Raw genomic sequence first — 114,619 nt, 5'->3', positions numbered from 1 at the left:
AGCACCACGCGGCACCGCGCATCGGACTGCTGCGGGTAGCCCCTGTAGTAGCCGCGCATGTCGCAGATGGTCTGCCCGCGGCCCGGGCCGTCGCCGGTGTCGACGGCGGCACGCACCACCGGGGCGACGGCGGCTCTAACGCCGCCCACCGCGAGCGCCGCCGCCAGCGGGTCGTGCATGGCGGAGCAGGGCCGGCCGAACAGGCCCTCGTAGAACCGGAAGTAGTAGCCCAGCATCTCCCCCAGCGCCCGCGGCACAGGACCGGGAGAGGCGAGCAGCTCCTGCCGGTGGGTTTCCTCCAGGACGTTGGCCATGGTCACGTCCAGCGGCACGAGGGTCACGTCCCAGTCGGCGGACAGCACCAGGGCGGCGGCCTCGGGGTCGTTGAAGATGTTGGCTTCGGCCACCGGGCTGATGTTGCCGGGGGCCAGGGCGGCCCCGCCCATGACGGTGATTTCGTCCACCAGTGAAGGCAGCGTGGGGTCCAGCCGGAGCGCCTCGGCGATGTTGGTCAGCGGGCCGATGGCGAGCACCCGCAGCGTACCGGGGTGTTCGTGGGCGAGCCGGACCAGCATCTCGGCCGCGCTTTCGGGCGCCAGGGAAACGGAGGCCGCCTCCAGCGAGACGTCGCCGATCCCGTTCTCGCCGTGCACCCACGGCGCCCCGCCGCCGAAGGAACTGGCGAGCGGATCGTGGGCGCCGAGCGCCACGGGGATGTGTGCGTGGCCGGCGAGCTGGAGCAGGTCCAGGGTGTTGCGGGCGCCGACGGCGGCACTGACGTTGCCGCTGACGGTGCCGATCCCCCGCACGTCGGCCTGCGGGGAGGCGAGCAGGTAGGCCAGGGCGAGGGCGTCGTCGATGCCCGTGTCGCAGTCGAGGTAGAACGGGTGGCTGGTGGGCGTGGTCATGCTGCGTTTCTCGTTTCGTTGGTGCTGGGTGTGGTTGCTAGACGGACTCGCCCTTGGGGGCGGCGACGAAGAGGCTGACGATGAAGGCCGCCGTCGTAATGGCCACCGAGATCCAGAGGGCGGTGGCGTAGCCGGCGGAGGTGGCCTGGGCGGCGAACGGTGCGACGAGCACGACGCCGAGGCTCGCGCCGATGCCGAAGGAGGCGCCGTTGATGCCGGGCAGGGCCGCGGGTGCTTCCTTGGGTGAGAGCAGGACGGAGAGTCCGTTGATGGCGGTGAGGAAGAAGCCGTTGTAGAAGATGCCGAGGGCGGCGACGGCGATCAGCACGGCGACCTGGTTGTCGGCGAAGGCGGCCGCGGCGATGGCGCAGGCGAGGCTGAGCCCGGTGCCGGCGCGGAGGGTCTTGATCCAGCCGCGGCGGTCGGCGAGCCAGCCGGCGAGGGGTGCGGCGAAGACGCCGATGAGCGCGGCGGGGGTGAGGAACAGCAGGGCGGACAGGGAGGCGCTGAGGCCGAAGCCGTTCTTGGTGTCCTGGCTGAGCAGCACCACGGTGAAGTTGATGATGGCGAAGATGCCGGCGAGGGTCAGGACAGTGGTGGCGATGACGGGCCAGACCTGGCGGGAGCGCAGGTGGTGGACGCCGATGAGCGGGTGGTTGCGCTTCTTCTCGATCATCCAGAAGGCGGCGAAGGACGCGGCGGTGCCGGCGAGCAGGGCCAGCGTGCTGGGCGCGGTCCAGCCGGCGGCCGAGCCGCCGGAGACGAAGTAGGTGATGAAGACCAGGAACACGGACAGGGATCCGGCGCCCCACCAGTCCATCGCGCCGCGCACGCCCTGGGGGCGTCCGGCCGGGACGGTTTTGATGATGCAGGCGGCGGCGATGGCGGTCAGGACGAGGACGACGGCGAAGATGGACCGGAAGCCGAGGGTTTCGGCCATGAGGCCGCCGACGTAGCCGTCCACGCCGCCCACTCCCCCGTTGATGGCGGCGATGATGCCCACGGACGTGCCGAACACGCGGGCGTTCAGGTTTTCGCTGAGGACAATGTAGGCGAGGGCGAAGACCGCGCTGGAGACGCCCTGCAGGAAGCGGCCGGCGATGAGCAGCGGCAGGGTGGGGGCGGCGATGCAGAGGAGGGTGCCGGCGCCCATGATCGCCAGGACCAGGAGCAGGGCGGCGCGGCGGCCGATGAAGTCGCTCCAGCGCCCGATCACCGGGCCGGCGATGGCGCCGGCGAGGAAGAACATGGACTGCACGGGGGCGGCGGCCTCGGCGCCCAGGCCGAAGGAGGCCGCGATCTGCGGCAGCGCCGGGGTGACCATGCTGGCGTTGAGTTGGAAGGACAGCACGCCGAGCAGCAGGCTTGAAATGAGCAGGGCGGCGCGGCGGCCGCCGAGTTTTGTTTGATCTTCGAAGGCGGCTGGCGGGGAGGCGGTGGCGGTGGCTGGGGTGTTCACATCAAACTCCTTTGTTCTGCAGGCTGGTCCTGCTGTTGGGATGTGAGTTGTTATACAACCACGTATGACGAGCAAGTACAACCATGCCGTACACTATTTCCTAATTCAGCCGCCCCTGGCTCGACCTGATAGGACTTCCTCATGAGCACTCGACTTCCTGCCGTCACCGTCGTCGGCAGCATCAACCTGGACATCATCGCCACCACGGACCGGCTGCCCACCGCCGGGGAAACCGTGGGCGGCGGCGTCCTGCAGCAGCAGCCCGGCGGCAAGGGAGCCAACCAGGCCGTGGCCGCCGCGCGTCTGGGCGGCAGCGCCCGGATGATCGGGGCGGTGGGCGATGACGCCCAGGGCCGCCTGATGCTGGAGGCACTTGCGGCTGCCGGCGTGGACACTTCCGACGTAGCCGTGCTTGACGGCGACGCGACCGGCACCGCGCTCATCGTGGTGGACCGCGACGGCGAGAACCAGATCGTGGTGTGCCCGGGGGCGAACGCTGCGTTCTCGCTGGAGGGCGTGGAGTTTTCTCCCGAGGAGACGGTGCTGTGCCAGCTTGAGGTCGGCCTGCCGGTGGTGCTGCAGGCTGCCCGACGCTCCTCCGGGTTCTTCGTCCTCAATGCCGCGCCGGCGATGGACCTGCCGGCGGAACTGCTGGAGCGCTGCGACCTGGTGATCGTCAACGAGACCGAGTACGAGCTGATTCCGGCACTGGCTGAGGCCAAGCTGGTCGCTGTCACGTATGGGAAGGACGGCTCGGCGATGTTCGAGCACGGGCGGCGTGTGGCAGAGGCTCCGGCTGCTGCTGTGACCGTGGCGAACACCATCGGGGCCGGCGACGCTTTCTGCGCGGCGCTGGTGCTGGCGCTGCGGGCGGGGCTCGATTACTCAACGGCGCTCGCCGTGGCCAACGCCGTAGGAGCGGATGCAGTGGGTGATCCCTCATCCCAGCCGGCGCTGGCGCCGCTGGAGGAGTATTTTGGACAGACGCCTATTGCAGCGGACGAGTGAGCAACGATTTCAGCCCGCGCTTTTCGTCGTTGCTTCAGTCCACGGAGCCAGGCGTCCCCGGAACGCAAGTATTATTCGCGTCCACGGGATCCAGCGCTGGCCAGAAGATTCTGCCGATTCCTGCCCCACCGAGCAGGGACGTGCCTTACACCAAATGCTGTAGCGTAAGCAAAAGCAGGGCTGACAGTCGAAAAGCTAGGTGGTTAGCGGCGAAGCATTTCCGGGGGCAGTGTCATCTCATTAAACATGGAGCTACTCCCTTCGGCCTCGCAAGCAGAAGCAACTCTTGAGATAGCAAGGTTGTATGCATCCCCTGTCCTCCAGCCATCGGTTAGGACCATCTCAAGCGGCAAGCTGGGTACAAGTTCGACCGCGGCCTCCATGCGTTCGGCAACACGACCTTCTGGTTCGGTCCCCATGTAGGAGTCCGGTGTTTGTGTGAGTTTCGTGTCCGAGAATGGACGCAGGAGGAAATTCACGAATCATGGCACGCAGACACACCCCGGAGCAGGTCATCGCCAAGGTCCGGCAGGGCCAGAAAATGCTCAACGATGGGCGCCCGATGGTCGAGGTCATCAAGGAGCTCCAGATCACGGAGGCGACCTGGTACCGGTGGCTGAACCAGTACGGGTCCGAGAAGAACGCCGAGGCGTCCAAGCGGACCAAGGAGCTGGAGAAGGAGAACGCCAGGCTCAAGCGGCTGCTGGCGGAGAAGGAACTGACCATCGACATTCTCAATGAGGTGGCGAAGGGAAAATTCTAAGCCCTGAACCCCGCCGTCGTGCCGTGCGCATGGCAGTGGAGAAGTTCGGGGCATCAGAACGCCTTGCCTGCAAGATCCTGGGCCAGAATCGTTCCGCGTTCCGGAAGAAGAAACCCGACATGGGTTTCGAGGAAGCACGGCTGCGGGCGGAGCTGCGTGCCGTGGCCGTGAAGCACCCGGCGTGGGGCTGGCGGAAGGCCCGATGGCATCTGCTGGCCCGGCCCGCGTGGCATGGCGTGGCGCTGAACAGGAAGCGGGTCCGCCGGCTCTGGCGCGATGAAGGGCTGACGTGTAAACCCAGGGCGCGGAAGAAGCGCCGCACCGGGCCCGGCGCCGGGGAACAGAAGCGGCTGACGGCCGAGTATCCGATGCATGTTGTCAGCTTCGACTTCCAGTCCGACGTGACCTCCTGCGGCCGCCACATCCGGTTCTTCAACGTCATTGACGAATACACCCGCACGGCCCTGGCCGTCATTCCCCGGCGGTCATTCAAAGCCTCCGATGTGGTCGCGGTATTGGAGGACATCATCGCCGAGACCGGTACCGCTCCGACGTACCTCAGGTGCGACAACGGGCCGGAATTCACCGCCGCCGCCCTCATGGAGTGGTGTAACACCGCCGGCGTCGATACCGCATTTATCGACCCCGGCTCACCCTGGCAGAACGGCTTCATCGAATCCTTCAACGCCCAATTCAGAAGGGAACAACTCTCCGGCGAAATCATGGACACCATGGCCGAAGCGAAGTATTTGGCTGAGGAATGGAAAGCTATCTACAATCATGAACGGCCCCACGGATCCCTGGACGGCATGACGCCGAAACGCTACTGGGAAACCTGGACGCAAGAAAACCAATTAGCTATCGCATAGGCGCTGGACTGCTAACGGGGGCCCAATCACTTCGGCCTGAAGGGATGCTTTATCGAGGGCCTGCAACTGACTTTTCTGCGCGACGTGCCACTCGGGGACGGTGAGACTGCCTTTTCCATCCGAAAGCAACGATGCCAGCTCATTATTCGCCATAGCGAAATCCGCGCAGGCTTCGTCATTCGGTTGTGGGGCCTCGGTCGTGATTTCAGCCGCAGGCGAGGTGGAATCGGTTGGATCAGGTGAGGCGGCGGAAGGAGACGGCTGTGCCCCACAGCCGGCGAGCAGCAATGCTGTAACAGCGAGAAGAGGCACTCCCGCCATTTGAGTGCGTCGGTATCCGATCATGATTAAGTCCCAATTCTCAAGAGTTCGTTTTAGATATCGTTCAACCATTGAACTGATGGCAGCGCCGTGAATATGTTAGCTGCACGGTCGAACTATTTACGTCCGATGCAGCTATAAGTCCAAAACTTGGCTTCTCTACAACGGGATTCGGGCCGGGCTCTCCTAGGCTCTTAGTTTGCCCGGGGAAAAGATTTGGTCTCAAAGCTAAAGAAAGGGCTCGTGGCCCTGCTGGGATGGGCATGTTTTAGCATTCAATACGGAACAAAGGAGTTCGCAAATCACTTTGCCGGCAAGCGTCGTTCCCTGTGTAGGGCATTTTGAGCTGGCCGATGTCGCAGCTGCAGCACTTCCACTGCAGCCTGCTGAGGTCGATGCAAAAAGACCGCGCGAAGTGGCGGAAGGCGCAAGCAGATTGGCTTGGAGCGCTCCTGGAGCCGAAGCACCTAGCCCTCGGGCCGTCCAGACGGCCGTTCGCGACGACATGGCTAGTTTGTCTGTCCGGCCTGGTATCCTGGAGTGTCGGATATCAAGGGGTGCACGTGTTTCCAATTATTGATCTCTTCGCCGGGCCCGGAGGCTTGAACGAGGGATTTTCCAGCGTACGAGATGAGAGCGGCGCCTATGTCTACAAGACCTTGGCCTCATTCGAGATGGACAGCTTTGCTTGCCAGACGCTTCGGTTGCGTGCCACCTACCGGGAGTTGGTTCGCTCCGGCGGTGATCTCAGGCCGTACTTCGACTACATTCAAGGGCGAAAGACTTGGCAGTCCGTCCTGGCTGGGGACTTCAGGGACACCTACTTGGCAGCAAAAGCTCACGTTTACCAGGTCGAGCTGGGTAAAGACAACCGGCCGGAAGTAGACGACTTCATCGAAGGCCAACTTGGTCCTGAAAGCCAACGAGGGCACTGGGCCCTGATCGGCGGGCCTCCGTGCCAGGCGTATTCTCTGGCTGGTCGGTCGCGTCGCACTGGTGACGATACCTTTGCCTCGGACCACAAGCACTTCCTCTATCGCGAGTACTTGCACATTCTGGGCAAGTTCAAGCCGACTGTATTCGTCATGGAGAACGTGAAAGGACTGCTCTCGTCAAAGAACGGGGACAGCAGCATGTTTCAAACGATTCTGGGAGACCTTGGCGACCTTCCGGGGGGCACCCAGTACGAGATCCGATCACTCGTAGTCGACGCCGATCCAGCAGACTTGGAGCCATCTGACTTCATCATCCGAGCGGAGGAATATGGAGTCCCACAGAAGCGCCACCGCGTCATATTGCTGGGCGTGAGAAGTGACGTCGCTCCCAACGTGCCTCGGCAGGTACTTAGAAGGGCCGACGGGGCCGTGACAGTCCGAGCCGCACTCCAAACCATGCCTAGTGTACGCGCCGAAACGTCTTCCCGCCGGCCGAAGATGGACCTCGATTGGCAAGTAGTCCAGACTGAGGCGTTGAAGGAAATGGGCTTGACTGCCATCACTAGAAGGGTTGAACCCGTAAAGTCAGGGACCTTGGCTATCGATGCGTATGAATCGTGGATCAACGAAGAGGCGCTCGACACCCCGATTCAGCATGTGCCCCGTGCGCACATGGTGTCGGACCTGGCCCGATACCGCGTAATGGCCGAACTAGCCGGACTCTTGGGCAAGAGTCCAAAGTACACGGATCTGCCGGCGGCCCTTCACCCAGAACATAAGAACGTGGCTCGAGAAGGAACGCCGTTCACCGACCGATTCAGAGTTCAGATCTGGGATGCTCCGTCCACCACCGTGGTTTCACACATCTCCAAAGATGGGCACTACTACATCCACCCGGATCCCGAGCAGACACGTAGCTTCACCGTACGGGAAGCTGCCCGGCTGCAGTCATTCCCTGACAATTACTTCTTCGAAGGGCCCAGGACCCAGCAGTTCCACCAGGTGGGAAATGCAGTGCCCCCGCTGCTTTCCAAGCAGATCGGTGATGTAGTGGCCGACATGCTGGGATATCTCGAGGACTGAAAGCCTGGAATCCTTTCGTATCAGGCCACTTCTAGACATATCAGTCCTGCGGATTGAAGCTCGCTTGGGGATCCAAAGACCGCAGATACCGACCGACGTTATTTGATCAGAGAATGGGCCAATCAGTAGCGAATCTTCCTTCCTGAGAATCCGGCTCTTTTGTGGCCTTCGTGGAGGCATCAAGAGGCGAGATACCCAAGGCCGTCGCGGACTCCAAAAATAACGACGTGACGAAGTCATCAATTTGTTCAGGCGTCATAATGAACACGGATTGGACTGCCATCTTGCGGAGGAGCCGCTTCGTGGCATCTCGGAAGAGTTCCATTCTCCGGCCCGTGTTTGATTCTGAGGCAAAGGTCAGCAAACGTGCCCCCATAGCCCGGGAAAGAAGCGGATAGCCGCCAATGCGTGGCTTTTCCAACAAATTGACTACCTCATCTTCTCCTAGTTTTCCCGCGAGTTCAGAGCCGAGAAGATGGACTCTCCACCATAGCCGGCCAATTGTCGTCCTAGTCATGTCGAACAGGCGGTCCTCAGAAATGATCCATTTCTTGTTTTGAGTATGGAACCGTCCGTAGCGCCACAGGACGACGTCAGGCACAACGGCAGTGTTGACGAAATTCCATACATCTATCGACGACGCATCGGCCGGCATGATGGTCATCTGGGCATGAATTTCGGGTCCCACATATCTGTCGAATTCAACGAGGACCTTGCTGCTCACCACCGAAGGGAACCCAAATTCCTCAGCGATGCCCAAGATTTTCCCCCGAAGGCCCATTAGCTCTTCGGAACCGGCACGCTGTCGGGCTAAGGGATAGTACTGAGCCTTCAACGTAGTGAGATCAATGGATGCACCGATTTCGGCCAGGCTCTGCCCGCGTAGCACCTCCCACGATTGAGCTGCTTCATAAAGCGGCATGCGCGGATAGCACAGCAAAGTAGTGAATTGCGCCATATTAGTCAGAACCAACTTTCGATTGAAGCTCGGCTTCAACACGGCCCGGATCCTCCAGATACCGCTGCTGGACTTGGTCCAAGGATTCGCCCAAGAGCCGAACCACACCGCTTAGCACGTATCCGAGGGACTCCTCCGGATAATCAGTTTGAAGACTCAACTCGTCGCTGCTGAGCGCTTCACGAAGCAGTTGGCGCATGAAGTCCAGTTCAAGGAAGCGCAGCCAAGTCTCGGACTCAGAAGAGTCGGAATCTTCGAGCATGCGGGAAATGAATGGATTGTCGGCATTGAGCCATAACCAGATGGCCGCCGAGGCGCTTGCTGCCAGATCACGCGTTGTTAGCCGGAGCCACCAGAGTGATTTGCTCGAGCCAGCTATGCCATGCTCGGCAAAGCTGACAGGAAGCATGGGCAGGCGAGGCGCGGTGCCCTCCAAGACAATTTTTCGGTCAACTCGGAACACGGTATTTCCGAGCCTCTTGGGTGCAAAAGGACTCTCCACGGCATGACCGGTGTCCAAGACCGCTATTTGGAATTCAAGGCCCAAGCTACCGGAAATCTGCTCTGCCGGAACTGTGAGGTAGACCTGCTGGCGGCCGCCGCGAACGTCGAGAACTTCAGAGGTCGTGATGACGGGCGTGCCGGTGGACCGGGCGACGATAACGGCCCCTAGCCGCGCGCTTGGCGATAGCCTCAGGCGCTGCAACACATCCTTGAGATTCAATTGATAGGAGCACTTAACGTAGATGTCGTCGTAGTAAGTCCAATCCTCGGCCAGAGTCTCGCCATCGGCCAGAGGCGTTTCACCGACAGAAATATCCCATGACAGAGTTGGAACGTCCTCAATTGGCAACGTAAGGTGCCCGAAGCTAACTCCTCGCAATCTCAAGCTCCTCCGCTGTTGCAGTGACGCGGATTGCAGCATCGGCAGGCTGGGTGAAGACGGCCGTAATCGTCTCGTCGCTTGGTACAGGTACCTTCAAAACTTCTTCAGAAGAGAGCAACCCACTAGACGGCGACATCCACCCGATAAACCGCGGCATTTCAGCGTCAGCAGGGCTGGCCGATTCGTTTCCTCCGGACTCCGTCACAACACGAGCGGCAACCCGTACCGCCACGACGTTTCCTGGGCGCCCGCCCGTCACACCGAATGCGTACCTTGCTACTATTTCGCCATCCAACAGGTCCAATGACGATTCGGCGAGCTGACGTATCGAAGCCTTTCTCGGACGCCTCGTGCTTAGGCCATCAGGCGAATCAACCGCTTGTTGTTCTGCTCCATGGCCCGAGAATCCAGAAAGCAGATTGCCTAAAGCAGCGGAAACCCGAGAGGCTCCCTTGGTGGCAACTCCGCTACCGGCCTTGGCGCCCTGAATAGACAGCAACCGGAAAGTTTCCCGAATTTTATCTAGTGCAATCCTGACAGGGTTCGGAGAATTCCTTGCCGCAGCAGCTTGCTGATATACCCAATCGTCATGCGTCACCGGTTCCGATTTGGCGAACTTTTCATTCATTTCAGGCGCCGAGATAAATACTCCAAAAACCGGCACGCCGTTCGGCTGCGCCGAAACGGGCAGGTACTTCACCACCATCCTCGGATCCCTTAACAGGGCGACGGAGTTCTCGAGTTCGGATCCGGTTGCCACCGGGGTGTGGCTGATGCGGTGGGTCAGGAGTCCCAGCCCTTGATTTGGCCTTTTACTCCGAATCGGAGTGTACGTGGTCTGCCAGTTGCTTTCATAGTTAGGATCAATGATCCGCTTACGGCCCTCTACATAGGCGGAAGCAAACTCATGATATATCGGATGACTAAAGGGCTCGGGTCCAGGGATTGGGCTGCCGTCGGCAGTGAACTCGAACTGAATGTTCGGCCCTTTTCCGGTGTCTATGGTATGCGGCCACGCCCACTTCATAGCAGCATCAGCGAGTGCACCTACTCGTTCACGGCCGTTCGTGACCCCAGCGAAGTCCGGTGCGACAACCATGATGCTGGTGCCCGTTTCTTCTTCCCCCGGGATACGCATGCCGAGGCCCTCAGCTAGCTCACGAGCGCTTGGGCCCGTCAACGGATCCACGATTCCGTCCGCTCCGGGCACCCCCCACCAATTCCGGCCCGTGTACCGACTGTTGTTATCGTCGTAGTCGCCGTCGCCTCCTGACACCCCGATCAAGCGGTGCTCAATCGACCCGCCGTGGTGCGCTTGGGAGTAGATAAGGCAAAGGCCCACTTGACTGGCCCGATACAGGACACCTTTGCCAAGCCCATAGGTTCCGCCTTCCAGGCCCTTGGCGGTCGAACGGCCAAGATTCCGGACGAAATCGACGAAGTCCCGCCGTTCGCCCGACGTTCCGGATACATCGGCCCGAATGGGCCCTCCCAGGCCGCGTGTTCCCATGTCCGAAATCACTAGAACGCGTATACGGTGGTCGAAAATGTGTCTGCGCAGATCCGTAGATTTGCAATGCGGAGGCAGTTCGCCAAAAACATCGTCAGATAGAATGCGAGTTTGTTCCCTCGACATTTCATACTCGTCCACAGAAAATGAAATGCGCCCATTTTTCTCGATTCGCGCATCCCAACTGTTCTGGAGAGATTCGCGTAGCACAAGATCCCACAGCCCAAGTGAAGTACGCCCAATGGCGTTGTCTGCAGAACGCGCATCCAACCCGCCATCAGCACCGTACTGCTGCCTGTACAGCGACAACATCAGTCTTGCCCACCGTTCGCCATTGAGACCGTTGACAGATCGAGGTCAACGGTCTCAATGTGACCCAAGTCAATGGAGTAAGAAATGTTGCCCAGTCGCTCGATTGTGCCGGACGGAAACAACGTGTCTGCCGTAATTCGTGGGAAGCTGGCATCAACCAAATATGAATTCTCGGAGAGGGGTGTAAATCTAAATCCTTCGTACGCCGGCGAATCCGCATCCGAATAATGCGCGCCGCTTAACACTGTTAATAGGTCAATCCTGGAGACACCTAGTGCGATCAGTTCCTCGACCTTATCGGGGACGGATGTACCGTTTGGCGAGCGCTCCAGTTGGAGGGCTCGGAGGTAGAGATCGCCCTGACCCGGCGCAGCCAGCTGACGGCCACCATGGATAGTGACCACCATGTTGTTGTGATTAGTCGTGGCTTTAACTTCAATCGAGCAGCTCGCGAAGACGAAATCGTGACGGTTCCCTTTCGGCCCTTGCCACGCAGACAAGGCCTTGGGTCCGTGAAATTTCACTAGCTCGTGAAGAACGGTGAGTTCGGCCATGATGCCTGCCAACTGCGCCGCGCCCAAGACGCTGCCCCGTTCGGCCTCAAAGAGATCTTTCCAGCGGTCCAGAGTCGCCGATACTGCGTTTGACGCCATGTCGGGTTCCAGTTCTACGGCATCCAGAACGTCGTCTGCCAGCAGCCCGAATTGGTGATGCAACTTCGGGTCGATGCATCGAAGAATTACAAAGGGCCGTTGCTCACCATCAACAGCGAGCTCCACTGTATGCAGAGACAACGACTTACTCTGCCAGTCAAGCAGCCGGCCCTTCAGTGTTCCCACTGGGACCAGTAACGCGGGTCGACCGGCAGCATCTACGGCGCATAGTACTTCACCGTCTGCCGCAATTACGCCAGATTTCCGGGAATGGAAGCTTCCCGAGGCAGAAACGTCTCTCGCTAGGAAGTCAAAGACAGAAGCGGACGGCTCCCTCATGCTTTCACCAAATCGTCTTCGGCAGCCTTCGCCTCATCCAGGTTATCCGCCGCTTCCAGTTCCTCTTCAAGGGCTTCTAGGTAGTCCGCGTCTACCTTGGCAGCCACGTAGTCGACCGAGGATCGAGGATTGCGTGACTCCGGGAACATGAAGCAGAGCCCGATCACGTCGGCCGCCGCGAACAGCGGAACTCTTCGGTTCTCGGCGGGTTCCAAAGTGGATTTTTTTCGGTCAGGGTCGGATTCCTTGGCGATGGGGTAGATGCACAGCAGACCCGTTCGCTCCGTTTGCCGCAGTTGGCGGAATTGCAGCAGTTGCCGGTCCGTGATTTTGTCTGTGGACCTAAGGTTCAGCGACTTCCGGATAAAGTCCACACCGACATCAAGATCGGCGACGCGATCGGACGTCGATGCAACAGCCTTCAGATTGGCAGTCCCGTCGTCGCTGGGAATATACATCTTCTTACGGCGCAGGAGCCGGACTTTTCCGCCAAGCCCCAGATCCAACTCTTCCTCACCGTTGAGGGGCTCCATGAGTACAACGTCCCAGCGTTTAAGATCCCCTTCAGCACGTTCCTTTTCGATGTAACGGCGGATCGCGTCCTTGTCGATGGATTTCGCAGCGTCATGGACATCATAGTCATCCAGGAAGTTGAGAATCTCGTCAGCCGAAACATCCCGGAATCCGCGTCGAGACGCTTCAAGTTCATTTTCGTTATGGCCTTGGCTAATCAGACGCTCAAACAGGTTTTTGGTTGCCATGATGTTGCTTTCCAACCAGCCCCTGTCGTCTTCGTTGAACATAATTGTCTGCACACGACGACCTGAATAGCTGACTTGCGCTTTGACTGCGGAACGCATTTTCGCAGCCGACGTAACCGACATTTGGGGATGGGTCCGGATCTTGACCGGAAGTTCGGCCGGAGTCTTCCCTTCCGCTTCGTAGACCTGGATCTCCTCCCGTATCTCGGCTTCTACGATGGACAGCATGAGGAACCAGCTCTTCAGCTCAGAACTCATCCAGATGCGGATCAGATCTTCGTAGCCCATTCGGTATCCAAACCAGCGCCCCATCTGGAGCAAGGTGTCGTACGCGGATGAGGCACGTACGAAGTAGCTTGAGGTGAGGCCTTCGAGCGTCAATCCACGGGACAGCGTGTTGCCACCGATGACGATCGCGGTCTGCGGATGCTCCTTGTCGTATTCCAATCGGTCGTCTGATTGATAGTTATCCACGATGACCTTTGTGGCACGGGCTGTCTCAAGCATGTGGGGCATCAGGTCGTCGAACGCGATCGGGTGATTTCCAAATGAGTCGGCCTTCACGCGAACTGATTCGGACTCCCAAAGATCTCGGAACACGTGGAAAGCCGTAGGGGCCTCATTGACCAGCTCCGCCCTAAGCCCGTCCAAGTGATCGACAACAGCATCCGCAGTCTTCTCATGCGCGCCAGCCAGCATGGAGGTGTGGATAAGCATCGAAGAATGGGCAACTTTGCCGGCGCGAAGGCGCCGGGCCGCCGTCGCCAGGAGGAACCAGCGGATTGCGGCGTCCATTGCATCGGGTACTTCGGGGGACCACTGTTGCAGAAGTGCCTTGTTCCGTGGCGGACGAACGGCATCAACCTCCGGATCGGAAATCAAACGGACCACGTCCAGGCCGTCATCCACGGAGTCCTCGAGACTCTCGCCTTCCAACTGACCAAATATTCGTTCCGCACCAAAATAGTTTGCTGGGCGAGGCAGGTCCACGATGAAGTCCCGCGGGTAGAGATCATGCTCGACGCTGGGATCGATAAGCAGATTGGCGAAGGGCGTTGCCGTATATGCGATGTACGCTGCTTTAGGGTTGGCCAAGAGGTCGCGGATTAGACCATTAATGGTCGACTGACGCTTTGTTCCTACGTCAATGGACGCTTGGTCAGCCTCGTCGTCGATGATCAGAATCGGACAATTTTGACGCGTAGTGGCAGAGGCGGTTTGGATCCACTTGTGGAGGCGCCGGAGCCTGGCGGGATTCTTCTTCACGACAGCAATCGAACGCATGGACGGATTGCCGAGAATGGCATCCGCAGGAGTCGCCATGCTGAAGTCCATGTCGACGGACGTCAAGGGGTTCCAGATTGAATAACAGGGTTGGATCAGGTAGTCATTGATCCGGTCCTGCGTCTGAGTGCGCAGGTTTTCGGTCGTTCCGGTGAGAACAATGATGAGCCGGTATCCGACATCTGCCGCTTTCGCCACAACGGACATAAAGTTCGTAGTCTTGCCGCTCTGAACGTAGCCAAGCACAAGCCCCCTGGTATTAATGGCCTCTTTGCCCGGGGGGCTGCCTAAACCGATCACCTTGGAGGACGCCGCATCCACGCCTTCAACGGCCGTCGCAGGCAATTCCTGAAGCAACCTGGACTTCAGCGTCGGCCATACGACATCATCGTGGCGAGGACCGGAGTACCAGAATCCGACCTTACGGTGCCTATCCGCCAAGTAACCCGGATCCGGGATGTCCTTGATGAGATTGAGCCGCTTCTCGTAAAGTACTCGCGCTGCATGGACGAGTCCATCCGGCACATACGTTAGCGCTGCTTGCGCCCCCTGCAGTGTCTTGCCGCCTGCCACCAAGGTTGCAAGCGTCTCAGCCATCACTTCGACATCGCGGTCGGAGTACTCCGGTGCCCCCATGAATCTCCCATTTTTTATGTGAATATCGAACTATTGTCAGATGTTAGCGGCAGTAGTCAGCGGAATCACAATGCCGCGGTCCAGCCCGTTCGAGTAGGAGTAGCCCGTTCGGAGCATGAAGCCGTTCCAACCGCTCCAAGTGCACATGAGCAGAGCTGTTAGCTCAGCCCCGTAGTGGCCAGAGACTGGGAGGGTGATCGATCGGTTGTCGGTATCCACAGAACCCTAACTTCGGGATGGGCGATGCATTTCACTCTCAGCGCGGACATCACCAAGGGTATGTAAAGTGGGCCCATGCCGCTAGGTGACTGTGAGAATGCTTTCCTTGATGCCGCACGTCAGGAAGACATCGAGCTGGTTCGTTACCGTAAGCCATGGCTGAACCAAAAGGGCCACTTGGGGTTGCCGGACAATGCCACGTCGGTCCAGGGCATCCTTCACGCTATCTTCCTAGCACTTGGCGGGGTTGTTGCCGAGCAGGAGTCAAAAAGACTACGCCACGTCTTGTTGCCTATGCATTTGCGGTATTGCTAGCGGGCGATTCCGGGCAACGGAGCTCTCGGTCTGCGAAGGGAGAATCCGAGTTGAAGCTTCGTGACGTGCACGTACTTAGTGCATACCATCACAGGTGCACATCGTCGAACATGTCTCGTCCTGCCTCATCAGAAGATGTGTCGGGATCTCTGAAGTCCTCCTCATAGTCGGGCTCGCCCGTCGGAGCATAGTGCTCTCTGGCCTCTTCCATTGCTTCTTCAGCGTCCGCTGAAGCCTCCCTGAAGAGTTCGTGAATTGTAGGAGACTCACCGTCGTCGAAGTAATTGGCATAGGCGTCGAAACAATCGATCAATGGCTGAAAGTAGTTTTCCGGATCCTCCTCGGTATCCCAGTCTTCTTCCCAGGTGGCTATGACATCACCCACACGAGGACAAAGGTCTTCCCGAACCCTTCGCGCGACTTCGGCTTGTTCCTCAGGAGTGTGCAGCGTCCAAACGACGTCACTGATCCAACTTTCGTCGGGCACTGTCACGGCTCGCTCTAGGGACTCCTTCACGATCCATATACGAGATGCCTCATCCAACAGGCCCAAAGAATGCATACGCGAGCACATCCTGATGACCGTCGAATCAGAGAATCGTTCGTGCCGTGGAAGAAGGCGGCTGGCCAGGAGCGGATCTTCGTTGGTCAGTTCACGAAGGAACTGATCGGACGTCCCGTCCACGAGGAAGCTCGCATAGCGCCGGTTCTGAATTTCAACCGAATACACATGATCTTTTTCTGCAGTAAAGCCCTTTAGCCGCTTTACAACCTGGGGATATAACGAACTCGGCACGGACACGACTTTGCCTTGGCCTGTCTTGCGCTTGTCACCACCACAGTCCAGCCTCTCAACGATGTTGGATGGCCTGAGCCCGGCAACGAAGACTCCCAAAAGCTCGGGATCGCTGGATATCAAGCCAGCAAATCCCTCCCTCAAAGTCGGGTGCCAGAACTGCCAATGCCTTGTGTTTTCAGTATCCACGAGGCGCACGAAGGATCCGTTCATGGCGTGGAGCGCCTGCACCACATGCCCTAGATCGCTGCCAAGCGCCCGCAGTGCATCCTCGGCCATTTCAGTCTCGGTGATGGGAGACGCTAAACCATCGACACTCATGTAGACCATCGACAGCGCTGCTTTATAATGGTCATCCAACTGGTGGAAGACCTCCGTAATGAACTCCTCATTGTGTGTAAAGAACCGATGCACGGATGGTCGCGTCGGCGTTAGTCCGCCGGTGAATTCCTTAGCTCCCAGTCGTCGAGCGATCTCCGGCTTGAATGCTGTGAGCCTGGCTGCATCTGCGAGGAAAGGCCTGAGCTGCTTCTTAAAAGAGGACTCCTGATTTCCGAGGCGGATGTGGTTGTACAGCATCCGCTGTTTTTCAAGCAGGGTTAGCTCGGCAAGGTCGATTACGACCTGGTTTTCGGTGATCATGGGGAACATATAGGTCTTCAGCACTTTCCGTGCTTCATTCCATATATATCCCCTTGAGGTCAGAACCACCTTGGCGCCGCCCGCAATAGCGGCTCTGATGTGGGCAGCGTTAGCGACCCAGTTTTGTGCCAACGATGGGTCATACCGGAGGGAACCAAACACATCATCCAGCCAAAAGAACTGGCCAGGCTCGTTAGGATTCCAGCCGTCCACGAGCCCGCTGGGCGTCGTTGGACGTTGTACAAGGCAGTCCCATTCGTGCATCGCAGCGGCTGCCAATGTTGAGGCAATAACACTTTTTCCTGACGCCGGATCACCCAACAGCAGCACGAATCCGTGTTTTTCAACTGCTTCCACAGCGCGTCTGTGTGACTCTGTAGGAACGAAAGTTGCTAGGTCCTGGCCCATCGACGCCAACAGCGCCTTGGACTGCTCGTAGCGTCTCTCGTCAAGAATTGTGGACAAGTCGCCCAACCCATACACTCGCGGAACAAATCGCCGCAGCCTGCTGTTGCTCGCTATAGCCAGGTTGATGCTGTTCCGCTCATAAATAAGAACATGCTTGACTCCCACAGCCTTGAGAGCATCCTCGATGTTCGCTGCTGCATTCCCCGAGACCGTCGCGTTGGTCATGAGTACGTAAGAATCACAGCGCCCGTCATCGACCAGCTTCTTAGCCTTGGAAATCTCGTCGCTCATACTTGATAGAGAAATGGTGGCGTCCGCTTTTACAGAATGCTTGCATTGGGCGACAAGGTAGCCCACTAACGCACTGCCTGGAGCGCCTGCCGGAGTCCATTGCCCCTCAAATGCTCCATCGCGCCCCCCATCATTGGAGTCTGCGAACGCTTGAACCGTTTGCCCAAGGACTTCTCGCAACACGACCAGGCAAAGATCTTGGAAGGCGCGCCAGCCAAGAGTATGGAGGGCGAAGTTAGGATTCGCAGCGGCCGTGGCCGCTGAATTACGGGAGGACATCGGTGTTCCTGCTTGAAAGCTCTTGCGTACGAGTTGTTCGCGGGGTTGAAACGACATACTATCCCGACAATCGAACCAGGATGGATCGGGATGACAACAGCAAAAGAATACTTCCTGCCCAGCAATTCATCGCTCCATCCAAACCCGGCTGCCATGCGAATACCAATTCAGCTGGGTTACATTCACAAAATGCAGGGCTAGCTGCCCCATGGGCACGAATCAGGTGAACCCGCCTTCTGGCGTAGTGGGCCCCGCCTCTTTGGTGGCAGTCGTGGAAGCTAGTCAGGGCTGCGGCAGCCGTCGCTGCCGGTACATAGGAAACGACTCTTTTACCCGCGCCACTGTCGCAAGCGAGATCTCCACCGTCCGCACCCCCGGCTCAAGGCCCAGGTCGGTCTCGCTGAACCCCATGGGATCCACCAGGACGCTGCAGCCCATGGACACCGGCGGAGCCTGGCACACGCCAGCCACGTACACGCTGTTCTCGATTGCCCGCGCTGCGTTCAGCGCCAGCCATTGCTCCGTTTTGTGGGTGCCCGGCACCCACGACGAGCAGACCAGCAGTACCTGGGCGCCGGCGTCGGCCAGTGACCTGGCCAGCTCCGGGAACCGCAGGTCGTAGCAGGTCATCAGGCCGAACCGGGCTCCCCCGGACTCGAACACCACCGGGCTGGTAGACGGGCCCGGTCGATCGCTGCGAGGTTCGCCTGGATGTCGGTGCCCGACTCCAGCTGCCCGAGCGCTATCCTCACGGTTATTCCTTCCCTTCCATCAGAAGGCCCTGGTCAGGCGGCGCCCAGATTCAGGCGCCCGGGTCAAGCGGCCACCTCAATGGTCGCCTTTTCCGTGGCCGTCATTTCCGGCGGTGCCGGTTGAAGCCGCACCTGATCAGGGCCAGGACCGCCACGCCCAGCACCAGCCCGGACAGTCCCAGCGTAATGGCGTTGCTGTCCAGCTGTGAGAGCAGGCAGGCGCAGATGATCGCACCGATCACTGGGACCACCACGTAGGACACGGGGTTCAGCTGGTTCCCGGCCCTGCGCTGGCGCACGTAGTGGAACACGACCGAGGCGTTGACCAGGGTGAAGGCCGTGAACGCGCCGAAGTTGATGAACGATGTGGAGGTGGAGGTGGCCACGTCTAGGAAGATCGCGATCAGGCCGATGATGCCGGTGACGACCGGCGACAGCCTGCCCGACGAAGCCGCCGACCGGTCCCGGGCAACCATGTGGGACGTGCCCCGCTTCGCCGAGGTCCACCGCTACCGGGCGATCATCACCGAGAACGTCGTAGACGCAGCCAAATGGATAATGTTCGAGGCAAACGGGCGAAAGTCCAGATAAGGCAAGGGAGCCTGCAATGTGTGAAGCCGAACGCCAACTCAAGATGGCCATCCACGAACTGGACATCCAACGAGGAAACGGTGTGATTAAGCTCCCGAAACTCCGAGAGATACTCGCCACTACCCACCCCGACTGCGCTGTGGCATCGCCCAGCGGAGGCCAGCATCGCTATACGACCTGAACGGGACCTGACACCTAGGATGATCTTCATGACAGACAACATATGGGGAACGGTGGCCGACTGGGCCGCCGTAGGGCTCTCCGCGACTGCAGCGATCACCGGAGTCGCGGCCTACGTCCGGTCCGGTAAAAGCAACCAGAAAGCAGCCGACGGACTAATGATCGCGAGAGACGCGCGCTCCCTTTCGCGGCACGCAAACACGCTGTCAGAGCTGGCTAATTCCCACGCCGACACTGCTAACCAGATAGCACGAGGCGCCACGGAAGCGGCACGTGACGCAGCCGTCGAAGCACGACGGTCGGCCGACACCGCAGAAGTCGTGGAAGCGAGACAAAGCCGGCCTTACGTTTTTGTACAGCTCCGGCCCGGCCTGGCTGGACTCGGAACTTGGGATCTCGTAGTGTCGAATTCCGGTCAGTCGAACGCAAGGGACCTACGGATCGAAGCTGATGTCTGGCCGGACGAGGACGATATCGTCACGGCGCCGCTGCGGCGCTTCTTCGCGGCGAAGCAAACTATTCCGCCTGGCCAGTCCATCCGCACCTACTGGAGGATGTCGCCCCCAGGGAAAGACACGTGGACGGATGGAACCAGGCAGCCCGTGGGGATGCCGAAGCGCGTAGTACTTACCGTGACCTATACTAGCGACGACCCGGCCAAACCCGTATTCACTAACACCTTCCTGCTGGACGAGGATGCCATTGGGCTCACTCCCGCGCCGGCTGACGGGCACGAAGTCCCGGACGGACTGAATCCGAGCGACAAGAATCTGCACAAGATGTTGGCGGCAATTGCACGCAGCATCGGGGAGGGAAATCGGTGAGCGACATCATCGATTTCCTCAACGCTCGCATCGCCGAAGACGAAGCAGAAGCGCGGCGGGGCCTCGAACAGGTCGGCATGGACGAAGCAGAGGCCAACCTCCGAGCTTTCGCCGAATGCGAGGCGAAACGCAAGATCATCGCACACCACGAACGCATCGACTGGGACTGCGAACCCGCCTTGGACCAGAACTACATGCAGAAATTCCTCTTCATCATCGCCGAGGTCTACGCGGGCCACCCCGACTACCGGGACGAATGGAGACCATGACAATGCTCGAACTGTTGGGGGCAGTGGAGCAGCAGACCACCAGTATCGACTACACGCCAACCGCAATGACAGTTGTGGCTACATTGCTCGCTGCCGCCTTCACCTCAGTAATCTCGCAGTATTTTTTCGCACCATGGCTTGAAGTTCGGAAGCAGATAAAGATCGCACAGGCCCAAGAACGAGCGCAAGTGGCAGACGAAGCTCGAGACCACGCGAGGGCCCTGGCAAAGCTGCAGATGGTCCGGACAGGGTGGCAGGGTTCCCAAAAGCTCGAACGCCACTGGGAAACCGCCATGAACGAATACCGGGAACGGATCAGCCCCATCGGAAGCGCATTCGCTGGCGTCCACACTCCGATGACGCGGCCCGTGAGGAACCTGATGATAGCTACGGGTTGGGTTCTCCAGATCGTGTACTTTCGCCCCACACCGGAAAAGGCACCTGTAGCAGAAGCAATGAATATTGCTATCCAGCTGTCCAAAGCCGTGGACCCGGTGGTATTCCCCCTGAAGCGTGCATATCACGCACGTCGAGGGATCTACCTGTACAAGAAATTGATGAGGAGCATCAAAGACCTATCGTTTGGAGACTGATATGGCCGCCGGAAGATAAGGCCAAGAAGAGACCAAGAACCCAAAGGCCCCATGAGGGGCCTTTTTCATGCCCAAAAGGAGGGCCATGCTATACGAACCCGGGATATACGAAGAGATCGACAACGCCGACCACCACGCCGACCCTGCTCTTGGCTCGACGTCGCTCAAGACCCGGGCGACCCGCACGCCAGCCCACTGGAAGTGGGAGTCGGAGCACCACCACCCGGTACACAAGGACATCTACGACCTCGGCATCGTGACGCACAGCTTGATCCTCGAAGGTGACGAATCGGGCGTCGAAGTGATCGACGTGGACGATAAGCGCGGGAACAAGTGGACCATCCCGGCCGCCGAAGCAGTGAACAACGGAAAAATCCCGCTCAAGCGAGCCGAATGGGACTTGGTCACGGCCATGCGGGACAGCGTCATGGCCCACCCGCTCGCCCGGGCAGCGCTCACAGACCACCGCGCCGAAGAGTCCGTGTTCTGGGAAGAGGAAGGACTGATGCTCAAGTGCCGCCCGAACGCGTGGAAAGACGGCCTACTCGTAGAGCTCAAAACCACAGTGACCGCCGATCCGCGAGACTTCCCAAGAACGGCTACAAGCTCGGCTACTACCAGTCAGCAGCCAGCCCACTACCAAGACGGCGTGCTGTCCGCTACCGGCGAGAAGCTCCCGTTCGTGTTCGTCAACGTCGAGAAGTCACCGCCCTACCTCGTCTCGATACTCGAATACGACGAAGAAGCCCTGGACCTCGGACGGCAGATGAATGCCCGCGCCAAGAACATCTACCGCCGCTGCCTCGAAACCGGGGAATACCCCGGATACCCGGCCGCCGAACCAATCAGCCTGCCCCTCTGGGCGATCTACCAGTCCGAGGAACTACTCGGCATACCCAGCGACATCGAAATGGAATTCTGACCATGGACCTTACAGAGAGAGCATCGCCCCGAAGTCCGACCAGCTCAACGCTGACGACCTCATTTCCGGGCCCGTGACCGTGACCATCCGGGAAGTAGCTAAGGGTAGCACTGAGCAGCCCGTCGACGTTCACCTTATGGAGTTCCCCGGTCGCGCCTACCGACCAAGCAAGAGCATGCGCCGCGTCATGGTCATGGCGTGGGGCGCCGAAGCAAGTACATACGCAGGGCACCGACTAACGCTGTATCGCAACCCGGAAATCACCTTCGGCAAGGACAAGGTTGGGGGCATCGAGATAAGCCACCTGAGCCACATCGACAAGCCGCTGACCGCGGCCCTCACGGCGACACGCGGCAAGCGCAAGAGCTTCACTGTGAAGCCACTGGCTGAACCCGCGCCCACCGCGCCGGCCATCCCCGGCGACATCGTCACCACCACAGCCAAGGCCGTCACCGAGGGCAACATCGACCAGTACATCGCCTGGCTGGCCGAGAACAACGCGCCCGACCACATTATCGAATACGTCAGCGAACGGAAACCCTTATGACAGGCCTGCTGAAGTTTGGCGCCGAGCCCGTTTCGACCGATTCCGTCCGCGGTTCCCAGATCATCAGCCCCGTAAACACCGAGCCGTTCCAGACCCAGACGACCAGCTACACGCTGTCACTGCTTGTCCCGGTAGAAGGACGGCTTGGGAAGGAGCCCGCTCGCGCTACTGACGCCATGCGGACGCAGACCACCAGGGACGAGACCGGTCCGCTGACCCCGCCGGGTGAGCACATGCTCATGGAGTACTACGGCAACGGACAGATGCACAAAGTGTCCAAGGCCATCCCGACGATCGCCACGCACGACCGGTTCGCCATGATCACCACCCTCCGCGGCACCAACGCGCCCAAGGACGTCCGCGAGCCCCTCGACACGTTCGCCCCCAACGGCTTGCACCACGGCCTGGCCGAATGGAAAGTCCCCTCCATCGAGGACTGCGAGTTCCGGATGCTCGAGCCGCACGAGATCAAAGCGGGCATGGCCTTCCCGAAGGAATACATCATGCTCGGCAACAAACGCGAACAGGTCAAAATGGCCGGCAACGCTGTCACCCCGCCGGCCGCCCGCGACCTCATCGCCTGCATGGCAGAAACCCTGCAGGCGTACTGAGGTCACTTAGGGGGTTGGGCCCTTGAATTTGCTCAGGGCGGCCTTCAGGTTGTTGTCCGTTTGCTGGAGCAACTCCACAGCGTCCTTCTTCCGGGTTTTGTCCTTGGACGTACACCAAGGCAGAGCAACAGTCGCATTGGTGCTTACCTCGGTAACGGCATTGAGGATGTCATCGATGTTCAGAGCATCGCGGCCGACGGCCTTCTGGTAATCCTCGGCCAGTTGGGACAGGTTCCCGGGCCACTGTATGAGGACGTCGGCTATCGGGCCTGCTTCTTTCCGAGACATTTGCAGCCGAGCAACAGCGGCCCGCATCGGGTTCATGTACGAGCCGGTGTCAAACGGCTTCGACTTGTCGTATCGCCTCATAGCCCACTCGAGCCCCTCCATTGCAGCCACGCAATCCCCGAGGGCTGCAATTTCTACCGTTCTCTCCACACCATGACGCGCCTGCGCATTCGTCATCTTGACGACTAAGAAAGCAACCCCGGCGCTGAGGAGGGCAGCTACAAGAGCGCCAATCGCACCACCCCAAAAAGCGATCCAAGTTTCACAGGAGATCCACAATGCGTCACCGCAAACAATCAAATTCACCTCCGGATCATACACACGGGCGGGCTGGCAGCCTGTTCGAGAGAGGACGAGCAATGGGCCGAACGTGGCTTCCTCGCATCCTCGGCCGAATACCAACAAGCGCCAAACAGCCCCGGAGGAAAGGTAAAGACAAGTGGGGCCGGCACCTATTCCATCGGTCGTCGGCCTCTGAACCACCCGCCACAATCTGAATATGGGAGAGGAACGCATGGAGTCTACCCGTGCTATAAGGAACGGCCGAAATCGCGCCCAAACTGTGCGATCTCGGCGTTTACGCCTGACTCACCGCTTTGTCCTCGGGATACTCGCTTTCGCCCTGTTTCCTGGACTCCACCAACTTCGCTATCAGCTCATCGCGCTGTTTCCGTGAAGCTTTGGGCCACGCCATGGCCGTATACCGAATCAGTTTCTGCGCTTCGAACATAAGGGTCTTGGAAGTGCCTGCTTCCCCGGTTCGTTTGTACTCGTGTGCCGCCGTAAACGCAAAAATCGCAACGTGGTACGGCCAGCTAGCGATTTCGCGTACGAGGCCGTCGTGAGTGGATTCCATCTCCCAGCGGACAGAGGCTGCCTCGGCAACCAGAAGTAGGTCTTGGACCACGTCAGGTCCATCTCGATACTTCTTACCCATAGCATCAATCGACGCGACCATGTCAGCGATAGCCGCGATTTCGCGTGTTTGTGAGGCCAGTCGCCGCTGCTGTCCGTTTGTAAGCCGAACAACGACCAAAGCTACGAGGCCACCGATAACAGCGGCGACGAACGCTCCGATCGCTCCATTCCAAAAGGCAATCCATGTGGCGCAAGAGACCCCCAGAGCGTCACCACAAATGATATTCACCCCCGGATCATATACACGAGCGGCTCCCACGCCTGACGGGTCCATGCCCATCAATGAGTGGAAGGCGAAGCGTGCACGGGACATCACGATAATCACCGCCCAGGAGTCTCCCTTATTGAAGGCCACGGATGCCGCTGGAGCGAACCTCTACAAGGTGAACTCCGGCGGCAATGTCGTGGCGCCCGGCCGCTGTCCAAGTCCACCCGGCGGAAGGTCATCGAGCGCGACAGGGCATGTGGCAGTGCGGTACCGGCGCCCCATTCGAAGTCGACCACATCATTCGATATATCGATGGCGGGAGCAACCTGCCGGACAACCTGCAAACACTCTGCCTCCCCTGCCACAAGAGCAAGGCGGCCGGTAAATGGCTTGATTCAATGCCGACGACAAAATGCACTCACACCCAAAATCACGCGTGACCGGACTCGAAGCGATGGGGCTATGGCTCCTCGCCGGCACCTACTGCGGTGACTACCTAACAGACGGCGCGGTGCCACTCTGGTTTGTCGAGTCCTGGCCCCGCGGTAAGCAACTGGCCCAGAAGCTCATCAAGGCCGGGTTTTGGGAAGCTGCGGGCGAGGACTTCCAGTTCCTCTCATGGTCGGAGTACCAGCGCGGCAAGGAACAGGTCCTGCGCGAGAAGAGTAAGGCCGAGGAACGCAAACGGGCTTGGCAAAAGAAGCAGGACGAGAACGCGTGAGGAACTGCGTTCCGTCACCGTTCCGAACGCAAGCAGAACGGCAGCGGTACAAGTGCCCAAGACCAAGTACTTAATACTCACCTTGTCTGCCTATCGCACCAATGCTTTTTCTTGGCTTTGAAGATGGGGAGACTTCTCAATAAATCGTCACCTAAGTAACACGAAGGACCGCGACATCTGATTGAAGGAAGGAAAATTTTGATCACCGAAAGCCAGGCCAAAGCGCTGGCCGCGATGCTCCACGAGATCCGCCCACGCTGGTCCGCCCCCGGCCATGCTCAGAGGCTTCGAACGCAAGCACACCCACCCAGCAGCGTTCGCCGACATCGCAGCAGCAGCCGTCAACGCAGCCCGGGACGCCAAAGTGGAGACACCAGGCTGTATCTTCCTAGACGCAAGGTTCTGGCCGCCCGAGATCAAAGCCCACCTCCCCAAACCGCCGCCGTGCGAAGACCACATCGGCCAAGATGCCCACACCTGCAGGTCCTGCTGGGGAGACTTCAAAGCAGGCCTAAGCCCACAAACACACATCGGAAAACACTTCGAAGCCGTCCCGGATGGGGCGGCTTCAGTCATTCCTACGACCGAACAGGAACCGAACACATGACACTCACGCCATCGACCATCGCAGCCCTCCGCGAACTCCAGCAGACCTGCGGCGACACTGCGGCGAGCAAGGGCTTCCACGACGACCGCCCGAAGCCCATGCGCATCGGCGCGACCATAGCCGGCCAGAAGGAACGCCAGGCGCAGCTCGCGCGGCTGGCTGAGCGGGAATCCTCTGACGTTTCTGACCGGCGGGGATTGAAGTCCGGCCGTTAGGGATTTTCTATCAGCCTGGCCACGGCGGCGATATCCTCCGGGGTCGTCCGGCAGCACCCGCCAATGAGCCGGGCACCAAGTTCACGCCAGATGGCGGTTCCTTCCGTAAGGCTTGCGGCGTGCTTACTTCCCGGTCCCGCCATGGCCGTAGCCGGCCGCCACGTTTTACTTACGGCGTCGTAGATTTCGCCGGAATTCGGATACGCGATCAGGGGCGTGTCCGTAGACTTGCCCAGGGCGCCCAGGGCTGGGGCAACCAGCTCCAGCGGCACACAGTTCACGCCAATGGCCACGACGGACGGCTGCGCCCTGGCGAGCTTTGCGACCTGGGCCAGCGGCGTGCCGTCGCTGATGTGCCCCCCATCCCGCAGCGTGAAGGAGAGCCAGCCTTCGACGTCGAACTCTTCCATGAGTGCCGTCAGGGCCTCGGCCTCCGGCAAGGACGGCAGCGTCTCACAGGCAAGAATGTCCGCTCCGGCGTCCACCAGCGTGGCAATTCGAGGCCGGTGGAAGTCCAGGAACTCGCTTCGGCTGAGGAAGTAGTCTCCCCGGTATTCCGACCCATCGGCCAGGTATGCGCCGTACGGACCGACCGAGCCGGCAACCAGCAGGGGGCCTGCACCCGGGTTTTCGGCCAGGTGCTCGCTGCGGGCCTCGTCGGCCAGGCGCACACTCAATGCCACCAGCTCCAGGGCCTCATCTTCGCCAATGCCGCGCCGCGCAAATCCCTGCGGTGTTGCCTGATAGCTCGCCGTGATCGCGACCGCGGCTCCGGCGCGGAAGTAGTCCCGGTGCACGCGCTTGACGAGCTGCGGCTGTTCCAGGAGGACCTTGGCCGACCACAGGGGGTCGTCCAGATCGCAGCCGTGCGCTTCCAGCTCGGTGGCAAGTGCGCCGTCCACGGTCAGGTTCGCTCCGGCATCCAGCAGTCGGGAGAGCTTGGTGTTACTGGGCATTGTTCGGGCTCCAAGCGGTTCGTTCGTCCATGGCTGTCGGGCACGTGCACATTCCTACGCACGGTGGCCATGTTCATAATAAGCATCTTTCAATGCTTGTAATGATCATCACAGCGTGCCACGATGGCAGCAGACACCCTTGCGAACCGACCAGGAGGCCTCCCTTGAAGATTGAAATGAACCCAGTACGCAAGCTGCGTGTGCATTGGCCCGTAGCTCCGGAAACCTTCTCGCGACTCGCCAGCGGCGACGCAGACGCATTCAAAGACGAAGCGGGCATTGCGGCCCTGCTCGACGCTGTCGCGGAATCCCCTGACCTCGGGGACTTCGGCAACTACCGGCATGTCTTCGAGTCCGGTTTGGGTTTCGAGGGGTTCACCTGCGCTGAAGGCGCCAATCCTACGTTGGGGCAGGTTGGTCAGCAGACAATTTCGCCGACCCTGGTCCTGACGACGTATTTCGATGCTGCGCTCGACGACGCTGCCGTGGACCGCTTCCTGCAGCAGATCGTGGATATCCACCCTTGGGAGGTGCCGGTCATTGAGCTGACAGGGCCAATCGGCGTTTCCAACACTGCCCTTCCGGCGCTCGTCGAAAGCCAGGCCACGTCATGACTGAAGTCACCACAACCGCCCTTTGGGACGGGCTGCAGACGCTGATTGCCGGGAGATCATTCACTGACCTGACGCACGCCTTCCACCCCGGCCAGCCACACTTCCCGGCATTCCCCGACGAAATCAGGGAGCCCGTCTTCGATCTGGAGAAAGGTGACGGTTTCACCGCTCACCGCTACTCGATCATCGGACAATGGGGAACACACGTTGATCCTCCCTCACATTTCATCTCAGGAGGAAGGACCCTGGACCAGATTCCCGTGGAGGAGATGGTCCTTCCGCTGGTCGTCCTCGACATCACCGAGCGCGTCACCGCTAATGCGGACGCCACTCCCCGGATGGAGGACGTCCAGGCCTGGGAACACCGCAATGGTGCCATCCCACCCGGGGCCTTTGTGGCACTGCGGACAGGCTGGAGTGACCGTTGGCCTGACGCTGCCGCCATGGCAAACAGGGACGCTCACGGTGTCAGCCACACACCGGGCTGGTCGCACGAAGTCCTCTCCTTCCTGATTGAGGAGCGGTCGGTCACCGCCGTCGGTCATGAGCAGACGGACACAGACCCGGGACTGGCCACCTCCCGCCAGGATTTCACACTCGAGACCTACGTCCTGGCACAGAACCGGTGGCAGATCGAGCTGATGGCGAACCTGGACGGACTTCCAGAAGCGGGCGCTGCCCTCATTGCCACCTGGCCCAAGCCACTGCGGGGCAGCGGCTTTCCTGCCCGGGTCTTCGCCATCCACTAGGAGGGGTTCCTCCAGTGACTAGAATCGGACCCATGTCTAAGACATCCAGCATGGGCCGGGGAATTATGGCTGTCCTGGCGGTGGGCTCCCGCAACGCAGAAGGCCTGCCCGGCGGAACGGTCGCTGATATAGCAACCGACCTGGGCAAGGACCGCAGCCAGGTAGCGCGCAGCCTGCGGACGGCCCAGCAGGAGGGGTTCCTGGTCCGCAAAGACCACCGGACCTACGCTGTTGACTGGTCGCTCCTAACGGACGCCCAGCTGTTGTCCGAACAGCGCTTGCAGACCGACGGCGCCACCGCATTGGCAGGCTTGGCCCGTGAAACTGATGAAGGATGCTTCCTTGGAATTCTGAGCGGGGACAGCACCGTCACCATCGGTGAGCATGTTCCGGCAAGTAGCAACATGATCGGTTCATGGCTGGGCCGGCCCTATCCGGCCTACTGCAGCGATGCCGGCCAGGCCCTGCTGTGGGAAGCGTCCGACGACGAGGTCCGGACCCGTTTCTCCGGTGTCGCTTTCGTGCGCCATGGCCCCAATACGCCCGTTGACGTGGAGGACTTCCTGTCACGACTGCGCGCGGCCCGGGCGCGGGGATACTCCATCGTCGACGAGGAAGCCGAACCCGGGCTGTATTCCCTGGCCGTTCCGATTCGGGACTTTAAGGGCGACGTGGTGGCGGCGCTGCAGGTCGTAGGCGCCAAGACCCGCCTGCAGCCGAGGTTGGAGGCCTGCGCCACGGCTCTCGTGTCCATGGGAAGGTGGCTTGAGTCCATGCTGGGCCAGGTCCCGCCGAAGAATGTGCCTTAGCTGGCAAGACCCTTCCGGCCAGCGCTGTTCCGTGTGCCGCCCTGCCAGGAGCCCAGCCGTTGGGCTGCTTCCCACAGGGCCTTTGCAATGTCATCTGCGCCGGACATGATCTCGGCGCGGCTGCCCAGGACGCTGAGCGCTGCAAGAACGGAACCGTCGGCGGTGCGGACCGGAACCGCCAGTTCGTAGACTCCATGCTCGAACTCTTCCTCCGCGACAATGAAGCCGCGAGCCCGGTCCCGGTCCATCAATTCGACGACTTCCTGCGGCGAATGGGCCGCCCCCGGGCCGCCCACGCCAATGAAGTTGACGTCCGCAAGGAGGGCCTCAACGGCTGGCTGATCCTCGTCCCACAGCAGGGCCCGGCCGGACCCGGTGCACCACACGGGTGTCACCATGCCGGGTTTCACGAAGCCGCCGGGAACTGCGTCATTGCTGGAGGTCCGCAGGAGAATGACGCGGAAGCCCTCCCGGACGGAAAGTCTGGATCTGAGGCCGAACGAGGCCACCAAAGCCTCAAGTTCGGTTCTTGATTCGCGGACCCAGCCTGTATTCAAAGCAGCGGCCAGGCTAAAAAAACGTGGACCGGTCCGGAATGGCCCGCGTTCGACGCGTTCCAGCAGTCCCAGCTCGCACAATTCCTGAGCCAACCGGGAGACACGGCTTTGGTCCATCTCCAGCTCGGATGCGATCTGGGATACGCCGAGTAGCCGCCTGCCCCGCTTCTCCCGGTCTGCGACCAGCCGGACGATCCGAAGGCCTTGGGCCATGGATGATGCTTCCGAGGAAGAATCCATGCTCCGTGCTCCTTCCGCCTGATGACTACGCCTATTCTCACATGTCCCCACAGGACGCCGAGCTTGGTGGCGGGGGACGAAAGCCTCCCGCCACCAAGCTACGTGGACGATGGTTTGTGACGGCGTCAGGAGGGCTGGTGTGCCCGCGCCTTGCGTCCGTACTTGAAGTAAAAGAAGGCATAGCAGGCGCCAACGAAAGTGAATCCGAAGTAGAGCGCTGCCACCTGGTTCGGGTCAAAGGCGATGCCGATGAGCGAGATGACACAGAGCGAGAAGGCCAGGATCGGCACCAGCGGGAACAGCGGGGCCTTATAGGGAAGCGCATTGACATCACCGCCGTTCTTGACGAAGGCCCTCCTGTGGAAGAAATGCGAGGCGGTGATGGACATCCAGACCCCGACGACGGCGAAACCCGCCACCGATACGAGAGCCAGATATACCGTTTCGGGTGCAACGACGCTGCTGATGAGGGATGCCAGGCCACCGAGCATGCTCACCGAGAGTGCAGTCATGGGAATGCCGCGCCGGGTCAGCTTCTTCAGCGCCCGGGGTGCGTGCCCCTCGTCGGCAAGGGAGTAAAGCATCCGTGCGCAGGAGAAGAGGCCGCTGTTACCGGCTGAAAGGAGCGCGGTGATGATGACGAAGTTCATGATATCGGCGGCATAGGGAATGCCGATGGATGAGAAGACCGTCACGAACGGGCTTTCATCCAGCCCAACCTGCTCGAAGGGGATGGTGGCGGCAATGACAGCGATTGCCCCGACGAAGAAGATCAGCAGACGGATGACGGTGCTGCGCATCGCTTTGGGGATATTGGTGGCCGGGTCGGCGGTTTCGCCCGCCGCCACACCGATGAGCTCTGAACCCGAGAAGGCGTAGAACACCGCAAGCGCAGTGACCAGGACACCGGTGAAGCCGTTGGGGAAGAGGCCGCCGGAAGTGCTGAAGTTTTCAAACATGCTGGGATGGTTGGCCGCCTCGCTGAGCGGGTGGAAGCCGAACAGCGCCGCGCCGCCGAAAACGATGAGAACCACGATGGCGCCGACCTTGACGATGGCAAACCAGAATTCTGATTCGCCGAAGAATTTCGAAGACACCGCATTGAAGCCGAAGAGGACCGAGGCGAAGATCAGGCACCAGATCCAGACGTCGACACCCGGGAACCAGCGCTGCATCAGGAGACCGGAAGCCGTGAACTCCGATCCGATGGCCACCGCCCAGCAGAGCCAGTAGAGCCAGGCGGTGGTGAACCCGGTGGCCGGACCTATCGACCTCGCCGCGTAGATGTGGAAGGCCCCTGAGACCGGATAAGCGATGGCAAGTTCACCGAGGCAGGCCATCACCAGGTACACAACAAAGGCGCCAATGAGATACGCGATGACCGCCCCGAGCGGCCCGGCCTGGGAAATGGTGTACCCCGAGCTCAGGAAAAGCCCGGAGCCGATCACCCCGCCCATGGCGATCATGACCAGATGCCGTGCCCCCATGGACCTCCGGAGCCCCGAATCGGTCGACGGCGGAATGGTTGGCTGCGGTTCCAACTGGACAGGTAATGACGATTCCATGGTTTCTCCCAGGTGAGTGGCAGGTGTGATGCGAAGGATGCGCACGTGGCCTGGCGCGGGTCACGCCGACTCGGGCTGCGCAGTAGCGACAGTGATGAAAGTAACACGAAACCGCCATTTTGGTCATTAAAAACATCTGCACATGCCTATGTTGAACGTAAGTTACGTTCCGCGTGAATGACGAATCGACAGGCGGATGGTCAGTTCGCCCTGCTTTTCGGTCACAATCACATGCGCTGACGGACGTGGAATGCGGTCAGCATTGGAGGACCGATGTAACTGACTGAAGGAGCACCATGACCACCTACGACATTGCGCTGATCGGCTTCGGCGGCGTCAACAGGACGCTGGCCGAACTGATCGCGACGCGTGGTGAGGCCCTCGGCGCCGGCGCTGTCCTTCTTTCAGGCAGTGTCACGAACGGCAATGTGCTTCACCCGACCGTCCTGGAAGAAGTCCCGACGGACAGCCGGCTGTGGAAGCAGGAGGTTTTCGGGCCCGTGGTCATGTTCCGCCAGTTCAGCACGTTCGAAGAGTCCGTCGAAGTCGCCAACGCCATCGAGTTCAGTCTTCATGCGGGCATCTTCACCGACTCCCTGGCCAGGGCCATGGACGCGGCCCAACAGCTCGAAGCAGGCGGCGTCATGACAACGACTCCTCTGATTACCGCTTCGACGGGATGCCGTTCGGCGGGGCGAAATACGGAAGCATGGGCAGGGAGGGCGTCCATTTCGCGTATGAGGAGATGACCCAGCCACAGGTCATCTGCATCAGGAACTGATTGAACCGGAGGTGGTGCGGGTACCTCCGGGGCCCCGCCTGATGTAACTGGACAGCGTCATGGCCGTCACCGTATCCGTGACACCGGGAATGGCCGCAATCTGTTCCCAGATCTCCTGGACCCTCTCCAGCGACCGGGCCTCGACCCGCACCAGCAGATCAAAGTCACCGCTCACCACATCACACAAAACCACTTCCGGAATCGACCGCAGGACGGTGATGACGTCCGACCCCCGCACCCGGTCCTTCCTGTAAACCATCAGGAACGCGGACACCGGCCCCTGCCCCGATGGGCCGGCAACGATCGTGTACCCCTGGATATACCCTTGCCGTTCCATCCGTTCGATCCGTTGGCGCACGGCATTCCTCGACAGCAGGACTTTGGTCGCCAGCTCCGCGTGGCTCATCCGGGCGTTCTTCGTTAGCTCAGCGAGAATCCTCTGGTCTATCTGGTCAAGACTCACTCGATCCATGCCTACTTCACACCAAAATCTTCCCCGGCACACCCAGAACCGAACCAACTCCACGACCGAAAGCACCCGAAAAAATGACACTTCTGCAGCAAGACCGTCCACCTCTCACCGGCATTAGCTGCGTCCTGTTCGACATGGACGGGACGCTGCTGGATTCAGCACCCGGCGTTACGGCAAGTGCTGCCCGAGCCCTGGCAGCCGTAGGCGCGCCGGTCCCCGCGATGGACAAACTGCGCCAATTCGTCGGCCCGCCGATGATCGAGTCCTTCAGAACAGTCTCACGGCTGGACGACATAACCGCCCAAAGGGCCCTCCAACACTACCGCAAGGCATATGCCGACCACGGCGCCGAACAGTCCAGCCCATACGACGGGATCATCGAACTGCTTGACCGTCTGCACTCGGCCGGCATGCCGATGGCTGTGGCCACATCCAAGGTGGAAGACCAAGCGGTAAGACTCGCACGAAGATTTGGCATCGAAGGCCACTTCGTCAACATCTGCGGCGCGTCCGACCGCGACGGAAGAGCGAGCAAGGCAGAGGTCCTCGCCGAATTGCTGCTCCGCCTTCAATCCGAAGGCATAGACACCTCCAGTCCCGTAATGATCGGAGACCGGAGCTACGACATCGCCGGAGCCGCCCACCACGGAATCCCGACAATATTCGCGCACTGGGGCTACGGGGACGCGGGCGAAGCGTCGCAGGCGGCCGCCGTTGTCTCCTCCCCTGCAGCCCTGCTGCCACTGATCGTGGCCAACCGCTCACCGCGCTGTTCGAACAGCAGGGCTACAAGAAGCTCTCCCGCCAGGCCGTGACCGGACGGGAGAGCTTCTGACCCTGGCGACGCGAATAATCAGGATCTCCGGGGCCGTGAAGTTACCAGGCTTCAGTCGATGAGCACCGGTGCCTCGGCGCGCTCCGAAGACTCCACGCGGCCGGGGGCGGCGTTGGCAGAGCGCTTCATGGAACGGTGATGCAGCCAGTTCGCCACCGCCAGAAGTGCCACGAGCCCGAAAGTGCTCAGGAGCTGAGGGCGGGAGTCCTCGCCAATGAAGCCCACCGTGAAGATTGCCGCGAGGATGACCAGACCAACCACCGTGAGCCACGGGAAGCCGGCCATCCGCAGGGGAAGCTCCGTCCCGTCGCGGTCGGCGCGGAGACGCAGCGCGAGCTGGGCCAGGAGCGCGGACGTCCAGACCAGCAGGCAGGTCGAGCCCACGATGTTAAGCAGGACGGGAAGGACCATCTCGGGGAAAGCCAACTCCAGCACAACCGTGACCACGCCGAAGGCGACGCTGGCCAGGACTGCGACAACCGGGACCTGGGCCTTGGACACCGAAGCGAGCAGGCGTGGCGCTTCACCCCGCTCAGCCAGGGAGAACGCCATCCGCGAGGCGCCGTAAAGGTTGGCGTTGAGGGCGGACAGCAGTGCAGCAACGGCCACCAGGGTGATCGCGGTGGCTGCGCCGGGCATGCCTGCGGCCTCCAGCACGGCGGCGAACGGACTCTTCAAACCTGCCGAACCCACGGGAACCACCGCCGCGATAACGAAGATCGCACCGATGTAGAAGACCAGGATGCGCCACAGCACGGTGCGCACTGCCTTCTTCACGCTGCGGGCCGGCTCCGCCGTCTCGGCTGCCGCCACGGACACGATCTCGGTGCCGCCGAACGCAAACGCCACCACGAAGAGTGCCGTGGCGATCCCGGCGAAGCCGTCGGGCGCAAAGCCGTCGCCGGTGAAGTTGGCCAGGCCCGGCGACTGCACGCCGGGCAGCCAGCCGAAGAGCAGGGCAGCCCCCACCAGGAGGAACCCGACGATTGCCGCCACCTTGAGCAGGGCGAACCAGAACTCGAACTCGCCGAAGTTCTTCACACTGGTGAGGTTCACGGCGGTGAGCACCACGATGAACACGAAGGCCATCAGCCACACCGGCAGGGCGGGGAAGATGGTGGACAGCAGTCCTGCCGCGCCCAGCGCTTCGGCCGCGATGACCACCACGAGCTGCAGCCACCACAGCCAACCCACCGTGGCACCGGCCACGGGCCCGTACGCCTTGGCGGTATAGACGGAGAAGGCACCGCTGTCCGGATTGGCGGCAGCCATCTCACCGAGGGCCCACATCACCAGGATGATGAGGGTGCCGGCCACAAGGTAGGAGATCAGCACGGCCGGTCCGGCGGCCTGGATGCCGGCGCCGGAGCCGATGAAGAGGCCCGCGCCGATGGCGCTTCCGAGCCCCATCATGGTGAGCTGGCGGGGTTTGAGTGCGGCGCCCAGTGCGCGGCCAGACGTCATTGTCTGTTGTTCCATGGGGAGTCCTCTGGTTGTAGGTGGAACGGATTGAATTTCAGGTCAGTCGAGTGTCGAGGCTGCGTGCGCTTCCAAAAGTCGGAGCACACGATCGTTGGAGGCGGGGTCAGCAACGGTGATCCGCACGCCGTCGCCCTGGTACGCCCGGACCAGGATGCGCGCACCGTCAAACGCCTCAACCAGCCTCGCCAGGAGCCGGTCATCCGCACGGATCCACAGGAAGTTGCCCTGGCTCGCCTGCAGTTTCCAGCCCTGGGCTTCCAGCTGCCCGGCCATCCGTGTGCGCTCCTGCCTGACGGCGGTCACCCGCGCTTCCATCTCCTCCCCCGCGTCCAGCGACGCGATGGCCGCCCTCTGGGCCAGCGCGCTCACCGAGAAGGGAAGGGCGGTCCTGCGCAGTCCCTCTGCGATCTCCGGCGCCGCAACGGCGTATCCCACGCGCAGGCCGGCGAGCCCGTAGGCCTTGGAGAAGGTGCGCAGGATGCAGACGTTCGGGTACTGGCGGTAGAGCGCCAGGGAATCGGGGCCGCTGCCCGCTTCGGCGTATTCCACGTAGGCCTCGTCGATCACCACGAGGATGTCGGAGCGGACGGATTGCAGGAAGGCCTCGATGCGCTCGTGGCTGATCGGCACGCCGGTGGGATTGTTGGGGGTGCAGAGCAGGACGACCTTTGTGCGGGCGGTGACGGCCGCGGCCATGGCATCGAGGTCGTGGCCCTCAGCGCCGTCCAGCGGAATGCGGACCGGCCGGGCGCCTGCCAGCTCAACCAGGATGGGGTAGGCCTCGAAGGAGCGCCACGCGAAGATCACTTCATCGCCGGCGTCGCAAAGTCCGGTGATGATCTGCTGGAGGACGCCGACGCTGCCGGGCCCCACCGCGACCTCTCCGGCCGTGACGCCGAGGTGGCGTGCAATCCGTTCACGGAGTTCGACGGCGGCACTGTCCGGGTAGCGGTTCATCGTGCCGGCCGCTGCAGCCACCGCAGCGGCCGCAGCGGGAAGTGGTTCGTAGTGGCTTTCGTTGCTGGCGAGGGCTGCGATATCCGTGCCGGCACTGCGCCGGCCCGGGACATAAGGGGGGAGGCCGGCCACCGCGCCGCGAAGAGTGGGGACCGCGGTGTCCGGAGCGGTCAGGAGCTGATCACTGGTCATGAGCACCGATCATGATTGTGACCCGGCGCACATGCAAGATACCCTCAACCCATTGGGACTTCTGCTCAACTTCTACTGTCTGTGGTGAAAATATGACCATCCCGAACCCCCGCACCGTGGATTCCCTCGACGGCAGGATCATCCTGGCCCTCGACAAGGACCCCGAAGCCAGCGCCCTGGCACTCTCGCGGACGCTCGGCGTCGCGCGGAACACGGTCCACGCCCGGCTGTCACGGCTCGAGCGCAGCGGCGCCCTGCGCTCCTTCAGCCGGAGGCTGGATCCCGCCGCGCTTGGCTATGACCTCATGGCCTTCCTCTCGCTGTCCATCAGCCAGACCCGGACAGGTGCGGTGGAAGACGGGCTCGCCGCGATCCCGGAGGTCATCGAGGTGCACGCCACCACCGGGGACGCGGACCTCATGGCCAAGGTGGTGGCACGCAGTACTGCCGACTTGTACCGAATCACCAACGAGATCCTGGAAATCGAAGGAATCCAGCGGACCAGCACGGCCATTTCAGTGCTGGAACTCATGCCGCCCCGCTACGACGGCCTCCTGAGCCGGCTGTCCGAGCAGGAATCCCGCCCTTCCCACTAAGCGCGGGTGACCCACGCCACAAGTGGGCAAATTTTCAGTTGGGACCCTAAATACCTGCCAAATCTCCCACCCGACTTCGAGTCTCTTGCCTATCTGCGAAGAAGGCCACAAGATTCCTGCATGACTTCACTTACCGTCTCCGGCCGTGTGGCACAGGTTCTCAGCAGCTATCTCAGCGACGTCTTCGGCGTGATGGGCAACGGAAACGTCTACTTCCTGGACGCCGCGGAAAAGCTGGGCCTCCGCTTCTCCCCCGTCCGCCATGAAGGCGCCGCCATCGCCGCGGCCGACGCCTACTACCGGACGTCGGGACGTCTCGCAGCAGGCACCACCACCTACGGCCCCGGCTACACCAACGCACTCACCGCCCTCGCCGAAGCGGTCCAGGCGCAAATCCCCGTTGTGCTGGTCACCGGGGACGCTCCGAGCAGCGGCGCCCGGCCCTGGGACGTGGACCAGGCGGCAATCGCCGCGGGCCTTGGCGCGGCGACCTTCACCGTCACCCGCGACGCCGCGGGCTCCATCACCCAGCAGGCGGTGGAATACGCGCTCACCAAGCGGACCGCCGTCGTCATCGCCATCCCCTACGACCTCGCGTCGCTTGATGCTGCGGACGAAGAGCTTCCCGAACCGCCGGCACCGGCGGTGAGTGACGACGTCGACGGCGGCCTTGGGCAGGTAGCCCGGCTGCTCGCCGGAGCGAAGCGGCCGCTGATCCTCGCCGGCCGCGGCGCGCATCTCGCCGGCGCAGGCCCGGAACTCCGGGAGCTCGCCGACCGCCTGGGCGCGCTGACCGCCGGAACCACACTGGCGCTCAACCTCCTCCAGGGCGAGGGATACCTCGGCGTCGCGGGCGGGTTCGGCACGGACACCGCAGCCGCGCTCATGGGTGAGGCCGATGTGGTCCTCGTGGCCGGGGCAAGCCTGAGCCCCTTCACCATGCGGTTCGGGCACCTGCTCGGCCCGGACAGCACCGTTATCCAGATCGACGCCGCCCTGCAGCCGACGCACCCCCGGGTGGATACGTTCGTCAGCGGGGATGTGAAGTCCGCTGCCAGAAGCATCCTCCGGACGCTGGATGGCCCGGCTTCGCCGTACGCCGGCCACACAGACGCCTGGCGCGCGGAAGCCCGCAAACGCCTGGCCGAAGGACCGGCGCACCACCCAGGCTCCGCCGAGACGCCGGACGGACGGCTGGACCCGCGCTTCCTTGCCAGGGCACTGGATGAGATGCTGCCGGAGCGCCGCACGGTGGTCCAGGACGGAGGGCATTTCCTCGGCTGGGCACCCATGTACTGGAACATTCCCAGGCCCCAGGACCTGGTCATGGTGGGGACCGCTTACCAGACCATCGGGCTGGGCCTCGCCAGCGCCGTCGGGGCAGCCCGCGCCGTGGAGGACGGCCGCACCCTGGTGCTGGCCTCCGGCGACGGCGGTTTCCTGATGGGGCTGTCCGACCTCGAATCGCTCATTGGTAGCGCGAGCAGCGCCGTCGTCGTGATCTACAACGATGCCGCCTACGGAGCCGAAATCCACCAGTACGGTTCCCAAGGCCTCACCGAAAAGCCCATGCTGATCCCCGAAGTGGACTTCAGCGGCATCGCCCGCGCGCTGGGTGCCGAGTCGGCGGTCATCCGCTCAGTGGCGGACCTTGAGGCGCTCCAGGAGTGGATCGACGCCGGCGCCAGGGGAACCTTCGTGGCCGATTGCCGCATCACGTCGAGCGTCCGGGCCCCGTGGCTGAGCGAATGGATGCAAGCCTCGCAGGCCGCGAAGGCGGCCGTGGCGGGCTAGCTAATCTTGCCTGCCGCACACACCCGGAGGGCCGCCGTCGTAATTCGCGACGGCGGCCCCTGGCAGAGTGCCAAACTCCCCTAGTGTCCGGGGCGCCTATTGTCCCGGGGCGCTCTATTGTCCCGGGGCGCGGTAGGACGGCGTCTTCTTGGCTGCTTCGTCGAGGTCTTCCACCGACAGGAGCGGCTTCAGCCGGACGTTGACGCTCCCCGTCGAATTGACGAGCAGCGACAGCGCTGCAGCACTGGCATCGTCCGGCACCTCAAAAACGCCGAGGACGTCATAGTAGCCAAAGGCGTAGTAGAAGCTTTCGAGCGTTCCCCCTACGGAGTTGAGGGCCTCCACGAGGGCATCGCGCCGCTTGGTGCCGCCTTCCTTCATGAGTCCCTTGATTCCCTGGCCCACGTACGTCGCTTCAAACAGATACTTCGGCATGGTCTTTCCTTCCCTGGCTCCCTGGCCGTGCAGGAGCGGCCCAGTTCCGGCCCCTTATCCCGTGGAAGCGGGGTGAATGACCCCGCTACCGCCGACGGTATTCCTCGGAAACTCACAGGTCAACCGCCTAGCATTGCCCTCATGAAGGTTGCCCGGGACGCCCGCTCTGCCGCCGTTGTGATCAACGCCGGATCACGCCGAGGGGCGGCACACGAACTTGCAGTGGACACCATGCAGAAGGCAGGCGTGCCGATCTCCGCCGTGCACCACGTGCTGTCCGGGGCAGAGCTGGCCGGGACGCTTGACCGGGTAGTTGCGGACGGGCACGACCTGGTTGTTGTGGGTGGCGGCGACGGGACCGTGAGCTGCGCCGCCGGCCGCGTTGCCGGCACCAACATCATGCTCGGCGTTCTTCCCCTGGGCACCGCCAATGACTTCGCCCGCACCCTGGAGATACCGAATAACCTTGCCGAGGCATGCGCTACCGTCGCAGACGGGAAGGTGGTGGACATCGACCTCGGCCGGGCCAACGGTGAGCCATTCCTCAACGTCGCATCCGTAGGCCTCTCCGTGGCTGTTACCGAAGCTCTCAGCCCCCGCCTGAAGCGGTACATCGGGCCGCTGGCATACGCCATTGCCACCCTGAGCGCTTACGCCCGGCACAAGGCGTTCCCGGCCCGTCTCGAGTTCGCCGACGGGGATCACGAGCCGCTGGAGTTCGACAACCTGCTTCAGGTGGCCGTCGGCAACGGCCGGCACTACGGCGGCGGCAACACCGTCTCCCCGACGGCTGGGATCGACGACCACACCCTCGATATCTACGCCATCCTGGCGGGGCCGCTCCGTGAGCACGTGAGCATCGCACGGTTACTCAAGGACGGAACCTTCATCGAACACGACCGGGTGTACCACCTGACCAGCCGGCGTGTCCGGCTGGTCACCGAGCAGCCTCTGCCGGTGAACCTCGACGGCGAGATCGCAACCACCACGCCCACCGACTTCACCGTCCAGCGCAACGCCGTCCACGTCGTGGTACCCCAGAGCAGCACCGGCGCACTGTTCGACGGACCTGGAGCCGGGAACTGGCCAGCCGTTTGAAAGCGCTCTTAGTTAAACTCCCCTCCAACTTGAGGCACCAACCACGCAACCTGCCTTCCCTAGCGTGATCTCCGCCCTGGCGAGGCCCGCCGTCGCCGCCACCTAAGAACGATGCCGGCACACCGTCATCGAACGCTGTAGGAACGGCCACCTCGACGATCAAGGTGAACGAGCGCAACGGCTCCTTCGACTTACAGACACAGCTCCAGCCCACTGGGCCGGCGTAGCAAGCCCCTCTCCTCCACGGGAAGGGTCCCTTGCCGTGTCATCCGCCCGTGCCGGGATCCTTACGGGGTGGTGGCGGAGTGGCTGCAGCTGCTCTAACCGGATCGGTGAGCCAGCGCCGCCGACCGGGAACCATAGTGCCTGGCCAGCCGCGCGAGGCCCTCATCAATCGAGACGGCGGGGGTCCAGTTGAGGAGTTCCCGGGTCTCGCGCTGGTCGAACCAGTGGGCGGTGGAGAGCTGCTCGGCGAGGAATCGGGTCATGGGCGGCTCCTCTTGGCGCCCGGCCCAGGTCCACACCTTCTCCACCACCGCTCCCGCCGCCCGCGCCACGCCGCCCGGCACAGACCACGACGGCGCCGGAACGCCTCCCGCGGCACAGATGCCTGCCAGCAGTTCGCCCACCGGGCGGGGCTCGCCGTTGCTCACCACCAGGGCCCTGCCATGGGCGTGTTCCATGCGGTGCAGCGCGGCGACGATGGCCGCGGCGGCGTTGTCCACGTAGGTGGTGTCGATCAAGGCCGCACCGGCGTCGAGCAGCGGCAGCCTACCCCTGCCGGCGCGGGCCAGGACCCGTTCCACCAACTGGGTGTCCCCCGGCCCCCAGACGATGTGGGGGCGCACCGCTGCGACCCGGAAATCCGGAGCGTCTGCCGCCAGCGCCAGCAGTTCCGCTTCCGCCTTGGTGCGGGAGTAGTCGCCGTGCGCGTGCACCGGGTCCGCCGGCTCCGCGCCCAGCCCGGCAATGGCGGCGCCGGAATTCGCCACCGACGGCGAGGACACGAACACCACATCCCGCACCCCGGCCTCGCCGGCGCAATGGAGCAGGCGGCGGGTCCCTTCGACGTTCACCTCATCGAACTCCGCGGCACGGCCCGTAAAGGAAACCTTCGCAGCCAGGTGGATGATTCCGTCTGCCCCCTGGACTGCCCGCCGGAGCACCTCATCGTCCGTGACGGACCCGCGGAAATCGGTGGCGCCATCGACTCCTGACGGACGGCGCTGGAATGTCACTACGTCATGGCCCTGGCGCACCAGCAGCCGGGCCACTTCTCCCCCCAGCAGCCCGCTGGCCCCGGTAACAAGGACCCTCATGGCGTTCCCGGCCGGCCGCCGGCCAGCACCCTCGAAGCCCAGCGGGACAGGCGGCTCCTGTCGATCTTGGCGTTGTGCCGGATGTCCGTGGGCTGTACGGGGACCTCGAGCACAGCGGAGACCTGGACGCCGGTCTCACGCGCCGCCTCGCGGACGCGGGCGGCGAGCTGCGGCGCAGCTGGTCCGGCCTTTCGGGCGGGAGGGACGGTCTCGACGACGGCGACCACGGCCTGCGTGCCTGCCGGTCCGACGCCGGTAATCGCCGCCAGCCGGACCCCGTCCAGGCGTTCAATGGCCTGTTCGGCACCCACGGGCGTCAAGACGCCACCCGGCGCGGTCACGACATGGGCGAGGCGTCCCTCCACCCAAAGCCGGCCGGCGGCGTCGAAGTGCCCGACGTCGCCGGTGCGGTGCCATCCGGGCAGGCTACTGCTCTCCCGCTGGGTCAGCCAGAGCCTGTCATAGGCTTCCTTGACGTGCCCGGCGCTGACCAGGATCTCGCCGGTTACACCGGCCTCCGTCACGGGGTGGCACCCGGGGGCCGTCCCGTCCGCCGCCAGCGGGACGACGGCCACCCGGGCGCCATGCACCGGCCACCCGACACAAACGCCGTTGCCTGCTCCCGCCACGGCGCCGGCGGCAGTCTCGGCGCCGGCGGCAGTCTCTGTGCCGGCGGCAGCATCGGCGTCGGCCGCCTGTATTTCTTCGAGGCTGATGTCGGTGACCGGCAGTGCCTCCGTCATCCCGTACGGCGTATGCAGCGAGGCCCGGGGCAGCAACTGCTGCACCTCGGCCAGGAGCGGTTCCGGGACGGGCGCGCCGGCAGACAGCAGCAACCCAATTCCTTCCAACGCCTTACGCGCTGCAGCTTTCAACCCATCCCCGGTGGCAAGGACATTGCGCAACGCGGCGGGCGAGGCGAAGACCACTGTGGCGTCTATCGCCGCGGCGGCATCGGCGAGCGCGCTCGCGGTCAGGGTGCGGGGCGCAGTGACGTCCATGGCCGGCGTCACCGACACCGCGCCGATTGCCGGGCCCAGCAGGGCAAACGGTGCGAAGCCGGCCACCAGCCGGGCACCGGGACGGATCCCGAAGGTTGCGGCCACCGTGTCCCGCATCGCGGCCAGCTGCCTCTGCGTATAGAGCACACCCTTGGCGGGTCCGGTGGAGCCGGACGTGAAGAGTACGGCGGCTGGGGCATCAGGATCCACGCTGTTCGCCAGCTGCCCAGGACCGCGGCTGGCACCAGACAGGACCAGGGCGTCGAGGGACGTCTCGACGCCCAGCATCCGACGGCGGGTGGCCGGGAGGTCCCGCACGCTGATCCGCCGTCCCGGCCAGCCGAGCACCGAGGCAGCCGCGAGTGCCTTGTCGATGCCAATGAGGACATCAGGCGTGGCACCTTTCACCGCGCGGCTCAGGCCCCTGGTGCCCAGCCCGGCGTCGGCCACCACCACCACGGCGCCCAGCCGCAGGCAGGCGTAGAGGGCTACGGTCAGGTCAACCCCGGGCGGCACCATCAGGCTCACCCGCCTGCCGCTTCCCACTCCGACATCCTGCAGCCCGGCTGCGAGGTCCCGGATGTTCTTGTCCAGCTGCTGCCAGCTCAGTGAGCGGGCCACCCTGCCGTCCGCCGCCATTTCCGCGACTGCGGTATCTCCTCCCGCCGCCCCTGCCGCCTGCTCGCCGAGCAGGTCCCACAGGGGCCGGAATTCGGACGGCGCCGGTTCGGCTGCATCCTGCCCCTCGCCCTCGGCAGTTGTGACTTGGTCGTTCGGGGCTTCGCCCTCGCTGGCACCAACGTTTCCGTCGAGCCACTGGAACACCGGCGCGGTAATATCCCGGTCCTCCGCCACCAGGTGGCCGGCGCCTTCGAAGCGGTGCACCTCGGCGTGCGGCAGCCGGCTGATGAGGTCCTTGAGGTACCGGTCCGAAAAAATGGGATCACGCGGGCCCCAAAGCATCAGCGCTGGAACCTTCAGGCCGCGCAGCCCTTCCGCCACACCGCTGAGCGCCGGGAAGCTGGGGTGGGAGGCGTCCACGGGAATGTCTGCCACAAAGTTCCCCACCCCGGCCCGGCGAGAGGCTCCGCGGTAGGGGGCCATATAGGCGGTGCGGACGTCAGCGGGTAGCGGCGGGTGGGCCAGCGAGTGCGTCACGCGCAGGAACGCGTCCGACGTCGTGGTTCCCCACTTATGCACGGCGGGATGCAGGGCAAGCCGCAGGGCCGGCGGGATTGCCGACCCTGCGGGTTGGTGAACGGCTGTGTTGGTGAGGACCACCCCGGCGAGGTGCTGCGGATGCGCGAGGGCCCATCCCAGGCTGATCACGCCGCCCCAGTCGTGGCCCACCGTCACCACGGGCCCGTCCGGACCGAGGGCGTCCGTCAGGTCGCCGAGGTCGTTGATCCGGTCCGCCAGGCGCCGGAAGGTGCCGGTGCGCTCCGAGTAGCCCATGTCCAGCTGGTCCACCGCCACCACGCGCCACGGGTGGGCCGGGTCCGACCCGGCGGCCAGCAACGTCCGCCACAGATACGACCAGGTAGGGTTGCCATGCACGCACAGCAGGGTACCGGCAGGAGCCACGCCCAGGCGGGATAGCTGCTCGCCGTTGTCCAGCAGGTGCCAGCGGCGCACTGTGCCCGGCGCATCGGCGTCGGACGTGGACGCCACATCGATCTCCCGCGACCATTCCGGGTCAACGCCAGGCCAGCGGGCGGCTACCAAACGATTTCCATCATCGCGGTATTCAGTCCGGATCCAACGCCCATGCACAGGACCCGGTCCCCCGCTTCAAGGGATTGCGCTTCGGCGGCGAGGGTCATGGGGAGGGATGCCGGGCCCACATTGCCCCAGTGCGGAAACGTGATGGGCACCTTCGCAGGATCCAGACCGATCGCGTCGATGATGGCCTGGGTGTAGGCATTGCTCACCTGGTGCGTGACGTACCGGTCCATGGCGGACCAGTCCCACTCCGGCCGGGCTTCGTTCCACGCGTCGACGACGAGCTGGAGACCGCCGTCGAGCAGGCCTTTCGTATCGGTACTCATGCGGTCAATACCGCCCACGCACAACTCATGGTGTTCGGTTCCGGCGCGCATCACACCGCCGACGATCCGGTGGGCACCGGGGTGCTGGTCTGCCGGGCCCAGGACTGCGGCAGCAGCTCCGGAACCCAGGGTGAGTGTGGCGAACTCCCGGTTGAAGTCCTCGCGCGTGGTCTCGGGCCGCTGGAGACGGGCCAGCGTGGCCTCCTGCGTGGCCTCGGCATCCTCGGCGTTGGCGATCACCGCGTACTTAATCTGACCGGAGTCAATCATGCTGGCCGCCAGGGTCAGGCCGTTCACGAAGCCCAGGCAGGCGTTGGCCAGGTCGAAGTTCATGGCCGACGACGGCAGGCCAAGTCCGTGGTGGATCTTCACCGCAACGGACGGTTCAAGGTTCCGCCGCGTGACTGAGGTGTTGATCAACAGACCCACATTGGACGCTTCGACGCCGGCCTCGGCCAAGGCCTTCGCGCCCGCTTCGGCGGCGGCATCATCAAACGACGTTCCGGCCGCCCACCAGCGACGGTGCGTGACGCCGGCAACGCGCTCAAGCAGGCGGGGCGGGAACTTCAGCCGGTGCAGGGTGGAAGCCAACCTGCGGTCGAAATCTGAAGAACTGACTACCCTCGGAGCCTCGACACTGCTCACCGAAAGCAGCGCGGTGTTGCTATGCCGGAAGGTTGCATTCCCTGCCAATTCAAGCATCTGTTCGTTTCCGTCCTGCCACGCGGTGACTTTACCCAATAAGCGCCGGCCCAAAAGCTTAGCTGTGCCCGTCCGGATGCAGCACAGCGCTGAACCCCGAAACTCCAATGATAAGCGCGCTTAGCATGTGATATTGCCGCCTTGGCCCGGTCTTGAGCTGAGTGCCACGCGTGGCACGAACTCCCGTCGATGGAGTGCCCGCCCTCGATATACTCCAAACATGCCAATCACGCGCCTTGACCGAGGCAACCACACTCAGCCGTCCGCCGTCGAGCACTACGGGAGCGACCTGTGAGCGGCGGTCTCGTCGCCCTGCTGGACGACGTCGCGGCCCTGGCCCGCATCGCGGCCGCCTCGGTGGACGACGTCGCTGCCGGGGCTGGCAAAGCAGGGGTCAAGGCCGCCGGCGTGGTAATCGATGACGCCGCCGTCACGCCGCAGTACGTGTCCGGGGCGGACCCGTCCCGCGAACTGCCGATGATCAAGAAGATCTTCTGGGGATCGCTGCGGAACAAACTCTTTATCATCCTGCCGGCCCTGCTGCTCATCAGCGCGTTCGCCCCATGGGCCATCCCGTTCATCCTCATGCTGGGCGGCACGTACCTTTGCTACGAGGGTGCCGAGAAGGTCTGGCACAAGCTCCGTGGCCACCACACCGCAGAGGAAGATGCGCCGGCAGTGGAGCGGGGCCCGGAGGCGGAGGCCAAGGTCATCAAGGGCGCCATCACCACCGACTTCATCCTGTCCTGCGAGATCATGGTCATCTCGATGAACGAGGTGGCCCAGGATTCCTTGCTGTCACGGGCGATCATCCTGGTGGTCGTTGCCATCGCGATCACGGTGCTCGTGTACGGCGCCGTCGGACTGATCGTCAAAATGGACGACATCGGGATGCACCTGGCCGCTAGGAAGTCCGCCGGTTCCCAGCGCGCCGGCGAGCTGCTGGTCAAGGGGATGCCCGCCGTGCTGGCCGCAATAACCTTCATCGGGACCATCGCCATGCTGTGGGTTGGCGGCCACATCATGCTGCAGGGGGCCTACGACCTCGGCTGGCACGGTCCGTATGACCTGGTCCATGTCCTCGAGCACCCCTTCGAGGGGATCGCGGTGGTTGGCGGCTTCCTGGCCTGGCTCGTGAACACGTTGTGCTCGGCACTCATCGGACTCGCCTGGGGCCTCATCGTCATGGCTATCGTGCATCCGCTGCTCAAAGCGCTGCCGTTCGGAAAAAAGAAGGGCGGGCACGAGGAGGGCGACATCCGCGCCGAACTGGCCGGCTACCGGCCGACGAAACATAACGCCGATCCCGACGCTTAGCCAGCGGTGTGACTGTTGGCGGTAAGTGGCGGTCTTTTTGCGGCGCTAAATGTCGCCCTGCTAGTCGGCAAGCGCTCGTGACCGTCTGTAGAACGTCGCTCGGGACATACCGAGATCCCGGGCAACCTGCGCCGCGGGCTCGCCACCTTTGACCAGGCGAACAGCGCTTCTGATCTGGCTATCAGTGACCCGGCGGGGCCGGCCGCCAAGGTCCTTGCCAGCTTCTCTTCGCTTGATTATGGAATCCGTGACGCGTTCGCGCTTGATCTCGTGTTCCATCTGCGCGAGGGCGGCCATGATCGTGAACAACATAGAGCCCATAGGTGTTGCTGTGTCGACGTCGCCTCCGCCCAGGTTCAGGACGCGCAGGCCGGCGCCCCTGCTGCGGAGTTCGTCGGCGAAGGCAAGCATGTTCTGGGTGGATCGCCCGAGCCGGTCCAAAGTCGTGATGACGAGGGTGTCACCCTCCATGAGCGCGTGGAGTGCTCGATCGAACTGGGGCCGCGACGCGCGCGCTCCGGAGACACCCTGGTCGACGTAGAGGTCATCGCGTCGAACGCCGGCGGCCAGTAGATCCGCCCTCTGCCGGTCCGTGGATTGCTGCCGCGTCGAAACCGTGCATAGCCAATAAGTTTCGACATGCCTGCCTCCAATGTGTCTCATAACTAACGATTGGTACGTCGATTCAAGCAGAAGGTTTCGAGACATAGTTATGAGAATCACCGCACGCAGAGAAAGTCGCGAGATTTCACAGGAATCAGGACCCTACGGGACAGAGCCAGTGAGACGACTCGTATCCCAAGGGATACGAGACGGGAGGGCAAGTTTCAATCAGAAGTCCTCCTGGCAAACCAGCCCGTCCACGCTGCCATACCGTCCGTCGTATCGGCACAAAATGTTATGCCTGATCGGATGTCTCCATGTGATTAGTGGAATTATCCAACCAGCCAGCCGGAACGACGATAGTAGTGAGCCCCAACTGCACAGTAGATGCCACGTGCGCGGGAAATGAACCCACCGGCTTGATGGGAACGCAGTTCTGAACCAAGGAGGGATCTGGGCTATACAGGACGAAGCTTCACCAATTTTCTGAACCTGTGACATACCTCACTAACTTTCCCGCGCGGGTGATCGAATGAGGAAAACTCTCCATCGTGTCATTGAACGCACCCATCGCTGCGGTGAGCTATGATCGATGACAGAAGCATCGGCGAAAAGGAAAGAGGTCAGCGGCGGATGGGTTTCAAAGTTTTCGAGAAGGGCAGCGCTCCTGCTCCAACAGTCCCGACGGTTACCATCCAAAAGCGCGGCATGTTTTCGCTGAACGAAGCTGCCTTTGCCTTGATCGATGAACCTGAGGCTGTCGAATTTCTTTGGGACGAAGAAAACCGGCTAATAGCTATTCAGGCCGCAAAGTTGACCGATCCCAACGCCTACCCGACTCGTCGGCAGGGGCCTGCCGGTGCAAAGCCTCAGAAGAAGGGCATCGTGTTGATCGCCGGCACAATGTTCACCAAGTTCATCGGCATAGACACGTCAGTAGCGAAGAGGTGGGTCCCAGATCGTGACGGCAACATGCTCATCGTGGACCTCAACAAGCCGGCGCAGACGGTTGCGTCCAACCGTAGGAGCGCTGAGGATGCAGCGGGCAAGATTGAGGAAGACACGGATGAGTAAGGCGTACGCACGACGTGTCGACTAGGAACCACTTCTTTGTTGACGAGACAAAGCAACGAGGTTACTTGCTCGTGGCCGGCGTTTTGGTTCCCTCCGGTCATGCCGACGTGCGTCGGGAACTACGCGGACTTATTTTGCCTGGGCAGCGGGGCCTGCACATGAAGGACGAGAGGGACTCACGTCGAAAAGCCATCATCGATGTGATCGTGCGTTCGGAGGTTGAGGCCATTGTGTACGATGCGGGACGCAGATTCTCCAACGAACCCGAACGCCGAGCCGAGTGTTTCCGCGAACTTGTCAACGATGTCGCGGCTCAGCCAGGGCAGTCACTGCTGGTCATCGACAAGGATGAATCACTTGTTCAACGCGACCGCGAATGCTTAATCGAGTTCTCCCGAAAAGCCGGATGTAAGGAGCGGATGCGCTACGAACACGCGAAGTCGGCCCAGGAACAGTTGCTGGTGATTCCAGATGCGATTGCATGGTGCTGGGCCAAGGGGGGATCCTGGCGACAGCTTATTCGACCGGTGGTGACAAGCGTCAAGCAGATTACTTAAACGCAAAACCCGAGCGCCGCGGTCGTCCGGCCGGGTCTCGGGTTTACTTCCTGAAGCTCAGCGCAACAGGCACTTACAGAGTATGACACACAACGACAGAACACCAGAACCCGCGTTGACTGACTCGAAAATGGATGGTGAGTGGGTTCAGGTTGCCGGTGCGGTCTGACGGATGGGGTCGAAGCGGACGGTGAGGCCGAGTGCGTTGGCTTGTTTGGTGATGCGGCGCATGACTTGGGTGGGCTCGCGTCGGGTGAAGTGGTCGGGTCCGAGTTCGTGGTAGTCGAGGTTGTTCACGAGCATGTGCCAGATCGCGGTGAGCAGAGAATGCTCGATCGCAACTATGGCTCGTTGTTTGCCTCGTCTGGCAGCGAGACGGTAGTAGCGTTCGCGGAGGTATGTGTTTTTGGTCCGGGCTGCGCCCATGGCCGCGTTTCCCAGGGCTGCTCCGAGTGCTTTGTTGCCGTTTCGCCGGGCTCCTGACTTTTTGATCCCGCCGGATTCGTGGCTGCCAGGGCATACTCCGGCCCACGAGGCCAGGTGCGCAGCGGTCCGGAACCTGGTCATGTCACCGCCGGTCTCGGCGATGATCACCGCAGCGCCTTTGCGGTCGATAGCCGGGATGGTCACCAAGTGCTCGACCGTGTCAGTGAACGGGGCGAGTTCTGTATCGATCCGTGCGGTCACCTCCTCGATGACGGCGTTCAGTTCATTGATCCGGCGCAGGATGATTGCGCAGAGGAACGCGTGGTGGTCGTTGAAACGGCCGGTCAGCGCCTCGACCAGCGCATCGTGTTTGAGGCGCAGCTTCTGTTTGGCCAGATCGGCGAGGGTCTGTGGATCCCGTTCACCCTCGATGAGGGCCTGCATTATCGCGCGACCGGACACCCCCAGGATGTCGGTGGCCACCGCGGAGAGCTTCACGCAGGCGTCTTCGAGGACCTTCTCCAGTCGTTGCGCTTCCCGGTTGCGTTCCCGGATCGTCGTGGTCCGATACCGGGTGAGATCACGCAGCCTGCGGATCGGCTCGGGCGGCACCAGCGAGGCCCGCAGCAACCCGCATTCCGTGAGTTGACATAGCCATGCCGAATCGCTGACGTCTGTCTTGCGGCCCGGAAGCCCTTGGCGTCTCGGGCGTTGACCAGCATCAACTCGAATCCGGCGTCCTCCAGCAGGTAATACGCGGGTTTCCAATAGTCGCCAGTCGCTTCCATCGTGACCACGCTGACCCTTTCGCTGATCAGCCAATCCTTTAACTCCAGCAGAGCATTCGTCATGGACGCGAACGTTCGAACTTCCTGCGACCTGTTGCCCTTTCGGTGCGGTCCCGGCACCCGGACACATGCCTTGACGTCACGCTTGCTGATATCCAAAGCGGCGCACCGTTCTCGTAACACTTCCATCGGAACATCCCCTCTCCGGTCCAACTCGGCCGTGCCGCCCGGGGAGGCCTGCAGGACGAAAGAGTCTGACTCACGTGCTCGAAGCAACAATCCGTAGTTCCTGTCAGCGGCCTCCGGTCTCCAAACTCATCTACGGGCTCCAACCGCACCAAGTCAACGCGGGGTCACCGGGCGACCACTGAATTTTCCTCCATCCGTGGCGCGGCCGGAAGGCAGCCGATCAACTCATCAAAGATGCCCGCGTAGCTGTATTCGAAGAATCATTTGAGAATGCCCGCGTGGCGGCGTGTCCGCCGGGGTGGTGTCTGCCGCGTCGGCATTGTGAGCCATGGAGCTTTCGATGAGTGAACGCAGGGCTGTCACGAAGGTCATCGCCGTCCGGTATGCCCGGTCGGAGCGGGCGGTGAAGAAGCAGATTCTGGATGAGCTGTGCGCGACGACGGGATGGCACCGTGACCACGCCCGCAAGGCACTGCGGACGGCGCTGGCCCTGAAGTCCGTGCGGCCGCGGCGTCCGCGGGCGCCGCTGTATGGGGAGCCGGTGATCGAGGCGCTGCGGTTCTGCTGGGCCGTGCAGGGAACACCCTGCGGCCGGCTCCTCGCGGCAGCGCTGCCGGACCTGGTGCCGCGCCTGCGGCGGTGCAAAGAGCTCAGGATTGATGCCGGCACGGCCGCGCAGCTGCTGAAAATCGCACCGGCCACCATTGACCGCCGGCTCAAGGCCGACCGGGGGAAACTCGAGCCCCGCGGCCGGTCCCACACCAAGCCCGGAACGCTGTTGAAGGACTCGATTCCGATGCGGACCTGGGCCGAGTGGGATGACGCGGTGCCCGGTTTCGTCGAGATCGATCTGGTCGGGCACGAGGGCGGCAACAACCAAGGGGAATTCTGTTTCACCCTTGATATCACTGACCCGCGACCGGTTGGACGGAAACCCGCTCGGTAAAAAACAAGGCCCAGAAATGGGTGTTCGCGGCCATTAAAGACGCCACCGCTTCGTTCCCGTTTCCGGTCCTGGGCATCGATTCGGATAACGGCTCGGAGTTCATCAATTGGGAGCTGTTCCGCTGGTGCGAACGGGAGAAACTCACGTTTACCCGGTCCCGGTCCGGGAACAAGAACGACGGCGCCCACGTGGAGCAGAAGAACTGGCACATCGTCCGCCAGACCGTCGGCTACCACCGATACGACACACCCGGCGAGCTGGAACTGCTGAACCGGATCTGGGCGCTGCAAAGACTGCTGACCAACCACTTCGCGCCGCAGCAGAAACTCCTCGCGAAAGTCCGGACCGGGGCAAAGATCAGCAAGAAATACGATCCACCAGCCACCCCATACCAGCGCGTCCTGGCCGACACCGGCACCGTCAACACGGCCACCAAAGCGCGCCTGAAACGCGAAAACAGGCCCCTGAACCCCGCAGCCATCCAACGCCAGATCCAAGCCCTCTCCGCAGAGCTCCTGACCCTAACCACCGCGAAACAAAGCCCCAAAACACAGCCCGCCATCCGGGCAAAATCAAATGATTCCACGATGAAAGCTACGCGGGCATCTTGACATGATTCCCCGGGGAACCATAGCAATGGAGCCCTGGTGGCCCCTGCTTCGCATTTCCATTAATCAAGCGACCGGTGGTGATCCGCAGCTTCAACGATCACCAATGCCCTTACGGGCCCTTGCCCAGCCGCCGCTCCCGCTTACGCCCCTTCTTTGGGCAGCGACACGTCCCTGTCCGACGTCATAGCATCAGCCGCCGCGATAGCCGCCATGGGGACCGTGTCGACCGGGCCGCTGCGAGGTTCCGCTCACACCGGCGCCGCTTCAGGTGTCGGCTACTCCTGCCCGTGACTGCGCCGCCCTAGGTGCATGGCTAGCTGCGCCCACCAACCGGGCTTGTCCAGAAGCAGTCCGTCCCAGCCCAGCAGTAGTGGGTGCGTGTTCAGGCCGGAGCTGCTGGGCAGCACGAACACTTCGGTGTCGGCGATTCTCCAGTCCTGAAAACCCAGCTCGACGCGCTCATGGGTACCGGCCTGTCTGACGTAGTCCTTGGCAACACCCTTGCCGTTGAAGGCCATACATTGCGGACGGAACTCGCGCACTAGTGCCTCCAACCGAATGTGGCCCGAGCCGAGTTCGTCGGACTTGTTCAGGTCGGTCAGACCGATCCCCAGTCGCGGAAGGTCTTCGTCGTCCTGCCAAGTCAGCGCCTCCGAGGCGAGCCCGGACTCGTAGAGCAGTGCCCAGAAGTTGTTGCTGCCGTCCGCGTAGTAGTGGCCCTTTTCGAGGCTGATGCCGCCTGGCTTTGGCTTATCCCCGCTGATGAGGATCTGTATTCCTGCAGCAATCCGGTCAGGCAGACCCGCTATATTCATTCCCCGTCTCCTTCGCCTACGCTGCTCCAGCCCTCTGTAGGATTCAAGCTCGACCCTACTCCCGGTTCGTGTCCGACTACCGGAACTGCAATCTGAACAAGCGGTTCCCGCGGCATGTGAGGCATCCCCCTCGCGGGCTGCCCCATACGCCAAAAAGCGCCGCGAAAACCCCGCCTTTTATCGCCGAAAGTCACAAGCTAGCGGCCCGGCAGAAACATCGCTCCGCGGTTACTGGCGCCGCCGCAGCACTCCTGCTTTGCGCGACGCTGAGGCGGTTCCCGTGGTGGTGGAGCCGGAACAGTACCCGGCATCTGGCTGCGCTATAGCCAGAATGCGTAACTGCGGGATAATGTATTCTTTGTCAAAGGATGCATATTCGTCCTGCCCGGCAAAGCAGCCGGCAGGACAAGCCCGCATCACATCCCGGGCGCGCCGCCGCCGCGAAAGGAACCACCATCATGAACTACGCAAGCTTCGTATCCGCAGACGGCTCCCCCACCTGGGGCATCATCGCCGACGGACTGGCGTACGATCTCGGTCCCAGCGGGGCCAACCTTGCCCGCACGCTCCGCGCCGCCGTCGAGCAGGGAATCTTCGGCACCGTCGGGGAAGAGTTCCGCAACGCCCCGTCCCGCGCCGAGGCGGATATCGAGTTCCTCCCCGCCGTTACAGATCCGGGCAAGATCATCTGCATCGGCGTGAACTACCGCAGCCACCAGGAAGAATCCGGCAAGACGGAGCAGAAGGCCCCCACCATCTTCACCCGTTTCGCCGACTCCCAGATGGGCCACCTGCAGCCGGCCCAGATGCCTGCCACCACAACCAAGTTCGACTATGAAGGCGAAATGGCCCTGATCATCGGCAAGGAGGCGTTCCACGTGGCCGAAGAGGACGCCTTTGACTACGTCGCCGGCTACGCCGCCTACAACGACCTCAGTGTCCGCGACTGGCAGCTCGCCGCCTCCCAGTGGATCCCCGGCAAGAACTTCCCCGGCACGGGCGGCTTCGGCCCCTACCTCGTTCCGGCCTCGGACCTGGGCGACGTCAACGGGCTCACCCTGGAAACCCGCGTCAACGGCGGCATCCGGCAGAAGGCCTCCGTGGCCGACCTGTACTTCACCATCCCGCAGCTGATCGCCTACGTCACCGGTTTCACCCGGCTCTCCCCCGGCGACGTGATCGTCACGGGCACCCCCGGCGGCGTGGGCCTGTTCATGGAACCCTCCGGCCTGCTCTCCGAAGGGGACGTCGTCGAAGTGGAAATCACCGGCCTGGGCACCCTGAAAAACACGGTGGAACTCGTCTCCTGACCCGCCCATGCCCCGCCGCCCCGGCTGCAGGCAATTAAAGAACGGAACTTTGATCGGCAATGGACAAAATCATCGAGACCGACGTACTGGTCATCGGGGCCGGGCCCATCGGTCTGGCTGCCGCGAACCTGCTGGCGGACCAGGGCGTCAACGTGATGCTCGTTGAACGCCGTGCCGGTACCAGCGACGAACCGCGCGCCATCAGCGTCACCGACGAGACGCTGCGGGTCATGCAGCAGATCGGCATTCTGGACCGGCTGGCGCAGGAGATGCTCATGGACACCGGCGCGCGCTACTTCGGCCGGAAGGAACAGCTGCTGGCCGAAGTCCATCCGGCCAGTCCGCGGCTGGGTCAGCCCGGCAAGTCGCAGTTCGACCAGCCCGTCATGGAATCACTGCTGCTTGACGCCGCCCGGTGCCGTCCGCTGATCGATATCCGCTTCAATACTGAAGCGTTCCGCATCACGGACGGCCCGGGGCACGCAGACACCGTGCTGGTCGACGAGGACGGCCAGCACACCGTCCGCTCCAAGTGGGTGGTGGCGTGCGACGGCGGCCGCAGCCCGGTCCGCTCGCAGCTCGGCATCCCCATGGAGGGTTCCACCCAGGTCCAGAAATGGATCGTGGTGGACATCATAAACACCCCCGGTGAACCGGAACGGTTCTCCGAGTTCCACTGCAACGGGACACGTCCCGTCGTCGTGGTCCCCGGAGTCCACGGCCGCCGCCGCTACGAGTTCATGCTCCTCCCCGGCGAGGAGGCTGCAGCGGTCACGTCTCCCGAAGCCATCATCAGGCTCATCGAGCCGTTCCAGACAATCGCCGCGGAAGACATCCGACGCGCGGCGGTCTACGTTGCCCACCAGCGCGTGGCAGTGAACTACCGGGTGGGACATGTCCTCCTCGCCGGGGACTCCGCCCACATGATGCCTCCGTTCGCCGGGCAGGCCCTGAACGCCGGGATCCGCGACGTCGCCAACCTCGCTTGGAAGATCGCCGCGAACGTCCAGGGCACCGGCACCGACGCCCTCGTGGACACCTACCAGTCAGAGCGGCGACCGCACGCTGTGGACATGGTGCGCCTTTCGCACCGGATCGGCAAAGTGGTGATGAACGTCAACCCGGCGCTCACCGCCATCCGCGACGCCGCGATCACCGCGTCCGGCATCGTTCCGGCGGCCAAGAGCTGGCTGGCCGGCATGAAGTTCCTCAAGCAGCCGCACTTCACCGACGGCTGCGTGGCGGACCCGGGCACGGCAGTTCCCAAGCGGGCAGCCGCCCTGGTGGGACGCTCCCTGTCCCAGCCGCAGGTCACGCTGCCCACCGGCGACGCCGTCCCGCTGGACACCGTACTCGGCACGGGCTGGGCATTGCTGTACTTCCCCCACGATCGCCGCGCACCCCTTGAGGTGCGGCGCCTGGCCACGGTGGAGAGCAACGACGGCGGCCCGCACCTCGCGCTGACGGGCACCACGGCCGTCAGCGATACCAGCGGCACATTCGCGGCTGTCGCCGGCAGCGGCATGACCCTCGTGGTGCGTCCCGACCGCTACGTTGCAGCAGCCACCACCCCGGACACCGAGCAGGCGGCATTTGAAGCGCTCGCTGTCTACGTGCCGGAACTGCCGCTTCTGTTGCACCCTGCAGCAGGACAGCCGGCTGCGCGCTGACAGACACCGGGAGCTGACGGGCCAAAGCAACAAGGGAGCGGGGAAGCCATTGGGGGGCTTCCCCGCTCCTTTGCTGTCCGCCTCCCCGTACTGTCCCCATTGTGTTGTCCGCGTACCGCGCACGGTTAACGCGAACGACGGCGGGGCCGCACCCGCCGGGATCGGAATCCCTGGGTGCGGCCCCTCCGTCGCTGTCAGCAGCTGCTGCTTACACCTCACCGCCGTGGCGCTCGATCACGTCACTGGCCAACTGCTTGCCGAAGGAAGTGTGCAGGCGCAAGGCCTCGGCGGCCCGCTCATGGTCGTGCTCCTTCAGCGCTGACGTGAGCTCCACAATGTGGCTGTGGTCCATCTTCCGGGCCCACTCTTCACTGTTGAGAGCCTCCCGCCAGACCGTGCCGATGCCCAGGCGTCGGAAGGCGTCGGTGAGCTGGGCGGAGCCTGCCACGCTGACGAGCCGGTTGTGGTACTTCGCATTGGTCTTGAGGAACTTGTCCAGCGCTTCCTTGCCGCCCTGGCGCAGCAGGGCCAGCTCGTCCGTAAGCCGGCTCAGTTCCGCAAGGTCCTCGTCCGTGAACTTGTCAAAGTGGCTGGCAAGGACCCCGAGTTCAATGGTGAGGCGGCCGTCGTAGACACTGTCCGTCAGCTCACGGGTGATGGGAGCGGACAGGAATTCGCCCCTGTCCCCCCGGATGACGAGGGATTCGGCCGTCAGCTTGACCAGGGCATTGTGGACGTTGTGGGGATCGGACTTGGCCTGGGCTGCGATCTCGACCGGATCCAGCGCGTGGTGCAGCGGCGTGCGGCGCCCCAGCACCCAGTCACGCACGGCGTCGTAGGCCGCGAGCTCCTTGACCCGTTCCAGCCGGCCGAAGGCGCCGCGGAAGTACGCGAGCGGCTCGCCCGCCCCCGCCTTGGCGTCCGTGACCTGGCCGAGGAATACGGTGTGCGTACCTCCGGTGGGGGTTTCTGCAACCTGGCAGACGATGGTGGCAAGGGCGCCGTCCAGCATGGGTACGCCCTCCGCCGACAGGGTGACGGAGACGCCGTCGAACTTGTCTCCGCCCTTGCGTCCGAACTGCATGGCGAGGTCGCTCTGGTCCTCGGCCAGGATGTTGATGCCGAACACTCCGGCCTTCAGCACGGCGTCGTGCGTGGAGCTGGAGCGGTTGAGGCAGGCGAGCATCATGGGAGGCTCCATGGACAGCGACGACACCGCGGACGCCGTCGTGCCGTAAAACTCGCCGTCCACGACGGTGGTGATCACCGTGACTCCACTGGCGAAATGGCCCACGACGTGGCGGAAAACAGCGGGATCGACAGTGATCTCCGCGGCGGGAACAACCTGATGTGTATTCACTTGATCCTCCTGGGATGTATTGCTGAAAAGTGGGGTGTGAAGAGTCTGATGAGTGGTGCCAGACTGTCCAGCTCCTCAAGGCGCTGGATGAGCTTTACCGCTTCCTCGGCGTTCCTGCGCGGGGTCCTGCCGCCGAACTCGACGTTGGCGTAGTACTTGTCCAGGATCTCCGCCTCGCTCATGGGGCTGGCGTAGATGTCGCCCCTGGGCACGTCCGTCCTGGCCCTGAGCACCGAACCGTCCCGGAGCCGCAGCTCCACCTCGGCGGTCAGCGATTCCGCAGGCGGCAGTGAATCAACCAGCCGGATCTTGTCCAGCAGCCGCTGCAGGCGCGGATCCTGCATGTGCTCGAGCGTGAGGTGCTCCGGCCGGACTGTCTTGTACATCAGGGCAGTGGCGGCGGTGAAACGGATGCTGAAGGCACCCGAGACTTCCGGGCACTCCCCGATCACGAAGGGCTGGCCCACGAAGCCCTTCAGGGTCCGCGGGGTTACGTGGATAAGGATCTCCGCGATCTCATCCTCGTTGAGCGTGTTCTCGGTGGCCAGCCGCACGCAGGCGTCCAACGAGGGGTGGCTCGCCCGGCACGAGGACCACGGCTTGATCACACAGTCTGCATAGAACGCCTCGCCGAGCCGGCGGGTCACCTTCTCCGGCGCCGGCGCTGAGCAGTACATGTCCAGGAACCCGTGCGGACCGCCAATGGCATCCGCGGGCCCGGTAAAGCCCGACTGTGCCAGCTCCGCGGACACGATCGCGTTGCGGGCGGCAAAGGCGATGGGCAGTTTGAACGCGAGGCTCTGGTCGAAGATGTTCGCCACGGTTCCGGACAGCTGGTTCACCGCGATGCCCAGCGCGTTCCGGACCTGGTGCGCGTCAAGTCCCATCAGTTTGGCGGCGACGGCGGTGCCGCCGAGGCCGTTGACGGTGCCGGTGTTGTCCTGCCCGCTGTAGACGTCAAATCCCGACGCCGCCGCGAGGCGCGCGGTGAGGTCGTCCCCGACGATCAGTGCGGTGAGCAGGTCCCGGCCTGAAGAGCGCTGCCGCTCGGCGACGGCCAGGGCCACCGGAACTGTGGTTCCGCTGATGTGGGCCGCGGTCTGTGTCCGGTCCTCGTATTCCGCGCCGATCGGCTCGAAGTCGTAGGACCGCATCATCACCGCGTTGACCATGGCCGCGTTGTGCGCCGGCAGCCGGGTGCCGTGGACCAGCACGCGGGATTCCGGAGCCCCGCCCCAGCTGCGGGCGAGGTTCAGCAGGGCGTCGTTGCCCTGGGCGCGGTGGCCGGCGGCGATGTTGCCCAACGAGTCGATGATCCGGACCTTGGCCCGCGCCACGCTCTCGGCGTCCAGGTTTTCAAATCCGGTGTCAGCGACATGCCGGGCCACGGTGCCCGTCATGTTGTCCAGGCTGTTTTCGAGGCCGGTGGTCTCGGCGGTCTGGGCGGTCATTGCGGGACCTGGCTTCCGGCCCCGACGGCGACCCGCTCGCCGACAGGGACGCTGTCCGGCGCGAAGGGTGCGCCGTCGATTTCGTCGTACATGGCCTGGTAGGCGCCGGTTTCCCCGGCGGCCTGGGCCTTGCGGTGGTCGAGGGCGCGGGCACGGCCGATGCTGCCCAGGTAGAAGCGTTCGTAGAGCTCGATCCGGCTGCCCAGTGCCGAGCCGGCAAAGTCCCAGGCGGTGCGCATGATGCGGGCGCGTTCCTGGGCGCTGATGCCGTTGGCGCCGGGCAGGTACTTCTTCAGCAGGGGGCCAAGGCGCGGATCGTCGAAGGCGCCGCCCGTGGGTGTTGCCAGCAGGTTGTGCGAGCCCATGGTCTTGATGATTTCGTTAATCCGGATCATCCAGCCGGGCATGATGGCCCGCAGGGAGCTGATGTCGTCATGGCAGAAGAACGCTCCGCCGCCCCAGTCCGAGGCACGCAGTTCCGCGGAGTGGATGGCCGCGCGGGTGAGGCGCAGGTAGGTGTAGATTTCACCGAGCATCGCGCCGACGTCCGGCTTGTTCTCGGTGCCCGTCACCTTGGCGATCTGCGTGCACAGGTCGTAGGCGAACTCCAGCTTCACGGCGGCACGGATGGCCGTCTGCTGCTGGGTATTGCCGGAGGCGGTACCGGCATTGATGGAGTTGTAGACGTCCAGGTTGCCGTCGATGAAGACCCGCTCCCAGGGCACCAGCACGTCGTCGAAGATGATGACGGCGTCCTGCTCATCAAAGCGGGCGGAGAACGGCTTGTCTGCAACGTCAGCGTCCACGCCGTAGTGATCACGGCAGATGGCGACGACGCCCGGGGTGGCCACCGGAATGGCAAAGGAAATCGCGTATTCCTCGAACCCCTTCTGAATGGGCACCGCCGGGTAGACATACAGCTCATCGGCGATCGGTCCGAGGGTGGCGAGCATCTTCGCGCCCCTGACGATCAGGCCTTCCCCGGTCCGCTCGACGACGCGGAGGGTGAGTTCCTCGTTCATGCCCTGCAGCTCGCCCACGCTCTTGTCGATCGCGGCGTGCACGATCGTATGGGTCAGCGCGAGGTCCTTTTCAATCACTTCGCGGTGGTACGCCGCCAGGCGCTGGTGGTACACCGGGTCCCCGGAGCGGTCGAAGATGTCCTTGCGGGACACATGCCCGGCCAGGACCACGTTGACGTAGTCCGGGGTGCGGCCGAGCATGCCGTTGGAGTACCGGGCCAGGCGGTCGAAGGCGCGATGGCGGCGGGCGATGTCTTCCGTGTTCCTGGGGAGCGAGAGGCTCACGTTCATGGCCTCGCCGGTCTCCGGATGAGTGGTCAGGCAGTCCGACGCGTACTTGTGCTGGTAGTCGAAGTAGCCGGCCATGCCGTCCACGGAACCTTTGAAGGCCGGGTGCTCAAGGACGGAGATGCGCTCCGACCCCAGCCACACCTCACGGCCGTCATCCAGGCCCCGCTTGTACTCTGCTCCGGTGCGTGCAGTCACTGTGATCTCCTTCTAGCCTGATCCAGCACGTGGCCGGTTCGCTACATTCTTAGCTGAAAATATATTCTGGTTCGATTTTATATAACCTGCGGACCTTTGGCAATGGTCCGGCGGCAACAAACGGTGCGGCTTGGGGGCCGGGATGGCCGCGGCTAGCGCCGGGCGCGGAGTTCCGGTTCGAGGTTCCGCGGAACCAGTCCGCTGCCGGTCACGGCGTGCAGCACCGGGCGGTCGCGGGTGAACAGGCCCAGCGGCTCGCCGCTGCAGGACCGGGCCTTGCCGTCGGCCACGAAGCTGAGCAGCAGCGGCCGCAGCTGGTCGGAAACCGCATCGAAGCTGTCCTCCGGGAAGCCGTGGAGCATCGGGGCATCCTGCCAGTCCTCCCGGTTTCCAAAGAGGAACGGCAGGTCTAAGCAGTGCGGGCTGCCGGCGCCTTCCAGCCTGCTGGGGACCGAGAACCGGAGCAGCGTCGACGCCACTCCGGCGGCGTCGGCCACGCCTGCCAGTTCAGTCGCAGCCAGGCGGAACTGGTGCAGGCTCATGGCTTCCACGAGCTTGGCGTGCGGCGTCGCTTCGGGCAGCCGCGCGTCCAGGAAGGCCAGGACTTGGCCGGCATCATCGAAGTGGGTGGCCACGAAACCCGCCAGCTGCTCCGGACCCACGGCAGCCACCGGCACGGCGTGCAGGAAGGCCGCGGCCTCATTGTCCGTACTGCTCAGCAGCAAAGACTGCACATGCAGGGAGGCGGCAGCACGCGTGAAGTCCATGGCCCAGTCCGGCACGAGCTCACCATCTGCCCCAGGCATCAGCCCGAGGCCGCGCCCCGCATATGCCCTGCCGACTGCGGCCTGGGCTTCAAGGATGGCCGCAATGGGCGCGGCGGCCAACGACCCGCCGTCGTCACTTCCGGGCCCCTCGCCCGCTCCGCCGCCGGCGAGCGCCTCCTTGCCGAGCGCCCCCTTGCCGAGCGCCTCCGCAAGGAAGCCGTTGAACAATGCCCGGCGTTCCTCATAGGCAGCGGGGCCCAGCGGGGGCTGCCAGGGCAGGCTGAACAGTGCTGTCCGGCGGAACAGCCCCTTCGCAACCGGAGCAAGGCTCAGGACATAGGCGTACCAGGCCCCGGCCGAATGCCCCGCCAGGGTGACGGCCCCGCGGTCTCCCCCGAACGCGCCGATGTTCGCCGAAATCCACCTAAGCGCCTGCAGGATGTCCTGCGCGCCCAGGTTGAGGGGACTGCCGGAGCCGCCCAGCAGCGCCAGCGCGCCCAGCCGGTAACTGACGGTGACCACCACGGCGTTGCCCTCGGCGGCGAGCCGGGCGCCGTCGTACCAGCCGACGTTTCCGGCGCCGCTGATGAAGGCTCCGCCAGGGAGGAAAACGAGGACGGGCAGGTCCCGCGCGCCCTCGGGTGCCCAGATGTCCAGCAGGAAGGAGTCCTCGTTCTGCGGCAGCCGGGACAGCGCCGGGCCGATCAGCCAGTCCAGGGACCCCGGCGACTGCGGAAACACTGTGGGGCTGGCCTGCCCACGTCCGGGCAAGGGATCGCCCAGCGGCGAGAACCGGTCTGCCGGATCCAGCCGCTCACCGTAGCGGACCCCGGGAACGTGGACGACGCCGTCGGCCGTCCTTCCGAAGTACACCGTGCTGCCGGTGGAGAAGGCGGGCGGGTCTGCGATGGCGTTGGCGCTCATGCCAGCTGGTTGTAGTCGTCGAGGTTGACCGTGCGTGTGATCTTCCAGAAGTCCACCACCGGGTGCGGCCAGATCTGGGAGACGCGGCCGAACCGGTTCTTGTACCAGGTCTGCACGGAGGGGTGGCCCCAGGCCTTGGTGGCGCTGGCGGCGTCCAGCTTTTGGATGAAGCCGTCCAGCACCTCCTGCTTGAGGTCCAGGCTCTTCAGGTCGTTTTCGACGATGATCCGGATGGCCTCGAGGATGTACTCGACGCCGTATTCGATCATGGAGTACAGGCTGCCGTTCACCACATGGCCCGTGTTGGGACCGGTGACCATGAACAGGTTGGGGAAGTTGGGAACCGTGATCCCGGCGAGGGCCTTCGCATCGCCGCCCCAGTATTCATGCAGATCCGTGCCCTTGCGGCCGGTGATCTGGAGGGGCTCGAGGAATTCCGAGGCTTGGAAGCCGGTGGCGTAGACGATGACGTCCATTTCGTGGAGTACGCCGTCCTTGGTGACGATTCCCTCGGGCACCATGCGCTCGAGGCCCTCGGTGACCAGCGTGGTCTGCGGTTTCTTGAGCGACTCGGCCCACACACCGTTGTCCCGGAGCATGCGCTTACCGCCCACGATGTAGTTGGGCGTGACTTTGGCCAGCAGATCGGGGCGGTCCTGGTACTGCCTGGCCAGCATTTCCGTCAGTTCGCGGCGCACCTTCTCGTTCACGGCCGAGACGCTGCCCGGTTTGTTCCAGCCCGGCTCGGCGACGGCGGTGTGCTGGCGTCCCTCCACACCCAGCCAGTGCTGCCAGAACCGCAGCCACTGCCCGTAGTGCGGCAGCTTGCGGACCAGCCACTGGACCGATTCCGGCATGTCGTCGTAGTAGCCCTTGGTAGGGAGCATCCAAGGCGAGCTGCGCTGGAACACCGTCAGCGCGGAGACCTGCTCCACGATGGCCGGAACAATCTGGTAGGCACTGGCACCGGTACCGATTACGGCCACCCGCTTGCCCGTAACGTCCACACTGCTGTCCCATTCGGCCGAGTGCATCTGGACGCCGGCAAAGGACTCCCGGCCGTCAACGTCCGGATACTTGGGCCGGTCAAGCTGCCCGACGGCGGTGATCACGGCATTGAAGCGGCGCGTCACCGGCCGGCCGCCGGCATCGATGGTGTCCACGTTCCACAGCCCCGTGACCTCGTCATAGTCCGCGGAGGTGACCTCGGTGTTGAACTCGATGTTTTCCAGGATGCCGCCACGCTCGGCCACCTGGCGCGTGTACTCGAAGATTTCGGGGCCCTGGGAGAACTGCTGCGGCCAGTCGTCACGCTGGGCGAAGGAGAAGCTGTAGGCGTAGTTGGGCGTATCCAGTCGCACACCGGGATAGGTGTTCTTCCACCAGGTGCCGCCCACGGTGTGGCCCTTCTCGAACACGGTGTAGGGCACGCCGGCCTGCTTCAGGCGATAAGCCGCAGCCATGCCGGAGACGCCCGAGCCGATGACTGCGACGCTGAAGTCCCGGCCGACGGCGATGTCACGGAAGTTCCACTTCGGCTTGCCGCCCTGGCCCTCAACCAGGGCCATGTCATGCATGAGCATCGGATGGTATTCCGGGTTGGCAGAATTTGTGATCCACGTGAGGATGTCCTGCGCCTGCGCCTCGGTGAGTGTCCCGACGCCGGTCAGCTTCTCGTCCCGGACCCGCTTCAGTGCCGCGAATGCCAGCTCCCGTGCCTGTTCCTGCTGTTGGCTGTTCATGCCGCCATGGGGCAGGCCCATGATGTCGGCGGGCGGCTGCGGCGGACGGAGGTCGTCGCGCAGCAGCGAGAAGTCGCGGGTGACGGCAGCCAAGGCGACCATGAGGGCCGGCAGGTCCGAGCCCTCCACCACTTCGCGGAGGAAGGCGTCGTCTTCCGTGATGGCCTCGTACTGGTCGCGCCAGTACAGATCGTCCACCACCGCCTCCCCTGAGGCCTGGACTGCTTCGGTGCTGGAGTTGGTCACGGCGGTTCTCCTTGTAACTGGGGATCTGCAGAGGACCAGCGTGATCCGGGCCTCGTGCGAGCTCCCTCTATTCTATTATCAGTTTTGCATAAGTCAACAAAGAATATATTCTTCTTCGGCGGTTACAATAATGCATATGGCGAAAAGTACCGATTCTGAGACGCTGAGCAAGCACATCCGGGATTCCTTGCGCGACGACATCTTGTCCGGCCGGTGGGCCCCGGGGGAGAAACTGCAGCTCACGGCGCTTTCAAAGCACTACCAGACCAGCAGCACCGTGATCCGTGAGGCCCTCACCCGACTGGTGGGTGACCGCCTGGTGCTCCTCAAGCCGAACCGCGGCTTCTTCGTGCCCACACTCTCGCTCTCCGAACTCAAGGACATCAACGAGCTCCGCTGCCGGTCAGAGGAGTTCGGAATCGGGCTGGCCATCGAGCGTGGGGACCTCGCGTGGGAATCCCAGCTCATCGCCGCCCACCACACCCTGGAGCGGACCCCTTACCGGGATTCCACCGACGACGCCCAGCTGACCGAAGCCTGGAACCGCGCCCACCAGGCGTTCCATGCCAAGCTCCTGGAGGCGTGCGGGGTGCCCGTCCTGATCGATCTTTGCGCCACCCTGTCTGATCTATCCCAGCTGTACGGCCGCTGGGCCGGCAGTGCCACCCGGTTCACCACGCGGGATGTTGCCCAGGAGCACCGGGACATCCTCGCCGCTGCCCTGCAGCGGGATGCCAAGAGCGCCTCCCGCCTGATCCGGGAACACTACGAGATAACGCTCAATGCCATCCTGAAGTCCGGCATTGACGACGGCGCCGGGCAGCACGGCGTGACGCCCGCCAAGGTCTGATTCGCCTAAGAACGCAGAAGCCCGCCGTGAACCTCAGCGAGGTTCGCGGCGGGCTTCTCTGTGCAGCCGCAGCGGCGGAACAGCATGGTGGCCGGCGGAACAGTTGGCGTTTTGGCCGAAGTGCCGGGTCAGTGGTTGCGGAGGCGGTGCAGGATGCGTGCGCGTGCCTCGGCGAAGCGCGGGTCCGCCTTGGTTTCAACCTGGTCCCGGTGATCGCCAAATCCTGTCTCGATCACGTCCACCACCGTCGCAGGCTTTTCGGCGAGCACGATGACCCTGTCGGCGAGGTACAGGGCCTCGTCGATATCGTGGGTCACCAGGATGATGGTCACGCCCAGGTTGGACTGAAGATCAATCACCAGGTCCTCGAGATCGAACCGGGTCTGCGCGTCCACCGAGGCAAAGGGCTCGTCCATGAGCAGGACCTTGGCGTTGTAGGCCAGCGCCCTGGCGATCGCGACGCGCTGCTGCATTCCCCCGGACATTTCCCATGGATATTTGTGGCCTTGCCCGGCCAGTCCCACGGCAGCCAGGTTCTTCTCCGCCGTTTCGTTGCGCTCCTTCTTGCCCACCCCGCGGCCCTGGAGCGGGAACGCCACGTTTTCCAAGGTGCTCATCCATGGCATCAAGGACCGGCTGTAGTCCTGGAACACCACGGCGAGATCACGGTGCGGTCCGCTGATGGCCTCCCCGCCCACGCTCACCGTGCCGCTCTTGGGCCTGATGAGACCGGACAGGACCCGGAGCAGGGTCGTTTTGCCGACGCCGGATGGGCCCACGATCGAAACGAACTCGCCGTCGTTGACATCCAGGTTGAGGTTGTTGAGGATCCTGTTCTCGGAGTCACCAAAGCCGTAACTCATTGTCAGTCCTTGGACTTCGAGCAGTGGTGCCGTCGCTGTGTGTTCCTGTTCGGGTGCTGCCTGAACGGCCATGGTGGCTCCTTCTTTCGGATGTTGGATCGTGGGTGTCATTTCGCACCCGACTTGAAGTACCAGCTCAGGATCCTGCGTTCGAAGACGATGAACAGCAGCGAGAGGAAGTAGCCGATGACGCCGACCAGCAGTGCGCCGGCCCAGGTTTCGGGCACCTGGAAGGTGGCGGATGCATTGAGGATGTAGAAGCCCAGTCCCTTGTTGGCGGCAAACAGCTCGCTGACCACCATGACGGTGATGCCGATGGGCAGGGCAACGCGGATGCCGGCAACGATCTGCGGAAGTGCTGCCGGCAGAACCACCCGGCGGAAATGCAGCCACGGCGGGATGCGGTATACCTTGGAGAACTTCCGGATGGTCGGCTCCACGCTGAGGACGCCGTCGATCGTGTTCAGCAGCACCGGCCACATGCAGGCGAAGGCGATGGTGTAGATCTTGGGGCCCTGCCCGATGCCGAACGCGCCGATGATGAGGGGCACCAGCGCGGCCTGCGGCACCGAACGGAAGAAGTGGATGACCGGGTCAACGACTTCCCGCAGCCGCCTGGTCTCACCGAGAACCAGCCCGCCGGCGATGCCCACCACCACCGCCAGCAGGAGTCCCACTCCCAGGTTGGTCAGGCTGTAGCTTGCTCCGGATCCGATGACTCCGTTGGAGAGGTCCCGGCGCAGGCTGAGCAGGATGTCCTCAAGGGACGGAATGAAGATGTTGGTGCTGTTCGCCGAAGCGGCCCACCAGACGGCGAAGACCACGGCGATCAGCCAGGTCCTCTGCAGGACGTTCAGGAGTGCCTTGACGACGCGGCTGCGTTGGCGGACCCCGCCGCACTCCCGTGCGTTCCCTGTTTTCGGTGTATCCGTGCCCGCTGTAGTCCGCGGGGGTGTGCGGAGCGCTGTGTCAGTCATTGGCCTGCCTGTTCCACTTGAGGAGCTTGCCTTCTGCCAGGTTCAGGAGGCCGGCGATGCCCCAGCCCACCAGACCGGCGAAGAAGAGGTAGGCGAAAGCCTGATCCCATCGCTGCGCCTGCTGGGCCAGGGTGATCTGCCGTCCGATGCCCGGCGCCTGGCTGAGCACTTCTACACCCACCGACACCAGAATGGCGATCGAGGCAGATATCCGGATACCAGTGGAGATGAACGGGGTGGCGCTCGGGAGCAGGATCCGGCGGAACCAGAGCAGCCTCGGAATCTGGAACGTCCGCGCGGTGTCCACCACTGCTGCATCCATCCGCCGTGCCCCATAAATCGTCTGCACCAGCACCGGCCAGAGACAGGAGAGCGAGACGACGAAGATCTCCATCTGTGCGGTGGCCCCTAGCAGCATGATGACAACCGGCATCAGTGCCAGCACCGGGAAGGACCGGCCGAAGTCAATGAGGATGGAGGTGGAACGGTCCAGCATGGGGACTGAGCCAATGACCAGGCCCAGCACCGTGCCGGCAGTCACGGCAATCAGCCAGCCGCTGACTGCGGCAGTCATCGTCTGCGCCAGCGACGTCCAGAAAAGGGCGGAAGTAAATGCATTCCCAATCGCCGTTACGATTGCGGGCACCCCGGGAGTCATGGAGGGCAGTGATCCGCTCCAGATCACCAGTTGCCACACCATCAGGAGTGCGGCAACTGCCAGCAGTCTCTGGCTGGTCAGCCCCGCATCAAACGCTCGTATTTGTGTCTTCATCTTCGTCTCTCAGTCAGGGTCTCTTGGCCGGCCCGGCTGCTATTTCGAAAAGCGGGGGGCGCCGCTCCAGAGCATGCCCTCCGCCGTCAGCGGGTTCTTGACGAATCCAAGGTCCTCCATGGCGTCAATGCCCGCCTGTCCTGAGGTGAGGTTGATGGCGGTATTGACCGGAACGTAGGCCTTGGGGTTGATCTTGGCAGCGTCCACCTGCTTGACGCGGGCAGAGATGTCCACGATGGCCGCGGAGTTGGCCGGATCCGAGTAGAACTTGGCGGCCTTTTCCATGGCCTCGTTGAATTTTTCGGCGGTGCCGGGATTGCTCTTGAGCCAAGGCTCGGTTGCGGCCCAGACGGTCACCGGCATGTTGCCCTGGAATTCACGGACTGGGCTGGCGATGCTCTTAAACCCAGCATCGACGAGCTGGTGGTAGTAGCTGTCCGCCACGAACGCTGCGTCCACAGTGCCTTGCTCGAGGGCTGCCTCCATCCCGGCGTAAGGTACTGCGATTTCGGTGAGGGATTTCGGGTCGATCCCGGCCGCCATTGCTGCCTGGAGCATAGGAATGTCTCCGCCGGTGTTCACGCCGTTGACGGCGACGTTCTTGCCCTTCAGATCAGCCACCGTCCTGATGGGGCTGTTCTTGGGGATAACGATGCCGGAGTTGTCCGCTTCCGGGTCAACCACGCCGTTGCCAGAGATTACCCTGACAGGCATTCCCTTGGCTGTAGCCGTGGTCATGACACCCCACGACGCCGTGGTGATGTCCGCCTGTCCGCTAACGGTCTGCGCCAGGTTGGCGGAAGGATCCGCGCCGGGGATGATCTCGACGCTCAGGCCGGCTTCCTTGAAGTAGCCCTGCTCCTCAGCGACGTAGGCCGTCTCGAAGTGGATGGGGGCCACCACAACCTTGATGGCGGACTTGCCGCCCGACTCGCTGCCCGCTGCCGCCTCGCTGGGCGACCCACAGGCCGCAAGCGAGAGCAGGGCGAATCCGGCAACAGCCGGAACCAGGGCTTGCTTGAACCGGGAGTAAAACGTGGGCTTTTCCATCCAGAATCTCCTCTTTGAGTAGTGGCAGAGGCGGCCGGAATGATTCCGCGCCTGGCGTGCCACTCTGTTGCTGGGTGTCGGCGTACTGATCGGCATCAGCGTGCTGATGACTTGCAGGTCTTGGGGCCCGCGGCCGCAGTTACAAGGAGCGCTCGCTCCCGCCGATAATGCATAATCTAATTAAAATATATCGTGAGGCACATGTTGTGGCAAGAGTCACAGAAAACATAGTCTCGATTGGTGCCCTTGCGATGACCGCGGGCGCTCAACACGCGACGGTCAGCGCCCTGCCGTTCCGTGGCCTACAGCCGGGCAGCGTTGGAACGGGCGGCGGCTTCCACGGCGTAATGGGTTTCCGGAGCATCGGCCGCCGCTTCGACCGCGCGGTAACGCCGCGGCCAGACTCCCTGCTTTCCGGGCGAGAGGATGCCGTTGGGGTCCAGCGCGTCCTTGAGCGTCTCCTGGAGCCGCCGGATGGCGTTGTTGTTGTAGTCGAAACCGTCTGCAATGACGTCCATGTAGTCCACGTGGCTGCGGTAAGGGGCGTATCCGTGGCTGCGGGCAGCCGCGAGCAATGCCGAGTAGAGTGCCCGTGCGCGCGCCAGCTGCTCCTGGTTGTCGTTTTCGAAGAAGATCATGGTCACGTGCACCATGTGGCGCGGGTACAGGTGGTACCCGATGTACAGGTCGAAGCCGAACCGGCGGTACAGCTCCTTGGCTTCCCGGTAGAACGCCCACACCTCGTCCCCGCGAGCGGGAATGATAGGGGCGGCATCTATGTGCCCGCCGTTCTCCGCCGCCCATGCCACTGTTGACAAGGGCTTGAGTGTGGGTACTCCGGCCATCTGGGTCCGGTCCATGTCGGCGATGTCCTCATAGGCAACCTGCACGCCGTCCGCCCCTTCATAGAGCCGGGCTTTAACGGTAAACCCGGCAAGACCGGCAAAGCGCTCCCGTATGATCTCTAGCCTGCGTTCGGCGAGACCCTTGTCCCCGTAGATGGCGAACTTGGCGTTCCACTGGCCGATGCCCATCTCATGGCGCATTTCTTCCAGGCGGTCGTCCGGAATGGACCCCTCCCCCTCATACCAGCGTGAGCGCGGCCCGTTCATAGTCGCCGCCCGCACCACGTTCCCGCAGAGGGCGTTGTTCTGGATGACGTCCTCGCGCCGAAGCTGGGTCAGGATGTCAATCAGCTTGGGCAGATCCTCTTCGCGCTCCACCACAACGTCGCCGTTGATGTACACATCCGGCCAGGGCATCAGCCAGAGACCGATCTTGGTGACTATGCCGAGATTGGACTGGGTGAAAATTCCATCGAGCGTAGGGCCGAAGCCGCCCTTGAAGATGGGGCCGAGTTCGGTTCCCTCCATGGCCCACATTCCCGTCCGCACCAGGTCGCCGTCCGGCAGGACCACCTCCATGCCGCAGATGGACTGGACGTGGTCACCCATCGGCGTCATGCCGTAGCCGCGGTCCAGCGCGTTGCCCAGGATGGATCCCCACCCCAGTGCAGGAACGGACATCCAGAGCTTCAGGCCCTTTTCCTGGATGTGCTCGAAGAGGTCAAAGAAGGTGACCCCCGGCTCGATGACGGCGTAGTTCAGATGGTCGTTCACCTCGATGATCCTTGTGAGGCGGCTCAGGTCCAGCGCCACCATTCCCTGCGAGCGCGGTTCCGGCCCCCCGTAGCCCAGGTTCTTGCCCTTGGAGAAGGACCACAGCGGAACGCCAGTGCGGTTCGCGAGCCGGACGACGGACTGGACCTCTTCCACGCTCCCGGGCCGAACTCCCGGCCACTTCGCGCGTCCGGGATTCAGCGGGTACGGATCGATGTATCCCTCTTTGGGCGTAGCCCGGACAACATTCTCAGCGCCGACAATGGCTTCTGCCTGGTCAAGGAATCTGGATTGGGCGTCCATCTGCTTTCACGTCTCTCTCGGAAGGGATGCCGCCGCTGCGGCAATAGCTCTGGCGCCGTCGCCGGAACCGTTTCTTTCATGATGACAAGCTGCACTTCTCAAGTAAATCGTCAATTTCTGCGGATAGTTATCAGTAGAATTGACAATATGAATATCAGCCTCAACCCTGCGATTACCCTGCGCCAGGTTCTCCATTTCGTGGTGGCGGCCGAAACCGGAACCATGAGCGAGGCAGCACGCAGGCTGCACATGGCGCCGTCGGCCATCTCCATGTCCATCGGGGAACTGGAGCGGATCGTCGGCGCGCAGCTGTGCATCAAGCGCAAGTCCAAGGGGCTTACCCTGACCTCCACGGGCATCGTGGTGTTCCGCCAGGCGCGGCAGTTGCTGGATCTCGCGGATGAGATTGCGTCGCTCTCCAAGAGGGACAGGACCGATATCCGGGGTCCGCTGACCGTAGGGTGCTTCATGCCGCTCGGTCCCACTATCATTCCCCCGATGCTGGCCGACTTTGCGAGCCAGTGCCCCCATGTGGAGGTGGACTTCATCGAGGGGTACCACGAGGATCTTCAGGACCGCCTGCTCAATGGCTCCATCGACGCCGCTTTCGTCTATGACATGGACGTTTCCCCTGCCCTGAAGACGGCGCCCCTGCTGTCTGTGGAGCCTTACATCCTGCTTCCGGAGGACCATCCCCTGCGCGAGGCGGAGGTGGTCTCGCTCAGGGATGTGGCCGCCACTCCGCTTATTTTCTTCGACGCTCCGCCCATTTCGACCCGCATCCTCGACATGTACCGCGATGCCGGGTTGAGTCCGAACATCCGGCACCGCTCCCGCAGCTACGCCACGGTGCGGTCCCTGGTGGCCAGCGGCCGTGGCGTTGCCGTGCTGTTTCAGCAGCCGATGCTGGACGCCCCATATGAAGAGCTGAAAGTTGTCCTGAAAACGGTTGCCGAGCCCCGGGTCCATACGCGCGCGCCGGCTACTGTTTCCTTGGCGTGGACGCGGAGCATGCGGCTGAACGCCCGCGCCCAGGCGTGGGTGGACGTCGCCGTCGAGCGGTTTGGCCCTGCCGGTGTCTAAGCAGATGGCTTCGAAGCCGGAGGCTCCAGGCTCTCGGTTTCCAGACTCCGGCTTCTAGGCTCCCGGCCGAGCGAGCCCGAGGTTGTCGCGCAGCGTGGTGCCCTCGTACTCAGCCCGGAAGTAGCCGCGATCCTGGAGCTCCGGGACCAGCTTGTCGCAGATCAGCTTGAAACCGCCCGGGTTGAAGGGAGCGTTGAGGTTGAAGCCGTCGCAGGCCTTCGACTCGAACCAGTCAACCATGCGGTCTGCCACCTGCGAGGGAGTGCCAGCCATCCACTGGTGTCCTGTGGAACGGGCCAGGTCCACGATCAGCTCGCGCAGCGTCATGCCCATGTCCACGCTCTTCTTGCGGTAGATCTGGTAGCGGCTGCCCAGTCTGGGATCGTCGGAAAACCACTCGGCGGGAATCGACTCGTCGAACTCCAGCTCGGAAAGGTCCATCTTGAGGTCAGCACCCACCTGCTTGCGGCCGTTGCCGAGGTGCACGTAGCCAGCCAGCTCGTTCGCGAGGTCCAGTGCCTCCTTCTCGGTGTCGCCCAGAATCGGCAGGATGCCCGGGATGATTTTGACGTCGTCGGGGTTTCGCCCCTTCTCGGCCACCATGTTCTTGAACTTGGTATAGAACTCGATGGACGGTTCCTTGAACGGCTGCGCGGTATAAATTCCGTCGGCCACGGAGGAACCCAGGTCCATGCCCGGGCCTGAGGATCCCGCCTGGACAAGCACGGGCCGTCCCTGGGGCGACCGCGGCATGTTGATGGGTCCTTCGACCTCAAAGAACTCGCCCTTGTGCCCGATGGCCTTCAGCTTGCTCCGGTCCACGTACTCGCCGGAGGCCCGGTCAACGATGATGGCGTCATCGGACCAGCTGTCCCACAGCCGCTGCACAACGTCCACGAACTCGGTTGCGCGCCGGTAGCGCACCGCGGGGTCGGGAAGGTCCTCCACACCGTAATTGCGGAAACCGTCCGACGACGTGACAATGTTCCAGCCGGCCCTGCCGTTGGACATGTGGTCCAGTCCGCATAGTTGCCGGGCAAGGTTGTATGGCTCAGAAAACGAGGTGGACATGGTTCCGATGAGGCCAATGTTCTTTGTCCTGGCAGCCAGCGCTGCAAGCACGGTCATCGGTTCATAGAACCCGTTCATTTTGATGTCGCCCCGCATGACCGTGTTGGCGTGGACGATGTCGCCGAAAAATACCGCGTCGAGTTTTGCAGCTTCCGCCATCGCGGTCAGGTCTGATACGAAGTCCAGGTTGCCCAGTTCTTCGGCCCGGCTTCCCTCCATCCGCCAGCTGTCCTTGTGGTAGCCGGCGGGCAACATGAAGGTAGTGAGCACCATGTGATTCTGAGGCTTCATTGCCTGGTTCCTTTCGTGATGTGCGCCGTTCCGGACGCTTCGCTGACTCCAGCATGGCAGTTTGCCATTGTTGCGTAAATGACAAGTTTCAGCACAAGGAGTTCAAAAAAACTGACAAATGGAAGCAGGCGCCCGCCGCTCACCGGAGTAGCTGCGGGCCACCCGGAAGGCACGCCGAACGTGTCCGTGTGCAGGAATGCCTGGCGCGTGCGGGAGTGCTTTTAGACCGTGTCGAGCTTGAGGCGTGAGCCCTCGGCCGTCAGGCGGACTGCCGCGAGCCCCGCGGCCAGGACGACAATCCAGAACACGGCCACTATCCACACACCGCCGCCGGCTGCGAGAACGAGGCCCGTAGCGATCATCGGGGTGAAGCCCGCCCCGATCATTGAGGCTCCCTGGTAGGACAGGGACGCACCCGTGTACCGGACACCCGTGGGGAACTGTTCGGAGATGTAAGCGCCGATGGGCCCGGCGAGCGCTCCCTGGACCAGCCCGTTTCCGATCACTACCGCGACCGCAAAGCCCCAGAGGGTCCCGTTGGTCAGCAGCATGATCAGGGGAAATGCCAGGAGGATGGCAGCGACGCCTGCGCCGGTAAGAACTGCGCGGCGGCCGATCCGGTCACTGAGCCGTGCCGAATAGAAGCAGACGGCCACCGTGACCACGGCGGCAACACCCTTCCAATTCAGGACGCCGGAGCGGTCCACGCCGCTTCCGACCGCCATCGAAACGCCCCACACTGTCAGCAGTCCCTGGCAGGCGTAAAAGCCCAGCGTTGCCACCAGAGTGACCAGGACGAGGCGCGGATGGTTCCTGAGCACCTCCATCAGGGGTGGCCGCTTGATCTTGGCGGCTTCAGCGTCCAGCTTCTGGAAGACGGGAGTTTCTGCCACCCGAAGGCGGACGATCATGCCGATCACAATCAGCAGGGCGCTGAGCAGGAACGGTATCCGCCAGCCCCAGACCAGGAACTGGTCCCCGGTCAGGGCGGAAACGGCGGAAACTGCAAGGGTGGCCAGCAGTCCGCCGGCGGGGCCGCCGGCATTGGCGAACGCCGCGGCGAGGCCGCGCTTTTTCGCAGGAGCGTGCTCCAAGGCCATCAATGTGGCACCACCCCATTCCCCGCCCACAGAGATGCCTTGAATGACGCGGAGGAGGACCAGCACAATTGGCGCTGCTACACCAATCTGAGCCGTGGTTGGCAGGAGCCCGATCAGAACGGTGGCGCCGCCCATCATCAGCATCGACAGCACGAGCATCTGCTTCCGGCCGAGGCGGTCCCCAAAGTGGCCGAAGACGATGCCGCCAAGTGGCCGGGCAACATATCCCGCCGCAAGCGTCGCGAACGAGGCAAACAAGGAAAGGCCGGGGCCAAGGTTGGCAAAGAAAACCCGGTCGAACACCAGGGATGCGGCCGTGGCGTAAAGGATGAAGTCGTAGTACTCGATAATGCTGCCGATAAGGCTGGATCCCAGGACGCGGCGCATGTCCTTGGTGTTCAGCGAGTCCGTCGGGGATGACTTGCTCGGCGGCAGGTTCACCTGCTTCCGGCTTTTCGTCTGGGCGGTTTTCGGGTTCAACATAATCTCTTTTCGAAAGCTGTGAGAGTTTGTGACCGACGGCGTTGTTGGTCACGTCCCGACGCAACCCCTTCATTCGCTCTTCCAAGCATGACGCAGATCACAGCGGAAGGCCAAATCAATAAGGCATAACCAAGGCAAAAGTATTTAATCTGCATTGGCGGGGTGCCGGGACACATGGTCTTGAGTGGGCGGCCGGGAGCTACCTCAGCGGTGGAGGCTACTGAGGGACCGGCGGCCTACGGGGGCGAGTCCGAACTTGCGGAATTCCAGAGGGCGGTATTCACCCCACATGTTGTACCAGTTCTCGTCCTCGCCCCACACGACAGGCGGGCGGGAGTCTTCGTAGATCTGCTCCAGGTCCGTGTAAAGCTCGACGACGGCACCGGAGGTTTCCACATAGTACGCGGCAATGTTGTGCCCGGCGCCGTGACGGACCGGGCCCCAGATCAGCTCCCTGCCCAGCCTGTTCAGCCTGTCACCCAACTTGCCGAGGTCAGCGATGCTCTGCGTCTGCCACGCGTGGTGGTGCAGAGTTCCTTCACCGCGGACTAGGGCGATTCCGTGGTGGTCAGGGTTGCAGCGCATGAAATAGGCAAAGTCGTCGCCGATGACATCCGAGAGGCGGAAGTCCAGGACCCGGTGCAGGAACCGCATCATTCCCCCGACATCCCGGGGGTGGAAATTGATGTGCCCGTAGCGGTCGGGACCAAAGGACTGCTGGAGGGCGATGTTCTCCTGCATGCCGACATAAATTTCGAATACGAAGCCTTCAGGACCAATAAAGGAGAAGCCGTCTTCGATACCAGCTCCCCGCGGCTTGTTGCTGACAATAGTGAAGTTTTCGTCCTCCACACGCTGGCGGATTTCGCGCAGGGCGTCGCCAGTCGCGGCGACAAGGCCGAAGCCGTCCACGCCGTTGACATCTGACTCAACATAGACAAGCTCGTGGTGAACCGGACCGGCAGCGAGATAGACGGCATCGGCCGTCCGCTCCGTTTCGCGCAGTCCGAGGATCTGGGTTGCGTCAAAAACGGATCTTCCGAGGTCCGTCGTTTGAATGCTTACGTGGCCCATGGCGCTGATCAATCCCCAAGACATCCTTGTCTCCTACTCGTGGCACGGCTCCTTCAGATCCAATGACCCGCGGATCTATGACTAAGAAAACACTATCGCATCAAGAATCGATAATCTATCGAAAAAGCAAAAAAGTTAGTTTGACGCAAAAAGGACGGGGCCCACCGCTCTCGTTGCAGTGGGCCCCGCCTCTTGGGTGGCAGTCGTGGAAGCCAGTCAGGGCTGCGGCAGCCGCCGCTGCCGGAACATCGGGAATTGCTCCTTTACCCGCGCCACTGTCGCAAGCGAGATCTCCACCGTCCGCACCCCCGGCTCAAGGCCCAGATCGGCCTCGGTGAACCCCATGGGATCCACCAGGACGCTGCGGCCCACGGACACCGGCGGAGCCTGGCACACGCCAGCCACGTACATGCTGTTCTCGATTGCCCGCGCTGCGTTCAGCGCCAGCCACTGCTCGGTCTTGTGCGTGCCCGGCACCCACGACGAGCAGACCAGCAGGACCTGGGCGCCGGCGTCGGCCAGTGACCTGGCCAGCTCAGGGAACCGCAGGTCGTAGCAGGTCATCAGCCCAAAGCGCGCTCCCCCGTGCTCGAACACCACCGGGCTGGTGGACGGGCCCGGCTTGATGAACGTCGATTCCCCGAAGCCCTGCGCATCGAAGAGGTGGATCTTCCGGTAGCAGGCGAGCCGGTCGCCGTCGGGCCCGAAGGCCACTAGCGTGTTGTAGGCCTTGCCCGGCTCCTCCGAGGTTTCCACCACGCCCGCCACCAGCGCGATGCGGTGGCGACGGGCAGTGGTCGCGAGTTCCTGGCAGACGGGGCCGTCCAGCGGCTCGGCGACCTCCGGGAACGTCGCATCCACGGTCTTCTTCTCGTACGTGGCGTACTCCGGGAAGGCGACCAGCGCGGCGCCGTGGCGCGCGGCCTCGGCCGAGAACCGGTCGATCGCTGCGAGGTTCGCGTCAATGTCGGTGCCCGACTCCAGCTGCCCGAGCGCTATCCTCACGCCAGTTCCCTCCATCGGTTGTTCTGTAGTCAGGGCCTAAACGGCCGCCTCAACCGTCGCCTTTTCCGTGGCCGTCATTTCCGGCGGTGCTGCCTTGAAGCCGCGCGTGATCAAGGCCAGGACCACCGCGCCCAGCACCAGCCAGGACACTCCCAGCGTAATCGCGTTGCTGTCCAGCTGGGAGAGGAGGTAGGCGCAGATAGCGGCTCCGATCACCGGGACCACCACATAGGACACGGGGTTCAGCTGGTTCCCGGCCCGGCGCTGGCGCAGGTAGTGGAACACCACCGAGGCGTTGACCAGGGTGAAGGCGGTGAAGGCACCGAAGTTGATGAACGACGTGGAGGTCGCCACGTCCAGGAAGATCGCGATCAGGCCCACGATGCCGGTGATCACGAGGTTGACCACCGGGGTGTGGAACTTGACGCTGAGCCGGCCGAAGACCGCCTTCGGCAGGACGGAGTCCCGGCCCATCGCGTAGAGCAGGCGGGAGGCGCTGGCCTGCGCGGCGAGGCCGGAGGCAAACTGCGCCACCACCAGGCCGGCGAGGAAGACCGCGCCGAACAGCTGCCCGCCGATCTGCAGCGCGATGGAGCTGGCCGCGGAGGCCGAGTCCTCGAACACTCCGCCGGGGTGGACCAGCTGGGTCACGTAGGACACGGCCACGAAGATTCCGCCGCCGATCAGGGCGATGAGCATGATGGCGCGGGGCATGTTCTTGCGCGGTTCCACTGTCTCCTCGGTGAGGGTGGTGACGGCGTCGAATCCGAGGAACGAGTACGCGGCGATGGCGGCACCGGCGGAGATGGTGGCGAAGCTGGAGGTGTCGTTGAAGAACGGCTGGGTGCTGGCCAGGCCGCCGGCGCCCGCGGTGGACACCACGTTGCCGATGGACAGCGCCACGAAGAACACGATCACCAGCAGCTGGAACGCCATCAGCACGTAGTTGGCCTTGTCCGCCACCTTGATGCCCAGGATGTTCAGCAGCGTGGTGATGAGGACGAACCCCACGATCCAGAGCCCGATGGGGATCCCGGGGAACTGCGCGCTCAGGTAGGAGCCGCCGATGAGCCAGATGACCATCGGCAGGAAGAGGTAGTCCAGCAGGATGGCCCAGCCGACGAGGAACCCGACCCGGGGCTCAATGGACCGGCGGACGTAGGTGTAGGCGGAACCGGCCACGGGGTACGCGATGGCCATCCGGCCGTAGCTGTGGGCGGTGAACAGCATGGCGACCATTGCCACCAGGTAGGCGGAGGGCGAGGCCCCGCCGGTGGCTTCGGCGATGATGCCGAAGATCCCCAGGACGATCAGCGGGGTCAGGTACGCCAGGCCGAACAGCACCAGGGAGGGCAGCTTGAGCGTGCGGGTGAGGGTGGGTGTTGTGGTCACGGGTGTTTCCTTAGGCGTTGAAGGTCTGGGGAGCCCAGGTGGCCGGGCTGATGCGGCCCTGGTAGACGGGCAGTTCGACGGCGTCCTCGCCGTCGCGGAACTGGGACCAGGGGCGGTTGAGGTTTTCAGTACCGTGCGTTCGGACGTGCTCGACGGCGGCAAGGTCCAGTTCCGCGGTGAGCAGCACCGGGCCATCGTCTTCGGCTTCGGCGAGGGTGTTGCCCTCCGGGTCGACGATGATGCTCAGGCCCTTGCCGGTGGGGCCGGCGCAGTTGACGCTGACCACGAAGACCTGGTTCACGATGGCGTTGGCCTTGGCGAGCACCAGCTCCTGCCGGCGGTCCGGCGTCGTGGTTTTCACGACATTGAGGATCACTTCGGCGCCCATCCAGGCGAGCTGGCGGGAGACTTCCGGGAACCACGCGTCGTAGCAGATGTTGAGGCCAACCCTCCCGACGCCGGCCAGGTCCACGGTGGTGAACCGGTCACCGGGGTCGTAGGGCTCGAACGGGCGCCAGGGGAAGACCTTCCGGTAGTAGCCGGCCAGCTCCCCCTCCGGGGACAGGACCAGCTGGGTGTTGAACAGCTGCCCTTCCGGACCGCGTTCGCAGACGCTGCCCGGTACCAGCCAAATGCCCAGGTCCGCGGCGAGCTGTCGGAGCTCCTTGACCCGGGGACCGTCGAGCGGCTCGGCGGAGGCCTGGAGCATTTCGGTGCGCTGCTGGTCGGGCTCGGAATCCCCGAACAGGTGGAGCTCCGGAAACACCACCAGGTTGCTGTGGTGCTGGACGTCGAGGGCGGCCTTGACCTCGTCCGCGAAGGCCGAGACGGGTTCGCCGATGAGCCGCGGCCGGGCCTGGGCGGCGATGAGCGGAAGAGTGCGTTGCATGGTTTTCTCCACGTTTGGGGCTGTGATCCGCCTTATATTAGATCAGAATGATCCAATTATGGGAAGGGGCAGGATTGGGCCGTAAAGTAGCGGATATGACCCAGTTGGAGGACACCGCCGAGCCTTCGCCCATCGGCGCCGGCAGGCTCGTCGGCATCGACCGCCGCAGCGCCATCGATGCCGTGCGGCTGCGCATCGGCATGGCAATTTCGTTGGGCCTACTGAAGCCAGGTGAACGTCTCCCCGATCAGGAGGACGTGGCCCTCGGTCTGTCGGTCAGCCCGATCACCGCCCGCCGCGCGCTGGCGAGCCTGGCGGAACAGGGCGTGGTGGTCCGCCGTCGCGGCCGTGGCGGCGGAACGTTCGTGGCTGACGAGCCCCCGCGGAGCGTGCTGGCCGAACTGTCGGCCTCACCGGCCGAATCCCAGGCTGTGAACCGGCTCGTGGACCGAAGGCTGCTCTTCGAATGCGCGGTGACGCACTACGCAGCGGTCAACGCCACCAATGAGCAGCTGGATGAGCTGGAACGGCTGACCCGGGATATGGCCGAATCTTCGGACTGGTCCGACTACCATCAGGCCGACGAGCAGTTCCACCAGCTGGTGGGCACAGCATCAGGGCTGGGGACCGCCGTCGAGGCTTACCACGAGACACTGGCCGAGCTCTATGCCTACTTCATCCCCTACCCGATCGAGCTGCTGCACAAATCGAACTGCGACCACGTCGTGCTCGTGGCAGCCCTGCGCGCCGGCGACGGCGATGAGGCAGTGGAGATAGCACGCAAGCATGTGGACATCCTGCACCGGACGATGTTCATGGGCTTGGCAGAGGGCCGCGGCGCCTCCACTTCTGAGTGATGAACGCTGGCCTGCGCAGGACGGCGTCGAAGGACTTTAAGTGCGCCCTCTGGGTCGCTGCTAGCCCTTAACCGGCGGCGCCGTCGAAGCCGAACCACCAGCTCACTCCCGAGTTCATCCGCTGCGGGTGCTATTCATCCCCGTCCAGATGGCTCTTAGCCGGAGGAATGCCAATCAGAGCTGTGGCCCGAGTCTTGCCCACGACGCCCCATCGTGCTGCTGCTCAAGATGCCCAGAACACTTGTCAGTGCGTCATTACTGGGGAAAGCCTGTCACAGTCCTGTGCCAACACTGCCTAAATCCGGGTCTGGGCCGAGTCATCCTTTAACCCGGCGGCTGCACCGTAGCCGCACTTCTGGGGGAAGCGATAAACAAATGTGCATGCGATGGTGCCAAGCCATCCTTCCGTACCGTCCGACGACGAATCACCGGCGGACGCCTCCCAGCAGACCGCGCATCCTCGCACCCACCACGCACTTCGGAGCCCCTGCACCGGGGCGCCCACTGAAAGGAACCCAATGAGCTCCACCGACCCCTACGGAACGCCGCAGCAGCCGCAGGTCCCCTACGGGCAAGCACCAGTGGGCGGACAGCCGTACCCCGGTTCCCCGGCACCCTACGTGGGAGCCCCTGCGCCCTATCCAGGTGGCCCAGCACTGGGCGGATACGGCGTCAGCAACAAGTCTTTCCTCGTTACCTGGCTCCTCTCCCTGCTCATCGGCGTGTTCGGCGTGGACCGCTTCTATCTGGGCAAAGTAGGTACCGGACTGCTAAAGCTGTTCACACTTGGTGGCCTGGGCGTCTGGGCGCTCATTGACCTGATTCTCGTACTGACGAACAAAACCCGCGATAAGCAGGGCCTGCCGCTGGAGGGATACGACAAGCACAAGAAGGTGGCCTTGATCGTCACCGGCGTCGTCATCCTCCTCAGCTTCATTTTCAACTCCACCCGCGGCGAAGCAGCCCCAACGTCGATATCCACTGTCAATGACTCGGTTGCTGCCCCGGTAGAGACAGCAACGCAGGATCCAGCCGCCGCGAAGGCTGAAGCTGACGCAGCTGCCAAGGCTGCAAAGGCTGAGGCCGACGCTAAAGCCAAGGCTGAGAAGGCTGAAGCTGAGGCTGCTGCCAAAGCCGCTGCTGAGGCCGCTGCCAAAGCTGGGACGGTAAGCCAGCAGAACGCTCTGCGAAAAGCTGAGTCTTACCTCGATTTCAGTGCCTTCTCGCGTACCGGGCTTATCGACCAGCTGGAATACAACAAGTTTTCAGTTGCGGATGCCACCTGGGCCGTTGACCGCGTGACGGTCAACTGGAACGAGCAGGCAGCCAAGAAGGCCAAGAGCTACCTGGAATTCAGCTCCTTCTCGCGCTCCGGGCTTATCGACCAGCTGCTCTACAACGGATTTACCCCGGCGCAGGCCGAGTACGGAGTGAGCAAGACGGGCCTCTAGCAGCCTGCCCCAGTTCTACTCGTGATGGTGTCGAACCCGACACCGCTGCTGCACCTTAGGATGCCCCGGCCGTTTCTGGCCGGGGTATCTCTTTTCAAAATACTCCCCTGCCTTTCCGTCAGACGATGATTCAAGTGCGTGCTGGAGTTGGCCTTAGTCCAATTAGTCCCAGTTCGTTGGCAACCCCGATTACATACTCAGCTGCGAAGACCACCTATACGGGTTTCCTCCAAGCAGCAAAATCACTTGAGGCCAACGGGGCGAAGTCTCTCGAACGACCCGGTTGCTGCCTCCCCGCACCCGTCACCGGTGCGCCGCAGCGAATTGTAGAACGGCATTGCCGCTCTCTACTCCAGCAAAGTCCGTCCGCTGCGCCTTGGCGTAAGGATTTCCGCAGCGTTCCCAGAGGATTGGCTCAAGCCCCGCTAATCCGGCAGTTTTGGAGCGAGAATAGTTTTACAAGCTGCGATTCCGAGAATTGGGATAAACATCAAGATCCAACAATTGACACAAGAATTTCTGCGTCGGATCCTCCACATAATTCTCCTGAAGATAAGTGCGCTGAAAAAGAAACAGCTACAGCACTACGGAAACCATCGTTCACGACATTGGAAAGAGAAACTATTCATATGAAGAAGGTATTAGCCGCTGGAGCATTCTTGTGTATGGCACTCGCCGGCTGTGCCGGCGGCGCAACCCAAGCGGCTCCCGCAGTGACCCACGTTGTGACGCACACAGCCACAGAAACCGTGACGGCCACCGCTACCGCAACTGTGACAGCTGCACCACAGCCTGCTGAGGTGGCGGCCGCGGCACCCGCAGAAGCTGTACCGGTCGTGCCAGCAACGGCTGTCATTCCTGCAGATGTGGCGGGGATGAATGCTGAAGCCCTCGACGACGACCTAACCGCGTTGGGATTCAAGAAGGTCATCTACAATTCCGATACGGGTAGAACCGTTCTGCTTCTCAGAAACTGGACAGTTACGGGGATAGACCGACCTGGCACCAAGCAGTCTGTCGATAAGGCTGTTGTCGTCCATGTGACGAAATAGGGTCCGGGTGTCGCAACCGTTGCGGTCAACGTCTGCCTGCGCCTGGCCGAACAGCGCGAGGTCACATGCCGTTTTTGGTGCCCGGCCCTTGATGGGAAGGGTGGCCAGCAGGTCGATCAACTTAGTGGCGAAGGCAGGCTGCGTCTTTGGGGCCGTCACCCTGGCGCCCTGCGCCAAGAGGTAGAGGCGCCCGTTGCCATGGCCAAGGGCCATACCCCCTGCAGTCCTCGGTGCCCCAAACACTGGCCGCCGCCAGATCGCGTCGGACCCCCTTGACTCCCCCTAGATTCGGGTCGGCAAGCTTCTCCCATGCTGCATTGGCTTCTCACGACCGGTGCTTCACTGGCCCCGTATATAGACTGCAGTGGTACGTGTCCCTCGACTCTTTAGGAGAAGTGCATGAGCTACAGCGGAAGTCAGTCCGAGAAGCCGGTAGCAGCCGGTGACCTAGACCGCAGCCATATCGGTCAGACGGTGAGCTTTGAATCGAACGACTTCACGGTTGTCTTCGGAACACTCTCCGGCATTGCCCGTACCGAGGCCATGGTGTACCTGTCTCTTCAGGGAGTGGGCGGAGGCACCCATCTGAAGGACGAGTACGACGTGCCTGTCGGCCAGAACGTCTACGTTCAGATGGACCCCCTGAGCACCGCCGGGAAGACGCTCGCGGAGGCGGAACGGGTCATCAAGGAGAAGTTCGACGAGATCAAGAAGAACCTCCGGGACCGGGAGCAGAAACCGGACTCCGAGTAACCGGAACCGGCCAGCAAGGAGCCCCGCAGTGCCCAGCACTGCGGGGTTCCTCTGTTTGTCCGTGTGCCCAACGCATGCCCGGCGGCTACCCGTGGGTGACTGCAGCACCCACCAGAGCGAACAACGTCCCGGCCGCCAAGGCAATGAGGGCACGTTTCCGGGTGGGATACAGCCAGCGCACTGCGAACACGGCTACTGCCAGGATGACGCCGTTGACGACGCTCAGGATGACGGCGACCCATTCGGTCCCGGTAGCCACCCCGAAGCCTCCGCCGCTGCAGCCGCTGATGCCGCACCAGGCAAAACCCGCCACCATCCACTGTGGGAGACTCAGCAGAACTGCCAGCGGTACGGTCCACCAGAGCTTTCTGACGTCCGGGGTGACCCCGCGCAATTTCGCGCTCGGGTACTGAGGCGAGGCGCCGGGCGCGCCGCCTGCCGGAACCCGTGACCGCCTCCGGATACCCAAGACAGTCCATCGGAAGACCCCTGCGTTGACCGCCGCAAGGACGAGGTACCCGAAATAGTAGAGGACCGTAGCCAGGCTCAATCCGCCCAAACTGATCTCATCCGGCGAGGGCGGACCGCCGGAGCCAAAAGTGCCGATGATGAAATACGCAGCCGAAACGGGCAGTGTCAGAAACACCATGGCGAGCAGCACGCCCTCTTTGGTCCGGGCATCCAGTTCCAGCTGTAAGCCAAGGGTAAGTAGCGCCGTGACAACAATGGCGACCGTCACCGACAGATAAACGACGACGGCGGTTCTGGCCCAGCGCGGCAGGGACCTTTCGTTCGGCCGCGGTCCTCTACTCACAACGCTCCCCCTTGAAGTTATTCCGGCCCACTCTTCGCGACGGAACCGATGTTGCCGGCACGCTCGGACTATCGGCACTTTGATGGTCGCACGCTGGGCGTCCAAAGTGCTGGGGAAGCTGCGGCCAGCGGACGCGGCGTACCCTGAGGCTATGGAAGCCGAAGTCCGGGACCTCCGGCTCCGCACCGGCATCACGGTGCCGTGCCTCGTCCAGGGCGACGCCGTTGGGAAGCCGGTATTGCTGCTGCATGCATGGGGCGAATCCCGCGGAAGCGTCGACCGTCTGATTCCCCGACCGGCGGGCTTCAGGGTCTGTGCGCCGGACCTCCGCGGGCAGGGCGAGGCGGACAAACCGGAGGACGGCTACTCCCTGGCAGAACAGGCCGAGGATGCCGCAGCGATCCTGAACGCCCTCAACGTGCCCCGGGCATTCGTCGTCGGCTCCTCCAGCGGCGGCTACGTCGCCCAACAGCTGGCCGCCACCAACCCGGAGCGCGTCGCGGCTCTGGTGCTGGTGGGCGCTCCCCTGAGTCTCCACGGCCCACTCTCGTTCGCCGACGAGGTGGACGCCCTCACCGACCCGCTCGACGAGGGCTGGGTCCGGGATTCCCTGACCTGGTTTCCCATGCTGCACGAGATTCCCGCGTGGTTCATTGACGACCGCGTTCGCGACGGCCTCAGGATGCCCGCCCACGCATGGAAAGCCATCCTCGATGCCCTGTGCGGCGCCACACCGCCCACGGAAATCGGGAACCATCCACGCTCGCCGGCGTCGGCCTCATCTTTGGGCGCATGCTGAACGAGGACGCCGCTCGACGGGCCCTTTCGAGCTGGAGCAGCCGGAGGAACAGGTCACCAGCGGCCCTTACGCGTTCACCCGCCATCCCATGTACGTCGGCTGGTGGTTTCTCCGCCTCGGCGCGGGAATTTCGGCAGGTTCCGCGTGGGTCCTCGCGACGCTGCCGCTCGAAGTTCTCACAGAACACCGCGGCGTCCTCCGCGAAAAGGACCAGCTGGCCGAGCTCTTCGGACGGACCTACCCTGACTACGCGGAAAAGGTTCGTTGCTACCTCGAGCTCCCGCCATGGGGCGGCAACCACGCCACCCAGGTTGAAAGATACAGCCAGGAGCGGATCGGTAAAAAAGGCCGAGGAAGCCAACCTAGTATGGTCCTGCCGAAGCCGGACGATGAGGACAAGGGCTCACCTGAACGGTGAGCTATATCAAGCCGTCGCGTACACGGTTCCCCAGCGGACGCTAAAGATTACGCGGGCGCATGACGAGTGTGGCGGTGATGCTGAGTCAAGGCGTCCTGGTGGTCCTGAACGAAGTCGACATACTCAGACAAGTGAGCGACACCTGTCGCGCACTGACAGCTGCACCCTCGCTAGGCCAATCTCAGCACGGCGGCGCTTCACTCCGACAGAACGCGGCAAGTTAACTGCACCATGCAGAAGCAGTCTTTACGGGTTGCGCTTCTCCGTGGACGTTCCGGTCATTGGTGCTTCGTGGTCAGGGACGTCCTCCGCAGCGAGCCGTTCACTGAGCTGCGCCTCCACAGCCTCGGTGACCTGGTCTGCCAGGTGCTCCTGGTAGTGCTCTTGGACCGAGTCGTGGATCTGCTCCGCAACGTGCTCCTGGTAATGCTCCTGAACGGAGTCATGAACGGAGTCCTGCACCTGTTCGGTGACATGTGCAGTCATCTGGTCGCGGGCAAGCTTGCGTTGGGCTCTCATCAGGATGGCGTGTTCCCGATGGAAAGCCTTGGCTGTGGAAACGCACATCAGAACGATGACCACACTGAAAGGCACTGCCGTCAGAATGGCCGCCGTTTGGATTGCTTGCAAACCGTTGGACAGGAGTAGTGCGATGGCAACGGCGGCAGCTGCCAGCGCCCAGAAGACGCGCAACCAGTTCTTCGGCTCCACATCGCCTCCCGTGGAAATCATGCCCATCACCAGTGAACCGGAGTCTGCCGAAGTGATGAAGAAGATGGCGATCAGGAGGATGGCACCCACCGTCAGGATCGCGCCGCCGGGAAGGCTGCCCAGGAGGTTGAACAGTGCGCCCTCGGTGTCCACGCTGCCGTCGTCACCGATCAGGCCCGCGGCGCCGAACAGTTCGCGGTAGATCGCCGCGCCGCCCAGGACGGAGAACCATAGGAATCCGACGGTGGTAGGCACCAGCAGGACGCCGGCAACGAACTGCCGGACGGTACGGCCCTTTGAAATGCGGGCAATAAAGATGCCGACGAAAGGTGCCCAAGAGATCCACCAGCCCCAGTAGAAGGTGGTCCAGGCTGCTTGCCAGGCTTCACCCTCCGCGCCGGAGAAGGCCAAGGTGTTGAACGTAAGGCCTACGACGTTCTGCAGGTAATGGCCGAGGGACTGCACGAACTCGCGCAGCAGGAACAGTGTGGGGCCGGTGAACAGCACCACGAGCATCAGCAATGCGGCCAGGACCAGGTTGGTGTTGGACAGCCACTTCATGCCCCTGGCCACACCTGACACCACGGAAACGATGGTCAATGTGATGATGCCGAGGATCAGGCCGATCTGCGTCATAGTGGTGGCCTGAACGATGTTGGCTTGCTCCAGACCGGCAGAAATCTGCAGGACGCCGAGACCCAGTGAGGCAGCTACGCCAAAGAGCGTACCCACCAGGGCGACAACGTCGATCAGGTTGCCCCACGCGCCGGCTACACGCCTGTGGCCCAAAAGCGGCTCCAAGGCCCACCGAATGGAGATGGGGTGGTTCTTGCGATGCACGGCGTAGGCAATAGCTACCCCCACCACAACGTAGATGGCCCACGCATGCAGGCCCCAGTGGAGGTACGTCTGCGTCATCGCCTGCTGGGCGAGCTCCAGAGGCGAACCTTCCACACCCGGACGGGGAGAGGCGAAGTGGTTCAGGGGCTCGGCCACACCGAAGAAGACCAGGCCAATCCCCATGCCGGCGGCGAACAGGAGGGCGAACCAGGACATAACGGAGAACTCGGGTTCATCCTCGTCTTTGCCGAGTTTGATGTTGCCGTAGTGGCCGAGGCCGATCCAAAGCGCGAATGCTACGAAGAGGGCAATCGCTGCGACGTAGTACCAGCCGAACCATCTGATGACGTTGCCCTGGATCGCGCCAAAGAGGTCTGTAGCGGCGGCCGGGAAGATCGCGGCGAAGAGGACGAACACGATGATGATGACGGCGGCGGGCCAGAAGACCCATCTGGCGAGTTGGTTCGCCCGTTCTTTGGGGGCAGGCGGAAGGTCCCCCGCTGGTTGACTGATGGTCCTGGTGCCTGGTGTGGCGGACATTCCCAGTTCCTCCTTATCCGCGTAGAGCGCTCAGACTGCTCTAGTAAATTCCTCTGTAGTCCAAGGTTAAGCCTGCAGGTTTACGGAACATCAGCACTACTGAGAGCGGAAGGACGCTCGATCCGGTGGCGATGATGAACGGGGCCGTCCCGCCGAGGATGGCCCCGGCCAGGCCCCAGGCATTCAGGCAGGGTGACGTCGACACCAAACAGGTGCCGACGTCGTACGCAAAGAATCTGCCCTACTTAAGATCCCCTGCATTTTTAGGGCAGGTTTGCTCAACGTTGGAAACCGGCCCGTGGCCGGAGTGCGATGGCAATCGCGCTCCGCTGCAGGTCACCTCAGATTGAAGAGTCATCTGACCACCCGTGATGGCCAAATGGACCAACACCGACACTTTGTGAGATGCTTCACAGGTTTTGGTGCGGTGCGCGTCACTGCGTCCACCGGCCACGCGCAGCACCAACCGCATCACCCGCGCTCTTTCCTGGAGGGAACCCACACTTATGAGCGATGCCTTATCAGCCATCAACAGCGTGATCTGGAGCGACTGGCTTGTCTATCTCTGCCTCGCCACCGGCGTCTATTTCTCCATCCGCACACGCTTCCTGCAGGTCCGGCACGTCAAGGGAATGATCCTGCAGCTGGTCCGGGGTGAGAAGTCCGCCTCCGGCGTCTCCTCGTTCCAGGCTCTGGCGATGTCCCTGTCCGGCCGCGTCGGTACCGGTAACATCGCCGGCGTCGCCACAGCGATCGCCTTCGGCGGACCGGGCGCCTTGTTCTGGATGTGGGTCGTCGCCTTCCTGGGCGCATCGACGTCGTTCGTCGAGTCGACCCTCGGCCAGATCTACAAGGCACGCGACCCGCTGACCGGCGAGTACCGCGGCGGCCCGGCCTACTACTTCTCCCGCGCGCTCGCCCACACCAAGGGCGCCGGGTTCTTCAAGGTCTACGGCTACGTGTTCGCCGCCGTGACCGTTCTGGCCTGTGGCGTTCTGATGCCGGGTGTCCAGGCCAACTCGATGGCCACCGCAATCGGCGGCGCATGGACCATCGAACCGTGGATGGTTTCCGTTGGCTCCGTCATCCTCCTGGCGTTTGTCATCATCGGCGGCGTGAAGCGCATCGCCAGCGTCGCCTCATTCGTCGTGCCGTTCATGGCCGTCGGCTACATCTTCCTTGCCCTGATCGTCGTCTTCATCAATGCCGGCCAGCTGCCGGAGATCCTGGCGCTGGTGTTCCGCAGCGCCCTGGGCATGGATTCGGCCCTCGGCGCCATCATCGGCCTGGCCGTGATGTGGGGCGTCAAGCGCGGCGTCTACTCGAACGAGGCCGGCCAGGGAACGGGTCCGCACGCCGCGGCCGCCGCCGAGGTATCCCATCCGGCGAAGCAGGGCCTGGTCCAGGCCTTCGCGGTCTACATCGACACGCTGTTCGTGTGCTCGGCCACCGGCTTCCTGATCCTCTCGACGGGGGCCTACCGTGTCTTCTCCGGAGGCACCGAAGACGGCGACATCCTCGCCGAGGGCGGACTGCTTTCTGCCACCGCCACCGTCGGGCCCCAGTTCGTGCAGACCGGCTTCGACTCCGTCTTCCCCGGCGTCGGCGCCGCCTTCATCGCGATCACGCTGATCTTCTTCTGCCTGACCACGGTCATCGCCTACTACTACATGGCTGAGACCAACCTGCGCTTCCTGGTAGGCAAATCCTCGAACAAGATGATTCCCGGTATCCGGGCCAGCGTCGGACGGGTGACCACCATGGCCCTGCAGGTGCTGATCCTCATCGCCGTCGCCTACGGCTGCGTGAACACGGCTGCCGACGCGTGGGTGATGGGCGACATTGGCGTCGGCCTCATGGCTTGGCTGAACATCGTGGGCATCCTGATCCTGCAGAAGCCCGCCTTCAAGGCGCTCAGGGACTTCGAAAGGCAGCAGAAGCTCGGCCTCGACCCGGTCTTCGACCCGCGGCCCCTCGACATCACCGGGGCCACCTTCTGGGAGTCCTACAAGACGACCGACGTCGAAAAGGAATCCGCGCGGATCTAGAGCGCAGTGCACCGTGCGCCGCGCCGTTCACGCGGCGCACGGTCACACCCCGCCCCGCCCCGGCAACACTGGGCGCGGTCCGCTGCCACCCCCGGTCCTGACGCGGCGTACCCTGAGGCTATGGAATCCGAGGTCCGGGATCTCCGGCTCCGCACCGGCATCACGGTGCCGTGCCTCGTCCAGGGCGACGCCGGTGCGAAACCGGTATTGCTGCTGCATGCGTGGGGCGAATCCCGCGGCAGCTTTGACCGCCTGATACCCCTGCTGACCGGTTTCAGGATCTACGCTCCCGACCTCCGCGGGCAGGGCGAGGCAGACAAACCGGAGGACGGCTATTCCCTGTCAGAACAGGCCGAGGATGCCGCGGCGATCCTAGACGCCCTCAACGTGCAGCGGGCCTTCGTCGTCGGCTCCTCTAGCGGCGGCTACATAGCCCAGCAGCTGGCCACGATGCACCCCGAGCAGGTCGCGGCACTGGTGCTGGTGGGCTGTCCCCTGAGCCTTCGGGGCCGGCGCGCCTTCGCCGACGAAGTGGACCGGCTGACCGACCCCCTCGACGAGGGCTGGGTCCGTGACTCGCTGTCCTGGTTTCCCCTGCTGCACGAGGTTCCGCAGTGGTTCCTCGAGGACCGCGTTCGCGACGGCCTCAGGATGCCCGCCCACGCGTGGAAAGCCATCCTGAACGGCCTGACCGCGGCCACCCCGCCCACGGAAGCTGGGACCATCGAGGCGCCCACGCTGATCCTCTGGGGCGCCCGGGACAACCTGCTGCCACGCAACGACCAGGAAGCCCTCGCGGCCCGGATCGCGGGCGCGGTGTTGAAGGTCTACCCCGATGTGGCGCACATGGTCCTGTGGGAATGCCCGGAGCGGGTGGCAGAGGATGCGACGGCGTTCTTCCGCTCCTTTGCTGACGCCCGCCAGCCATGGGATGCACTGTGACTGGCCGCTATGCAGCCTCATTAGCTGGAAGGTTGCAGGAGGTTTATGAAAACCTTCCACTGCCGGCCGGCCAGGCAATCGGGCTGGCCATGGATGCCCTCCTCGCCAGACTCCATCCGTTGCCGCTGCCCGGCTCCCGCCCACTCCAGCGGACGGCGGGGCTGGGGCTGCTGCTCGCCGGCGTCGGTCTGAATGTTTGGGCTCTTGCTGAACGGCGACGCCGCTCCGCGGGCCCCTTCGAGCTCGAGCGGCCGGAAGAACTGGTCACCAGCGGCCCTTACGCGTTCACCCGCCACCCCATGTATGTCGGCTGGTGGTTTCTCCGCCTTGGCGCAGGAACCTTGACAGGTTCCGCATGGGTCCTCGTGACGCTGCCGCCCGAAGTCATAGCAGAACACCGCGGCGTCCTTCACGAAGAGGCCATACTGGCCGAGCACTTCGGACGGTCCTACCCTGAATACGCAGAAAAGGTTCCGCGCTACCTCGGGTTGCCGGTGACTCAGCTCGGGCGTTAGCTGTCACCCGCCTTGAGTGATGTTGAGAACGTTCCATCGCTTTCCAACCAAGCGCACTTCCCCTGATCTTTCGTGTCAATGCCGGCATCCGTCTTCACCCCGGGCATGCCGTGATTCTAAAAGACAACGCCGCGGCGCCGCAGTTCCTCCGTTTCCCTTCGAGGTTATGCGTCGACAACATCTCCACCGCACTGCACGTCCGTTCGCGCGTCGCTGATCACCATGGCCCACTGCTGCAGGGTGAAGGCGTCACACCGAAGCCATGTGCATCTCCCGCATTTGATCGTTGGATCGAATCCGCAACTGCTCCTAATGAGAGCTTTGGTGCAGCGACGGTCGGCTGCATCAACTTCTCCTGAGCCTTCCCGCAGTATTCCCTAAGGAATTCGGCAAATTCGGTTAGATAAAAGGAATTTGAGACATAATTTTTTTGCTACAACAAGCTCTCCACGATGATTCTCCTGGTGACGGCAGGTCATGAATTCAAGGGCCGTAGCGATCGACAATGGCGTATCTGCATCAGTCAACCGGACTCCACCGGATCAGAACGCCTTGAATAGAACACATTGAAAAGGGGAAAAGTGTCAGAGAATCAAACAATTCCGATCGCCGATCAGCCACGGATTCATCATGTCAAATTGGTCGAGGATGAGCGCAAAAACGGTCTGGGAGTCGCGGCTCTCGTGGTTGGCATCGTTGCCGCAGTATTCAGCATGATTCCGCTGGTAGGAATGATTGCCTTTTTCCTCGGCCCCGTCGCCATTATCCTCGGCATCATCGCCTTATTCCTTAAGAATCGAAAAAAGGGCATGGCAGTCACTGGTTTCATCCTCGGCGTCGTCAGCCTCATCGTCGCCGGAATGGTGACCGCCGGCGTGAGCGCTGTTGCGAACTCCATTGACGAAAGCATCAATGCCGAGCACACGGTGGAGTATGTCGTCACTACGTCAGGTCCGGCAAGCATTTCATACTGGACACCGGGGGGAAGCTCCACGGAGGACATCACGGCTGGATGGAAAAAGTCCATCACCTCGAAGGAACTCAGTATCACGAGCCTCTCCGTCACCGGGAGCTACACCGACGCTTCCGCCGCTGTCACTTGCGAGATCCTGATCGACGGCAAGAGCGCAGGGAAGAACACGGGTAAAGGCACCGGTGCCCGCGCTCACTGCTCGGGAAGCACCTGGGGTAAATAGACCAGATCCGCTGGCACGGGAAGTCGAGTCGATCGCCCGTGCCAGCGAATCACCCTTCCCAGGAACCATACGCAGCGGCCAGGAAGCCCTCGCGGCTTGGATCACGGCGCGGCGTTGAAGGTCTACCCCAACGTTGCTCACATGGTCCTGTGGGAGTGCCCGGAGCGAGTCGCCGAGGACGCGCCGACTCGCCTCACGTCGTGTGCCTGGCCCCGAGACGGAGGACCCCGTGACGAGTGCTCCCGCACCTTGCCGCCCCTTAACCCCGGCGGTAGCCTGAAAACCAGATGACGGGCCGCGCCGCCCACCACCGGTTCCGAGAGTGCCGGCACCGGCAACCCCCCACAGGCTCAGACCCGCCACCGGGAACGGGAGAAGCGATGTCGACGCTTGCAGAGGGCCGGGAAGCCTACGCCGAACGGCGCTGGCCGGACGCCGTCGGGCAGTACACCGCGGCCGACCGCGACGCCGAACTGCCGGCCGGCGACCTCGAACAGCTGGCCACCTCCGTGTTCCTCACCGGGCGGGCCCTCGAGGGAGTGGACATCCTGGCCCGGGCGCACCTGAAGTACCTCGCCGACGGCGACTATCCCGCCGCCGTCCGCTGCGCCTTCTGGACCGGCATGAACCTCATGCTGCTGGGCGAAATGGCCCGCAGCGCCGGCTGGCTGGCCCGCGCGCGCCGGATCGTCGAGGACCTGACCGAGCCCTGCCCCTGCGAGGGCCTGCTGTCCATCCCCGCCGGGCTGGGCGCCCTCTACCAGGGCGACGGCGCCACCGCCGCGGAAGCCTTCACCCTGGCCGCCGACCTCGGACGGGAACGTGGCGACGCCGACTCGGCGACCCTCGGCATGCTGGGCCTCGGGCAGGCAAAGATCATGCTGGGCCAGCTCCACGACGGCCTGGCCCTGCTCGACGAAGCCATGGTGGCCGTCACCGTCGGGGAAATATCCCCGGTGGCCGCCGGGATCATCTACTGCGCGGTGATCGAAACCTGCCATCTGGCCTTCGACGTGCACCGCGCCCACGAGTGGACACGGGCGCTGGACCGGTGGTGCGACGCGCAACAGCAGCTGGTGGCCTTCAGCGGCCAGTGCCAGATGCACAGGGCCGAGCTGTACCGGCTGCACGGCGCCTGGACCGAGGCGATCGACGCGGCCAAAACCGCGCTGGACCTCGCCTTCCGCGGCGACCGGATGGCCACCTACGGCGGCTTTTACGAGCAGGGCCAAATCCACCGGCTCCGGGGCGACTTCGACGCCGCCGAGGCCGCCTACCTGCAGGCCCAGGAGACCGGATTCCCGCCGCAGCCCGGGCTGGCTCTCCTCCGCCTGGCCCAAGGCAGGCCGGACCAGGCCCAGTCCATGATCCGGCAGGCCATGGACGGCGTGGGACCCGACTACCGGCGCCGGATGCTCGCCGCCCGGGTGGAAATCGAACTGGCCGCCGGCGACGCGCCGGCAGCACGGGCCGCCATGGAGGAGCTGGCCTCGCTCTGCGCCTCGATCGACATGCCCATGCTGCACGCCCTCGCCGAGCAGGCCGAGGCCGCTGTACTCTTCCACGAAGGCGACCCCCAGGCTGCCCTGGTCCCGCTCCGCCGTGCATGGTCCCGCTGGCTCAGCCTCGACGCACCCTTCGAAGCGGCCCGCTGCCGCGCCCTGCTGGCGAGCCTGTGCGCCGCGCTCGGCGATGTTGAATCCGCCCGGCTGGAGCGTAAGGCGGCCCGGGCGGTGTTTTCCGAGCTCGGCGCCGCACCGGAGCTGTCGGCGCTTGAGACACCCGCGCTTCAGTCACCGGCGCTTGAGCACCCGGCGCCTGCGCCGGACGCCGGGACGGCTCACTTGCCAGCCTCCGCGGACGACGTCGGTCACGCCGCCGGAGCCGGGCCGCTCACCGCCCGCGAAACCGAGGTGGTCCGGCTCGTCTCCGCCGGACTGAGCAACCGGGACATCGCCGCCGAGCTGTTCATCAGCGAGAAAACGGTGGCCAGGCACCTGAGCAACATCTTCACCAAGCTGGGCCTGACCTCCCGGGCCGCGGCCACAGCCTACGCCTACCGGCACGGACTCGTCTGACCTCCCCTCCTGCATAGAATTACCCATTCCCCGCCCGCCGGATTCCGCCCCGGAAATGGGTTATTCGCCCGATTCGCCGCGCCGCGCCGAAAAATAGCGTTAGTGGCATGAACATCTCGGTGCTCGCAGGAATGGTTTCCACCGCCCTCTTCGCGGTGAGCTACCTGCCCATGCTGCTCAAGGCCCTCCACACGAGGGATCTTGACTCCTACAGCCTCGGCTACCTCGTGCTGAGCAACGCCGCCAACGCCGTGCACTCCGTGTACGTCGTCAGCCTCCCGCCGGGGCCGATCTGGGCGCTGCACCTCTTCTACGTCGTGGCCTCAGCGCTGCTGCTCATCTGGTACCTGCGCTTCCGGTCTGTTCATACCCAGCAAACCGAACCTGCATCACCAAGGAGGCACCACCATGAACACCAGCCCAGCAACTGACACCTTCGGCACCGTCGGTACCGCCGCCGTCGACACCGTCATCATCGGCGGCGGACAGTCCGGCCTGGCGCTGGGCTACTACCTGGCGCAGCAGCACCGGAACTTTGTCATTCTCGACGCCGGCTCACGGGTTGGCGACGGGTGGCGGAACCGCTGGGATTCGCTGCGCCTGTTCACCCCCGCCAAGTACGACGGCCTGCCCGGCCGGCCCTTCCCCGGCGACCGTCTCGCCTTCCCCACCAAGGACGAGCAGGCGGACTATCTGGAGGACTACGCCTCCCGGTTCCACCTGCCGGTCCGGCCCAACACCGCGGTCACCCGGCTGAGCCACGACGGGCAGCGGTTCCATATCACGGCCGGGGCACAGCGCTGGACGGCGGCAAACGTCGTCCTCGCCACCGGCGCCTGCCACCTGCGCAAGACGCCGCGCTTTGCGGCGGACCTGCCGTCCGACGTCGTACAGCTCCACTCCTCCGACTACAGGAACCCGGCCCAGCTCCAGCCCGGTCCGGTCCTCGTGGTGGGGGTGGGCAACTCCGGGGCGGAGATCGCCCTGGAAACCAGCCGCACGCATGAAACCTGGCTGGCCGGCAAGCCGAGCGGCGAAATCCCGTTCCGGCACGGCCGGACCGCGGCCCGGTTCCTTCTCCCTATGGTCCGGTTCGCGGGGATGTACGTGCTGAACACGAACACGCCGGTGGGGCGCAAGGTGCTGCCCAAGATGGCTGCCATGGCTAAGCCGCTGATCCGCACCAAGACCGCGGACCTCGCCGCCGCCGGCGTCCACCTGGTGCCCCGCGTCACCGGAGTGCAGGACGGCGAAGTAATGCTCGACGACGGCGGGAGCCTTCCGGTGGCAAACGTCATCTGGTGCACCGGCTACACCGAGGCCTACCCGTGGATGGACATCGCGGCGCTGCCCGCGGACTGGCGGAAGCAGCAGCGCCGCGGGATCGTGGATGCGCTGCCGGGCCTGTACCTGCTCGGGAAGGACTACATCTTCGCGGCAACATCGGAAACCCTCCCCGGCGTGTGCCGGGACGCCAAGTACCTGGCGAAGCAGCTGGCCGCCACCCGGGCTCCGCAGGATGCAGCCCGGGTCCGAAGCCGACTGGCGGCGTAACTAATCGACGCTGGCGCCGCGGTTCCGCCCAACGACGGGACCGCGACGCGACCACGGCGGCGAGCGCCGGCGTCGTTCTCCCTCAGCGTTGGCTGCTACGCGCGCTGGGTGAGGTTGAGAATGTTCCCTTCGCTGTCCAGGAACCAGGCGGACTTCCCCCAGTCATCCGTGAAGACGCCGTTCTCCGTCTTCAGCCCGGGCTGGTCGTACTCTTCAAAGACGACGCCGCGGCCCCGCAGCTCCTCCATTTCGCGTTCGATGTTGTCCGTGGTCCAGCCCATCTGGGTGTTCTTCGCCGTCCCGGCATTCTCTGTCTGATAAACGAGGAAGGCCGTTCCGTGTCCGCCGCGGTACACCAGGTTGTCGTCCTCCACGGACTCGGAAGGCTCCAGCCCCAGCTTGTCCCGGTAGAAATCCCTCGCCCTGTTGATGTCCTTCGCCGGAAGTACAGCCATGATGTCTGAATCTGTGAGCATGATGATTTCCTTTGCGCTTTGTTCTCTCGTTGATGGCGATGCTCTCCCCCGGAAGCGCTTCCGGAACGTCCTTGTCCCGTAGCCGCGTGGCCGCCCGTTCCGCCAATACCGGGGCGGCCACCTGGGACTCTGCCAGGCCCTGCCAGCCACCATCGGCGCGAGGGTCCCCGAAGCTTACGGGGCCATTATGGAGCCGATTCCCGGCTACGGAAATAGTGCTGAGGCGTTACCTACGGCAATTCCTCCCGCCAGGCCGGAGCTCACAGCCCTGCTATCCCCAGGATTGTTCGGACATGTGCCGGAAGGCGACCTCGAGGATCCTCAGGTGCCGCGGGCGGGTGAGTGCGAACAGGACTACCTCGGCCACGTCGTCGGGGGTCATCATGTTTTCCAGTTCCGGCATGCCGGGAAGGCGCAGGCCCCGCCCCATCCCAAAGTTACTCGCGACCCCTCCCGGGCAGACATTGGTGCACCGGATGCCGCTGGCCCTGAGTTCGTGGTCCAATGAGCGTGTGAACCCGACTTGAGCGAACTTCGTGGCAACATATACGGCTTCGTCGGGCAGCCCGCGACGGCCTGCTTCGGATGCAACAGTGACGATGTCTCCTGCGCCTCTTTCTTGCAGGTAAGGAAGGGAGGCACTCACCGTGTTGAAGAGGCCCGTCACGTTGACGTCCGTCATTTCCTGAACGTCGCTGTCGGGGGTCTCGATGAAGGGTGCCCAGGAGCCCACCCCGGCGTTAGCGACGACGATGTCGATGCCGCCAAAGTGCTCCGCCGTCTTCTCGGCGGCGCCCTGCATCGCCTCGCGGTCCCGGACATCGGCCGCCACCGTCAAGCTGTTGGGAAGACTGGGACCCAGTCCCGACCGCGACACCATGGAGACAGCGGCTCCCGACCTGGACAGGGCATCGGCGACGGCCGCACCAATGCCGCCGCTGGCTCCCGTGATGAAAGCAGTCTTGCCCGATAGTTGATGGCTGATGATTTCGTTCATAACATAACCGCCTGAGTCGATTCGATAGCTTTCACTTTTGGTGTCGATCTGAGTCCAGTCCTGGCTGGAAGGGTGCTGGCCGCTGCGTCACAGTGCATGAACGGTCCAGCCGGCATTGTGGGCCGTTCCTGGGAGCAACATCACGAGGTCGTCACCCGTGTTGAATGCGTTGGGAGGGCAGGTCATGGGTTCCACAGCCAGTCCGATGCGGTGCCGTTCGGGAATCTCATGGTCCGCGGTGTGGAGCTGGACCCACGGGCAGGCTTCTCCCCAGGTCATGGCGACTCCGGTGCCGAGGGGATCCCGTAGCTGTAGGCGTACCTCGTCCTCGCCAGGCATGGTACGGAGATCGGTGAAGGCGTGGTCTATTGCCCTCTTACCCAGCCGTTGGGGGCGGCGGTAATCGAATGGTGTGCCGTCCACGGAGGTACGTTGGAGCGGAATGAGTCTGTCCGGTGTGACGTCGAGGAAGGTGCCTGCGTCCAGTTCCAGTGACCAGGTATCCAAAGGGGACGGCCCGGCCATGAGGTACGGGTGGGGGCAGGTCCCGTAGGGCGCGGCGTGTTCCCCGGTGTTCGTGGCAGTGACGGTGGTGTGAAAACCTGACTCGTCCACGGCGTAGCTGACGTCGAGCAGCATCTCGAAGGGGTAGCCCTTGCTCGGGCGGAGTACGTGCCGCAGTCCCAGGCGTGATCGCTCATGGTAGAGAACGGTCCAGGGAACGTGGGAAACCAGGCCGTGTAGCGCTGCCGCCCTGGAGGGCTCGTTGATTGGAACCGTAAGCTCAACTCCCCCGAAAATGTAGCGTCCGTCAGGAATGCGATTGGGCCAGGGCGCGATGATGGCGCCCCGGTAGTCGGGCATCGGCTCACCGGGAGCGAACGGGACGATCAGGTCACGGCCATCATGGGTGAGCATGCGCACGGCGGCCCCTTCTTGCGTCACCGCCGCGCTGTAGCCGGCTGCGGAAATTCTGTAGTCACCGGCGTTCACGGGGCAGCCACCGGCCGCCTGGCCACGACCTGCAACAACCTGCCGGCGACTGCCGCGGTTTCCATCCGTGCCGGGGCGAGGTAGGCGCGGGGATCAACGATATCCGGGGCGGCCAGCGCGGAGCGGACCGCACCCGTGAATGCAACGTTCAGGATGGTCCCCAGATTGATCTTCACCATTCCTGACGCAACCGCAAGGACCACTTCGTCGTCGGGCACACCTGAGGACCCGTGGAGCACCAGGGGCACTCCCACTTCAGTCCGGATGCGCGCGATGAGGTCATGATCCAGCCGGGCCGTCTGTGCCGTCATGGCATGGGAACTGCCGACGGCGACTGCCAACGAATCCACCCCGGTATCGGCGGCAAAGCGGGCGGCTTCGACGGGGTTGGTGCGCACTCCGGGGGCGTGGGCACCGTTCTTTCCGCCGATTTCTCCGAGCTCAGCCTCGACGTGCCATCCGCGCAGATGGGCCCACCGGGCTGCGTCGCGCGTCGCGACGACGTTGTCCTGGAACCCTAGGCGGGAGCCGTCATACATCACGGACGTGATGGCAGTTCCGGCCGCCTCGCGGAGAATTCGCTCGTCCTCGATGTGGTCCAGGTGCAGCGACACGCGGGCATGGGAGGACTCCGCCAGCGCCGCCAGCCCGCTCACGAGCGGCTTGAGCCGGCCGCGGTGGAACTTGATGCAGTTTTCGCTGATCTGCAGCACGGCAGGCAGTTCGGTTTGCTCGGCGGCATCAACGATGGCTTCCCCGTGCTCGAGGCTGATGACGTTGAAGGCGGCCAGCCCGACGCCGCTTCCGACTGCGTCGCGCATGAGCTCCCCGGTGTGTGCCAATGTCATATGAATTCTCCGTTGCGTTTGATTGGAGCTGCCAACCCTGTAATCAGCAGCTTTTAGATGTGAGCTTGACAACATGTCCAATGAAACACAACAATATCCAATATCTTCCAATCAACCAACAGGCAGGGGTGAACCGGTGCTTCTCGTAGGACTCGACATCGGCACGACGGCGGTCAAGGCCGTGGTCTTTGACGAGCACGGCGCTGCCCTCGCCGAGGGCCGGGCCGCTACACCGTGGTCTGTTTCGCCATTGGGGGTTCAGCTGGAGGCCGCCGAGCTTCTCGAGGCCGCGGTCTCGGCCCTCACCTGTGCGCTGGCCACGGCACCGGACGGTGCGGTGACTTCAATCGGCATCACCAGCATGGGTGAATCGGGCGTGCTGACCGGCCCGGACGGCAAAGCCGTGGGCCCGGTGATCGCCTGGCATGACCGGCGGGATCTTGCCGAACTGGCGAGCCTGCGCGCTGCCATTTCCGAGGACGCGTTTTCCGTCCGCACGGGCCTGCCAATGCGGGAACAGTGGTCCCTGACCAAACACCGTTGGCTCCTGACCCATCTGCCGGAGACCCGGCGGGCAGCCATGCGCCTTAACATCGCGGAGTGGATGGCCTTCTCGCTGGGCGGAGCCCCCGTCTCCGAGCTCTCCCTGGCCTCGCGCACCGGCTGGCTCGACCTCGCTTCCCGCAACTGGTGGACCGAAACCCTGGAATGGTCGGGGGCCAGCCAGGCCCTCATGCCGGAACTGGTGGTGGCCGGGACCAACCTGGGTGCTGTGAGCGCCGAAGCAGGGATAAGCCGCCTCACCGGGGCGGCCATCGCGGTGGCGGGACATGACCACCAGGCGGCGGTCGCCGGAGCGGGGGCTTACCTGCCCGGCGATGTCCTTGACTCCTGTGGAACTGCCGAGGCCCTGGTGCGCGTCATTGAACCAGCCCTTTCGGAACCGGCCCTGCTCGAGCTGGCATCCGCCGGAATTACTGCAGGCTGGTCCGTTTTTGAGGACAAATGGACACTGCTCGGCGGCACGCAGGCCGGGATGGTCCTCCAGAACGCGTTGAAAATGCTCGGCCTCGACACCGCCGACATCGCGCACCTTGACGCCGAACCCTCCCGGGGCGTCGGCCCGCTTCATGCCACGATCGACGCCGGGCAGGGACTTTCGTTCCACGGCGCCACCGGGGCAACGAGCCAGGCAGACATCTGGCGGGCAGCGCTGGATGCCGTGACCCGGCAGGCCGTGGAAGTCCACTCCCTGATGACCCGGGCGGCAGGCGCCCCGTCCCGGATGGTGGTGACCGGCGGCTGGTCCCGCAGCAGCGGACTCCTGCGCAGCAAGGAAAGAGTGTTCGGCGCCCTCACGGTGTCACCGGCCAAGGAATCCGGCGCACGCGGCGCCGCCTTTTTCGGAGGCCTCGCTGCAGGCATCTACGGATCTGCTGCAGATTTTCCCTCCGGCGCAGGCCTGCGCCCATCCTCAAATACCGCTCTCCAACCGGAAGGGGCCCTGTGATGCACCCCGTCCCCCACCGCAATGAGCCGCGCTCCGATTCCCGGGTCCCATTTCCGGAGCAGCGGCGCGGACTCATCCTTGAGCGCCTCCGCGCCGAAGGCCGCGCCGACGCGGCCTCGATCGCAGAGGAACTCGGCGTCACCGGTGAAACCGTGCGGAAGGACCTCCTGGCCCTGGACCGGCTGGGTCTCCTGCGCCGGGTCCACGGCGGAGCCGTACCGGTGGGGCGCCTGACCTACGAGCCAGCCGTCTCGACGCGGACAGGCTTCATTGACGAAAAGACCCGTATTGCCAAGGCAGCGCTGCGGCACCTGCCCATCGGCGGTTCGGTGCTGCTCGATGCGGGATCCACCACAGGCAGGCTGGCCGCGATGTTCCCGCATGACAAGGAGTTAACCGTGTACACGAACACGCTCAGTATCGCCATTGGCCTCCTGGACAGGCCGTTGCTGACGGTTCACACGCTCGGCGGACGGGTCCGTCCGCTGACGGAGGCCGAAGTGGACGACTGGGCATCCCGGTCACTGTCCGAGATCAACGTTGACGTTGCCTTCCTCGGAGCGAACGCGATTTCGGTAGACAGGGGGCTTACCACTCCGGACCCGGCGGAAGCCGCAGTGAAGAAGCTGATGCTGGAAAGCGCCCGGCGGCGCGTCCTCTTGGCGGATCACAGCAAATTCGGGTGCGTGAGCAACTGCAAACACGCCGACCTTGCCGACATCGACCTTCTCATCACCGACTCCGGCCTTGACGGCCGCGAGCTCAAAGCCGTCCAGGCGGCAGGGGTGGAGGTGGAACTGGCATGATCGTGACCGTTTCACCGAATCCCAGCATGGATCGCACCATGTCCATCAACCGGCTGCCGCACGGGGACATTGTCCGCAGCCACCGGAGTTACAGCGAGCCCAGCGGCAAGGGGGTTAACGTCGCCGTCGCGCTGCATGCCAACGCCATCGACGTCGTAACAGTCCTGCCCGCCGGCGGCTTTACAGGGGTGCAAATGACCGGAATGCTGTCGGACCTGGGCGTCCCGCATGTCGCGGTGCCGATCGCACAGGAGATCCGCAGCAATGTCAGCCTGGTGGAACCCAACGCGACGGTCACCAAGATCAACGAGGTGGGTCCCAGTTTGGACGATGCGGAGGCCGCATCGCTGATCCGGGCTGCCTTGGAGCAGGTCGGCGCCGATGACTGGCTTGTCCTCTGTGGGACGCTGCCGGACGGAGCGGTGGAACGGCTGTACATCGACTTGGTGGAGGGGGCACACGGACGGACCGCCCGCGTTGCCGTCGACACTTCGGGGGAACCCTTGCGGAACGTCCTTCCGTACGGGCCCGACCTGGTCAAACCCAATGCCGGCGAGCTCGCGGAGCTGACCGGACGGTCGTTGGAGACCCTGGGGGACGTCGTTGACGCCGCCGAGGAACTTCGATGCCGGGGAGCCCGGACCGTCCTGGCAAGCCTCGGATCCGACGGAGCAATCCTCCTCGACGATTCCGGCTGCTATTTCGGCCAGGCACGGGTGGACCGCGTCGTCAGCGCCGTCGGCGCCGGGGATGCACTGCTTGCCGGCTTCCTCGCCGGCGGCGCCAACGGACCCCGCGCCCTCCGGGAGGGCTTGACGTGGGCGGCTGCGGCCGTCCAACACGAGGGCACTCTTTACCGCGGCCGTGGGCCACGGACAAGAGTGGACATCAGCGACGATCTCGACCGGAACCGGGCCCTCAAGGAGCCCTGCACCGCAGCGGGCCAACCGGCGGGGAGCCTGATCTAAGCCCGCCCCTCCGCCCGCCAGCACCACAACCTCGGGCCCCAAGGCCCTTGCCTGGCTACACGCAACCCAATTTCAAAGGAGAACCATGGTTACCAAGCGAACAGCGCGGCTCGCACTTATCTCGTCTCTCTCTGCTGCCACTCTTCTCGGCCTCACGGCCTGCGGCGGTTCCGCCCCGGCCACCACGCCTTCAGAGGACAAAGGGCTGATCGGCATTTCCATGCGGTTCATCGCCGGAAACGCCTGGCTGAGCACCATGTCCGACGGCGCCGTCAAGTCCGGAACCGCCAAGGGCTGGACGATGGAAGCCGTCGACGCCCAGGGCAGCGCCCAGACCCAGATCCAGCAGATGAGGACCTTCATCAACAAGGGCGCCAAGGCGATCATCATCGAGCCGGTGGGCGACCGCAACGTTGCCGGGGGCATAGAGGCTGCCAAGGCCGCCGGCATTCCGGTCATCGTCGTCAACGACCGTGTTTCGGAGGAGCTCGCCAAGAAGGTCGCCTGCAACGTGCACGACGACGGCGAGGCGACCGCCGAGCTGGTGGGAGCGAAAGCCGCGGAAGCCGCCGTCGCTAAGAAGGGCGAAAACTCCACCATCAACCTCTACATCCAGGCCCTGTTCCCCCAGGAGCTCGTCACCGAAAGCCGTGAAAACGGCTTCATGGCCGGCTGGAACAAGTACATGGAGCAGCACCCGACGGTGAAGACCAAGCGGATCCCCAACAACTACGGCGAAGCCCTGCCGGACAAGACCCTGACCGCGATGCGCAACGTGCTGGCCGGAAACCCGGACCTTGACGTCGTCTTCAACCAGACCGACGTCGTGATGCCGGCGGTGATTGAGGCCCTCAAGGGCGCGGGCCGCATGGACCAGAACGGTAAGACCGAGGTCATCCTGGCCGGGTTTGACGGCGGCATGGAGGTTATCAAGTCGATGGCGAAGGATCCGTCCTCCCCCGTGGTTGCAGACGGCCTGAACCAGCCGGCGCTCCAGGCCGCCTACGCCGTGGACGAAGCCATCGCCGCCGTGGCCGGCACCCCCACCGGCAAGTGCGAGGGCACCCCGGCAACCCGGATACTGCCCGCCCTGGCCGTGACCCCCGAGAACGCCGGCCAGTACATCAGCGACGACCTCGCCTTCGCCGGCGCCGAGTAGGCGGGACCATCATGACTGCATCCGTTGGGCTCGACCTGCGCCCCCTGATCGCGGTATCGGGAGTGTCCAAGGCATACCCGGGAACCCAGGCCCTCGCCGGCATCAATCTGGAGGTGATGCCCGGAGAAATCCACGGCATCGCCGGACAGAACGGCGCCGGAAAATCCACCCTGGTGAGAATTCTCTCCGGCGTGGAAAGGCCTGATTCCGGCAAAGTCCTGATCGACGGTGAGGCCGTCACGCTGGATAACCCGCAGGCGGCCCAGCGGGCGCGGATCATGACCGTTCACCAGGAACTCAGCCTGGTCCCGCACCTCTCCGTGGCGGAGAACATCTACGTGGGAGAACTGCCGCGCACCGCCGTCGGCACGATCCACTGGTCCAGGGTCCGCACCGAGGCCCGTGAACAGCTGCTGCGCCTCGGGTTCGACATCGACGTCCGCGCCACCGTGGCATCGCTGCCGATCGCCCACCGGCAGGCCGTGGAAATCGCCAAGGCCCTGACCCGGGACGCCCGGGTCCTGATCCTTGACGAACCCACGGCCACCCTGCCGCGTCACGACGTGAACCAATTGTTCGACCTGCTGAACCAGCTCAAGAAGCTGGGCCTGGCCATCATCTACATCTCGCACCACTTCGACGAGATGTACGCGATCTGTGACAGAATCTCCGTCTTCCGGGACGGCCAGCGCGTGGCGCTTCACGACGGCGACGAAAAGCAGCACGATGCCATCCTGCAGTCCATGCTCGGCGGGCTGAGCCCGGAGCGGTCAGCAAAGCTTCAGGTGGGGCCCGGAGACATGCCCAGGCTCGGCACCGGCCGGACCGAGGGCGAGGTGGCGCTGTCAGTCCGTGGCCTCCGCGACGGCCACGACCTGCACGGGGTGGACCTGGACCTTCACAAAGGCGAGGTGCTCGGCATTGCCGGCCTTTCCGGCAATGGCCAAACCCAGCTTGCCGCGGCCCTGTTCGGAGCTGAAAAGTCACAGCACGAGGAGTTTCTGGTCAACGGCCGGGAGCGGCGCCGGCAGGATCCCGCCCACTCGATCGCCCTGGGTATCGGCTTCCTCCCCGAGGAACGCAAGACGCAGGGGCTGATCCTGACTATGTCCATCACGCGGAACATCACCATGGCCTCTCTGCCGCGGTTCTCGCCCGGATACTTCCTGAGCAAGGCCAAGGAACAGAAGGCAGCAGTGCGCATGCGCGACGCCCTTGCCATCAAGACCGCACACGTCGGCGAAGCGGTGGGTAACCTCAGCGGCGGCAACCAGCAAAAGGTTGCCCTTGCGAAGTGGCTGGTCAGCGGCGTCAGCACGCTGATCATCGTCGAACCCACCCGGGGCGTTGACGTCGGGGCAAAACTCGAGATCTACGAACTCATCCGCACGTTCGCGGACCAGGGTGGCAGCATCATCCTGATCACGTCCGAAATCGATGAGGCCCTGATGTGCGACCGGGTGCTCATCCTTAGCCGGGGCCGGACCGCCGGCGCCGTGAGCCGCAGCGAGATTGAGCAGCGCGGGGAGGCCGCGATCCTCGACCGCTTCAACTGACCGTCCCGAAAACCAAAACAATGGAGTTCAAACCCGTGGCAACCAACACCACCCCGATACCGCCGGCACGAAGGCTTGCCCAAAGCCTGCCGTCCGCCCTCACTTCGCTCCGCACGTTCGTCGCTTCGCTCGGCTCCAAGGGATACCTGCTGGCCGTCGGCGCCATCGTCCTTCTCGTCGGCAGCGCCCTCTCCCAGCACTTCATGACCTCACGGAACCTCATATCGGTTTTGATCACCGCTTCTGTGGTGTCCGTCCTCGCCGTCGGACAGTACCTCGTGATCGTCACCGGCGGCATCGACCTCTCGGTAGGGGCCGTCGCAGCAGTGTCGTCGGTGATAGCGGGGCTGGCCCTTCAGCAGGGCATGCCCTGGCCCGTCGCCCTCCTTCTGGCACTGCTGACCGCCGGCCTGATAGGGGTCTTCAACGGCCTGATGATCGTCTACGGCGGCATCACCCCGTTCATCGTGACGCTGGCGATGATGAGCATCGCCCGCGGTGTGGCGTACATGCTCCAGACAGGGCGGCAGGTCGCGATCGAGGACCAAGGCTTCCTTGCGGCCTTCACCGCCAGCGTGGGTCCCATGCCCGCGCCGGTCATGATCGCCCTGCTGGTGACCATCGTCTTCGCCGTCGTCATGGCCCAGACCCGCTTCGGCCGCCGGCTCTTCGCACTGGGAGGCAACCCGGAAGCCGCCAGGCTGTCCGGACTCCCCATTAAGCGGGACATCATCGGCGCCTACTTCCTCTCCTCCCTCCTGGCCGGCCTGGGAGGAGTGATGATCGCCGCACAGCTCACCGAGGGCAGCGCGATCATTGGCGAGGGCTACGAGCTCAACGCAATTGCCGCCGTCGTGGTGGGCGGGGCGTCCCTTTTCGGCGGCACCGGCGACCCTGTCAGCGCCGTCCTGGGCGGCCTGATCATCGCGGTGATCCTGAACATCATGGACCTTCTGGGCATTCAGGCCCAACCCCAACTGGTGGTCAAAGGGGCCGTGATCCTGCTGGCCGTCCTGTTCACCAGCGGCGTGGGCAACAAGCTGCCCGGCGCCCTTCGAAAACTCATCTTCCAGCAGCGCTACACGGGCAAACCCGCCACTCAAGCGACGCCGGTCGGCGCTGCACCGGCCAACGACAAGGAGGAAGCGGATGTCCGCCACTAACGAGGCCACGCTGACCCGGCGGCGGTTCTTCACGGAGGCGGAAGCCGAAACCGTGGACGCCATCTGCGCGCGCATCTTTCCCAGCGGCGACGGAAAACCCGGCGCCCGGGAAACCAAGGTCATCACCTTCATCGACAGGACGACGGCGGACGAGGACGAGGCCCTGCGCCGCTGCTACCGGGACGGAGTGGAGGCCCTGAACGCCCTCACTTCCGAGCTCTACGGCCAACGGTTCGCGGAGCTGTCCGACGAACGCAAAGACGAGGCGCTGGAACGCATCGAAGCCAGCGGAGCCACGGAATCCACTGGAGCCCCTGAGGGCCCCGAAGACGAGGGCCTCCTGGCCACGTTCTTCGCCCTCGTCTGGGAACACACAATCCAGGGCATGTTCTGCGACCCGCAGTACGGCGGCAATCACGAGGCCTTGGGCTGGCAGCTGGTCGGCTTCCCGGGGGCCCAATGGGGCTACAACGCCGAACAGATGCGGCCCGGCTTCGATTCCAAAACCATCCCCATCAAGACCCTTGAAGATCTACGCAGAGAGTTGAGGCGAGCAGATGCCTGAGACTGCAGAGGCCATCGTCGTCGGGCTGGGAGCATCCGGCGGCATCATCGCCGAGCAGCTGACCAAGGCCGGGATCCGGGTGCTGGCCCTCGACAAAGGCCCCGTGCACACCAGTGAGGAATTCACGTTCAAGCAGGACGAAGTCAAGTACTACTCCCGCGGCTCCCTCGTCCCGCAGCTGGCAACCGACCCCGTCACCTGGCGGCCGGACGAGAAGTCCACCGCACGGCTGCTCCCCTGGGCAGCCGGGGTACGCGGGAACAGCGAACCCCTGCATTTGCCGCCCTCCATCGGCCCCGGCGGAGGAACCCTGCACTGGGGCGGTGCCTCCTGGCGCCACCGCGACGCCGACTTCCGCATGAAGTCCCTCATCGAGGAGCGCTACGGTGCACACGCCCTGGACGAGGATTCCACCATGGTGGACTGGCCCATCGGCTACGGCGACCTGGAACCCTACTACGACCGCGTCGAATGGGAACTGGGCGTCTCGGGCCGGGCCGGAAACGTCAAGGGCGCGCCGGACCCGGAGGGAAACCCCTACGAATCCCCGCGGGAGCGCGGCTTCCCGATGCCCCCGCTGCGCACGGCGCCGGCCGACGACAGGTTCAAGGCGGCCTGCCAGCGCCTCGGGTACCGGCCCTTCCAGCAGCCGGCTGCGGTGGCTTCCACGGATTACAAGTCGCTGAAGGGCTGCGAATACTGCGGTTTCTGCCACGGATTCCTGTGCCACGTCAACGCCAAGCAGTCCAGCCGCATCACCTCCGTCGAGGCGGCCCTGCGGACGGGCAACCTGGAGATCCGTTCCAACTCACGGGCCTTCCGGCTTGACCGCGACCCTTCCGGCCGCCGGATCACCGGAGTCTCCTACTTCGACGCGGACGGCAACGTCCACGAGGTGCAGTCCAGCCTCGTGGTGGTGGCCTGCTACGCCTTGGAGAACAGCCGTCTGCTGCTCGCCTCCGGCATCAACGCCAACGGCCAGGTGGGCCAGAACTTCATGACGCACAGCTTCGGCTGGTGCAGCGTGGTCCTGCCAGAGTTCAGCAATCCCTTCATGGCACCCCTCGTCGCCGCCAGCGTCGTGGACGATCTGAACTGCGACGGCGTGCCGGACAACGACGAAGGGGTGCTGTGGGGATCCGTCCTCACCAGCATCCCCGGCGACCTCCAGCCCATCGAAGCCGCCCACAACCTCCCGCCCGGCATGCGCCGCTGGGGGCAGGGCTTCAAGGACTGGTTCTCCGAGAACTACCGCCGCCTGATGGGCCTCCACAACCAGGTGCCCAGCTTCCCGTCGAAGAAGTACTACTGCGACCTCGATCCGGTGGTGAAGGACAAGTTCGGCCAGCCGGCGCTGCGCATCACGCACGACTGGTCCGAGCATGACCTGGCCGCCCTGAAGTACTTCGAGAAGGTCAAGCGCGCCATCGCCGAGGAAATGGGCGCCACCCAGTTCTGGTCCGAACCGACGCCCCCGGCATATCACCTGTCCACGCACGAGGTGGGAACGCACCGGATGGGCGAGAACCCGGCCGATTCCGTCGTCGACATCTACGGCGAGTCCCACGAATGCAAGGGCCTGTTCGTCGTCGGCGGCGGCCAGTTCCCCACGCTGTCCGGCTACAACCCGACCCAGACCCTGCAGGCGCTGGCGTATCTCAGCGCCGACCGCATCCTCGACAAGGTCTGATTCGCGGCCCGTACCGGAACCCTAAACCCCCCGAAAGAACACCCCCGTCTGCCTGAAACCCCAGGCGGCGACGCGATAAAGAAAGAGAAATAACAAATGGTTGACCCGTATGCCATCGTGGCATTGTCCAACACCGTCCACACCATCAAGAAGCGCGAAGACGCCATCGAGAACACCAAGCGGATCTGCGACTTCATGGACCCGGCCGTCATGGTGGCGGCCACCGACGGCGCACCCGTCAAGCTGGTTGTCCTGCCGGAAATGGCAATACAGGGCATGCTGCCGGACTTCAAGGCCGGCAACCGCGAAGCCCACGAAGCCTTCGCCATGACCATCCCCGGACCGGAGACCGAGATCCTCGGCCAGAAGGCCCGCGAGCTCAACACCTACATCGCCGCTGAGCTCTACCTTGTCCGCGACGACGACTTCCCGGGCCACCTCTTCAACGTGGCCTTCATCATCGACCCCAACGGTGACGTGGTCTACAAGCGTTACAAGTCCACCTCGGACGCGTACGAGGGCGGCGCCCTGGGCACCACCAACCCGCACGACATCTGGGACGAATTCATTCAGAAGCGCGGCAACGGCAACCTCCTGGATGCCTTCTTCCCGGTCGCCAAGACCGAGATCGGCAACATTGGCTACATCATCTGCCACGAGGGCGCCTACCCGGAGACCTCCCGCGGCCTGGCCATGAACGGTGCCGAACTCATCATCCGCGGCACACTGATCGAGCCGCAGGTGGGCATGGGGATGTGGGAGCTGCAGAACCGCGCCCACGCCATGTTCAACCAGGTCGTGGTGGTCGCTCCGAACCTGGGCCCGCAGCGCAACGACGACGGCAGCCTGTTCGACCTCTTCGGTGGCCAGTCGATGATCGTGGACCACAAGGGCCGGGTCCTGGTGAAGAACGAAGGCGTCAGCGCCGGCGACTCCTTCGTCAGCACCGTCGTCGACCTGGAGGCGCTCCGCCGCTCGCGGGCTGCCAATGGCGTCACCAACTGGTTCAAGGACCTGCGCACCGAAATGTATGCGGGCATCTATGAACAGCCCATCTACGAAAGGAACCAGTACCTCAACGAGCTGCCGGCCGAAGGCTGGCTTGCCCGTGAGGCGAAGCGCCGTGGCATGAACATCGACAAGCTCATGGAACGTGGACTCCTCACGGCGCCGTCGAGCAACTAACTCCCCCGCAAGAGGGAAACCACTGCGGGCGTCCGGCCCAGGCCGGACGTCCGCATCCCATCACCAAGCCCTGCATAACCCGAAAGGTAGACGCATGTACGCCGCCGTCCTTCGTGCCCCCGGCCCCGTCGAGAACCATCCGCTGGACTACAGTGAGGTCCCCGAACCCGTACCCGGACCCGGTGAAGTCGCGATCAGCGTGCTCGCCTGCGGGGTCTGCCGGTCCAACCTGCACATGATCGAGGGTGACTGGCTGCCCGGCACCCCCGCCGCGCTGCCCATCATCCCGGGCCATGAGGTGGTAGGCCGTGTGAAGGCCGTTGGTCCTGGCGTGGACAACCTCGTGGTGGGCGACCGGATCGGCGTCCAGCCCATCTGGTCCGCGTGCGGCATGTGCGGGCACTGCATCGGCGGTCATGAACAGCTCTGCCGGCGGCGGCAGATCACCGGAGAGACACGCGACGGCGGTTACGCGGAAGTCATGCTTGCGAACGCCGCCTTCGCCTGCAGGATCCCCGATTCCCTGTCCGATACCGAGGCTGCGCCACTGTTCTGCCCGGGGATCACCGCCTACGGCGCGGTGAAGAAGGCGCTGCTGCGGCCGGGCCAGAACGTGGCGGTGTTCGGCGTCGGCGGCGTTGGCCACCTGGCGCTGCAGATGGCCGGGCTCACCGGCGCACACGTCAACGCCGTCTCCCGGAGCGTGCAGGCCCGCGCCCTTGCCGAGCAGCTGGGTGCGCGCGGCGCATATGTGCCTGCCGGAAGCGAGGGAGGCCTGGTGCTTCGGGACGGGTCCCAGGACGCGGCCATCGTCTTCGCCCCGTCGGACCGGGCCGTTGCCGAAGCGCTGCGCGTCATCAAGCCGGGCGGACGCGTGGTGCTCGGCGTGGCACAGTCCGTGGGCGTCATGGACATCGGCGACGAAAAAGCTGTCGTCGGAACGGTGCTGGGTACCCGCCAGGACATGGCGGACGTACTGAGCCTCGCAGTGGACGGCAAGCTCCACGCTGTCCATGAAGACTTCCCGCTCAGCGAGGCCAACCAAGTGCTGCAGCGGCTCAAGAACGGCCAGCTGCACGGCCGTGCCGTACTGGTGCCCGGCGCATGAGTGCCGTCGCCGGCCGGGAACCGCAACGGTTCATCATCGTGGGCCGGGGCTGGCGCGCCGACTTCTACCTGCGCATAGCCCGAAGCCTTCCGCACCTCTTCACCTGCGTCGGTGCGGTCACCCGAACATCAGAAGGCGGGAAGGACATGGAGCAGCAGTGGGGCATACCCACATACCGGACCCTCCACGAAGCAGCCCGCAGCCTGGACCCGGACCTCGCCGTCACATGCGTCCCCCGGCATGCCAACCCGGAGGTCGTCCGTGCACTCGTTAGCCTCAACATTCCGGTCCTTTCGGAAACGCCGCCCGCCGCTGACCTTCCCGCACTGCTCGCGCTGTGGCACGACGTCGGGTCCACGGGCCTGGTCCACGTGGCAGAGCAGCACCCTTATCTTCCCTTCTTCCGCGCTGTCCGCCGCCTCCTCGACACCGGCAAGTTCGGGGAAGTCAGCTCCGCCACCGCGTCCTGGACCCACGACTACCACGCCATGGCCATCCTGCGGTCGGCGCTCGCCATAGGACACGACCGCGTACACATCCTGGCAATGTCCCGGCAGTCCCCGCTCATTAACGGACCGGACCGGCAGGGCAAACCCGATCACCAGAAACTGGACGACGTCCGGACCACACTCGCGCTCCTAAGTTCGGGCTCCAAAACAGGGGTCTACGACTTCACCGAGACCCAGTGGTTCAACCCCCTGCGCGGACGGCATTTCCAGCTCCGCGGCAGCCACGCCGAACTCACCGGCAACCGGCTCACCTGGTTAAACGACGACGGCGACCCCGTCACCGCGGCGATCGAGCGACGCCACCTCGGCATCGACGGCAACCTCGAAGGCGCCGACCTGGATACGCTCAGCGCCGCAGGGGAAATCCTGTATGTGAACCCTTTCCGCGGCGCCCGGCTCTCAGACGAGGAGATCGCCATGGCCACCTGCCTCAACAACACGCTGCCGGAAAACCGCACCCAGGGCTACTCCCTGGCCGACGCCTGCCAGGACCACTATCTCTCCCTCCTCATTCATGAAGCCGCTGGGTCAGGAGGGAGCCTCAACTCAACGCCACAACCATGGCAGGCCGTCCCGAGCCTCCACACCTCATCGGGCCACCATCCCACACCAGCGCGTGCCGTCACCGGCCTGGAACCAACCAAATAACAACCGATTCGAAGGAACGACAATATGCAGAAGCGAACCCTGGGACGCACCGGGCTATCCGTCTCCCCAGTCTGTGTGGGAACAAGTGCCCTGGGCAGCCACCCCACACAATACGGCTATGAAGTCAGCCACGAGACGGCGGTAGCCACCATCCGCCGAGTGTTCGACGGACCGTTCAACTTCATCGACACCTCCAATGAATACGGGCACGGCGGCGACAGCGAACGCCGGATCGGCGAAGCCATCAAAGAAGCGGGCGGCCTGCCGGCGGACATTGTCCTCGCCACGAAAGTCGACCCCATCGTCGGCACCACGGACTTCTCCGGCGACCGGGTCCGGAAGTCCGTGGAGGAAAGCCTCGAACGGCTCGGACTGGACAGACTGCAACTCGTCTATTTTCACGACCCCGAAAAGATCACCTTCGAAGAAGGAACGGCGCCTGGAGGTCCCCTGGAGGCCCTCATTGACCTGAAGAACCAGGGCGTTATCGAACACCTGGGTGTCGCAGGCGGCCCCATCGACCTCGAACTGAAGTACCTGGCGACCGACGCCTTCGACGTCGTCATCAGCCACAACCGCTACACCCTCGTGGACCAGACGGCGGAGCCGCTGATCCAGGACGCGGCAGCCCGCCGCGTGGCATTCGTCAATGCCGCCCCATTCGGCGGCGGCATGCTGGTCAAAGGCCCGGACGCGGTCCCGAACTACTGCTACCGCCCGGCAAGCCCGGCGATCGTGGAACGGGTCCGGAAAATGGAACAGCTGTGCAAGGCGCACGATGTGCCTTTGGCCGCCGCGGCGCTTCAGTTCTCCACCCGGGACCCACGTGTCGCGTCCACGATTGTAGGCATGTCCGAACCCCGCCGCGTTGCCCAGACAGCCGAACTCGCCGAGTGGGACATTCCCACCGAACTGTGGGACGAACTGATCCCGCTGGCCCGCGCCGGTTCCGGCGAATTGGGATAACCGCCAACCTTCCCGAACACCGTGAATGCCTCCGCGAAATCCGATATCGGAATCTGACGGAGGCGTTCCGGTGTGCTGGCCGACGTCACGGTACGCCGGTAATCCAGATTCTCGTCAGCAGGAATTTCATGACACCTTTAGGAGGAGTCAACAGGCCAGCTAAGCCGCTTTACAGGAGGTAGCCATGACCCCAGCCGCAGAACCGGCCAACGGGCGTCCGGACACGCGCGTGCCCTACGCGGACCAGAGAAGAGAATTCATCCTTGCCACACTCCGAACAAACGGCCGCGCCGATGCCGCCGACATGGCTCTGGAACTCGGGGTCACGAACGAAACCGTCCGCAAGGACTTTGTAGCCCTCGAGCAACTCGGATTGCTCCGCCGCGTCCACGGTGGCGCCATCCCCGTGGGACGCCTCACCTATGAACCTCCCCTGGCAGCGAGAACAGCCCTCTCCGCGGAGAAGGAGCTCATCGCCCGGGCAGCCCTCCAGCACTTGCCCACCGACGGCTCAGTCCTCATCGACGGGGGGTCCACGACCGCGAAGCTGGCCGAAATCTTGCCGAGGGACCGTGCGCTGAGGGTCTACACCAACACGCTGTCAATCGCCATCACCCTCATGGATGCGCCGTTGCTGACGGTTTACACCCTTGGCGGACGCGTCCGGCCGGTCACCTCCGCCGAAGTCGATGACTGGGCAGCCCGGGCACTTGCTGAAATCAACGTGGACGTAGCGTTCCTCGGAACCACAGCCGTCTCCCTCGAGCGGGGCCTCACAACTCAGGACGCGGCCGAAGCGGCCATCAAACGGCTAATGCACGCCAGCGCCCGCCGCCGCATACTACTCGCCGACCACAGCAAGTTCGGGAAGGTCAGCAACTGCAAACACGCAGACCTGGGCGACATCGACCTCCTTATCACTGATACCGGCATCAACCCCCAGATGCTGAAGTCGCTGCGTTCAGCAGGCCTCCAAGTAGAATCCGTCTGACCCTTCACCAACGGTCAACATGCCCTCAGCCACTAATACGCCGGAGTCTGTCGTTGCCCCATTCTGAACGGCGAACGCAGAGATGGCCCCACCCGGCGTCCACTCCTGAAAAGACCAGGACGGAAATCGGCCTCGTACAACGTTGGTCCTCATCGCCGGACTTGCCGGGCCGTGGTTTACCTGCCAGTTTTCTCTGAAATCGTATGTCAGGGTTCCGGCTGGAGCGCCATCCCTGAACTCGATGCAGCAGTGCCGCACGTCCCCGCGGACCATCTCTATCCCCATGATGAAAGTTCCCATGCATGGCAGCTCTCCGCTGTACTCAAACTCGAGAAAGCAGTCACGGTCGGACCGTAAGAGGGCTGCCCTGACTAGCCGGGGCGCCTGAGGGCAAACCTGGTCATAGGCGTGAGTACACATGCTGACTCCTCATACACGGGACCAAATGGTGGTCTTTCTGATGCCCGACAATTAATCCTTGCTGCTGAAGGCGGCGTCGAAGCTGGTCTGGGAGGCCGGGAAATCGAACTTCTTCAGCGCGGCCAAGGCTTCGGGGGCGCCGTGGAGGCGGTCCATGCCGGCGTCTTCCCACTCAATCGAGATGGGGCCGGTGTAGCCGATCGCGGTCAGGGCGCGGAAGGAGGATTCCCAGGGGACGTCGCCGCGTCCGGCGGAGACGAAGTCCCAGCCGCGCCGCGGATCACCCCAGGGCAGGTGCGAGCCCATCACGGTGTTCCGGCCGGTGGGGCGCAGCTTGGTGTCCTTGCAGTCCACATGGTAGATCCGGTCCTTGAAGTCCCAGATGAACGAGACGGGGTCAATGCCCTGCCACATCATGTGCGAGGGGTCCCAGTTTAGGCCGAAGGCCTCGCGGTGCCCGATGGCCTCCAGCGTCCTGACCGTGGTCCAGTAGTCGTAGGCAATCTCGGACGGGTGGACTTCGTGGGCGAACCGGACCCCGCACTCGTCGAAGACGTCCAGGATGGGGTTCCAGCGGTCCGCGAAGTCCTGGTAGCCGGCGTCGATGACTTTTTCCGGGACGGGCGGGAACATCGCGACGTACTGCCAGATGGAGGAGCCGGTGAACCCGACGACGGTGTCCACGCCCAAGGCCTTGGCGAGCCTGGCGGTGTGTTTCATTTCCTCGGCGGCGCGGGTGCGGACGCCTTCGGGGTTCCCGTCGCCCCAGACTTTGGAGCCGACGATGGCTTCGTGGCGGAAGTCGATCGGGTCATCGCAGACGGCCTGGCCCTTGAGGTGGTTGGAGATGGCCCAGACCTTCAGGTTGTACTTTTCCAGCACGGCGAGCTTGGATTCGACGTAGCCGGGTTCATCCCAGCGCCAGGCGTCCAGGTGGTCTCCGGAGACGGCGATTTCCAGTCCGTCGTAGCCCCAGCCGGAGGCGAGCTTCGCTACTTCCTCGAAGGGCAGGTCGGCCCATTGGCCTGTGAACAAGGTGAACGGGCGGGTCTGTTGGTCGGGCATCGTTGTTTCCCTTCTGGTGGGATCGCTTACGCTGCGGCGTAAGCGATGACGTTCTCTTTAGTTGCTTGGGCCTTATCCAGTGCCGCTACAACTCGGCCTGCACGCATGACCATCACGCGGTCGGAGAGCTCGAGTAACTCGGGGAGTTCGCTGGAGATCACGAGTACGGCGACCCCTTTTCGGGCGAGCTGTTCGATCAGGCGGTGGATCTCAGCCTTG

At 63.6% G+C, this 114,619-nt stretch carries 103 protein-coding genes and 4 pseudogenes (1 of these 107 cut by a window edge); 57 read left to right on the top strand and 50 right to left on the bottom strand.

Annotated features, from left to right (window positions below; translation table 11 throughout):
* Window positions 1-908: the 5' portion of a nucleoside hydrolase gene (locus AC6CH3_RS12755; protein ID WP_498132789.1), read on the bottom strand. 109 nt of this gene lie to the left of the window's left edge; the window shows 908 of its 1,017 coding nt (coding positions 1-908); its start codon is at window positions 906-908; its stop codon lies beyond the left edge, outside the window.
* Between the two features lie 37 nt (window positions 909-945).
* Window positions 946-2,367, bottom strand: a complete 1,422-nt coding sequence (locus AC6CH3_RS12750) for an MFS transporter (protein WP_498132788.1) — start codon at window positions 2,365-2,367, stop codon at window positions 946-948.
* 141 nt (window positions 2,368-2,508) lie between these two features.
* Between AC6CH3_RS12750 and AC6CH3_RS12745 the strand changes: the two genes are divergently transcribed.
* The 3 genes from AC6CH3_RS12745 (at window position 2,509) to AC6CH3_RS12735 (ending at window position 7,346) form a co-directional block, all read left to right on the top strand.
* A complete protein-coding gene (locus tag AC6CH3_RS12745) occupies window positions 2,509-3,375 on the top strand; it encodes a ribokinase (protein ID WP_498132787.1) in 867 nt (288 codons plus the stop codon).
* Window positions 3,376-3,859: 484 nt separating this feature from the next.
* A protein-coding gene (locus AC6CH3_RS12740; RefSeq protein ID WP_498132786.1) for an IS3 family transposase occupies window positions 3,860-5,007 on the top strand; the annotation gives its coding sequence in 2 pieces (ribosomal slippage) (window positions 3,860-4,133 and window positions 4,133-5,007; 1,149 coding nt in all).
* Window positions 5,008-5,891: 884 nt separating this feature from the next.
* Window positions 5,892-7,346 carry a DNA cytosine methyltransferase gene (locus AC6CH3_RS12735; RefSeq protein WP_498132785.1) on the top strand — a complete coding sequence of 485 codons (1,455 nt, stop codon included), beginning with the start codon at window positions 5,892-5,894 and terminating at the stop codon, window positions 7,344-7,346.
* A gap of 106 nt (window positions 7,347-7,452) precedes the next feature.
* Here AC6CH3_RS12735 and AC6CH3_RS12730 read toward each other — a convergent pair whose 3' ends face one another.
* The 9 genes and pseudogenes from AC6CH3_RS12730 to AC6CH3_RS12690 all read right to left on the bottom strand — a co-directional run bounded on the left by AC6CH3_RS12730 (window position 7,453) and on the right by AC6CH3_RS12690 (window position 18,773).
* Entirely contained in the window at window positions 7,453-8,346 is an 894-nt protein-coding gene (locus AC6CH3_RS12730; RefSeq protein WP_498132784.1) for a DUF6339 family protein, read from the bottom strand.
* Entirely contained in the window at window positions 8,306-9,157 is an 852-nt protein-coding gene (locus AC6CH3_RS12725; RefSeq protein ID WP_498132783.1) for a hypothetical protein, read from the bottom strand. Before AC6CH3_RS12725 ends, AC6CH3_RS12730 begins: the two co-directional genes overlap by 41 nt.
* A gap of 16 nt (window positions 9,158-9,173) precedes the next feature.
* Window positions 9,174-11,012, bottom strand: a complete 1,839-nt coding sequence (locus tag AC6CH3_RS12720) for a hypothetical protein (protein ID WP_498132782.1) — start codon at window positions 11,010-11,012, stop codon at window positions 9,174-9,176.
* Complete coding sequence (locus AC6CH3_RS12715; protein ID WP_498132781.1) at window positions 11,012-12,004, bottom strand: PD-(D/E)XK motif protein; 993 nt, start codon at window positions 12,002-12,004, stop codon at window positions 11,012-11,014. The genes AC6CH3_RS12720 and AC6CH3_RS12715 overlap by 1 nt, the downstream gene beginning before the upstream one ends.
* Complete coding sequence (locus AC6CH3_RS12710) at window positions 12,001-14,685, bottom strand: Z1 domain-containing protein (RefSeq protein WP_498132780.1); 2,685 nt, start codon at window positions 14,683-14,685, stop codon at window positions 12,001-12,003. Before AC6CH3_RS12710 ends, AC6CH3_RS12715 begins: the two co-directional genes overlap by 4 nt.
* 300 nt (window positions 14,686-14,985) lie before the next feature.
* Complete coding sequence (locus AC6CH3_RS12705; RefSeq protein ID WP_498132779.1) at window positions 14,986-15,126, bottom strand: hypothetical protein; 141 nt, start codon at window positions 15,124-15,126, stop codon at window positions 14,986-14,988.
* A gap of 181 nt (window positions 15,127-15,307) precedes the next feature.
* Window positions 15,308-17,635 carry an nSTAND3 domain-containing NTPase gene (locus AC6CH3_RS12700; protein ID WP_498132778.1) on the bottom strand — a complete coding sequence of 776 codons (2,328 nt, stop codon included), beginning with the start codon at window positions 17,633-17,635 and terminating at the stop codon, window positions 15,308-15,310.
* A 282-nt stretch (window positions 17,636-17,917) separates the two neighbouring features.
* Window positions 17,918-18,319 (bottom strand): annotated as a pseudogene (locus AC6CH3_RS12695) (nitrilase-related carbon-nitrogen hydrolase); the annotation flags it as partial.
* A 169-nt stretch (window positions 18,320-18,488) separates the two neighbouring features.
* A complete protein-coding gene (locus tag AC6CH3_RS12690) occupies window positions 18,489-18,773 on the bottom strand; it encodes a hypothetical protein (RefSeq protein ID WP_498132777.1) in 285 nt (94 codons plus the stop codon).
* On the opposite strand from AC6CH3_RS12690, the gene AC6CH3_RS12685 reads away from it, so the two are divergent.
* From AC6CH3_RS12685 to AC6CH3_RS12650, 8 genes are all read left to right on the top strand, one after another.
* Window positions 18,766-18,978, top strand: a complete 213-nt coding sequence (locus AC6CH3_RS12685; protein WP_498132776.1) for a hypothetical protein — start codon at window positions 18,766-18,768, stop codon at window positions 18,976-18,978. The two genes, AC6CH3_RS12690 and AC6CH3_RS12685, sit on opposite strands and share 8 nt — an antisense overlap.
* Before the next feature lie 16 nt (window positions 18,979-18,994).
* The gene (locus AC6CH3_RS12680) at window positions 18,995-19,159 is read left to right on the top strand and encodes a hypothetical protein (RefSeq protein WP_498132775.1); all 165 of its coding nucleotides are present in this window, start codon (window positions 18,995-18,997) and stop codon (window positions 19,157-19,159) included.
* Between the two features lie 28 nt (window positions 19,160-19,187).
* A complete protein-coding gene (locus tag AC6CH3_RS12675) occupies window positions 19,188-19,982 on the top strand; it encodes a DUF8453 domain-containing protein (RefSeq protein WP_498132774.1) in 795 nt (264 codons plus the stop codon).
* Window positions 19,979-20,251, top strand: a complete 273-nt coding sequence (locus AC6CH3_RS12670) for a DUF6221 family protein (RefSeq protein ID WP_498132773.1) — start codon at window positions 19,979-19,981, stop codon at window positions 20,249-20,251. The genes AC6CH3_RS12675 and AC6CH3_RS12670 overlap by 4 nt, the downstream gene beginning before the upstream one ends.
* On the top strand, window positions 20,248-20,844 hold the full coding sequence (locus tag AC6CH3_RS12665) for a hypothetical protein (protein WP_498132772.1): 597 nt from the start codon (window positions 20,248-20,250) through the stop codon (window positions 20,842-20,844). Before AC6CH3_RS12670 ends, AC6CH3_RS12665 begins: the two co-directional genes overlap by 4 nt.
* A gap of 85 nt (window positions 20,845-20,929) precedes the next feature.
* Complete coding sequence (locus AC6CH3_RS12660; RefSeq protein WP_498132771.1) at window positions 20,930-21,766, top strand: PD-(D/E)XK nuclease-like domain-containing protein; 837 nt, start codon at window positions 20,930-20,932, stop codon at window positions 21,764-21,766.
* Between the two features lie 136 nt (window positions 21,767-21,902).
* A complete protein-coding gene (locus AC6CH3_RS12655) occupies window positions 21,903-22,313 on the top strand; it encodes a hypothetical protein (RefSeq protein WP_498132770.1) in 411 nt (136 codons plus the stop codon).
* On the top strand, window positions 22,310-22,924 hold the full coding sequence (locus AC6CH3_RS12650) for a DNA cytosine methyltransferase (RefSeq protein ID WP_498132769.1): 615 nt from the start codon (window positions 22,310-22,312) through the stop codon (window positions 22,922-22,924). Before AC6CH3_RS12655 ends, AC6CH3_RS12650 begins: the two co-directional genes overlap by 4 nt.
* 6 nt (window positions 22,925-22,930) lie before the next feature.
* Here the strand turns inward: AC6CH3_RS12650 and AC6CH3_RS12645 are convergent, their stop codons facing one another.
* Together AC6CH3_RS12645 and AC6CH3_RS12640 are read right to left on the bottom strand one after the other, a co-directional pair.
* Window positions 22,931-23,518, bottom strand: a complete 588-nt coding sequence (locus AC6CH3_RS12645) for a hypothetical protein (protein ID WP_498132768.1) — start codon at window positions 23,516-23,518, stop codon at window positions 22,931-22,933.
* Window positions 23,519-23,789: 271 nt separating this feature from the next.
* Window positions 23,790-24,455: a hypothetical protein gene (locus AC6CH3_RS12640; protein ID WP_498132767.1), complete on the bottom strand. Its 666-nt coding sequence runs from the start codon at window positions 24,453-24,455 to the stop codon at window positions 23,790-23,792.
* Window positions 24,456-24,529: 74 nt separating this feature from the next.
* Between AC6CH3_RS12640 and AC6CH3_RS12635 the strand changes: the two genes are divergently transcribed.
* The 3 genes from AC6CH3_RS12635 to AC6CH3_RS12625 all read left to right on the top strand — a co-directional run bounded on the left by AC6CH3_RS12635 (window position 24,530) and on the right by AC6CH3_RS12625 (window position 25,881).
* Entirely contained in the window at window positions 24,530-24,778 is a 249-nt protein-coding gene (locus tag AC6CH3_RS12635; protein WP_498132766.1) for an HNH endonuclease, read from the top strand.
* Entirely contained in the window at window positions 24,775-25,059 is a 285-nt protein-coding gene (locus AC6CH3_RS12630) for a hypothetical protein (protein ID WP_498132765.1), read from the top strand. Before AC6CH3_RS12635 ends, AC6CH3_RS12630 begins: the two co-directional genes overlap by 4 nt.
* Window positions 25,060-25,662: 603 nt before the next feature.
* Entirely contained in the window at window positions 25,663-25,881 is a 219-nt protein-coding gene (locus tag AC6CH3_RS12625) for a hypothetical protein (protein ID WP_498132764.1), read from the top strand.
* On the opposite strand, the gene mmuM is transcribed toward AC6CH3_RS12625, so the two are convergent.
* The gene (gene mmuM / locus AC6CH3_RS12620; RefSeq protein WP_498132763.1) at window positions 25,878-26,837 is read right to left on the bottom strand and encodes a homocysteine S-methyltransferase; all 960 of its coding nucleotides are present in this window, start codon (window positions 26,835-26,837) and stop codon (window positions 25,878-25,880) included. The two genes, AC6CH3_RS12625 and mmuM, sit on opposite strands and share 4 nt — an antisense overlap.
* Window positions 26,838-27,001: 164 nt before the next feature.
* Here mmuM and AC6CH3_RS12615 point away from each other — a divergent pair, with 164 nt between their 5' ends.
* From AC6CH3_RS12615 to AC6CH3_RS12605, 3 genes are read left to right on the top strand one after another with little or no spacing between them, the layout of a single operon-like run.
* On the top strand, window positions 27,002-27,451 hold the full coding sequence (locus tag AC6CH3_RS12615; protein WP_498132762.1) for a hypothetical protein: 450 nt from the start codon (window positions 27,002-27,004) through the stop codon (window positions 27,449-27,451).
* Window positions 27,448-28,200, top strand: a complete 753-nt coding sequence (locus AC6CH3_RS12610; protein WP_498132761.1) for a cyclase family protein — start codon at window positions 27,448-27,450, stop codon at window positions 28,198-28,200. Before AC6CH3_RS12615 ends, AC6CH3_RS12610 begins: the two co-directional genes overlap by 4 nt.
* A 32-nt stretch (window positions 28,201-28,232) precedes the next feature.
* Window positions 28,233-29,009 carry an IclR family transcriptional regulator gene (locus AC6CH3_RS12605; RefSeq protein ID WP_498132760.1) on the top strand — a complete coding sequence of 259 codons (777 nt, stop codon included), beginning with the start codon at window positions 28,233-28,235 and terminating at the stop codon, window positions 29,007-29,009.
* Here AC6CH3_RS12605 and AC6CH3_RS12600 read toward each other — a convergent pair.
* Together AC6CH3_RS12600 and AC6CH3_RS12595 are read right to left on the bottom strand one after the other, a co-directional pair.
* Window positions 29,006-29,806, bottom strand: coding sequence for an IclR family transcriptional regulator (locus tag AC6CH3_RS12600; RefSeq protein WP_498132759.1), 801 nt, complete (start codon window positions 29,804-29,806; stop codon window positions 29,006-29,008). The genes AC6CH3_RS12605 and AC6CH3_RS12600 overlap by 4 nt on opposite strands.
* Window positions 29,807-29,931: 125 nt before the next feature.
* Window positions 29,932-31,371: an amino acid permease gene (locus AC6CH3_RS12595; protein WP_498132758.1), complete on the bottom strand. Its 1,440-nt coding sequence runs from the start codon at window positions 31,369-31,371 to the stop codon at window positions 29,932-29,934.
* Between the two features lie 296 nt (window positions 31,372-31,667).
* Between AC6CH3_RS12595 and AC6CH3_RS12590 the strand changes: the two genes are divergently transcribed.
* A complete protein-coding gene (locus AC6CH3_RS12590; protein ID WP_498132757.1) occupies window positions 31,668-32,120 on the top strand; it encodes an aldehyde dehydrogenase family protein in 453 nt (150 codons plus the stop codon).
* A gap of 21 nt (window positions 32,121-32,141) precedes the next feature.
* On the opposite strand, the gene AC6CH3_RS12585 is transcribed toward AC6CH3_RS12590, so the two are convergent.
* Entirely contained in the window at window positions 32,142-32,624 is a 483-nt protein-coding gene (locus tag AC6CH3_RS12585) for an Lrp/AsnC family transcriptional regulator (RefSeq protein ID WP_498132756.1), read from the bottom strand.
* A 74-nt stretch (window positions 32,625-32,698) separates the two neighbouring features.
* Here AC6CH3_RS12585 and AC6CH3_RS12580 point away from each other — a divergent pair, with 74 nt between their 5' ends.
* Entirely contained in the window at window positions 32,699-33,439 is a 741-nt protein-coding gene (locus AC6CH3_RS12580) for an HAD hydrolase-like protein (protein ID WP_498132755.1), read from the top strand.
* Window positions 33,440-33,510: 71 nt separating this feature from the next.
* On the opposite strand, the gene AC6CH3_RS12575 is transcribed toward AC6CH3_RS12580, so the two are convergent.
* Both AC6CH3_RS12575 and hisC read right to left on the bottom strand, forming a co-directional pair.
* Window positions 33,511-34,938 (bottom strand): amino acid permease, encoded by a 1,428-nt coding sequence (locus AC6CH3_RS12575; protein WP_498132754.1) that lies wholly within the window; start codon window positions 34,936-34,938, stop codon window positions 33,511-33,513.
* A gap of 42 nt (window positions 34,939-34,980) precedes the next feature.
* Entirely contained in the window at window positions 34,981-36,090 is a 1,110-nt protein-coding gene (gene hisC, locus AC6CH3_RS12570; protein WP_498132753.1) for a histidinol-phosphate transaminase, read from the bottom strand.
* A gap of 92 nt (window positions 36,091-36,182) precedes the next feature.
* Here hisC and AC6CH3_RS12565 point away from each other — a divergent pair, with 92 nt between their 5' ends.
* Together AC6CH3_RS12565 and AC6CH3_RS12560 are read left to right on the top strand one after the other, a co-directional pair.
* Entirely contained in the window at window positions 36,183-36,686 is a 504-nt protein-coding gene (locus AC6CH3_RS12565; protein ID WP_498132752.1) for an Lrp/AsnC family transcriptional regulator, read from the top strand.
* Window positions 36,687-36,806: 120 nt separating this feature from the next.
* Complete coding sequence (locus AC6CH3_RS12560; RefSeq protein WP_498132751.1) at window positions 36,807-38,480, top strand: thiamine pyrophosphate-binding protein; 1,674 nt, start codon at window positions 36,807-36,809, stop codon at window positions 38,478-38,480.
* Window positions 38,481-38,594: 114 nt separating this feature from the next.
* On the opposite strand, the gene AC6CH3_RS12555 is transcribed toward AC6CH3_RS12560, so the two are convergent.
* Window positions 38,595-38,915 (bottom strand): GYD domain-containing protein, encoded by a 321-nt coding sequence (locus AC6CH3_RS12555; protein ID WP_498132750.1) that lies wholly within the window; start codon window positions 38,913-38,915, stop codon window positions 38,595-38,597.
* A 141-nt stretch (window positions 38,916-39,056) separates the two neighbouring features.
* Between AC6CH3_RS12555 and AC6CH3_RS12550 the strand changes: the two genes are divergently transcribed.
* Window positions 39,057-40,013: a lipid kinase gene (locus AC6CH3_RS12550; RefSeq protein WP_498132749.1), complete on the top strand. Its 957-nt coding sequence runs from the start codon at window positions 39,057-39,059 to the stop codon at window positions 40,011-40,013.
* Window positions 40,014-40,333: 320 nt separating this feature from the next.
* Here the strand turns inward: AC6CH3_RS12550 and AC6CH3_RS12545 are convergent, their stop codons facing one another.
* The 3 genes from AC6CH3_RS12545 to AC6CH3_RS12535 are packed head-to-tail and all read right to left on the bottom strand — an operon-like array spanning window position 40,334 to window position 45,074.
* Complete coding sequence (locus AC6CH3_RS12545) at window positions 40,334-41,332, bottom strand: NAD-dependent epimerase/dehydratase family protein (protein ID WP_498132748.1); 999 nt, start codon at window positions 41,330-41,332, stop codon at window positions 40,334-40,336.
* A complete protein-coding gene (locus AC6CH3_RS12540) occupies window positions 41,329-44,058 on the bottom strand; it encodes an alpha/beta fold hydrolase (RefSeq protein WP_498132747.1) in 2,730 nt (909 codons plus the stop codon). The genes AC6CH3_RS12545 and AC6CH3_RS12540 overlap by 4 nt, the downstream gene beginning before the upstream one ends.
* On the bottom strand, window positions 44,052-45,074 hold the full coding sequence (locus tag AC6CH3_RS12535) for a 3-oxoacyl-ACP synthase III (RefSeq protein ID WP_498132827.1): 1,023 nt from the start codon (window positions 45,072-45,074) through the stop codon (window positions 44,052-44,054). The genes AC6CH3_RS12540 and AC6CH3_RS12535 overlap by 7 nt, the downstream gene beginning before the upstream one ends.
* A 300-nt stretch (window positions 45,075-45,374) precedes the next feature.
* Between AC6CH3_RS12535 and AC6CH3_RS12530 the strand changes: the two genes are divergently transcribed.
* A complete protein-coding gene (locus AC6CH3_RS12530; RefSeq protein WP_498132746.1) occupies window positions 45,375-46,400 on the top strand; it encodes a DUF808 domain-containing protein in 1,026 nt (341 codons plus the stop codon).
* A 60-nt stretch (window positions 46,401-46,460) separates the two neighbouring features.
* On the opposite strand, the pseudogene AC6CH3_RS12525 reads toward AC6CH3_RS12530, so the two are convergent.
* A pseudogene (locus tag AC6CH3_RS12525) lies at window positions 46,461-47,041 on the bottom strand (recombinase family protein).
* Between the two features lie 547 nt (window positions 47,042-47,588).
* Between AC6CH3_RS12525 and AC6CH3_RS12520 the strand changes: the two are divergent.
* Window positions 47,589-48,077: a hypothetical protein gene (locus AC6CH3_RS12520; protein ID WP_498132745.1), complete on the top strand. Its 489-nt coding sequence runs from the start codon at window positions 47,589-47,591 to the stop codon at window positions 48,075-48,077.
* Window positions 48,078-48,148: 71 nt separating this feature from the next.
* Window positions 48,149-48,634, top strand: coding sequence for a hypothetical protein (locus AC6CH3_RS12515; protein WP_498132744.1), 486 nt, complete (start codon window positions 48,149-48,151; stop codon window positions 48,632-48,634).
* 147 nt (window positions 48,635-48,781) lie between these two features.
* Here the strand turns inward: AC6CH3_RS12515 and AC6CH3_RS12510 are convergent.
* Window positions 48,782-50,037, bottom strand: a pseudogene (locus tag AC6CH3_RS12510) (IS110 family RNA-guided transposase).
* Between the two features lie 340 nt (window positions 50,038-50,377).
* On the opposite strand from AC6CH3_RS12510, the gene AC6CH3_RS12505 reads away from it, so the two are divergent.
* Both AC6CH3_RS12505 and AC6CH3_RS12500 read left to right on the top strand, forming a co-directional pair.
* Window positions 50,378-50,983, top strand: coding sequence for a hypothetical protein (locus tag AC6CH3_RS12505; RefSeq protein WP_498132743.1), 606 nt, complete (start codon window positions 50,378-50,380; stop codon window positions 50,981-50,983).
* 20 nt (window positions 50,984-51,003) lie between these two features.
* On the top strand, window positions 51,004-51,594 hold the full coding sequence (locus AC6CH3_RS12500) for a hypothetical protein (RefSeq protein ID WP_498132742.1): 591 nt from the start codon (window positions 51,004-51,006) through the stop codon (window positions 51,592-51,594).
* Window positions 51,595-51,869: 275 nt separating this feature from the next.
* Here AC6CH3_RS12500 and AC6CH3_RS12495 read toward each other — a convergent pair whose 3' ends face one another.
* Window positions 51,870-52,409 (bottom strand): mismatch-specific DNA-glycosylase, encoded by a 540-nt coding sequence (locus AC6CH3_RS12495; protein ID WP_498132741.1) that lies wholly within the window; start codon window positions 52,407-52,409, stop codon window positions 51,870-51,872.
* 458 nt (window positions 52,410-52,867) lie between these two features.
* On the opposite strand from AC6CH3_RS12495, the gene AC6CH3_RS12490 reads away from it, so the two are divergent.
* Entirely contained in the window at window positions 52,868-53,719 is an 852-nt protein-coding gene (locus AC6CH3_RS12490) for a fumarylacetoacetate hydrolase family protein (protein WP_498132740.1), read from the top strand.
* A 59-nt stretch (window positions 53,720-53,778) separates the two neighbouring features.
* Window positions 53,779-55,389 carry an FAD-dependent monooxygenase gene (locus tag AC6CH3_RS12485; RefSeq protein WP_498132739.1) on the top strand — a complete coding sequence of 537 codons (1,611 nt, stop codon included), beginning with the start codon at window positions 53,779-53,781 and terminating at the stop codon, window positions 55,387-55,389.
* Between the two features lie 208 nt (window positions 55,390-55,597).
* On the opposite strand, the gene AC6CH3_RS12480 is transcribed toward AC6CH3_RS12485, so the two are convergent.
* The 5 genes from AC6CH3_RS12480 to AC6CH3_RS12460 form a co-directional block, all read right to left on the bottom strand.
* Window positions 55,598-56,749 carry a flavin reductase gene (locus tag AC6CH3_RS12480; RefSeq protein WP_498132738.1) on the bottom strand — a complete coding sequence of 384 codons (1,152 nt, stop codon included), beginning with the start codon at window positions 56,747-56,749 and terminating at the stop codon, window positions 55,598-55,600.
* A complete protein-coding gene (locus tag AC6CH3_RS12475; RefSeq protein WP_498132737.1) occupies window positions 56,746-58,200 on the bottom strand; it encodes an MmgE/PrpD family protein in 1,455 nt (484 codons plus the stop codon). Before AC6CH3_RS12475 ends, AC6CH3_RS12480 begins: the two co-directional genes overlap by 4 nt.
* Entirely contained in the window at window positions 58,197-59,708 is a 1,512-nt protein-coding gene (locus tag AC6CH3_RS12470) for a 4-hydroxyphenylacetate 3-hydroxylase N-terminal domain-containing protein (protein WP_498132736.1), read from the bottom strand. Before AC6CH3_RS12470 ends, AC6CH3_RS12475 begins: the two co-directional genes overlap by 4 nt.
* 152 nt (window positions 59,709-59,860) lie before the next feature.
* Window positions 59,861-61,399, bottom strand: coding sequence for a carboxylesterase family protein (locus AC6CH3_RS12465; RefSeq protein ID WP_498132735.1), 1,539 nt, complete (start codon window positions 61,397-61,399; stop codon window positions 59,861-59,863).
* Complete coding sequence (locus AC6CH3_RS12460) at window positions 61,396-63,387, bottom strand: flavin-containing monooxygenase (protein ID WP_498132734.1); 1,992 nt, start codon at window positions 63,385-63,387, stop codon at window positions 61,396-61,398. Before AC6CH3_RS12460 ends, AC6CH3_RS12465 begins: the two co-directional genes overlap by 4 nt.
* 136 nt (window positions 63,388-63,523) lie before the next feature.
* Here AC6CH3_RS12460 and AC6CH3_RS12455 point away from each other — a divergent pair, with 136 nt between their 5' ends.
* Window positions 63,524-64,237 carry a GntR family transcriptional regulator gene (locus AC6CH3_RS12455; RefSeq protein WP_498132733.1) on the top strand — a complete coding sequence of 238 codons (714 nt, stop codon included), beginning with the start codon at window positions 63,524-63,526 and terminating at the stop codon, window positions 64,235-64,237.
* 128 nt (window positions 64,238-64,365) lie between these two features.
* Here AC6CH3_RS12455 and AC6CH3_RS12450 read toward each other — a convergent pair whose 3' ends face one another.
* The 5 genes from AC6CH3_RS12450 to AC6CH3_RS12430 form a co-directional block, all read right to left on the bottom strand.
* On the bottom strand, window positions 64,366-65,172 hold the full coding sequence (locus AC6CH3_RS12450; RefSeq protein ID WP_498132732.1) for an ABC transporter ATP-binding protein: 807 nt from the start codon (window positions 65,170-65,172) through the stop codon (window positions 64,366-64,368).
* Between the two features lie 35 nt (window positions 65,173-65,207).
* Complete coding sequence (locus AC6CH3_RS12445) at window positions 65,208-66,077, bottom strand: ABC transporter permease (RefSeq protein ID WP_498132731.1); 870 nt, start codon at window positions 66,075-66,077, stop codon at window positions 65,208-65,210.
* Complete coding sequence (locus tag AC6CH3_RS12440) at window positions 66,070-66,849, bottom strand: ABC transporter permease (protein ID WP_498132730.1); 780 nt, start codon at window positions 66,847-66,849, stop codon at window positions 66,070-66,072. The genes AC6CH3_RS12445 and AC6CH3_RS12440 overlap by 8 nt, the downstream gene beginning before the upstream one ends.
* A 39-nt stretch (window positions 66,850-66,888) precedes the next feature.
* Window positions 66,889-67,899, bottom strand: coding sequence for an ABC transporter substrate-binding protein (locus tag AC6CH3_RS12435; protein ID WP_498132729.1), 1,011 nt, complete (start codon window positions 67,897-67,899; stop codon window positions 66,889-66,891).
* 302 nt (window positions 67,900-68,201) lie between these two features.
* Window positions 68,202-69,821, bottom strand: a complete 1,620-nt coding sequence (locus tag AC6CH3_RS12430) for an FAD-binding oxidoreductase (RefSeq protein WP_498132728.1) — start codon at window positions 69,819-69,821, stop codon at window positions 68,202-68,204.
* A gap of 147 nt (window positions 69,822-69,968) precedes the next feature.
* Between AC6CH3_RS12430 and AC6CH3_RS12425 the strand changes: the two genes are divergently transcribed.
* The gene (locus AC6CH3_RS12425; RefSeq protein WP_498132727.1) at window positions 69,969-70,904 is read left to right on the top strand and encodes a LysR family transcriptional regulator; all 936 of its coding nucleotides are present in this window, start codon (window positions 69,969-69,971) and stop codon (window positions 70,902-70,904) included.
* Between the two features lie 54 nt (window positions 70,905-70,958).
* Here AC6CH3_RS12425 and AC6CH3_RS12420 read toward each other — a convergent pair whose 3' ends face one another.
* The 6 genes from AC6CH3_RS12420 to AC6CH3_RS12395 form a co-directional block, all read right to left on the bottom strand.
* The gene (locus AC6CH3_RS12420) at window positions 70,959-72,266 is read right to left on the bottom strand and encodes an NtaA/DmoA family FMN-dependent monooxygenase (RefSeq protein WP_498132726.1); all 1,308 of its coding nucleotides are present in this window, start codon (window positions 72,264-72,266) and stop codon (window positions 70,959-70,961) included.
* Window positions 72,267-72,487: 221 nt separating this feature from the next.
* Window positions 72,488-73,846 (bottom strand): MFS transporter, encoded by a 1,359-nt coding sequence (locus AC6CH3_RS12415; RefSeq protein ID WP_498132725.1) that lies wholly within the window; start codon window positions 73,844-73,846, stop codon window positions 72,488-72,490.
* Between the two features lie 207 nt (window positions 73,847-74,053).
* The gene (locus tag AC6CH3_RS12410; protein ID WP_498132724.1) at window positions 74,054-74,947 is read right to left on the bottom strand and encodes a VOC family protein; all 894 of its coding nucleotides are present in this window, start codon (window positions 74,945-74,947) and stop codon (window positions 74,054-74,056) included.
* Between the two features lie 192 nt (window positions 74,948-75,139).
* Window positions 75,140-75,928, bottom strand: coding sequence for a carbon-nitrogen hydrolase family protein (locus AC6CH3_RS12405; protein ID WP_498132723.1), 789 nt, complete (start codon window positions 75,926-75,928; stop codon window positions 75,140-75,142).
* 36 nt (window positions 75,929-75,964) lie between these two features.
* Window positions 75,965-77,320: an APC family permease gene (locus tag AC6CH3_RS12400; protein ID WP_498132722.1), complete on the bottom strand. Its 1,356-nt coding sequence runs from the start codon at window positions 77,318-77,320 to the stop codon at window positions 75,965-75,967.
* 10 nt (window positions 77,321-77,330) lie between these two features.
* Window positions 77,331-78,209: a carbon-nitrogen hydrolase family protein gene (locus AC6CH3_RS12395; RefSeq protein ID WP_498132721.1), complete on the bottom strand. Its 879-nt coding sequence runs from the start codon at window positions 78,207-78,209 to the stop codon at window positions 77,331-77,333.
* Window positions 78,210-78,304: 95 nt separating this feature from the next.
* Between AC6CH3_RS12395 and AC6CH3_RS12390 the strand changes: the two genes are divergently transcribed.
* The 4 genes from AC6CH3_RS12390 (at window position 78,305) to AC6CH3_RS12375 (ending at window position 82,322) form a co-directional block, all read left to right on the top strand.
* Entirely contained in the window at window positions 78,305-79,066 is a 762-nt protein-coding gene (locus AC6CH3_RS12390; protein WP_498132720.1) for a FadR/GntR family transcriptional regulator, read from the top strand.
* A gap of 518 nt (window positions 79,067-79,584) precedes the next feature.
* Window positions 79,585-80,517, top strand: coding sequence for an Ltp family lipoprotein (locus tag AC6CH3_RS12385; protein ID WP_498132719.1), 933 nt, complete (start codon window positions 79,585-79,587; stop codon window positions 80,515-80,517).
* Window positions 80,518-81,146: 629 nt separating this feature from the next.
* Window positions 81,147-81,569, top strand: a complete 423-nt coding sequence (locus tag AC6CH3_RS12380) for a hypothetical protein (protein ID WP_498132718.1) — start codon at window positions 81,147-81,149, stop codon at window positions 81,567-81,569.
* A gap of 399 nt (window positions 81,570-81,968) precedes the next feature.
* Entirely contained in the window at window positions 81,969-82,322 is a 354-nt protein-coding gene (locus tag AC6CH3_RS12375) for a hypothetical protein (protein ID WP_498132717.1), read from the top strand.
* Window positions 82,323-82,407: 85 nt separating this feature from the next.
* On the opposite strand, the gene AC6CH3_RS12370 is transcribed toward AC6CH3_RS12375, so the two are convergent.
* A complete protein-coding gene (locus AC6CH3_RS12370) occupies window positions 82,408-83,136 on the bottom strand; it encodes a hypothetical protein (protein WP_498132716.1) in 729 nt (242 codons plus the stop codon).
* Window positions 83,137-83,287: 151 nt separating this feature from the next.
* Between AC6CH3_RS12370 and AC6CH3_RS12365 the strand changes: the two genes are divergently transcribed.
* Together AC6CH3_RS12365 and AC6CH3_RS12360 are read left to right on the top strand one after the other, a co-directional pair.
* Window positions 83,288-83,935 (top strand): alpha/beta fold hydrolase, encoded by a 648-nt coding sequence (locus tag AC6CH3_RS12365; RefSeq protein WP_498132715.1) that lies wholly within the window; start codon window positions 83,288-83,290, stop codon window positions 83,933-83,935.
* The gene (locus AC6CH3_RS12360; protein ID WP_498132714.1) at window positions 83,850-84,353 is read left to right on the top strand and encodes a methyltransferase family protein; all 504 of its coding nucleotides are present in this window, start codon (window positions 83,850-83,852) and stop codon (window positions 84,351-84,353) included. The genes AC6CH3_RS12365 and AC6CH3_RS12360 overlap by 86 nt, the downstream gene beginning before the upstream one ends.
* A gap of 246 nt (window positions 84,354-84,599) precedes the next feature.
* Here AC6CH3_RS12360 and AC6CH3_RS12355 read toward each other — a convergent pair whose 3' ends face one another.
* A complete protein-coding gene (locus AC6CH3_RS12355) occupies window positions 84,600-86,444 on the bottom strand; it encodes a BCCT family transporter (RefSeq protein WP_498132713.1) in 1,845 nt (614 codons plus the stop codon).
* 506 nt (window positions 86,445-86,950) lie between these two features.
* Between AC6CH3_RS12355 and AC6CH3_RS12350 the strand changes: the two genes are divergently transcribed.
* From AC6CH3_RS12350 to AC6CH3_RS12320, 7 genes are all read left to right on the top strand, one after another.
* Window positions 86,951-88,492: an alanine/glycine:cation symporter family protein gene (locus AC6CH3_RS12350; protein ID WP_498132712.1), complete on the top strand. Its 1,542-nt coding sequence runs from the start codon at window positions 86,951-86,953 to the stop codon at window positions 88,490-88,492.
* Between the two features lie 120 nt (window positions 88,493-88,612).
* Entirely contained in the window at window positions 88,613-89,434 is an 822-nt protein-coding gene (locus AC6CH3_RS12345; protein WP_498132711.1) for an alpha/beta fold hydrolase, read from the top strand.
* 32 nt (window positions 89,435-89,466) lie between these two features.
* Window positions 89,467-89,949, top strand: coding sequence for a methyltransferase family protein (locus tag AC6CH3_RS12340; protein WP_498132710.1), 483 nt, complete (start codon window positions 89,467-89,469; stop codon window positions 89,947-89,949).
* Window positions 89,950-90,530: 581 nt separating this feature from the next.
* Entirely contained in the window at window positions 90,531-91,145 is a 615-nt protein-coding gene (locus AC6CH3_RS12335) for a DUF4190 domain-containing protein (RefSeq protein WP_498132709.1), read from the top strand.
* Window positions 91,146-91,525: 380 nt separating this feature from the next.
* Window positions 91,526-93,223 (top strand): helix-turn-helix transcriptional regulator, encoded by a 1,698-nt coding sequence (locus AC6CH3_RS12330; protein WP_498132708.1) that lies wholly within the window; start codon window positions 91,526-91,528, stop codon window positions 93,221-93,223.
* Window positions 93,224-93,330: 107 nt separating this feature from the next.
* Window positions 93,331-93,654, top strand: a complete 324-nt coding sequence (locus AC6CH3_RS12325; RefSeq protein WP_498132707.1) for a hypothetical protein — start codon at window positions 93,331-93,333, stop codon at window positions 93,652-93,654.
* Window positions 93,632-94,777, top strand: coding sequence for a flavin-containing monooxygenase (locus tag AC6CH3_RS12320; RefSeq protein ID WP_498132706.1), 1,146 nt, complete (start codon window positions 93,632-93,634; stop codon window positions 94,775-94,777). Before AC6CH3_RS12325 ends, AC6CH3_RS12320 begins: the two co-directional genes overlap by 23 nt.
* Window positions 94,778-94,872: 95 nt before the next feature.
* Here the strand turns inward: AC6CH3_RS12320 and AC6CH3_RS12315 are convergent, their stop codons facing one another.
* The 4 genes from AC6CH3_RS12315 to AC6CH3_RS12300 form a co-directional block, all read right to left on the bottom strand.
* Window positions 94,873-95,253: a VOC family protein gene (locus tag AC6CH3_RS12315; protein WP_498132705.1), complete on the bottom strand. Its 381-nt coding sequence runs from the start codon at window positions 95,251-95,253 to the stop codon at window positions 94,873-94,875.
* 271 nt (window positions 95,254-95,524) lie between these two features.
* Window positions 95,525-96,250, bottom strand: a complete 726-nt coding sequence (locus tag AC6CH3_RS12310; protein ID WP_498132704.1) for an SDR family oxidoreductase — start codon at window positions 96,248-96,250, stop codon at window positions 95,525-95,527.
* Between the two features lie 87 nt (window positions 96,251-96,337).
* Window positions 96,338-97,243: an aldose 1-epimerase family protein gene (locus tag AC6CH3_RS12305; protein ID WP_498132703.1), complete on the bottom strand. Its 906-nt coding sequence runs from the start codon at window positions 97,241-97,243 to the stop codon at window positions 96,338-96,340.
* Window positions 97,240-98,091, bottom strand: a complete 852-nt coding sequence (locus AC6CH3_RS12300) for a class II fructose-bisphosphate aldolase (protein WP_498132702.1) — start codon at window positions 98,089-98,091, stop codon at window positions 97,240-97,242. Before AC6CH3_RS12300 ends, AC6CH3_RS12305 begins: the two co-directional genes overlap by 4 nt.
* 136 nt (window positions 98,092-98,227) lie before the next feature.
* Here AC6CH3_RS12300 and AC6CH3_RS12295 point away from each other — a divergent pair, with 136 nt between their 5' ends.
* From AC6CH3_RS12295 to AC6CH3_RS12235, 13 genes are all read left to right on the top strand, one after another.
* Window positions 98,228-99,601, top strand: coding sequence for an FGGY-family carbohydrate kinase (locus AC6CH3_RS12295; protein WP_498132701.1), 1,374 nt, complete (start codon window positions 98,228-98,230; stop codon window positions 99,599-99,601).
* A complete protein-coding gene (locus AC6CH3_RS12290; protein WP_498132700.1) occupies window positions 99,601-100,407 on the top strand; it encodes a DeoR/GlpR family DNA-binding transcription regulator in 807 nt (268 codons plus the stop codon). Before AC6CH3_RS12295 ends, AC6CH3_RS12290 begins: the two co-directional genes overlap by 1 nt.
* Entirely contained in the window at window positions 100,404-101,375 is a 972-nt protein-coding gene (locus AC6CH3_RS12285) for a 1-phosphofructokinase family hexose kinase (protein WP_498132699.1), read from the top strand. Before AC6CH3_RS12290 ends, AC6CH3_RS12285 begins: the two co-directional genes overlap by 4 nt.
* An 85-nt stretch (window positions 101,376-101,460) precedes the next feature.
* Window positions 101,461-102,534: a sugar ABC transporter substrate-binding protein gene (locus tag AC6CH3_RS12280; RefSeq protein ID WP_498132698.1), complete on the top strand. Its 1,074-nt coding sequence runs from the start codon at window positions 101,461-101,463 to the stop codon at window positions 102,532-102,534.
* Between the two features lie 11 nt (window positions 102,535-102,545).
* Window positions 102,546-104,090 carry a sugar ABC transporter ATP-binding protein gene (locus AC6CH3_RS12275; RefSeq protein WP_498132697.1) on the top strand — a complete coding sequence of 515 codons (1,545 nt, stop codon included), beginning with the start codon at window positions 102,546-102,548 and terminating at the stop codon, window positions 104,088-104,090.
* A 35-nt stretch (window positions 104,091-104,125) separates the two neighbouring features.
* Window positions 104,126-105,253, top strand: a complete 1,128-nt coding sequence (locus tag AC6CH3_RS12270; RefSeq protein WP_498132696.1) for an ABC transporter permease — start codon at window positions 104,126-104,128, stop codon at window positions 105,251-105,253.
* The gene (locus AC6CH3_RS12265; RefSeq protein ID WP_498132695.1) at window positions 105,240-105,818 is read left to right on the top strand and encodes a gluconate 2-dehydrogenase subunit 3 family protein; all 579 of its coding nucleotides are present in this window, start codon (window positions 105,240-105,242) and stop codon (window positions 105,816-105,818) included. Before AC6CH3_RS12270 ends, AC6CH3_RS12265 begins: the two co-directional genes overlap by 14 nt.
* Window positions 105,811-107,508, top strand: coding sequence for a GMC family oxidoreductase (locus AC6CH3_RS12260; RefSeq protein ID WP_498132694.1), 1,698 nt, complete (start codon window positions 105,811-105,813; stop codon window positions 107,506-107,508). The genes AC6CH3_RS12265 and AC6CH3_RS12260 overlap by 8 nt, the downstream gene beginning before the upstream one ends.
* A 96-nt stretch (window positions 107,509-107,604) precedes the next feature.
* On the top strand, window positions 107,605-108,693 hold the full coding sequence (locus tag AC6CH3_RS12255) for a nitrilase-related carbon-nitrogen hydrolase (protein ID WP_498132693.1): 1,089 nt from the start codon (window positions 107,605-107,607) through the stop codon (window positions 108,691-108,693).
* Between the two features lie 94 nt (window positions 108,694-108,787).
* Window positions 108,788-109,801: an alcohol dehydrogenase catalytic domain-containing protein gene (locus AC6CH3_RS12250; RefSeq protein ID WP_498132692.1), complete on the top strand. Its 1,014-nt coding sequence runs from the start codon at window positions 108,788-108,790 to the stop codon at window positions 109,799-109,801.
* Window positions 109,798-110,958 carry a Gfo/Idh/MocA family oxidoreductase gene (locus AC6CH3_RS12245; RefSeq protein ID WP_498132691.1) on the top strand — a complete coding sequence of 387 codons (1,161 nt, stop codon included), beginning with the start codon at window positions 109,798-109,800 and terminating at the stop codon, window positions 110,956-110,958. The genes AC6CH3_RS12250 and AC6CH3_RS12245 overlap by 4 nt, the downstream gene beginning before the upstream one ends.
* Before the next feature lie 24 nt (window positions 110,959-110,982).
* Window positions 110,983-111,924, top strand: coding sequence for an aldo/keto reductase (locus tag AC6CH3_RS12240; protein ID WP_498132690.1), 942 nt, complete (start codon window positions 110,983-110,985; stop codon window positions 111,922-111,924).
* Window positions 111,925-112,108: 184 nt separating this feature from the next.
* Window positions 112,109-112,915 (top strand): DeoR/GlpR family DNA-binding transcription regulator, encoded by an 807-nt coding sequence (locus AC6CH3_RS12235; protein WP_498132689.1) that lies wholly within the window; start codon window positions 112,109-112,111, stop codon window positions 112,913-112,915.
* 471 nt (window positions 112,916-113,386) lie between these two features.
* On the opposite strand, the gene AC6CH3_RS12230 is transcribed toward AC6CH3_RS12235, so the two are convergent.
* Together AC6CH3_RS12230 and AC6CH3_RS12225 are read right to left on the bottom strand one after the other, a co-directional pair.
* The gene (locus tag AC6CH3_RS12230) at window positions 113,387-114,400 is read right to left on the bottom strand and encodes a sugar phosphate isomerase/epimerase family protein (RefSeq protein ID WP_498132688.1); all 1,014 of its coding nucleotides are present in this window, start codon (window positions 114,398-114,400) and stop codon (window positions 113,387-113,389) included.
* 26 nt (window positions 114,401-114,426) lie between these two features.
* Window positions 114,427-114,619 (bottom strand): annotated as a pseudogene (locus tag AC6CH3_RS12225) (D-xylose ABC transporter ATP-binding protein); the annotation flags it as partial.

This window comes from Arthrobacter sp. GQ119, from assembly GCF_059759125.1.
Note: the sequence above shows the minus strand (reverse complement) of the source record. Positions and strands in the feature narration are given on the sequence as shown.

What these genes read in the sequence shown, in the direction of transcription:
- AC6CH3_RS12585 (WP_498132756.1), bottom strand. Translation starts at nt 32,624, where the DNA reads ATGGATCGAGTGAGTCTTGACCAGATAGACCAGAGGATTCTCGCTGAG.
- AC6CH3_RS12425 (WP_498132727.1), top strand. Translation starts at nt 69,969, where the DNA reads ATGAATATCAGCCTCAACCCTGCGATTACCCTGCGCCAGGTTCTCCAT.
- AC6CH3_RS12635 (WP_498132766.1), top strand. Translation starts at nt 24,530, where the DNA reads ATGTCGTGGCGCCCGGCCGCTGTCCAAGTCCACCCGGCGGAAGGTCAT.
- AC6CH3_RS12410 (WP_498132724.1), bottom strand. Translation starts at nt 74,947, where the DNA reads ATGTCTTGGGGATTGATCAGCGCCATGGGCCACGTAAGCATTCAAACG.
- AC6CH3_RS12385 (WP_498132719.1), top strand. Translation starts at nt 79,585, where the DNA reads ATGAGCTCCACCGACCCCTACGGAACGCCGCAGCAGCCGCAGGTCCCC.
- AC6CH3_RS12235 (WP_498132689.1), top strand. Translation starts at nt 112,109, where the DNA reads ATGACCCCAGCCGCAGAACCGGCCAACGGGCGTCCGGACACGCGCGTG.
- AC6CH3_RS12345 (WP_498132711.1), top strand. Translation starts at nt 88,613, where the DNA reads ATGGAATCCGAGGTCCGGGATCTCCGGCTCCGCACCGGCATCACGGTG.
- AC6CH3_RS12395 (WP_498132721.1), bottom strand. Translation starts at nt 78,209, where the DNA reads ATGCAACGCACTCTTCCGCTCATCGCCGCCCAGGCCCGGCCGCGGCTC.
- AC6CH3_RS12580 (WP_498132755.1), top strand. Translation starts at nt 32,699, where the DNA reads ATGACACTTCTGCAGCAAGACCGTCCACCTCTCACCGGCATTAGCTGC.
- AC6CH3_RS12390 (WP_498132720.1), top strand. Translation starts at nt 78,305, where the DNA reads ATGACCCAGTTGGAGGACACCGCCGAGCCTTCGCCCATCGGCGCCGGC.
- AC6CH3_RS12450 (WP_498132732.1), bottom strand. Translation starts at nt 65,172, where the DNA reads ATGGCCGTTCAGGCAGCACCCGAACAGGAACACACAGCGACGGCACCA.
- AC6CH3_RS12715 (WP_498132781.1), bottom strand. Translation starts at nt 12,004, where the DNA reads ATGAGGGAGCCGTCCGCTTCTGTCTTTGACTTCCTAGCGAGAGACGTT.
- AC6CH3_RS12280 (WP_498132698.1), top strand. Translation starts at nt 101,461, where the DNA reads ATGGTTACCAAGCGAACAGCGCGGCTCGCACTTATCTCGTCTCTCTCT.
- AC6CH3_RS12555 (WP_498132750.1), bottom strand. Translation starts at nt 38,915, where the DNA reads ATGCCGAAGTATCTGTTTGAAGCGACGTACGTGGGCCAGGGAATCAAG.
- AC6CH3_RS12600 (WP_498132759.1), bottom strand. Translation starts at nt 29,806, where the DNA reads ATGGATTCTTCCTCGGAAGCATCATCCATGGCCCAAGGCCTTCGGATC.
- AC6CH3_RS12320 (WP_498132706.1), top strand. Translation starts at nt 93,632, where the DNA reads ATGAACACCAGCCCAGCAACTGACACCTTCGGCACCGTCGGTACCGCC.
- AC6CH3_RS12520 (WP_498132745.1), top strand. Translation starts at nt 47,589, where the DNA reads ATGATCGATGACAGAAGCATCGGCGAAAAGGAAAGAGGTCAGCGGCGG.
- AC6CH3_RS12310 (WP_498132704.1), bottom strand. Translation starts at nt 96,250, where the DNA reads ATGAACGAAATCATCAGCCATCAACTATCGGGCAAGACTGCTTTCATC.
- AC6CH3_RS12275 (WP_498132697.1), top strand. Translation starts at nt 102,546, where the DNA reads ATGACTGCATCCGTTGGGCTCGACCTGCGCCCCCTGATCGCGGTATCG.
- AC6CH3_RS12430 (WP_498132728.1), bottom strand. Translation starts at nt 69,821, where the DNA reads ATGGACGCCCAATCCAGATTCCTTGACCAGGCAGAAGCCATTGTCGGC.
- AC6CH3_RS12610 (WP_498132761.1), top strand. Translation starts at nt 27,448, where the DNA reads ATGACTGAAGTCACCACAACCGCCCTTTGGGACGGGCTGCAGACGCTG.
- AC6CH3_RS12545 (WP_498132748.1), bottom strand. Translation starts at nt 41,332, where the DNA reads ATGAGGGTCCTTGTTACCGGGGCCAGCGGGCTGCTGGGGGGAGAAGTG.
- AC6CH3_RS12485 (WP_498132739.1), top strand. Translation starts at nt 53,779, where the DNA reads ATGGACAAAATCATCGAGACCGACGTACTGGTCATCGGGGCCGGGCCC.
- mmuM (WP_498132763.1), bottom strand. Translation starts at nt 26,837, where the DNA reads ATGCCCAGTAACACCAAGCTCTCCCGACTGCTGGATGCCGGAGCGAAC.
- AC6CH3_RS12455 (WP_498132733.1), top strand. Translation starts at nt 63,524, where the DNA reads ATGGCGAAAAGTACCGATTCTGAGACGCTGAGCAAGCACATCCGGGAT.
- AC6CH3_RS12495 (WP_498132741.1), bottom strand. Translation starts at nt 52,409, where the DNA reads ATGAATATAGCGGGTCTGCCTGACCGGATTGCTGCAGGAATACAGATC.
- AC6CH3_RS12720 (WP_498132782.1), bottom strand. Translation starts at nt 11,012, where the DNA reads ATGTTGTCGCTGTACAGGCAGCAGTACGGTGCTGATGGCGGGTTGGAT.
- AC6CH3_RS12250 (WP_498132692.1), top strand. Translation starts at nt 108,788, where the DNA reads ATGTACGCCGCCGTCCTTCGTGCCCCCGGCCCCGTCGAGAACCATCCG.
- AC6CH3_RS12375 (WP_498132717.1), top strand. Translation starts at nt 81,969, where the DNA reads ATGAGCTACAGCGGAAGTCAGTCCGAGAAGCCGGTAGCAGCCGGTGAC.
- AC6CH3_RS12710 (WP_498132780.1), bottom strand. Translation starts at nt 14,685, where the DNA reads ATGGGGGCACCGGAGTACTCCGACCGCGATGTCGAAGTGATGGCTGAG.
- AC6CH3_RS12550 (WP_498132749.1), top strand. Translation starts at nt 39,057, where the DNA reads ATGAAGGTTGCCCGGGACGCCCGCTCTGCCGCCGTTGTGATCAACGCC.
- AC6CH3_RS12625 (WP_498132764.1), top strand. Translation starts at nt 25,663, where the DNA reads ATGACACTCACGCCATCGACCATCGCAGCCCTCCGCGAACTCCAGCAG.
- AC6CH3_RS12745 (WP_498132787.1), top strand. Translation starts at nt 2,509, where the DNA reads ATGAGCACTCGACTTCCTGCCGTCACCGTCGTCGGCAGCATCAACCTG.
- AC6CH3_RS12420 (WP_498132726.1), bottom strand. Translation starts at nt 72,266, where the DNA reads ATGAAGCCTCAGAATCACATGGTGCTCACTACCTTCATGTTGCCCGCC.
- AC6CH3_RS12365 (WP_498132715.1), top strand. Translation starts at nt 83,288, where the DNA reads ATGGAAGCCGAAGTCCGGGACCTCCGGCTCCGCACCGGCATCACGGTG.
- AC6CH3_RS12290 (WP_498132700.1), top strand. Translation starts at nt 99,601, where the DNA reads ATGCACCCCGTCCCCCACCGCAATGAGCCGCGCTCCGATTCCCGGGTC.
- AC6CH3_RS12590 (WP_498132757.1), top strand. Translation starts at nt 31,668, where the DNA reads ATGACCACCTACGACATTGCGCTGATCGGCTTCGGCGGCGTCAACAGG.
- AC6CH3_RS12265 (WP_498132695.1), top strand. Translation starts at nt 105,240, where the DNA reads ATGTCCGCCACTAACGAGGCCACGCTGACCCGGCGGCGGTTCTTCACG.
- AC6CH3_RS12285 (WP_498132699.1), top strand. Translation starts at nt 100,404, where the DNA reads ATGATCGTGACCGTTTCACCGAATCCCAGCATGGATCGCACCATGTCC.
- AC6CH3_RS12300 (WP_498132702.1), bottom strand. Translation starts at nt 98,091, where the DNA reads ATGACATTGGCACACACCGGGGAGCTCATGCGCGACGCAGTCGGAAGC.
- AC6CH3_RS12230 (WP_498132688.1), bottom strand. Translation starts at nt 114,400, where the DNA reads ATGCCCGACCAACAGACCCGCCCGTTCACCTTGTTCACAGGCCAATGG.
- AC6CH3_RS12595 (WP_498132758.1), bottom strand. Translation starts at nt 31,371, where the DNA reads ATGGAATCGTCATTACCTGTCCAGTTGGAACCGCAGCCAACCATTCCG.
- AC6CH3_RS12575 (WP_498132754.1), bottom strand. Translation starts at nt 34,938, where the DNA reads ATGGAACAACAGACAATGACGTCTGGCCGCGCACTGGGCGCCGCACTC.
- AC6CH3_RS12655 (WP_498132770.1), top strand. Translation starts at nt 21,903, where the DNA reads ATGGAGTTCCCCGGTCGCGCCTACCGACCAAGCAAGAGCATGCGCCGC.
- AC6CH3_RS12505 (WP_498132743.1), top strand. Translation starts at nt 50,378, where the DNA reads ATGAGTGAACGCAGGGCTGTCACGAAGGTCATCGCCGTCCGGTATGCC.
- AC6CH3_RS12380 (WP_498132718.1), top strand. Translation starts at nt 81,147, where the DNA reads ATGAAGAAGGTATTAGCCGCTGGAGCATTCTTGTGTATGGCACTCGCC.
- AC6CH3_RS12435 (WP_498132729.1), bottom strand. Translation starts at nt 67,899, where the DNA reads ATGGAAAAGCCCACGTTTTACTCCCGGTTCAAGCAAGCCCTGGTTCCG.
- AC6CH3_RS12490 (WP_498132740.1), top strand. Translation starts at nt 52,868, where the DNA reads ATGAACTACGCAAGCTTCGTATCCGCAGACGGCTCCCCCACCTGGGGC.
- AC6CH3_RS12445 (WP_498132731.1), bottom strand. Translation starts at nt 66,077, where the DNA reads ATGACTGACACAGCGCTCCGCACACCCCCGCGGACTACAGCGGGCACG.
- AC6CH3_RS12700 (WP_498132778.1), bottom strand. Translation starts at nt 17,635, where the DNA reads ATGTCCTCCCGTAATTCAGCGGCCACGGCCGCTGCGAATCCTAACTTC.
- AC6CH3_RS12330 (WP_498132708.1), top strand. Translation starts at nt 91,526, where the DNA reads ATGTCGACGCTTGCAGAGGGCCGGGAAGCCTACGCCGAACGGCGCTGG.
- AC6CH3_RS12350 (WP_498132712.1), top strand. Translation starts at nt 86,951, where the DNA reads ATGAGCGATGCCTTATCAGCCATCAACAGCGTGATCTGGAGCGACTGG.
- AC6CH3_RS12260 (WP_498132694.1), top strand. Translation starts at nt 105,811, where the DNA reads ATGCCTGAGACTGCAGAGGCCATCGTCGTCGGGCTGGGAGCATCCGGC.
- AC6CH3_RS12465 (WP_498132735.1), bottom strand. Translation starts at nt 61,399, where the DNA reads ATGAGCGCCAACGCCATCGCAGACCCGCCCGCCTTCTCCACCGGCAGC.
- AC6CH3_RS12315 (WP_498132705.1), bottom strand. Translation starts at nt 95,253, where the DNA reads ATGCTCACAGATTCAGACATCATGGCTGTACTTCCGGCGAAGGACATC.
- AC6CH3_RS12680 (WP_498132775.1), top strand. Translation starts at nt 18,995, where the DNA reads ATGTGTGAAGCCGAACGCCAACTCAAGATGGCCATCCACGAACTGGAC.
- AC6CH3_RS12240 (WP_498132690.1), top strand. Translation starts at nt 110,983, where the DNA reads ATGCAGAAGCGAACCCTGGGACGCACCGGGCTATCCGTCTCCCCAGTC.
- AC6CH3_RS12475 (WP_498132737.1), bottom strand. Translation starts at nt 58,200, where the DNA reads ATGACCGCCCAGACCGCCGAGACCACCGGCCTCGAAAACAGCCTGGAC.
- AC6CH3_RS12255 (WP_498132693.1), top strand. Translation starts at nt 107,605, where the DNA reads ATGGTTGACCCGTATGCCATCGTGGCATTGTCCAACACCGTCCACACC.
- AC6CH3_RS12565 (WP_498132752.1), top strand. Translation starts at nt 36,183, where the DNA reads ATGACCATCCCGAACCCCCGCACCGTGGATTCCCTCGACGGCAGGATC.
- AC6CH3_RS12360 (WP_498132714.1), top strand. Translation starts at nt 83,850, where the DNA reads ATGCCCTGTGCGGCGCCACACCGCCCACGGAAATCGGGAACCATCCAC.
- AC6CH3_RS12440 (WP_498132730.1), bottom strand. Translation starts at nt 66,849, where the DNA reads ATGAAGACACAAATACGAGCGTTTGATGCGGGGCTGACCAGCCAGAGA.
- AC6CH3_RS12660 (WP_498132771.1), top strand. Translation starts at nt 20,930, where the DNA reads ATGCTATACGAACCCGGGATATACGAAGAGATCGACAACGCCGACCAC.
- AC6CH3_RS12650 (WP_498132769.1), top strand. Translation starts at nt 22,310, where the DNA reads ATGACAGGCCTGCTGAAGTTTGGCGCCGAGCCCGTTTCGACCGATTCC.
- AC6CH3_RS12605 (WP_498132760.1), top strand. Translation starts at nt 28,233, where the DNA reads ATGTCTAAGACATCCAGCATGGGCCGGGGAATTATGGCTGTCCTGGCG.
- AC6CH3_RS12560 (WP_498132751.1), top strand. Translation starts at nt 36,807, where the DNA reads ATGACTTCACTTACCGTCTCCGGCCGTGTGGCACAGGTTCTCAGCAGC.
- AC6CH3_RS12325 (WP_498132707.1), top strand. Translation starts at nt 93,331, where the DNA reads ATGAACATCTCGGTGCTCGCAGGAATGGTTTCCACCGCCCTCTTCGCG.
- AC6CH3_RS12675 (WP_498132774.1), top strand. Translation starts at nt 19,188, where the DNA reads ATGACAGACAACATATGGGGAACGGTGGCCGACTGGGCCGCCGTAGGG.
- AC6CH3_RS12665 (WP_498132772.1), top strand. Translation starts at nt 20,248, where the DNA reads ATGACAATGCTCGAACTGTTGGGGGCAGTGGAGCAGCAGACCACCAGT.
- AC6CH3_RS12355 (WP_498132713.1), bottom strand. Translation starts at nt 86,444, where the DNA reads ATGTCCGCCACACCAGGCACCAGGACCATCAGTCAACCAGCGGGGGAC.
- hisC (WP_498132753.1), bottom strand. Translation starts at nt 36,090, where the DNA reads ATGACCAGTGATCAGCTCCTGACCGCTCCGGACACCGCGGTCCCCACT.
- AC6CH3_RS12245 (WP_498132691.1), top strand. Translation starts at nt 109,798, where the DNA reads ATGAGTGCCGTCGCCGGCCGGGAACCGCAACGGTTCATCATCGTGGGC.